The organism is Marinobacter sp. RI1 (assembly GCF_041155085.1).
Classification (GTDB): Bacteria; Pseudomonadota; Gammaproteobacteria; order Pseudomonadales; family Oleiphilaceae; genus Marinobacter; species Marinobacter nauticus.
This window is the reverse complement of the sequence record NZ_AP031605.1, coordinates 572,034-687,376: the sequence shown is the minus strand read 5'-3', so window position 1 is coordinate 687,376 and position 115,343 is coordinate 572,034. Positions and strand designations below refer to the sequence as shown.

Below are 115,343 nucleotides of genomic sequence, written 5' to 3'. Positions count from 1 at the left end.
CGGCCTGGGCCTGGCCGTCGCCTGGCAACAGGGCCAGGCGCCCGAACTTTTACACACCTTTCTGGTTTTCCTTGGCGCCGTACTTGCCCATGCGGCGGTGAATCTGCTGAACGAATACGACGATTTTCGCTCCGGCCTCGACATGATCACCGAGCGCACCCCGTTCTCCGGTGGCAGCGGCGCCCTGCCCGAGGTGCCGTCTGCAGCCCGGCGCGTGCTCTGGGCAGGTCTGGGCACACTCGCGGTGGTGGTTACCATCGGTCTGTATTTTCTCTGGCTGCGGGGTCTGCCTCTGCTGGTGCTCGGAGCAGCCGGTGTGGTGCTGGTGCTCACCTATACCCGCTGGATTACCCGCTCCCCACTGCTGTGCCTGCTGGCACCGGGCATGGGGTTTGGTCCCATCATGGTGCTGGGCACCGTTATCGCGCTTGGGGCAAGCATCGATACCTCCGCCCTGCTGGCGTCTCTGGTGGCGCTCTTGATGGTCAGTGAGCTGTTGCTGATCAACCAGATACCGGATGCAGAGGCCGATCGAGCGATTGGCCGGCGCCATCTGGTGATTACCCTTGGCCCCGAAAAAGCCGCCCATCTGGTGGCTGGCCTGTTGCTTGCCAGCTATGGTGTCATCGTTGCCGGTGTGGTCAGTGGCTATCTGGCAATGACCAGCCTTATCGCCCTGGCACCGCTACCGGCAGCAATCTGGATCAGTCTTCGACTGCCTCGTGTACTGGCGATGCCAGACCAGCTCAACCACGTGCTGGGCGCCAACGTGGCGGTACTGCTGTCCACACTGGCGCTGCTGGTGACCGGGCTCAGCCTATGAGCCTGAACCGCTGGGGCTCCGTAAAGATTCTGTAAATCAAGAATTCGATTCTCCCAAGGGCTTTTACCTCGCTAACCGCTTGCAACTGACTGAACTTTGACCGATGGTAAGAATCAAATCTGTCTGATTTCATTCATGATATGGAGGTCTGCCCATGAGCGTTCTGCTCCTCGTTCTCAGTGCCCTGGTACTGATTTACTTCAGTATCGGTGGCAAAACTGCCGCCCTCATCATGTCCGTCGCTACCCTGATTGGTGTCGCTCAGGACGACTGGCACATTCTGAGTTTTCTGATCGGCGGCATCCTGCTGGCTTTGGCACTGCTCGTAACCCTCCCTGGCGACCTGCGCCTGGATAAACTCAGCCGGCCACTGCTGGGCTGGGTTCGCAGTCGCTTACCAAAACTGTCTCCCACCGAACAGGAAGCCCTCAACTCCGGCTCCGTTGACTGGGACGGCGAACTGTTTTCCGGCCAACCTGAGTGGAACAAGCTGCTGGATGCCGCGCCCGCTCACCTGACCAGTGAAGAACAGGCGTTTCTTGATGGCCCGGTGGAAGAACTGTGCAAGATGCTGGACGACTGGCAGATCACCCACGAACACTACGATCTGCCAGACAAAGTGTGGAAGTTCATTCGCAGCAAGGGCTTCTTTGGTCTGGTGATTCCCAAAGAAGACGGCGGCCTGGGTTTTTCCAACACCGCCCATTCCGAAATCGTCATGAAGATCTCCACCCGCAGCGTGTCTGCGGCGGTGACCGTGATGGTGCCCAACTCCCTCGGTCCCGGCGAGCTGCTGATGCACTATGGTACCGACGAGCAGAAACAGCACTACCTGCCTCGCCTGGCCGGGGGTGAAGAAATCCCCTGCTTTGCACTGACCTCTCCGGTCGCCGGCTCCGATGCTGGCGCGATTCCGGACAAAGGCATCGTCTGCAAGGGCGAATGGAACGGCAAGGAAGTGCTGGGCCTGAAAGTGACCTGGAACAAGCGCTACATCACCCTGGCGCCGGTCGCTACGCTGATCGGCCTCGCCATCAAGGTTTACGACCCCGAGCACCTGCTTGGCGAGCAGGACGAGATCGGTGTCACCTGTGTGATGGTGCCGCGGGATACCGACGGCGTGAATGCCGGTGCCCGCCACCTGCCCATGAACACGGTCTTCATGAACGGCCCCACCTGGGGCACCGAAGTTTTCATCCCCATGGAACAGGTAATTGGCGGCCAGGACATGCTCGGCAAGGGCTGGAAAATGTTGCTGGAATGCCTGTCCATCGGCCGCTCCATCTCCCTGCCCGCTCTGGGCACCGGCGCCGGCAAACTGGCCAGCCTGGCGACCGGTTCCTACGCCTACACCCGGGAGCAGTTCGGCCGCTCCATCAGCCAGTTTGAAGGCGTACAGGAAGCCCTGGAACCCATTGCCGGCTACACCTACATGATGGACGCAGCCCGCCTGCTGACCGCCGGTATGCTGGACCGGGGCGTTCGCCCGTCGGTACCTTCAGCGGTGCTGAAATACCGCAACACAGACCTGATGCGGGAAGTGATCAACCACGCCATGGACGTGGTCGCCGGCCGGGGCGTTATCACCGGCCCCCGCAACTTCCTGGCACGGGCCTACCAGGCCGTGCCTATCGGCATTACCGTGGAAGGCGCCAACATCCTGACCCGCAGCCTGATGGTCTTCGGCCAGGGCGCCATCCGCTGCCACCCCTTCATTGTTGAGGAAATCGAAGCGGCGGGCATGGAAAACCAAGATCAAGCAGCGAAGAAGTTCGACGGCATCTTCTACCGCCACCTGGCCCACACCACCCGCAATGCCCTGCGTGCATTCGTTCTGGGCCTGAGTAAAGGCTGGCTGGAAAGCGCACCCCGCCAGGGTGACATCCAGAAATACTACCGCCAGCTGGGCCGTTTCTCGGCCGCCTTTGCCCTGATGACCGACGTGACCCTGCTCACCGTCGGTGGCGGCCTGAAAGCCCGCCAGCGGCTGTCTGGCCGCATGGCCGACTGCCTGGTACAGCTTTACTACGCCACCGCCGTGATCAAGCAATGGCATGAGGAAGGCTATCCGGACGACCAACGGGACCTGGTGGAATGGTGCCTGCAAACCTGCCTGCACGACCTGCAGGACTCCATGCGTGAAGCCATCATAAACTTCCCGGTACCCGCCCTGCGCTGGCCGCTGCGGCTGATGGTCTTCCCGCTCGGCGCCACCGGCCTGAACGGCCCGGATGACAAGCTCGGTGCAAAAGTGGCGGCTACCATCGTGAAAGACACGCCTGTGCGCCAGCGCATCAGCCGGGGAACCTTCATCAATGCCGATCCCAGCGACCCGCTCGGACGTGTACTCAACGCCTATCGATTGGCGAACGAAACCGAGGAATCCCGCCACAAACTGCACGAAGCGATCCGCAGCCGGGACGAAGACGAAGTGGATGGCATCGCCCTGCTGATGGGCCACCAACGCAAGGAACTGGTGGACTGGGCCTGTGCCCAGGGCATTGTCAAAGCAGAGGAGTGCCCGAAACTGGAAGAAGCCCTGACGGCACTCTATGACGTCATCCGCGTAGACGCCTTTGATGCCGACGGATTGAAATCCCTCGCCAAAAGCGCCAAAGGCAAGCGCAAGGTGGTGGAGCGGCCGTCCAAAGGCTGAGCTTAGCTACCCTCTCATTGAGGGGCGGTCACTCGCCCCTCAAGCCACCCCGAATTGCCTCATCCACCAACCACCGGCGCAGCGTCTGAATCCCGCGTTCCCGCCGGCGGCTGGTCTTCCAGGCAAAGTAAAATTTGTCGCCGGTCACCACCGAATGCGTCGGCAACCGCACGAAATCTTCAGAATCCTTCCGGGTACTCAGCATGTAGTCATTGGTCAGGGCAATGCCCTGATGAAACCGCGCCGCCTCAAGTGCCAACAGCATATGGCTGAAGTGCTGAACGCGAGTGCCCGTGGGCATCAATTCACTTACCGCGCTGTACCAGGCCTCCCAGTCTCCGGCCGGTCGGTCGAAAATGCTGTGAGTGGATAGCAGCGGAAACCCCGCCATCTCACCCGGCGACACCGGTTGCTCATCCCGCCGCTCCGGCTCCGCATCCCGGCCCAGCTCCCGGCGCATACGCTGCCAGTAATCCTGACTACAGACCGGAAACAGTCGCTCCTCATACAGCAAATCGTAACTGTAGGCCCGGGAATCCCGGTGAATGGTGATGAAACAATCCGCCACCCGATCCGACAACACCGGGTTCTCGCTACTCATCTCCAGCGCCAGATCAATCTGCGGATGCAGCCGCTGCAAATCCGGCAACCGGGGCACCAGCCAGCGCACGGCGAACGAACTGAACACCGACAACCGCAACCGACTCTCCTCATGCCCCAGCAACTGCTCACTGGCCCGCTCAATCTGAAGCAGAGCCGAACCAATGGCATCGAAATACTGCCGCCCCTCATCGGTCAACGTCACGCGACGACCGGAGCGCCAGAACAACCGCTCGCCCAGATAGGTTTCCAGCTGTTTGATCTGGTGGCTGACCGCGCTCTGGGTGATGGCCAGTTCTTCCGAGGCCGCTGAAAAACTGTTCAGCCGGGCGGCGGCTTCAAATACTGGGAGAGCTTTTAGAGGTGGGAGTCTCATCGCTGCTTGTTATCTAATTTTCTAATGAATGGGGAATATTGATCATTTTATCGGATAGTTAAGCACGCCTAGAATCCACATCCAAGGTCAGGGGGTGTGTCGGCGGACTTGCTTCCGAAAATGTTCGTAGCCATGGATGGCGGAGACAAGCGTACAGGGATGTACTAGCAGCGGTTTTCGGAAGCAAGTCCGCCGACATACCCGTGCACTCAAGTTAGCGGATTTCAGGAAAAGGAGCACCACAGTGTCAGGCAAAACCGTAAACAGCGCCATTCTGCTGCTGGTCATCGGCAACGCCATGGCCATACTCTCAGACGTCTTCATCAAGCTCCTGGACCCCGGTGCCCCCGTCTTCCAGTTCGCCTTCCTGCGCTGCGTCCTCACCCTGGCGTTCCTGCTCCCGCTCGCCCGCAAACTCGACCGCAACAACCTCTTCGGCGGCCTGAAAATCCACGCCATCCGCGCCCACATCCATCTGGTCGGTATCGTCTGCATGGTGGTGGCACTGACCAACCTGCCACTGGCCACCGCCAACGCCCTGTTCTACGCCGCGCCCATCCTGGTGATGGTACTGTCCGCCGTATTCTTCAGCGAAAAACTGACTCCGCTCAGTGTGACTGCTGTGTTCAGCGGCTTTGCCGGCATCATCGTCATCCTGCGACCGGTGGACTTCAACTGGGCCGTCATCGCCGCCCTCGGCTCTGCCTTCGCCCTGGCCATCAACGCCGTCATGGTGCGCCAGTTGCCCAAGGAACAAACCACCGTCCACAAACTGTTTCTGAACTACCTGCTGATCGTCCCGGCGGCCGCCGCCCTGGCACTCTGGGAAGGCGCGGCCTGGAACCCGCAAATCCTGATCAGCGCCGCCGGTTCCGCCCTGTTCATCCTGGGCTACAACATCACCGTGTTGCTGGCCTACCGGCAGGTAGATGCCAACCAGGTCACCAGCGCCGAATACACCGGGCTGATCTGGGCGGTCGCCATTGGCTGGATCTGGTTTGGTGAGGTACCTGACCTGTGGTTCCTGGCGGGCAGCCTGATGATTGTGGTGCCGCTGGTACTGATTGGCCTGCGGCACCGGAAGCGGTCACCCGCCCGGGGATTCAACCCGGCGGAGCGGGAGACCGCCGGGGAGACAAATCAACGGGGTAGCCGTTCTTCCGCCCGAAGACAGGCCTCGATGGCAAAGGTGTGTGAACAATCATCACCCAGCTGACGCAGCGAATCGGCCAGCCTGAGCAAATACTCCGAATTGGGGCCGCTAGGCCCCGTGGCGAGGGCAATCTGCCGCGCAATGTCCGCTTCCGGTGCCTCGCCCAGAAAGGCCTCATTGTCTTCCGTAGCGATATACACCAGCCCCTCGGCATGACTGCCATCGTCAAAGGTCATGGTGGTACTGAAGCGCAGATAGCCGTTCTTTTCCCGCACATCCAGATACTCGAAGACGTTGGGTGACACCCGATAGGCTACGCCCTTGCATACGGCATCGGGCTGCTCAATCAGCGTGACCACCCGCCCGGGCGCTTCGGGGGTGCCACGGTGATCATGAGAACCCTGCCAGAACCGACGAGCCCAACCGCGAATGGCTGCCGGGCGCTGCTCCAGGAAGGGGAAATCCACTTTGTAGATCAGCGAGCCATAGCCGAAGAGCCAGATGGCCTCGATGCCATCAAAATTGAACCGGCTGCGATTATGCTCAATGGTGTTCGCGGGCATGACTCATCCCATCCAGAAATAACGACCGGATTGTCTCAGGCGCCCGAGGTACTGGCAATGAAGCCGGCAATACCGGTCAGCACGATTTCTGCCGCCATCGCGGAAAGAATCAGGCCGCTGATCTTCGACATAATGTTCAGGCCGGTCTTGCCCAACGCTTTCTCCAGATAACCGGACAAGCGAAGCAATCCCGCCAGAATCATCAAGCCCGACACCAGGCCCAGCAGACCACCGGCCACTTCTGGCACCGCTTTAAGCTCGGCGCCGTAAACCATGATGGCACCAATGGTCGCCGGGCCAATCATGACAGGAATGGCCAGGGGCACCACCGCGATGTCATCCCGATCCTCTTCGGGCAACCCGGTGGCGTGGTTACGGGTGCCACTGTTCACCAGACTGATGGCGGTGAGGAACAGCAGGCTGCCGGCACCGATGCGGAAGGAGTTCAGGGTGATGCCAATGGCGTTGAACAACAGCGGGCCGGCGAAGAACAGGATCACACCCAGAATAAAGGCCGAGACACAGGCCCGACGAATGATGGAGGTTTTCTCCGCCATCGAGAGCCCCCGAGTGAGGGCCAGGAACATGGTGACCACGAAAAATGGCGCCAGCAGGAACAGGAATCGGATGGTGCTGCTGAGATAGGTAGAGAAAAACGTTTCAAACATTCGGGCAAATCCGGCACAGGGTTAAAGCCGGTAAGCATAGCGTCCGAAAGGCTTTTTTGCCGTAAGGAAGAGAACCTATGGGTACTCAACGTTTCTTGATGGACGGCTTGCGGGGCTTGCCCGGTTTCGATGGTTTACCCTTGGACCCCGGACCACGACCACCCGGCTTTGGGCCGCCACCGGGTTTACCAGAGGGCCGTTTACCGGGCCCGGAACCGGGGCCTTTTCGCCCTTTACCAGCCGGTGACTTCCCGCCAGCTTTTGCGCCAGCCCGCGCCGGTTTGCCACCAGGCCCCGGGCGAGCGCCCCTCGCACCCGCCGGCTTCTTCCGGGGCTTGCTGCCGGCAGGCTCCGTGGCCTCGGACGAGGAATCCCGGATGGCATCGAACAGTACCGCCAGTTCCTTCTCCGTCAGATCCCGCCAGGCACCCACCGGCAACCCCTGCAGACTGACGTTCATGATGCGCACTCGCTCCAGCCTGGTCACCTCGTAGCCAAAGTACTCCGCCATACGGCGAATCTGGCGATTCAGGCCCTGAACCAGGGTAATGCGGAACACAAACCGGGACACCTTTTCGACCTTGCAGCGCTTGGTCATGGTCCCCAGAATCGGCACACCGTTGCTCATTCCCTCTACGAATTCCCAGGTGACCGGCTTGTCGACCGTGACCAGGTATTCCTTCTCGTGATTATTGCCGGCGCGCAGGATCTTGTTCACCAGATCGCCATTGCTGGTCAGGAAAATCAGCCCCTGGGAATCCTTGTCGAGCCGGCCAATGGGAAAAATCCGTTCACTGTGGCCGACAAAACGCTGGATGTTGTCTTTCTCCGCGCTGTCGGTGGTGCTGACAATACCCACCGGTTTATTCAGAGCAATGAACACCAGATCTTCTTCGTCTCTCGGCTCCACTACCTGGCCGTTGACCTTCACCACATCTCCGGGCAACACCTGATCGCCCACCTGGGCCCGGCGGCCGTTGATGTGCACGTTGCCCTGCTCGATGAACCGGTCGGCATCCCGACGGGAGCACATACCGCTCTCGCTGATGTATTTGTTCAGTCGGGTTGAGGTTCGGTTGGCCATGACATCCTGCCGGTTTCAGATGATGGGTGAATGCGAGCCGGGCAGCACGCAACCCGCGCATCATCCCATTGCATCACCGTGACGGCAACTGCCGGTCACCGCCTGCGGAACGGATAGAACAGCTGCCCCAGATAGGAACCCGGCAGTTTCTGGGTCGTGCCATACTCCGCTGGCCAGTGCGCTTTCGGGAAATGATAGGTACCGAACAGCCGGTCAAAGAGCACCGTGTGTGCCGAGTAATTGGTATCGATGGCCGGCTTCTCTGAACTATGGTGCCAGTGGTGGAACTGCGGCGTTACCAACAGATATTTGAGCGGCCCCCAGGGCACATTGAGATTGCTGTGGATAATGATGGCCTGCAGCGCGGCAAACGTGACGTAGATATCCAGCGCTTCCTTGCTGGCTCCGAGCAGATACAACGCCAGCATCACCAACCCCCGCTCAATAAAAATCTGAACCACATGCGCGCGGGAGCCCGCCAGCCAGTCCATGGTTTCCACCGAATGGTGAACCGCATGAAACAGCCACAGCCGCCGGACTTCATGGAATACCCGATGCTCCCAATACAGCACGAAGTCGGCCACCAGAATCAGCAGAGCCACCTGCAGCCACAGCGGCGTGCTCTGGATAGCCGCCTGAAGACTGTCGCTGGCCACCCATTCAAAGCGCGTTACCAGGAAGTTGCCAAACAGCAGAACCGCTCAGATCAGCAGGTGATTGAGGCAGAAGTAAAAGAAATCCAGCCCCCACTGATCCCGCAAGATGACCTGCTCCCGATACTTCGGAAAGAGCTTCTCCAGGCTGGTAAAGACAATGGTGGAACCCAGAAAGGCCAGAATCAGCCAGTCCACGCCAAGAGACAGAGGTTTCGGCTCCACCGGCCCGACCGGCACGTTGTAGCCACCCAGGGCAAACGCGATCAGCGTCATGGCAATACCTGCAGCACCAAGCCGTTTGCGCCGATCAAGAATGAAGGTGGTAATGCCGAAAAACAGGGAGAACCACATACCGTACTTCAGGACATCCTGAAGCGCCTCGGCATCATACGCGGCACGAAGATCAGTGGTGGTCAGATAGGAAGGAAACAGGTAGGCGAGCACCGCCGCCAGGCTCAAGCCACCGAGAAATATCGAAAAATACCCGGGGATTCGTCCGTTCCGAAAGCGAAGTTCTTTGTCCGGGCGGGGCACTACCACCCGCTCGCGGTACTGGTAATCGGTATCCTGTTCCGTGTTCATGCGTTCCCTGCTGAAATTTCAGGCTTAGCAACAAGCGCCGAATAACCAAGGGCGCCAGTTCATGATCCGTGTTCCAGTGGATCGGGGTGCATATGGTATTTCAGGAACGCGAAAACTACCAACCACTCGTTGGGGTGGTGTGGCTTACATCAACCTCATAGCGCCCGAAGCATCCTGACTCGGGCGCTATAATTATCTACCGTTTTAACCAGCCAATGCCGGCTCCCCACCCTGCTCCATCACCTCCGCCGATTCACACACATACTGCTCGGCATCAAACCGGCGGGTCTGCTGTCGGAACTGCCAGGTGAAGCCTGGCCACAAGGTGGTGTTCTTGCCGTTCTCGTTCACATACCAGCTCTTGCAACCGGTCTGCCACACGGAGTCGCCGAGTTTGGCGTGTATAGAGGCGTTGTATTGGCTGTAGGCATCCTCTTTCACTTCCACGCTCTTCCAGCCTCGGTGGTCCATCTTCTTGATGGCATCCAGCACGTACTGCACCTGGGACTCGATCATGTACACCATGGAGCTGTGGCCCAGCCCGGTGTTGGGACCCATCAGCATGAAGAAGTTTGGAAAGCCGGCCACGGTGGTGCCTTTGTAGGCTTCCGCACCCTCGCGCCAGGCGTCGAGCAGATCCTGGCCACCACGGCCGAAGATCATGCCCCGGGGGATGGGTTCCTGGGCCTTGAAGCCGGTGCCATAGACAATGCAATCCACCGGGCGCTCGGTGCCATTGTTGTCGATGATGGTGTTACCTTTCACTTCGCGAACGCCGTCTGTCAGTACGTCCACGTGTTCCTGGTCCAGGGCCGGGTAGTAGTTGTTGGAGATCAGCACCCGCTTGCAGCCGAAGTGGAAATCCGGCGTCACTTTCTTGCGTAGTTCCTTGTCCTTGATCTGGTTGCGGATGTGTCGACGGGCCTGCAACTCACCGACTTTCAGAATGCGCGGGTTACCCACGAAGCCAAGCACCCGGGCTTCCAGCATCCAGTAAATGCTCTGGCGGAACGCATTCAGAGTTTGCGGGAACCTGCGGAACATGGCCCGCTCCAGTGGCCGGATTTCCCGGTCAGGCTTGGGCATGATCCAGGGCGGCGTACGCTGGTAAAGGTCCAGATGGGCGGCGTCTTTGGCAATTTCCGGCACGAACTGGATGGCCGAGGCACCGGTGCCGATAACCGCCACCCGCTTGCCACGAAAATCGTAGTCATGGTCCCAGTTCTGGGAATGGAAACTGGCCCCTGTGAACGTGTCTATGCCCTTGATCTCCGGATACGCGGGGGTGCTCAGGCCGCCCATGCCGGACACCAGAATCCCACTTCGCAGCTTGCGGATTGGCGGCAGGGCCTTGTCGCTGCGATCCAGTTCATCCCCGGGCTTCAAACCTTTCTTTTCCATGTAGTCCCAGAGTTTTGCACTGTTGCAGGTTTCCACAACCCAGCCCGAGGTGGCCTCATCCCAACGGGCACCCGCCACGTGGGTATTGAAACGAATGTGATCCATCAGGCCGTATTTCTCGGCGCAATGCCGCAGGTACGCCTGAATCTCCGGCTGGGGAGCAAACATGCGGGTCCAGTTCGGATTCTGCTCAAAAGAGAAGGAATACAGCGCAGATTGAACATCGCAGGCGCAACCCGGGTAGTGGTTATCGTGCCAGGTGCCCCCGACATTGTCGCTCTGCTCCAGAATCACGAAGTCGTCAAAGCCGGCCTCTTTCAACTTGATGGCCATGCCCAGGCCGGAAAATCCGGTGCCGATAATGGCGATCTTGGCGGTTTGTTTCATTGCTGCACTCCTGTGTGGCCTGAAGGGCCTTGCCTGTTGTTGTCGGTGTGGTCATCATGACCAGTAGACACATGTATACCGGTCAAAGTAGACACCTGTATACCCACTCGCACAGGAATGGCCCTGAGTGACAGGTTGTTGGCCCAACGCCCAAAGGAAACACGACTCGATGCAACGACTTGCCGGCGGAAAACTGAAACTGGTCCAGGCCGCTCTAAGGCTGATTACCCAAAGCCGTAGCCTGACCTCTCTGAGCCTGCGGGAACTGGCCCGGGAGGCGGGGTTAAACCCGAACACCTTTTACCGACACTTCCGCAATCTGGACGAATTCGGTTTGCAGGTGCTGGGGTATATCGCCGAGGACATGAAAGCCGGCGTGCGGCAATTGCGGCAGATGGCGGATTCCTCGGAACAGGCCTCCCACGACACCGTCACTTTTGTGTACCACTACTTTCTGGCCAACCCGGCGGCAACCACGGTGGCGGTCAGGGAACTGCACGGCCCGTCGCCCGTGTTACGCCGGGCTCTCGAAGCACAGCTGGACGCCAGCGCCCGGGAAATGGCCGAGGATATTCTCGAGCGCGGGCTGGTGCCCGGCGTCGATGAGGTGGTGGTACAGGAGATTTCCAACATGACCATCCGCTACATCCTGTTCCGGGCCATGGACTATATCGAGAAGCCCGAGCAGCGGGAGCGGATTCAGGTGGAAACGGAGCGGTTCATCAACCGGCAGTTCCGGGGGGCATTAATTGAGGAACTGGATTCCGGGCAGATTCTGGCGCTGAAACAGGCGCCGGCCGCTGACTGAAGTCGGGCCGGCGCCCGGGAGCTTTTATTCGGTGGTGTTGTATACGTAAGAGGATACGGTGCCGTCGTTATTGAAACGGACCACCAGATCCGTGGTTTCATCGTCACCAAAGGCGGACCAACGATACTTGCCGTAAGTCCAGGTGCGCTTGCCGTCTTCAATACCGGTGCGCCAGGGCTCACCAAACATCTCCTGTATCTCGGCGCGGGTCGTCTCACCGATCGTTATCTGGTCGACATTATGAGTCGCAAAATCCCGGCCAACGCTGGCGCAACCCACCAGGGTGACCAATACCGCAGCCAGCCCAGCCAGTTTAAGATGACGCATCAAAGCCATATCCAACTCCTTGTCTGGTGAATAGCAACAATCTGCCTACAGCATAGCGTTTCTGGCGATTGCTGCGATTACGAACCGGACAGATTTCAGACCCAAAAAAGCCGCGGGCCCGAGGGCGCGCGGCAGGCACGATCGAAGGGGTAAGTTCGATCAGTAGAGTTTGGCCAGAGACTTCCTGGCGAAGGCTTCCACTTCGTTCAGGCGGCCTTCTTTCACTTTCACCAGCCACTCAGGGTCTTGCAGCAGGGCACGGCCAACGGCGATCAGATCGAATTCACCGTTGTTCATGCGCTCAACCAGCTCATCGATGCCAGACTGCTCGACCGACTCTTTCTTGCTGGCGAAGGTGCCGCTGATGAAGTCTTCGGTCAGGCCCACACTGCCAACCGACATGGTCGGTTTACCAGTGATCTTCTGGGTCCAGCCGGCCAGGTTCAGATTGGAACCTTCGAACTCCGGTTCCCAGAAGCGGCGGGTGGAAGCGTGGAAAATGTCGACACCGGCCTCCGCCAGAGGCTTCAGGAAGCGCTCCAGTTCCTCGGGGCTATTCACCAGTTTTGCTTCGTAGTCCTGCTGCTTCCACTGAGAGAAGCGCAGCATGATCGGGTAATCCGGGCCCACGCGGTGGCGCACTTCCTCGACGATTTCCACCACAAAGCGCAGGCGGTTTTCCAGGCTGCCGCCGTACTCATCGTCGCGCTGGTTGGTGCCTTCCCACAGGAATTGATCCAGCAGATAGCCGTGGGCGCCGTGGATTTCCACACCGTCGAAGCCCAGAGCCTTGGCATCCTGGGCGGCATCACCGAAAGCTTTGATCACGTCCTGGATGTCTTCCCTGGTCATGGCCTTGCCGTTGGGCTTGCCAGGCGCAAACAGGCCTGAAGGGCTGTAACCGGGAACAGAGGGATCCGGCTCGATACCTTCCTTGCGTACCGCGCCCACGTGCCACAGTTGCGGGAAAATGGCGCCGCCGGCTTCGTGCACGGCATCCACCACTTTCTTCCAGCCCGCCAGGGCTTCGTCGCCATAGAAGGCCGGTACGTTCGGGTAACCGTTGGCAGCCGCGTGGTTCACGACAGTGCCTTCGGTAATGATCAGGCCAACACCGGCCTCGGCGCGGCGGCGATAGTAGTCCACCACATCCTGACCGGGTACACCCTTAGGCGAGAAATTGCGGGTCATCGGCGCCATGGCTACGCGGTTGCGCAGCTTGAGGTTATGAAGTTCAAACGGCTCGAACAAAGGACCAAGATTCATACTCATGTGATGTGCAACCTCATCAATTTGGTTTCGTAAAGCAACCCTATTAAATCCGGTTTCAAAATGCAACCCTATTCGGTACACTCCCCTACATGGCCAGAAAACGTTTTGATGACTCCAACTGCTCCGTCGCCCGCGCCCTGAATGAAGTGGGGGACTGGTGGTCGCTGCTGATTGTGCTGCACGCCATGTACGGCACCCGCCGGTTTGTGGATTTTCAGCAGCAACTGGGGATTGCCAAGAACATTCTGTGCGACCGACTGGCCAAACTGGTCGACAACGAGGTCTTGCGCAAAGTGGATGTTGGCGAGCACGGCTCACGCTTTGAGTACCGGCTCACTGAGAAAGGCCGCGACCTGTTCCCGGTGGTGGTGGCTCTGCGCCAGTGGGGCGACAAGTGGAACCCGTCTCCGGACGGCCAGCCCCTGGACCTACGGGACCGCGATAGCGGCCAGCCAATACAGCCAGTCACCGTGCAGAATACCCAGGGTCAGCCCCTGTCCATTCGGGACGTATTTGTGCCCAGCGATGAAGACAATCCCCTCGACGAAGCCCAGGGCTGACCATCCGCAATAGCCGCATTCCCACCTTTTCTTGAGTTGAATCAAGACTTATTGGCCAGTCGCGCTGCCTTCCGCCATTTCTTGCGCTAAATCAAGATTGCCTGTCCGGATGTCATTACATTTAAGCCATCGATCTTTCATGGATAAGGAGATGGCTATGTCTCGTGGTTTTAAACTCAGTGTTCTGGCTGCGGCCGTAATGGCAGTGGCTCCTGCAGCTCAGGCTTTTGAAGCGGGTGATTTTGTTCTGCGTGCGGGTGCGGTTCACGTCGCGCCGGATGACTCCAGTGATTCCATCACCGTAGGCGGCGCACCGCTGCTGGGAGCTGGCGTGGATTCCAAAGTCAGCGTTGACACCAACACCCAGTTGGGCTTGCGTGCGACTTACATGATGACCAACAACCTGGGTATTGGCTTGCTGGGCGCCACTCCGTTCAAGCACGACATCAACGGCGGCGGCGATCTTCCGGGCGACCTGAACCTGGGCGAAACAAAGCACCTGCCACCGACCCTGACGCTGCAGTACTTCCCAATGGCAAGCTCCTCAGCCTTCCAGCCATTCGTCGGCGTGGGTGTGAACTACACCGTGTTCTTCGAAGAGAAAACCAGCAGCAATCTGGATAACGCGTTGGGTGTGGCATCTAGCGAGCTGGAACTGGACGACAGCGTTGGCGTCGCCGTTGAAGTAGGCATGGATTACATGCTGAGCGAGAACTTCGGTCTGAACGCCGCGATCTGGTGGGCCGACATCAACACCGACGCCAGAGTCGATGTGTTTGATGCCAACGGAACCAAACTGGCAGAAACCGATGAATTCGAAGTCGAAATCGACCCCATGGTCTACATGGTAGGTTTCACCTACAAGTTCTGATCCGCACTCCCGGTAGCTCCCACGGTCTGTCGGCTACCGGATGGTGCGTTCTCCTGCGCGGGGCTTCGGCCCCGCCTTTTTTATGTCAGGAGAAACGGTTTTCAGGCGCTCTGGCGTTGAGCCGGGCGACCACTTCTACCCTGCCCCTGGCCACGGCCCTGTCCTTCGCCCTGACCACCACGGCCACGACCGCCGCTACGACCAGTCGGCTTCGGGCCAAAGTTCTTACCATTGCCACCCTGAGGGCGACGATTCCGCGCTTTGCTCGGGTCTGCTTTGGCCTTGGGCTTCAGCGGCAGGTTGTTTTTCGGCTCGAAGCCTTCCACTTCCTTGCGCGGCAGCTGCTTCTTGATCAGCTTCTCGATACCCGCCAGCAGTTTGCCTTCATCCGCGCTCACCAGTGACAGCGCATGCCCGCTCTCGCCGGCACGGCCGGTACGACCAATGCGGTGCACGTAGTCTTCCGGCACGTTGGGCAGTTCAAAGTTCACCACCTGTGGCAGCTGTTTGATATCCAGGCCACGGGCGGCGATGTCGGTGGCGACCAGTACGCGCACTTCACCGGCTTTGAAATCCGCCAGGGCACGGGTACGGGCACCCTGGGACTTGTTGCCGTGAATGGCGGCAGCCGTGATACCGTCTTTCTCCAGCTTCTGGGTCAGGCGGTTGGCGCCGTGCTTGGTACGGGTGAAAACCAGTACCTGATCCCAGTCGTTGTCACGCACCAGCTTGCTCAGCAGCGCGGTCTTCTGGCTCTGGTCAACCGGGTAGACGGACTGCTTCACTTTCTCCGCGGTGGTGTTACGGGCCGCCACTTCCACCTGCACCGGGTTATCCAGCAGGCCCTGGGCCAGGGTGCGGATTTCGTTGGAGAAGGTGGCGGAGAACAGCAGGTTCTGGCGCTTGGCCGGCAGCAACGCCAGGATCTTGCGAATGTCGCGGATAAAGCCCATGTCGAGCATGCGGTCGGCTTCGTCCAACACCAGAATTTCCACTTCGTTGAAGCGCACCGCGTTCTGCTGGTACAGGTCCATCAAACGGCCCGGTGTGGCCACCAGTACGTCCAGGCCCTTGCGCAGCTTCATCATCTGCGGGTTGATCTTTACACCACCAAAAACCACAGCGGCCTTGGTGGGTACGTATTTGCTGTAAAGGTTCACGCTATCGTGTACCTGGGCGGCCAGCTCACGGGTGGGTGTGAGAATCAGGGCGCGGGGGCCTTTGCCAGTGCGGGGATTTTCCGCCAGGCGCTGCAACAAAGGCAGGGTAAAACCAGCGGTTTTACCGGTGCCGGTCTGGGCCGCGGCCATTACATCTTTGCCAGACAGCACCGCAGGAATCGCCTGCTGCTGGATGGGAGACGGGGTTTCATAACCCTGATCGGCGGTGGCACGGACCAACTGCTCGGACAAACCGAGAGAAGAAAAACTCATATACGATGTACTCTTGATTGATTCTGCCTCCACGAACACCGTCGTCGGCGAATGCGGGCAGATGCCATGAAAGTCATGGAATAAAAGACGACTACGGTCACTCGCCGGGTTCGGGGTGACGTCCTCTGACAGGTCGTATGAAATGGTTCGCAAGGCGGCTTTAAGCCGGAAACTGCGGAATCCCTAGAGGCAGGATGCAGGCACGGTAACAGAGCACCCGGCAAATAGCTATAGGTGGTTTTATTGGCCGGCTTTCATTTTCAGGGTGATAAATGGAACTCTGACAGGGCCCGGCGGTCATTAGCCGCCGTATGCTACTAAAAACTCACGCTTTCCGGAGATTCCATGCTCAGCATAGGCATCGGCCCCCTCAGCCTGTCCATCGGACACCTGCTTCTCGTTCTGGCCTTCGTGGTTGCCCTGGTGGTTGGCGCCCTGATCGGCCGGAAAGAGAAAACGCCGGTGGCCGGTACCCTGGCCGATATCTTTCTGGTGGCCATGGTCAGTGCCCGCATCGGTTTTGTGGTGCGCTACTTCAGCGAGTATCAGGGCGACTGGCTGGGCATGATCGACATCCGCGACGGCGGGTTCGACCTGGTGACCGGCCTGATTGCTGCGTTGGCCTTCACCGGTTACCTGATGTGGAAACGGGCGGCCATACGCCGGGCGCTGGGCTCGGCGGTCGCGGCTGGCCTCATCATCTGGGGCGGTATGTCTGGCATTATTGCGCTGATCAACCAGCAAACCCGGGGCCTGCCGGAAGTGGCACTGACCGATCTGAACGAACGCCCGGTAGACCTGGCCAGCCTGGCCGGTGACAAGCCCACGGTGGTCAATCTCTGGGCCACCTGGTGCCCGCCATGTATCCGCGAGATGCCGGTGCTGGAAGACGCCCAGCAACGCTACCCGAACGTGAACTTTGTGTTCGCCAATCAGGGCGAACACCCGGAAACCATCCGCAAGTTCCTGATGGCACAGAACCTGAACCTGAGCCACGTACTGAGCGACAGGCAGAACCGGTTTGGCCGGGTAGTTGGCAGCCACGGCTTGCCCACCACCCTGTTCTACAACGCCGAGGGCCACCTGGTGGATACCCATATGGGCGAACTGTCCCGCGCCAGCCTGGCCCGAAGCCTCGAGCGCTTCGACCCGGCTTACTTCAGGCCAGCCACAGGGTCAGACTGAAGCTCAGAAGACTGGCTGCGCAAAGACCCGACAGCGACAACGCCAGGCTCCAGCGAAACGAGGCATCCCTTGTCCGGTATCCGGTCAGCCGTTCCATAATTAAAGCATTGGCCGCAAAGGGCGTGCCGAAGGCGGTAATACCCCAGCCAGTAACCATGGCGATGGCCAGGCCGAGCTGAGCTGCGCCCGGCCACAGCGAACCCAGAATACCGCCAATGAGGGTAGCAATAATAATCGGGTTCATACCCGCCAGTCCGGCAGAAAAAAACACCCAGGGTACACCGGCCGCCAGCAGCGCCCAGAGCCACACCGGTAATTCCGGCTGACCGCTGATCTGGCCCAGTACCACGCCACTGAGCACCGCCCCGATAAACGCCGAACCACCAACAATGGCCAGCTCATTGCTTACATTGGCCATGCTGGCCAGGGGCGGATTTTCCCGCTTTAACCAACCCAGAATCCGGTACAAGAGCACCGCTGCCAGACAGCTCAAGGCCACCGCATGGGCATAACTCAACCCGAACCGGTGGCTGAGCCAGAGTACCCCCACGCAGATCGCCAGAATCAACCCACCAAACCGCAACCAACTACCCGCGCCGGCACGGTTAACGCTCCGTTCTGTGCTTTGCAACGGTTCCGGTTCTCGCCAGTGCAGCCCCGCCAGCACCATCAGCACGGAAAACGGTACCGCCAGTAACAACAGCGAAAGCAGACTCACCTGCGGCAACAGCGTCAGGGTCAGCACCACCGAAATGGACAGGGGCGAAAACATGGGGGCGACACCAAACCCTCGCAAAACAGCCCGGGTGGCATTGCGGGTAGATTCGGAATCGCCATTGCGACGGATACGCTCGCCCACCAGGCTGCCCACCACCGCCACCGATCCAAAGTTCAGGGGAACAGACACCAGCGAAGTGCCGAAGGCGAGGCTGAGGTATCGGGCCAGTGGCTTACCACCAAACAGACTGACGGAAATCTGTTGCAGGTCCTCGGTGCGGGCCAACACATTCGACAGCAGCATCACCGCCAGCATCAGGCCGGCCAGCCGGGTCATGTTGCCGGATGCGGTCTCAATCAGCTCTGGGTCATAGCCCAGGGCGAAAACCAGCATGGCCAGCGCCACGACAAACACCGCCCGGGGCACGTTGCGCATGTCCTGCCAGCCCAGCAAGACGGTCGCACCCGCGGCGGCAGCCCCCAGATAGGTCATACCCGGCAGGCTCGCCAGAATGGCAGAGAGTAAGGCAACGTAGGCTAACGCGGAGCGAAGTGGCAGCAAGACCGTTTCCCGGACAGATCAAAGGAACCCGAATAGATCGTCTATGTTAAGGAAGCTACTTTTACCGCGCCATCAGCAATTATGAGGATGGCCATCAAACCAGCCCGTGCTCCCTGGCACTGGCTTCCAGGCGGGCCTGCTCCTGCTTCAACAACTTACTGACGGCCTTCAGCTCACGAATCCGGGCATCCACCAGGGTCCTCTTACGGGCCATCACCGCCGCACCCTGCAGGCAATCAATCCGGTCCGAGCGAACCGCATCCAGCAACTCACGGATTTCGTTCAGCGAAAAACCCAGGCTCTTGAGTTGCCGCACCATCGCAACACGCGCGACGGCCTGCTCCGGGTAGTCCCGATAGTTGTTTCCGCTGCGGCCCACCTCCCGGATCAGCCCCTGTTTTTCGTAGTAGCGCAGGGTATCCCGGGTTATCCCGGTGCGCCGTTCCAGTTCCGATATCCTCATGCCAAGCACTCTCCCTGTTGACCTTCGAGCATACTCCATACTTTAGGCTGCGTTCGACTCAATGAACAAGGAACGCACCATGACCATCCTGATCACCGGCGCCACCGGTTTTATTGGTAAATATCTTTGCCTCACCCTGTTGCAGCAGGGGCATGACGTGAAGGCACTGACCCGCTCCAAGTCCAGCCTGACCCAGCTCACCGACTTTCTCGAACAGCAGGGCGTCGCCATGGAGCGGTTTTCCACCCTGGAAGGCGATCTGGAAAAGCCGGATCTGGGGCTGGTCACCTTACCGAACGGCATCGAATGCATCGTGCATCTGGCCGCCCGGTTCGCCTGGAACCTGCCCGAGCACGAGGCCCGTCACACCAACGTTACCGGCAGTCTTCGGGTGGCGGAACTGGCCCGCCACCTGAACTGCCGGCTGGTGTTTATTACGGGGTTCATGCTCGCCAACGAGGCACACCTGTCACGCCAGGGCATTCAACTGAGTCACCCGGAGCAGACCGACTGGACCCAGGTGTACCGGCGGGCCGGTGGCTATGAGGCGAGCAAACTGGAATCCGCATTCCGCTTGCGGGAATTCGTGGCAAGGCACGGGCTGAATGCGGTCGAAGTACAGCCAGCGACGGTGGCGGGCCACGGATCAACGGGGGACCTGGACCCGGCCCAACCGCTGTACAGCTTGCTCGACAACCTCTACCACGGGCGACTGGCCATGATTCCGGGGTCGCCAGAGCACTGGTTGCCATTGATTCCGGTGGATAGCCTGGCGCAACTAATTGCAGCGGCCTGCACGGCCACTCACGTACCCGATACGCTGTTGGCGCTGGACCAGAACACGCCCAACCTGGCGGGGCTGTTACAGGCTGCGGCGCAACTCCTGGGCAAGCCGGGCCCCCGCAGGCATCTTCCTATCGGCGTGATGAAAGCTCTGCTGGCCATACCTGGCTTGCCCGGGCTGCTGAAGGTGGCCCCGGAGTCCCTGGCGTTTATTCAGACCTGCCGTTTCGACACCTCCCGCACAGAGCAGTTTCTGGCGCAGCAGAACGTGCAACTACCGCCATTCGCTCAGTACCTGGAGGCAAGCTGCCGACACTACTGCCAACGTCTCGGTGTCGGCGGAGGAGCGGTAACGATCGGGGCCTGACTCAGGCCCCGAACAACGCCGAACGCAGCGGGCGAAGGAAACCGGTTGAACGGCCTTCGCTCGCGCGACTGGGTTGGCCATCAAATTCAAGATAGCCGTCTTCAATGGGATCGAAACGCAGGATCTTCACATCCTGCAGATAGTTCTGGGAGGCTTTCCACGGGCCGTGGGTGCCCTGACGCGGCAACCGGTCTTCTGCCCGCTTGATGTAACCCGCGTCGAGGGAACCGAGAATGGTATCGTCTCCCTTACTGTTCTCGGTGTCTCGTGCCACGGCCACCTGATGGCCGTTACGATCCATGTGGTTGATCAGCCGGCACAGGTACTCACTGGCAATATCGGCTTTCAGGGTCCAGGAAATGTTGGTGTAGCCAAAGATCATGCCCGCGTTGGGTACGCCTTCCACCATCACATTCTTGTAGATCACCTTGTCCTTGAGCGCCACCTCCTGGCCATCCACACGGGGCGTGATGCCGCCCAGCATCTGGATGTCCAGGCCGGTAGCCGGAATGATGATATCGGCTTCCAGCTCTTCACCGGACTTCAGGCGAATGCCGTTTTTGGTGAAGCGTTCGATATGATCAGTCTTGATGGAGGCAGTGCCGGCTTTAATGGCCTCAAACAGATCGCCATCTTTCACCACACACAGGCGCTGGTCCCAGGGGTTGTAGTCCGGGCTGAAGTGACGCATGTCGGCCTTGCCCTTGAGCTGCCGTTTGATCACCGACAGAAAGAGCCGGCGCATGGCTTTCGGGCTCTTGCGCGAACGCTCATAGAGCAGCCGGGAAATCGAAATGTTGCGGGCGCGGGTTAACCGGTAGGCCGTCTTTTCCGGCAGGACTTTCTGCAGCGCCAGGGTGACTTTATCGGTTGACGGCAACGGCATCAGATAGGTGGGCGAACGCTGCAGCATGGTAACGTGTGCGGCCTTCTCTGCCATAGTGGGCACCAGGGTAATTGCCGTGGCACCGCTGCCAATCACCACCACCTTCTTGCCCGAGTAATCCAGATTCTCCGGCCAGTGTTGGGGATGGACGATCTGTCCTTTGAAGTCAGCTTCGCCCGGGAAATCCGGTTTGTAGCCCTGATCATAATTGTAGTAACCGGTGCAGCCCACCAAAAAGCTGGCGGTGTAGGTTTCCTGATCGCCGGTCTGCTCGTTCTCAGCGGTCAGGCTCCAGCATTTGTCGGTGCTGGACCAGTCCGCAGTCTTCACGGCCACGCCGTAACGAATGTGGCGCTCGACATCGTTCTCTTTCGCGGTTTCCGCGACGTAGTTTTTAATCGACGCGCCATCGGCCAGCACCTTGCCGCCCGTCCAGGGCCGGAAGTTATAACCAAAGGTGAACATGTCGGAATCCGAGCGGATACCCGGGTAACGGAACAGATCCCAGGTGCCACCAAGGGACTGGCGGCGCTCCAGTATGGCGAAACGCTTGCCGGGGCATTCCCGTTTCAGGTGACAGGCCATGCCAATGCCGGATACTCCGGCGCCAATGATCAATACATCATAATGCTGTTTAGCCATATCCTGCCCTCTCGGAATCCGATCCGTTTCTTGTAATCACGTGTAGAGAATCACGATAGCGCAGGCCGACAGCTCCGGGAATTGGCCAATCTGCGCTCAGGATATGGCTGTTTGAGTCAGTCGTGGTGACCGATTGGCCCCTCTTTGAACAGGAATTCCCGAAGGTACTTGTCCATGGTCGGGTCCTTCCGCCGAATCCACTCAAGCACCATGGCCGCGTGTTCTTTCTCCTCGTCGCGATTGTGTTCAAGAATCGCTTTGAGTTCCGGATCCTTGCAGGCATCCACCCGCTGGTTGTACCAGTCAACGGCTTCAAACTCTTCCATCAGCGAACTGACGGCCCGGTGCATATCACGGGTGTCGTCTGTCAGTTCACCTACCGGCTCATGATAACTGTCGTTTGCCATGCATCACTCCTGATTGGCGGTTACGAGGTGCCCGTTGGCACCCTTAGACCATAGCCAAAGCCAGCGACGACGACAAACTTACCCGCGCTCTTCTCCCGACCTTGGCGCCTGCAGATCAAGCCCGGGATATTGTTTCTGCAGCCGGTACAGGCGGATGATGGTAATGATGTTGGTAACCAGCACCATACCCTCAGCCAGGGTACCGCCGACGGATCCGATCACCAGGTTATTGAGCATCCAGGCCAGCGCCGCCAGACCCAGAACAATACGCAGGGGAATACCCCGGAGCATGAACATGCCCACAGTGCCGAGAACGGCGGCGGTGAGGGGAAACACATCGGTAGCAGACGTCCAGGTTGCCCAGGCCACCAGCAGATTGACCACCAGCATAGCCGCCATGATCAACCCGTTGCCCTGGTACCGGCGTGCCAGGGCAATGCGCAGGATCACCAGTACCGTCAGGGCCGCCGCCGTCCAGCTCTGAAAGAACGCGAACATCAGGGCGAAAGCCACATTGGCCGAAATCAGCAGGACCAGCAGGCGGTCGTCGTTCTTGTTGGCAAAACCGGCAATACAGAACCCCAGGGCCACCAACCCACACAGCTGCCCCAACCCCTGGCTGAGCGTAAGCCCGGCAACCAGTTCTGTCATAGCGGTAATCCCCTCTCCCGATGCTGCGCCCCAGCCTGCCACACTTACCGGGTTTGAGCCATGCACAAACCTGTGCCAGAGTGCTTCCACGTTGATATCAAGGATTCGCGCCCTATGAAAACCGTCTTCTCCCCGTTGCACAGCCGGCGCCATGTGCGCACCGAACTGGATGGCGGCCTGCTGATCGAACCCCATGAAAAACCCTCAAGGGCCGAGACCATCCTGGCCAGGGTGAAAGACCAGGCCCTGGGCGAGATTCTGGAGCCGGAAGAATTCGGGCTGGCACCGATCCAGCGCGTGCACACACCGGATTACGTTGCGTTTCTGGAGACCTGCTGGCAGGACTGGCTGGCTGCGGGCAAACCCGGCGAAGCCATTCCCGCGGTGTGGGCAGGCCGGGGCATGCGCCACCGGATTCCCAAGGACATTGATGGCCGCCTGGGCTATTACAGCTTTGCCGCCGAAACCTCGATCTCGGAGGGCACCTGGGAAGCCGCCCGTGCTTCCGCCAACGTGGCCCTGACCGCCCAGAAACTGGTGGCCGATGGTGAGCGCGCTGCCTTTGCCCTGTGCCGACCACCCGGGCACCACGCCCACGCCGACCTGTTCGGCGGCTACTGCTTCTTCAACAACGCAGCTATCGTGGCTCAGGCGTTCCGGGACCAAGGCTACGGCAAGGTTGCTATCCTGGATGTGGATTTCCATCACGGCAATGGCACCCAGGCCATTTTCTATGACCGGGCCGATGTCCTCACCATCAGCCTGCACGGCGACCCGGATCTGGTGTTCCCACACTTTCTCGGGTTTGAAGACGAGATCGGTGAAGGTTCCGGCGAGGGCTACAACCTGAACATCGTCTATCCGCCGGGCACACCCTACAGCACCTGGAGCCAGGGCCTGGAAACCGCTTGCGAACGCATTGAAGTGTTCAAGCCCGATGCCCTGGTGGTGGCGCTGGGCGTGGACACCTTCGAGCACGACCCCATCTCGTTCTTCAAGCTGGCCTCGGAAGACTACCTCAGCCTGGGGCAGCGCCTGGCGCAGCTGGGTTTGCCCACCGTGTTTACCATGGAAGGCGGCTACGATGTCGACGCCATTGGCGTGAATGCGGTCAATGTCATGCAGGGCTTTGAGGGAAAATCCTGAGTAATACTGGCGACCGGAGGGAGCCCCTTCCTCCGGCGCGCTACCTGCCACCCTGCTTGATCAACGCCGCCGAAAAGCCGTCCATTAATCGCTCGGCACTTACAGGCACCTCGCGGAGCTGCGAATTGAACACCCGACTGAACGCCCGGAAATCGACAGCTTTCCAGTTTTCCGGCGCAAGCATGTGGGCGATGTCGTCCACGTTGTCGGCAGTCGCTGCCTGAAACTGGTAGTGCATCGAGGCCGATTGTCCGCTATCTGCAAAATCGTATCCCCGGTGATAGTCGTGCACCAGCAACAACGCCAGCCCTCCACCCATGAAATGCCGGCCAAGACTGACATACAGATCGCCCGCGCGAATCGCCGCAAGCGCTTCCGGCTCCCAGTCAATGCCACCCACTACCAAGTCATTGCCAGGGCGTAAGCCCGCGCGCCGGGCAGCATCCATGGCACCGAACGCCATGCCGTCGCTGGCGCTCCAGATTGCAGCCGTATTCGGATACCGCCGCAACAGCACCGATGTTTTGTCTCTCGCCTCCTGCTCGCTCCAGTCGGCACGAACGGACTGCAACAGTTCAGAGCCTGCACCATCCGTCGCTTCAAGCAGCCCGAGACTGCGATCACGAGCCGCAGAGGAATCCAGGGTGCCAGTCAGTGCAACAACAGGCACCGGCTCATCAGGCCTGACCAGGTTGAGCACCCGTGCTCGCTGGTCGAGCATCCTGGCCAGTAGTTGACCACCGGAGACATTATCGACCCCCAGATGGCCAATCCAGTTCTCCATTTTTTCTCTGGGCGCAGAACCCACCTTCTCTCGCGCGGCCTCTGGCACCGCAGTGTTAAACGAGAACACCTTAACGCTTTGCCGGCGCGCATAATCCAGGATCTGCGCGGTTACCTGCTCCTTCCACATGATGATCAGGTAATCGGGTTTCTCCTCCCGACTGAGAACTTGCTGGACCAGCTTCAGATAACTGAGCCGATGCCGCCCCTCATCGAACAGGACGTCAAACTCAACCTCCAGGTCCGCAGCCACCTGCTCCATGAAACCTGCAACCATGTGCCAGAAACGGGAGGTATCCGGTGACAGGAACACGACATTCGGGAGCGTGTCCGACGCACTCGGGTTTGGGAGCGTATCCGCATCGGCCACCCGACTAACGGTGCCCAGAAACAGGCTGATCATCAGTACAACACGTAAAACCATGCAGCTCCTTAGCCGTCGGCAAATCTTGCCGGTCAGTATAACGAACAATACGGTATCCGCATCGACCTCTGCCCAGATGATCGAACCCGGTGCCTCTGGTCACCCGGATTGGTGGAAAATGTCATTGCCTGTAGCTTGCTAATCGGGAGATCATCAGCCAACCATGCGCAAACTCTGGATGCCCGGAATGGAAAACTACCTGAGAGCCACCCCCTTCTTCGACTACGACCATCCCGCCGTCGAGGCCTGGGTCCAGCAGCACCTGGCCGGCGTAGCGGACGAGCCGGTGGCACAGATCAAGGCGCTGTATCTGGCGGTGCGCGACAGCATCCAGTACAACCCCTACGTGTTCAGAACCGAGCCACGCACGCTCTCGGCCAGTTACGCGCTGGAATCGGGCGAAACCTACTGCATTCCCAAAGCCGTGCTGCTGGGTGCCGCAGCCCGCTCCATCGGCATTCCCAGCCGGCTGGGCCTGGCGGATGTACGTAACCATCTTTCCAGCCCGAAGCTGATTGAGTGGCTGCGTTCCGACATTTTCCGCATGCACGGCTTTATCGAGCTGTATCTCAATGGTCGCTGGGTGAAGGCCACACCGGCCTTCAACCGACAGTTATGCGAGCTGATGAAGGTAGAGCCCCTGCCGTTTGATGGCGTGAACGACTCGGTCTTCCAGGAATTCACGGAAGACGGCCAGGCGCATATGGAATACATCAACGATCACGGCGTGTTCGACGATGTGCCCTTCGATTTCATCGTTGACGGCGTTCGCCGGGCCTATGGCCACCTGTTTGAAGCGGATGGCCAGCCCCAAACCAAGACGGGCAGCCTGGAACAGGACATCTCGGACCGTTCCTGAAGCCATAAAAAAAACCGGCAGCCCACTTCCCGTGGGCGCCGGTTTCAGGGGTCAGCCTGAATTCAGGCTTGTGTGGACAACTTACTCAGCAGAGTTACGGATCAGGAAGTCGAAGGCGCTCAGGGCAGCCTTGGAACCTTCACCCATAGAGATCACGATCTGCTTGTAGGGCACGGTGGTGGCATCGCCTGCCGCGAACACACCCGGGATCGAAGTCTCGTTACGATCATTTACGATGATCTCGCCGTGCTGGCTCAGTTCGATGTCGCCTTTCAGCCACTCGGTGTTCGGCACCAGGCCGATCTGAACAAACACGCCTTCCAGCTCAACGTGATGCGACTCACCGGTGGTACGGTCGGTGTAGTTCAGGCCGCTGACCTTGCCATCGGTACCCACCACTTCCGTGGTCTGGCCAGACGTAATGATCTTCACGTTTTTCAGACTGCGAAGTTTCTTCTGCAGCACTTCATCGGCACGCATCTGCTCGCCAAACTCGATCAGCGTCACGTGGCCGACAATACCTGCCAGGTCGATGGCCGCTTCCACGCCGGAGTTACCACCGCCAATCACCGCTACGCGCTTGCCTTTGAACAGCGGGCCGTCGCAATGCGGGCAGTAGGCCACGCCCTTGTTGCGGTACTCTTCCTCACCCGGCACACCCATCTGGCGCCAGCGGGCACCGGTGGACAGAATCAGCGTGCGAGCTTTCAGAGAGCCGCCGTTGGCCAGGCGTACCTCGTGCAGGCCTCCGGTCTGCTCGGCCGGAATCAGCTTCTCGGCACGCTGCATGTTCATGATGTCGACTTCGTATTCGTTGACGTGCTGCTCCATGGCCGCCACCAGTTTCGGGCCTTCGGTGTAAGGCACAGAAATCAGGTTTTCGATGCCCATGGTGTCGGCCACCTGGCCACCAAAACGCTCAGCCGCGATACCGGTCGCAATGCCCTTTCGTGCGGCATAGATAGCCGCAGCAGAACCTGCCGGGCCACCACCGATCACCAGAACGTCAAACGCATCTTTCTGGTTGATCTTACGAGCTTCTTTTTCAGCCGAGTTGGTGTCCAGCTTGGCCGCAATCTCTTCCAGCGTCATCCGGCCCTGGCCCCAGGGCTGGCCATTCAGGTAAACACTGGGTACCGCCATCACTTCACGCTGCTCAACTTCGTCCTGGAACAGGGCACCGTCAATGGAGGTGTGCTTGATGTTCGGGTTCAGCACGCTCATCAGGTTCAGGGCCTGAACCACGTCCGGGCAGTTCTGGCAGGACAGCGAGAAGTAGGTTTCAAACTCGAACTCACCTTCCAGCTCCTGAACCTGCTGGATCACTTCCTGAGACGCCTTGGATGGATGGCCACCCACCTGCAGCAGGGCCAGCACCAGCGAAGTAAATTCGTGGCCCATGGGAATACCGGCAAAGCGAACGCCAATGTCGGTGCCTACACGATTGATGGCGAAGGACGGACGACGCACCTCAGTCGATTCCTCGGTCCGCAGGCTGATCTTCTCGGACATCGGCTCGATTTCTTCCAGCAGCTGCTTGAGCTCCTCGGACTTCTTGCTGTCGTCATAGGCTGCCACCAGCTCAATCGGCTGCTGCAGCTTTTCCATATAGGCCTTCAACTGTCCTTTGATATTGGCATCCAACATGTTTGGTATTCCCCTTTATGTCGTGAAACTAAGTTTCTGAATTCAATAATGAATCGTTATCTGAAGTTATGATTAAGATACGGCCAGACGGTTCGTTGCTCAAATTGATTGACCCAAACCTTCTGATAGGCCATACCTATAAAATTCAGTCGTAACGATTGATAGATACAAAAAAGGCCCGCAGTGCGGGCCTTTCTGTAAGTTTCACCGAATCGGGGAAACTTAGATCTTGCCAACCAGGTCCAGAGACGGAGCCAGAGTTTCTTCGCCTTCTTTCCACTTGGCCGGGCAAACTTCGCCAGGATGGTTGCGAACGTACTGGGCGGCTTTAACCTTGCGCAGCAGGTCGTCGGCGTCACGGCCGATGCCTTCGGCAGTGATTTCAACAGCCTGGATGATACCGTCCGGATCGATCAGGAAGGTAGCACGGTCTGCCAGGCCCTGGCCTTCACGCATAACACCGAAGTTGTTGGTGATGGTGCCAGTCTGGTCGCCAACCATGTAGTAGTTGATCTTACCGATGGTCTCGGAAGTGTCGTGCCATGCTTTGTGGGTGAAGTGAGTATCAGTAGATACAGAGAACACTTCTACGCCCAGCTTCTGCAGCTCTTCGTACTTGTCAGCCACGTCACCCAGCTCGGTCGGGCACACGAAGGTGAAGTCGGCCGGGTAGAAGAAGAAGATGGCCCACTTGCCTTTAACGTCGGCTTCAGAAATTTCTACGAACTCGCCCTGCTTGAATGCGGTGGCGTTGAACGGTTTGATTTCGCTGTTAACGATACCCATCTCAGAATAACTCCTGTCGGTTCATTTAACTGATGGTTTGGAAACGATGCACAAGATACGGGTTTGACCATCTGAGTGAAAATTGATTATTTCCAATCTCAGCATAGGCATAGCCTATATACAGCCATCAACTTCGGCTAAACATGGCGGCCAAAAGCCTTCCGGGCCTTCAGCCACCTGCCATTGATATGGGGCCTTAACCTGCAAGTTCAATCTTGCGGAAGTCCAGAATATTTTCTTTTGGTGACGTTTGGATGGCAGCCACCTCTGAACGTTTCCTGAGCAATATATAACCAAAGCAACCAAAGTAGAGTGCAATCACCAGCGCACCCACCCACTGAATCCGCAGGAAATCCAGCTTGAACAACATGGTCAGCCCGACCATGGCCACCAGGTTGAAGAGCACATAATTCACCCGCCCCAGGCGTTGCGCCGTCAGGTTCAGGTTATCGGTGTAGAGCCGGATCAGGGAATCCAGGGAGTTGATGACCATCAACACGCCCACCGAGATCATGGCGATGTTGGTGAAGGCGGCAATCTTCAGCCCCTCCGCGTGATAGTAATAGAGCACGCTGAACCACACGCCAATGGCAACGGACGGCACAACCAGCATGGCAATCAGCAGCTGCCAGGTTTTGATACCACTCACGAAACGCGCGGTGAACTGACCAATCATGATGCTCCAGGCAAACCACCAGAACAGATAAAACTCGTGGTAGTCGTTGATGGGCAGGACAAAGTGATGGATGTTGGCAAAGTACTCACCGAGCATGCCGGCGGTGCCAAAGAAATCTGCCGGCGAGCCTTTACCCAGAACAAATGCCCGGAACCACATACCCGCAATCAGGGTAATGAAAAGCACACTGGAACCAACACTCAGAATGCGGATGTATTTGACCTTGGAGCTGGAATACACCGCCAGCGCAATGGACAGGAACACGATGAGGTAGAACGCCGGCACCACCGTTTCACCATCGCCCAGTTGCGGCAGATACCAGGGCAGATTCACCAGCAGCAGGTAAGCGGTGAACGCGCAGGTGCCGATAATCACCACGTTGTTGACCAGCTTCACCATCGGAATCTCGAAGAACTTAACCCGCGGCTCAATGATGGCAAAGTAGAAGCAGGTCAGGAAATAGAAGCCCCAGATCAGGAAGGCCCAGAACCCGAACTCAATGGCCAGCGGGTTGGCAAAGGCGTATTCCGGGTTTTCGGAGACATTGCCGTAACCACCGAACTCGGTGAGCGGGAACATGATCAGCCCCACATCCAGACCGGAGGTGAACAGGATGGCAATGAAGGTCAGCGTGCGAACCGGCGTAACGCCGATGCACTGCATATCCCACCACCGATACAGAATCAGGGCGATGGCGGCGAAGGTAAAGATCAGGCCTGTGGATAACCAGAGTGTCATGCGATCTCCCTCCGGTTGTTCCTTGTCATTGTAGTGCACAGCATGGGTGTTCCTCCTCTACTTTGTAAGCGCTGCTTCTTTCGAATCGGACACAAACCCAGGACTTGCCTATCAGTCGCCCGAAAACGGCGGGATGCCGTCGCGCTGATAGGGAAATCCTGAGGGCTTGCTACCCGGGCACCTTGCGTACCCGGGCCGGGACTGCGGTCGCTAGGCCAGCGACCGTTTCGCTTGTCCCGGACGTTGGCGCGCCTGCCATTGGTCATCCATGAAGACCGGCGCGTCCGAAGGTTGCAGGGGCTCCCTGCCCCGGATAAGGTCGGCTGCCCGCTCGGCCACCATGATGGTGGGCGCGTTCAGGTTGCCATTGGGTATGGTCGGGAAGATGGACGAATCCACCACCCGCAGATTCTGGATACCGCGCACGCGGGTTTCCGGGTCTACCACCGCCAGCGCATCAGTGCCCATCTTGCAGGAACAGGACGGGTGATAAGCGCTCTCCACCGCCTGGCGCACGAAGGCATCGATCTGCTCATCGCTCTGCACATCCACACCGGGCTGGATTTCTGCACCGCGGTACTCGTCCATGGCCGGCTGGTTGATGATCTCCCGGGTCAGGCGCACGCAGTCGCGGAAGCCTTCGCGGTCGGCCTCGTGTTCCAGGTAGTTGAAACGAATGCGCGGGGCCTGTTTGGGGTCGGCAGACTGCACATGCACAAACCCCCGGCTCTTCGGCTTGTTGTGACCGATGTGGAGCTGGAAACCGTCACCATCAAAGGCTTCGCGGCCGTCGTAGCGCATGGCCGCCGGCAGGAAATGGTATTGCAGGTCCGGCCATTCAACGCCGGCCTTGGAGCGGATAAAACCACAGGACTCAAAATGGTTGGTGGCCCCCAGGCCATCCTTGCGCAGAATCCAGCGCACCCCGATCTTGAGCTTGTTCCACCAGTCCAGTTTGCCATTCAGGGAGACCGGCTTCTGGCAGCGGAACTGGAAGTAGAACTCCAGGTGATCCTGCAGGTTCTCACCCACGCCCGCCAGCTCATGCTTCACCTCAATACCGGCCTGCTCCAGCACTTCGCGCTTGCCAATACCCGAAAGCTGCAACAAATGTGGCGAGCCAATAGAACCGGCCGACAAAATCACTTCCTTGACGGCTTTGGCTTCATGCACCTGACCACCCTGCTCATAACGCACGCCGGTGGCGGTTTTCCCTTCCAGAAGTACCTTATGCACCAGGGCATGGGTGACCACCGTCAGATTCGGCCGCGCCATGGCCGGGCGCAGGTAGGCGTTGGCGGTGGACCAGCGGCGACCGTTCTTCACGGTCATGTGCATGGCACCAAAACCTTCCTGGCGGGCACCGTTGTAATCATCGGTCTCCAGATAACCGGCATCGACGCCGGCCCGGATGAACGCCGTATACAGCGGGTTGCGCATGTTGTTGCCGTTGTTCACACCCAGGGGGCCGGAACTCCCCCGGTAGGCATCGCCGCCGAAGGCCCAGGTTTCTGCCTTCTTGAAATAGGGCAGCACGTTACGGTAGCTCCAGCCGTCGGCACCTTCAGACTGCCACTCGTCGAAATCCCGGGCATGGCCACGGACATACACCATGCCATTGATGGATGACGAACCACCCAGCACCTTGCCCCGGGGGCAATGCATACGGCGATTGTCCAGGTACGGCTCCGGCTCGGTCTCGAACTGCCAAGCGTACTTTTTGGTGTTCATGGGAATGGATAGAGCGGTGGGCATCTGGATGAAGATGCTCTTGTCACTGCCACCGGTTTCCAGCAGCAGCACCCGGTTTTCACTGTCCTCGGTCAGACGGTTAGCCAGCACACAACCGGCTGAGCCCGCACCCACAATGATGTAGTCGTATTGGTTTTCTTTCATACGCGTTCTCCTCTGTGGCCTGCGGGGTTAAAACGGGGCGTCGATGTCTTCCATGCCCACATACACCGACTTGATCCGGGTGTAGTGCGCAATGGTCTCGCGCCCGTTCTCACGACCGATACCGGAGAGTTTGTAGCCACCCACCGGCATTTCCGCCGGCGAAGCACCGTAGCTGTTGATCCAGCAGATGCCGGCCTGAATCTGGTGAATCACCCGGTGTGCCCGGCGGATATCATTGGTGAACACACCCGCGGCAAGTCCGGTATCGGTATTGTTGGCCCGGGCAATCACCTCGTCTTCATCGCGGAAGGTGAGCACAGACATCACCGGCCCGAAAATCTCTTCCTTCACGATGGTCATGTCGTCGGTGCAGTCGGTGAAAATGGTCGGTTCCACGAAATAGCCGCCCTGAGAATCCTCCGGCTCAAAGGCCCGACCGCCGTGGCTGAGCGTGGCGCCTTCGGCCAGCCCTTTGCTGATGTAACCCAACACCAGTTCCTGATGCTTTTTGGAGATCAGCGCGCCGAAGTTGGTGTCCGGGTTCATCGGGTCACCGGCCTTGATGTTCTTGCGAGTGCGCTCCAGCAGGCGCTCGATAAAGCGCGGGTAGAGGTCCTCGTGCACAAACACCCGGGTACCGTTGGTGCAGATCTCGCCCTGGGTGTAGAAGTTACCCACCATGGCGGCGGAGATGGCGTTCTCCAGGTCGGCGTCGTCGAAAATGATCAGCGGCGACTTGCCACCCAGTTCCATGGTCACGTCTTTCAGCGACGACGCGGCGGCGGCCATTACCTTCTTGCCGGTGCCCACCTCACCGGTGAACGACACCTTGGCAATCTCCGGGTGATGGGTCAGCCACTGGCCTACTTCGGCAGCGCCCTGCACCACGTTGAACACGCCCGCCGGCACACCGGCTTCGAAAAAGATTTCCGCCAGCTTCACCGCGCCCATGGGCGTTTCTTCGGATGGTTTGAAGATCATGGCGTTGCCGCAGGCCAGGGCCGGGGCCGACTTCCAGCAGGCGATCTGGATCGGATAGTTCCAGGCACCAATGCCCGCACAGATGCCCAGCGGCTCCCGCCGGGTGTAATAGAAATCGCCCCCCAGATCCTGCTGGTTACCTTCGATGGACGGCGCCAGGCCGGCAAAGAACTCAATGGCATCGGCACCGGTCACCACATCCACAGCTTCCGCTTCCTGCCAGGGTTTACCGGTATCACGCACTTCCACTGCCGCCAGCTCGTCGTTGCGCTCGCGGAGCAAGGCCACCGCTTTCAGCAGAATGCGGCTGCGCTCAATGGCGGGTGTGGCGGCCCACTGGGCAAAACCGGCGCGGGCGCTCTCGATGGCGGCCTGTTGCACAGACTCATCCGCCACTTCCACTTCATAGATCACCTGGCCCGTGGCCGGATTCACCACCGGGAAGGTCTCGCCGGTGCTGTTGGCCAGAAACCGGCCGTGGACAAAGTTCTGAACCACAGGAAGAGATGCAGACATAGCGCGTTGGTAACCTCTGTTCGGTGTCTTCAGGCCTTGTGGGCCGTGGAATTCAAATTGGCTCAGGCGCCAGCCCGGGCCAGTGTCTCGTGGACAAACTGCTTGCACAGCCGCTCGCCGGCTTCAAAGCTCTCGGCCGGGTCCAGGCTCAGGGCACTGCGCAACCAGAACCCGTCGATCATCGCCGCCGTTTGCCGGGCCGCCGCTGTCGCCTCGGCCTGCGGCAGCACCTGCGCGAAGGAATAACGCAGGTTGCTGTACAGCCGGGCGTTGTTGATCTGCTGCAAACGCTTCAGCCCCGGCTCGTGCATCGAGCGGGCCCAGAAGCTGAGCCAGGTTTTCGCCGCCAGCGCCGAACGCTGGAACTCGGAAAAGTTGGACTCGATAATGCAGTCCAGCCGCTGAGCCGGGGAGCGATCCGTTTTCGCCATGCGCTCCCGCAGCTCCTTGCCTAACTGGTCCAGCAGGTAGCGCAAGGCGGCCTCAATCAGCCCCTGCTTGCCCCCGAAATAGTGGCTGATGATGCCGGACGACATTCCCGCCCGCTTGCTGATGCTCACGATCGTGGTGTTCTGCATCCCCAGTTCAGCGATGGACTCCATGGTGGCGTCGATCAGTTGCTGGCGGCGGGTGTCTTTCATTCCGACTTTCGGCATGGGCTTTCCATCCAATCTTTATTAATTGAACGTTCAATTAAATTAAAGGCTACAGAAACGTGACAGGGATTTCAAATTTGATCAGAAAACCACCACATCCCCTCATTACACTGGATGCGTCTTCCACCAAAGGTTGCTGGCAACCGCCGGCCAGTCAGGACACAATCGGGGCAACCGCGAACAACAAGGAGCCACTATGAGTACCCTGCCCCAACTCACCGATGCCCTGCTGACTCTGGAAAACCGAGTGGCCACGCTCACCATGAACCGCAACGACCTGCGCAACGCGCTTACCGGCTCCCATCTGATCGACGATATAGTTGCCACGGCCGAGTGGGTAAACAGCTGCGAGGAGATATCCGTGCTGGTGATCACCGGTGCAGGCTCGGCCTTCAGTGCCGGGGGTAATATTCGCGATATGGCCGAACGGGGCGGGGACTTCGCAGGCGATCCGGCGGAATGCGCCGAGCGCTACCGAAAGGGCATCCAGCGCATTCCCCTGGCACTGGACGCCGTGGAAGTGCCGGTGATTGCGGCGGTGAACGGCCCGGCCATCGGCGCAGGATTTGATCTGGCCAACATGGCGGATCTTCGCCTGGCCGCAGACAACGCGAAGTTTGGCGAAACCTTCCTGAATCTGGGCATCATTCCCGGTGACGGCGGGGCCTGGTTCCTTCAACGCCTGATCGGCTACCAGAAAGCATTTGAGCTGACCCTGACCGGCCGCGTGATCGACGCCAACGAAGCCAGACAGCTTGGTATCGTGATGGACGTGGTGCCTGCCGATCAGCTAATGGACGCGGCCATGACACTTGCCAGAAGTATCGCCCAGCAGCCCGCCAAGGCCACCCGGCTGACCAAGCGCCTGATGAAAATGGCCCAGCGCACGGAACTGCGGGATTTCCTGGATATCTGCGCCTGCTTCCAGGGCATGAGCCACAACGAACCGGAACACCTGGAAGCCGTCAACCGCATGATGGAGGCGCTCAGCCGGAAGAAGCAGTAAAACCGTAAGAAGCATCAATTACTTAGCAATATGACACATTTTGCTACATTAAAAACCGCACGTGGCGCTTCCCTCGCGGCCCAGCATTGCTAGACTGACGGGGTAGACATAACAATAAACAATGTCAGAGTTGGCTAGCGAGGTCGGCTTTTGGTGAACCTGCAACACGCATGTCGCACGGTCCTGGTTGTACTGCTCGTTCTGTGCAGCCAAGCCGCCTATGCCAATTCGCCAACCGTTGTCATCAGCGCCGAACAACCCATTGCCAGCCAGTTCCAGTACTGGGAAGATTCAGATGCGTCTGCCTCCCTCCAGGACGTGCTGGCACTGCCAGACGCCCGCTGGAGCCGCCAGCCGGATGGCAAAGCCACCCTGGGCATTACCTCCTCCGCATACTGGCTCCGGATCCCTGTCGAAAATGCGGCCGACACCCGGCTCAACCTGGTGGCAGAACTCGGCTACTCCCAGCTGGACGATGTCCGGTTTTATCTGCTGGATGGCGGCAGCGTTACACGGACACTGGAAACCGGGGATACCCGGCCCTTTTACCCCAGGGATGTAAACCACCCCAACAACCTGTTGCGGTTTGCACTGGAACCCGGAGAGACCACCACGCTGATGATTCGGGTGGCCACCCAGGGGACCATGGTGCTGCCCCTGACCATCTGGCGCGAACACGAGTTTTTCGAGTCGGTCGCTGATGAACAGAAGCTGCATTTTTTCTACTACGGCTGCCTGTCCGTCATCATTCTGATCAACCTGGCGGTCTTCCTGACGCTCCGGGAAAAGCTCTACCTGTTCTATGCGCTCGCCATTTTCGGCTACCTGGCGTTTTTTGCGTCCATCCGCGGGTTTTCATTCCAGCACCTCTATCCCAACGCGCCCGACCTGCATGCCCATGTACTGATGTTGTCCATGCCATTCCTGGCCATGTTTTCCATTCTGTTCTGCATGGAATTCCTGAAGGTGCGACAGCACAGCCCCCGGTTACGGAAGGCGCTCATTGCCATGCTGGTGTTTGAAATCAGCTATTTTGTGTCGGTTCCTTTCATGAGTTACAACACCGGGATCCAGCTCGCCTCGGTGTCTGCGCTGGTGTTCTTTTCCCTGCTGCTGGTCGCCGGCCCGATTGCCTGGGCCGCCGGCGTACGCGCCGGCATATTCTTTACCCTCGCCTGGACCCCATTAACCATCGGTGTGCTCGCCACCTCCGGGCGTGCGCTGGGCCTGTTTCCGGAAACCTTTTTTACCGAATACGCCATGCAGATTGGCTCCGGGCTGGAAGCGTTCATTCTCACGCTGGCCCTGGCCGACCGACTGTACCGGGAGCGGGAACAGAAAATCCGGGCCCAGGCCGACAGCCTGCGACAGGAAAAAGCCCACAGCGAAGCCCAGGACCGCCTGAACGACGTCATGAGCCACGATCCGGTTACCGGCCTGCCCAACCGGAACCGGTTTGAATGGATGATCGATGAAGAGCTTCGGGCCCACCCGGAGCGCCGCTACATGGTCGGCGTCGCCCGTATTACCCGCCTGAAAGACATCAACCGCACCCTGGGCCTGGAGCGCAGTGAGCGGTTGTTACGATCCATCGCCGAGCATATGTCCGCACTGGCCGAGCAGCTCCCCTTGCTGCATACCAGTGTCGACCAACAGGGCCGTGTGGAACGGGTATACCAGCTCTCCGGCGACAGCTTTGGCCTGTTGGTCGACGTGGAACGGGCGGGCGACAATTTTCAGCCCCTGGACCAGGCCCTCAAACAACTGGCCGAGCCGGTACTGCTGGACCACCTGGCCATTGAACCACACCCACGATTTGGGGCCGCCAGTTATCCCGAGCACGGCCGCAAAGCCAGTGAACTGATCCGCAACGCCCATGTCGGCATGGAAATGGCGCCCCACGGCCCCTTTGAAACCGGCTTTTACTCACGCAGCAACGATATCTACGATGAGCGCCGGCTTACCCTGATGTCGGACCTCAAGGAAGCCCTGACCAACGGCACCACCGAACTTCACTATCAACCCAAAATGGATCTCCGCAGCGGACAGATCATCGGCTTTGAAGCCCTTATCCGCTGGCAACACCCGGAGCGTGGCTGGGTACCTCCGATTGATTTCATTCCGCTTGCAGAGAAAACCGGGGTGATCACGCAGCTCACTCACTGGGTCATCGACCAGGCCCTGAGCGATCTCCGTACCCTGCAGAAGATACAACCAGGCCTGGGGATGGCCATCAATGTCTCGGCGCGGGATCTGCTCTCGGCGGGACTGGAAGAACAGTTCGCCCAGAGCCTGGCGCGGCATCAACTGGAGGCCGGCCATGTCACCGTGGAACTCACCGAGACGGCCGCCATGGACGACCCTGAGAAGGGGCTGGAGGCACTGGGCAGACTGTCCGCCCTGGGCCTGCGTATCTCCATCGACGATTTCGGGGCCGGCTATTCGTCATTGTCGTACCTGAAGCAGATCCCCGCCTCGGAACTCAAGCTCGACCGCACCCTGGTACACGACATCCAGGCCAGTGACAGCGCCCGGGTGATTGTCGAGACCGCCATCACCATGGGCCACACCCTGGGCTATCAGGTAGTGGCCGAAGGCGTGGAGAGCGGCCAGGACGCCGCCCGCCTGAAAGCCATGGGCGCAGACCTGTTGCAGGGCTTCTGCCTGTGCCGCCCGCAATCGCTGACAGACACCGTCGACTGGCTGGAAAAACAACGGCAGCCTGAAGAAAGTCGCAACGCGAGCTGGTCGGATTAACCAGCCGCGTCCCGCTTACCCAGCCGGACGTTCATACGGGTATAGCCGCGCACAAAATTGGACTGCACGTATTCCGGCTCATCCACCACCTCAATCCGGTCAAACCGGGCGAGCAGTTCCTCCCAGAGAATCCGCAGCTGCATCTCCGCCAGCCGGTTGCCCATGCAGCGGTGCACCCCGAAGCCGAAGGCCAGATGCTTGCGGGCATCTTTCCGGTCAATCCGGAACTGGTCCGGGTCTTCGATGGCCCGCTCATCCCGGTTGCCGGAGGCGTACCACATCACCACTTTGTCGCCCTTGCGGATGGTCTGGCCCCGGAGTTCCACGTCCTGGGTCGCAACCCGGCGCATGTAGGCCAACGGGGTTTGCCAGCGGATAATTTCCGACACCATGGACGGGATCAGCGAGGGGTCCTGCTTCAGACGATCGAATTCCTGAGGGAACCGGTTCAGGGCCAGCACCCCACCGGTCATGGAATTGCGGGTCGTGTCGTTGCCGCCCACAATCAACAGCACCATGTTGCCAATGAACTCCATGGGCCGGTTGATCATATCCCGGGTGTGTTCGTTCTCCAGTAACAGACTGATCAGATCAAACCCCATCGGTTTGCCGGCGGCTTTACGGGCCTCTTTCTCGCGCCAGAGCAACGACATATGTCGCGCCATATCCGCAGCCGCCCGGAAGCCCTCATCGCGATCAACCTGGCCACCGGTGGTCTCTGGCGCGGCGGTGGCCAAATCAGACCAGTAGGCGAGCTTGTGCCGCTGGTGGAACGGAAAATCAAACAGCGTGGCCAGCATCCGGGAAGTCAGGTCGATCGATACCCGCTGCACCCAGTCAAATGGCTCATCCACCGGCAGCTGATCCAGCACCCCGGCGGTACGCTGGCGAATCAGCGACTCCATCTGCGCCAGGTTTTTCGGTGCCACCACCCCCTGCACCGCCTGGCGCTGGACATCGTGCCGGGGCGGGTCCATGGCGATAAAAGTCTCGATCTCCAGCCCCTCTGGCTGCGGGCCGATGGAAATAATGGGCTCGGCAGAGAACAGTTCGTGGTGTTTGTCGACAAAAAGAATGTCTTCGTAACGGGTAATCGACCAGAACGGACCAAACGGACTGCTGGCCTGGTAGTGCACCGGGCACTCATCCCTTAACCGTTTGAAATAGGACTCCCACAGCCCCTGCCGATACAGGAAGGGATTGCTGACATCGATCTGTTCCAGCGCCAGCTCAGACACCGGCGGCAACGGGGTTTCCCGGAACTCCGGCACCGGCCGGCTGAGGCCAGCCCGTTGCCGGGCCACCTGCAGTGCGTGCGAGCCCCGGATCTGCCAATGCAGGGGAACGCGGGAACTGGCTTTCGCGACCAAGGGCTGAACAGCGGCTTCAAGCTGGGATAAAAGCGGGCGCATAACGTGACTCCTTGCGGGTAGACTGCTGGGTTTGACTACATCTGGAATTCCGGCAAACGCACCACCATGCCGTCCATGGCCTCCGACACGGTCACCTGACACGCCAGCCTTGAAGTGTCAGTTTTCTCCGGCGTCATCGACAGCATGCCCGCCTCAGTGGCCAGCATGTCGCCGGTGGCCGGCAACCAGTTGGCCTCCACCATCACATGACAGGTACCGCAGGCGCAGGCACCGCCACAGTCAGCATCAATACCCGGCACCCCATTCTCGGTGGCGGCTTCCATCAGCGACTTTCCCGCCTCAATGTCGACCACATGCTCGGTGCCATCGTGTTCAATGAACGTAATACGGCCCATCACTCACCCTCTGTTGTTATTGATATCGGACAATGAGGCCAGAATACGGCCGAACCGACAGGTGCAGCAGGTCATCAATTGACACAGGGGAGTCATTTCAAGACACTCTGATTGTCGCGACCCTGCGCCGCGACCTCTCCTTCCTGAGCCCAGACGGAGGCCGTTAACGCCATGCTGACCACCAACCCGGACAGGGCGTGTATTCCCTCCAATTACAGCCGGTTGATCGCGCGGGAACTGGGCCTTCAGCCTCGGGAGTTGCGCAAACTGCTGCATGGCACCGGCCTGACCGTGAATCAGTTGCTACAGGAAGACACCCTGCTGACCCCGATTCAGCAGGTCCAGGTACTGCAGAACAGCCTCACCCTGGCCGGCGATGAGGCCCTGGGGCTGCGGCTGGGCCAGCGAATGACCTCGCCCAGCCACGGAGCGATGGGGTTTCTGGTGAACAGCAGTCCGGACCTGCTCACCGCCCTGAAAGCCTTCCAGACCTTTCTACCCACCCGACTGAACCTGGCAAAACTGGATCTGAGCATTCGCAATCAGCGTTTGACGGTGACCTGTTCCTTCAACCTGGCGTTGACCGCTTCCCTGCAACGTCTGCTCAGTGAAGCGTTCGCCGTGATTTTCTTCGACACCGCCGAGTTCATCATCGGCCGCCCCCTGCATGAGGCCGTGCTGGCCTTTGGCCACGCTGAGCCCGCTTACAGCGAACTCTACGGCCGTTATCTGCCCTGCACCGTGCAGTTCCGGTCACCCGTGATTGCTCTGGAGCTGCCCCTCCCGGTATGCAAAGTGCCGAATGCCTCGGCCAATCATGAGAACTACCAGCTGGCGCTGAAACAATGTCAGGCCATGCTGGATCAGCTGAAGGCCAGCGACAGCGGATACCGGGCCCGAGTACAGAAAGCGATGTTGTCGACCCCGCCCGGGGCCCTGTGTGAAGACGAGGTCGCCGCGCAGTTGTTCATCAGCAAACGAACACTGGCACGGAGGCTGAACGCAGAAGGAACGAGTTTTCGGGCATTGAGGGATCAGGTGCTTGCACAGCAGGCGGCAGGCTACCTGCGTGACAGCCCGTTGGCGGTAGAGGCCATTGCGGAATTGATGAACTACCACGACAGCGCCAATTTCCGGCGCGCGTTCAAGCGATGGTTCGGGGTAACTCCGGACGAATACAGAAAACGCAGGTCTGTCTGAAGCAGCAACCAGGCGAAGCCTTTCAGGCTGCTTATAATAACTGCCTCAGCCTGGCAGCAAGGTAGGGAGCAAGTGCGGTCACCGCAAGAACCATAGGCCAAAGGTTACCGCCCCTGAACGTGTAGGCCTCCAGCAACTCTGCCCAGGATTTCCCCTGCCAGAGCCCGAAGGAGAATTCGAACACCAACGTAAGCACCAGCCAGGCCACCCCCAGACCAAAGAGCCCCGCCAGGTGGCGGACATTCAGCCAGGGCAAGGCAACGTAGGCCATACCAATAATCAGCAGTGAAAGCAGAATACCGCTCAGCACCAGCGCAACCGACCTACCGAATGCAGGTTCCAAAACCGCTTCCCGCAGCACACCATTGGCGATGGCAAGCACCAGAATACCGCCCCAGACCAACAGGCCCTTCAACAAAACCGTCATCATTATCCGCCGTCCTTCAGCACTATAGCCTGCGTCAAGTCGCCTTCGGTAAACCGGAGAACTCCGCCACATCGCCCAGCGCGCGATCCCAGGCTGCCCGGCTCGACGTGAAAAGATGCGCGGTAGGCACCCGGGAGAGCTCCGAGTCCAGACACCCGGCGGGCACTACCAGCAAACCTGGAATATGGGTGTTGGGCACAGCCGAACCACAGGTTCGGCAAAAGCACTTCTGGTGCCGGGTGCCCGGGAGCGTATAGGAGGCCACCGCCTCCTCACCCGCCAGCCAGACCAGCCGGGCCGACTGGGAGAACAGGTTTGCCGCATGGGCAGACCCGGTGTCCTTCTGGCAATACCGGCAATGACACAGGTAAAAGCTGTCGAAGTCTCCGTGCACCTCGAACTTCACGGCGCCACACAGGCAAGAGCCAACATAATCCGTCATCGCATTTCCTCCCATCAGTATTCAAGGTATCAACCGGTGTTCGCGTGCATGCAAAGCTTCGGCAAAGGCACCACCAACTGGCTGCATGGCGCAGGCTTAACCGCTACAATGGACCTCAGTGGAGCGCAGGCGCCGCTGCCATTTTTACAGGAAAGCCCATGGCTATTCAGCTTGATTTTCGCACCCTGAGCCTGACATTAATGCTGTTCAGCCTGGTGTTCGGTCTTGGTATGTTTGCTTATTCCAGAGAACACACCAAGTTCTCCGGAATCCGGACCATGGGCGCAGGCTATTTTCTGATCGGCGGCGGCTGTGTGCTGCTCGGCCTGCGCCATGTAATCTACGATTTCCTGTCCATCGTGATTGCCAATATCGCAATCATTATGGGCGTAGTGCTGATATACCGGGGATTGTTTCGTTTCCTGGGTATCACGCTGCGCCATGAGCGTTGGCTGAGCACCACACTGGTGGTCCTGCTTGCTGCTTTACTGTATTTCTACACCTTTCATATTCCAGATATAAATATTCGTATACAGACCTTCTCAATGGTCTGTGCAGCGATCTGCCTGATCGGTGCCAGCGGACTGCTGAAACACCGTGACATCCGCAACCGCATGGTCGCCAAAATGCTCATCGCCATGTTTTTGCTGATGAGTAGCTTGTTTATTTTCCGCTTTTTCTGGTCGTTCTACGCCATACCGCCTCAAGATTTCATGAGGGCTGGGCTGCTCAGCGCCTTGACGATCATTGCCGGAGAACTACTGGTTATTCTGTCATCCTTCTGCACGATATGGATGGCGTCCGATGAGTTGCAGGATGAACTCTCCGAAATCGCCAGGATTGATCCATTAACGGGGCTCTACAACAGGCGGGCATTCGACGAATGTTGTGACATTGAGTTCAGCCGAGCGCAGCGTTCAGGTGCGCCCTTCGCCATTATCATGTGCGACCTGGACCACTTCAAAAACGTGAATGACGAGTACGGCCATCATGTAGGCGATGAGGTATTGAGGCGCTTTGCCAATACGCTCAAAGAGCACATACGAAAGCATGACGTGGTGGCGCGTTTCGGGGGCGAAGAATTTGTTCTGCTGTTGCCTGGTAAAGACACCGAGCAGGGATTAGAGGTGGCGGAGAAACTCAGAGCCAAAACGGCAGACACCCAGATCACGATTGGTGATGATGTCTGTTTAACGCTCTCGGCCAGTTTCGGAGTGGCTCACTACGATTCCAGTGACCGCGAGTGGAGTGCCGTGCTGCACCGTGCGGACAACGCGCTGTACGCCGCCAAAAAACAGGGGCGTAACCGCGTTGTCGATCTGGTAACAGAAGGCCAGAACGTTCAATCGGGGCAATTGCTCAATACGTAGCCTTAGGTTCTGATCAGTCACCCTCGAAAATCCAGCTAGCTGATATCGTATTTCTCTGACCAAACCCTGAGATCGTCAAGGATCTTGAGCGCGCTGCGGCCAAAGTCGGTCAACTCATAAGTGACCGCGACTGGCCGATCATTGATGACCTTGCGCACCACCATCTCCCGAGCCTCCAGTTCCTTCAGGCGCTGATCAATCATCTTCTTGCTGGCACCACCAAGCATGCGGGCAAGATCGTTGAAGCGCACCGGGCCGTCTTTCAGATGATAGATGATGGAACCGGTCCATTTTCCGCCAATGATGCGCATGCCCCGCTCAATAGCGCAGGGCTCCATACAGGCGTTAAAAACTTTTTTCCGACCATAATTGTCTGTTTCTACGCGACTTTCCATTCATTCTCCAGCAACTGGCAGCAGGTTACCAAAAGTATACTAATTGATCACCATTAACAGGTAACCATAGTATACCAGCAGTACTTTCGTTACCAATTATGGAGGCTCCGATGAGCAATATCCTCATCATCAATGCACACCACTACTACTCCTTCGCAGAAGGCAAACTCAACGGAACTCTGGTTCAGATGGCCGATGAGATACTTACAGCCAACGGCCATCAGACCCGAATCGTGGAAGTCGACAAAGGCTGGAACGTGGAGCAGGAGCTGGAGAACCACCAGTGGGCAGACATCATCCTGCTGCAAACGCCGGTGAACTGGATGGGCGTACCCTGGGTCTTCAAGAAATACATGGATGAGGTCTATACCGCCGGCATGGGCGGCGCGTTGTGCAACGGTGACGGCCGCACCGAAGAGGCTCCCAAGGCAAATTATGGCAATGGCGGCACGCTGCATGGCAAAAAATACCTGCTGTCGCTCACCTTCAATGCCCCCGAAGAAGCTTTCAACAACCCGGAGGAGTATCTCTTCCGCGGTGCCAGCGTAGACGACCTGCTGTTTCCCATGCACATGAACTTCCGCTTCTTCGGCATGGAAGCACTGAACACTTTCGCCTGCTACGACGTGATGAAAAACCCGCAGGTGGAATCGGATTTCCAGCGTTTTCGGACCCACCTCGCTGCCGAGATTCCAACCGCCTAAAGGAGGCAGCCATGCCCAGCACCAATCGAGCGAAGTAGTTGCAATCATTGTTGAGGACAAACCCTGATCACTTCTGTCGAAACCCGATTATTGTCGGGAGGGAGAAAGGTACCATGACCGATACACACCAGGTTCATTGCGACTGCGGCGCCGTGGAAGTCACCATGACCGGCGACCCGAAAGTCCATGCGTTCTGCCACTGTGAAGACTGCCGGGACCTGCTTCAGGTCCCCTATCACTCCGTACTGGCCTGGGAAGCAGACCAGGTTACGGTGAGCAAGGGCGAGTCGGATGTGAAAACCTTTCAGCACGCTTCCAAGCGCATGACCCGTGTATTCTGCGGGAACTGTGGCGAAGTGCTATACAACACCAATGCCATGGGCTGGAAACTGGTGTCACAGATCCTGGTACTCAAGACCAACGGGTACGCGCTTCCCGAGTCCTACAAGCCAAACGGACACTTCTTCTATGACCGCCGGATCGTGGATATCGATGATGCGCTGCCCAAACGGTAGCGCCTCGTTTGGTAGGTTTTCAGGCAGGATTAAATCCACCGTTTTGCCTCAGCAATGACCGTCTTCATTCTCGCCGCCAGGGCCCGATGCCGGGGAACGCAGAGATACAGCGTTTCACTCACCGGGTTGGCGAGGGGATGAACTCTGATCTGGCCGGGCTTCTCAAAGGCCTCTACCGCATGCGCAGGCAGAACGGTAAAACCCAAGCCCATGCTCACTGGCTCCAGAATCAGACCAATCTGGTTTGAGAACCCTTTCTTCGGAAACAGGTTGCTGTGCTGGAACTGAGGGTAATTGGCACCGAGAAGCAAACTCGCGTGATGACTCCCATCCGGGTGGTCAATAAACCCCAGGTTCATCAACGTGTCCCATTCCGGTTCTTCGATGGATGCAGGTGTTACCAGCAACAGCGCTTCGTGCGCGACAGGCGTGCAGCTTACGTCCGCCAACGTCGATCTCGACGTCATGAACCCAAGATCCACACCCGACGCGGCAATTGCCTTTTCCACATCGGGATTCGGCGCAAACCGGTAATCAATGATCAGCTTCGGGTGCTTGCCCTGTAGCGCCAACAGATGTGGGTAAAGTTTCAGCCCGACACTGCCCGGAGACATGATCCGCACACTGCCTTCGAAAGGCGGGTCCTCTGCGATTGTCTGTTCCAGATTCGACAACGCGAAGAGGATACCCTGCGCCTCTGCATAAAGCCTCTCGCCGGCACCAGATAGAGAAAACTGTTTACCCTGCCGCACCAGCAATTCGGCACCCAGTTGCTCCTCAAGCTTACGTATCTGCTGACTAACGCCCGACTGTGTCATATGCAGGCGTTCCGCCGTACGGGTGAAATGACCAACTTCCACCAGAGTGCAAAAGGTGCGCAACCACGTCGTATTTATCATTACATTGCGTAATCTTTTAAAGAATAAATGATAATTTTATCTGATTTATTGTCGTGTGTAACCTGCCCTCAGCCTTAACAGAGGAGGACAGGAAATGAACAACGTTTACCCAAGAAATTTCTCACACATCGGCATCTCCGTGCCGGACCTTGAGCAAGCCGTAAAGTTCTACACAGAGGTGATGGGCTGGTACCTGATCATGGAACCAACCGAGATCGAAGAGGACGACAGCGCCATCGGAGAAATGTGCACCGATGTCTTCGGCGCGGGCTGGGGCAGCTTCCGTATCGCTCACCTGTCGACAGGCGACCGGATCGGCGTGGAGCTTTTTCAGTTCAAGAACCAGACCAACCCGGAAGACAATTTCGAATATTGGAAAACCGGGGTGTTTCACTTCTGCGTTCAAGACCCGAACGTGGAGGAACTGGCAGAGCGGATTGTGGCTGCGGGTGGTAAAAAGCGCATGGAACAACCTCGCTACTATTACCCGGGCGAGAAGCCCTACCGCATGATTTACATGGAAGACCCGTTTGGGAATATCGTAGAGATCTACAGCCACAGCTACGAGCTGATATACAGTGAGGGCGCCTACTGATAGAGGCTGAAACCATTCGAGGCGGCATACGGCGGGGCACAAAGGACGTCTCGTGGTTGCCGCCCTGTACCTGCTTGGGGACGGCGCAGTGGGTCGCCAGCGACAGTGGCACCGCGTTTCCGCTAAGGGATATCAATTGTACGAGTGTAGATCTTCCTGGTTCCAAAAACGGATTTCCGATTCACGATCAGAAACGGGACCGTTGGGATCGCAGACAGGAGTATGAAAGTGCAAAAATCGTTGATGTATGAGTTTGAACTGACCGGAATCTGAACCACCTCTCCAATGACCACCAAAAACACCAAAATCATGGCCAGATAATAGACGGGGCCGAACCGTAGATGAAGGATGTCGTCCGACTCACCTGCCTCACTCAAATTGGCGCTGCAAAAAGGACAGAGAAAACCATTCCGAAAACCCTGATCACCGCCATCAACAGCCTCTCTTGTAGGGAAGGAACGTCCACAGGAGACACAGAGATATTGCTCTTTCACAGCTCACCATCCTCATTGTTGGCCTCAACTCACCAGATCTTGCAAGATGGCTATGTCTTTGGACCGGCCTTCGTGATGGTGCCCTGGGCAACCGCAACGATACGCTCTCCGTCATCGCCAACCGCAACCACATTGCACTGACAAACCGCCTGGTTCCTTCCTGACGAGAGAACGGTGGCTTTGGCCACCAGTTTTCTGCCGATAGCAGGACGCAAATAATTGATCTTGAATTCGGAGGTAACCGAATCGCCCAGCACCGAGCCGCCTGCATAGGTCAGTGCGTTGTCTGCCAGATAACTGAGAACACCGCCGTGGACGAAACCATGCTGCTGCTTCAGCACCTCGCGCACCTCAAGCGTAAGAACCGCAGTTCCCGGTTCAAACACTTCAAGCTCAGTGCCAAGCAACACGCTGAATGGCTGACTCTCTAATATGCCTTTACCAAATTCGAACAACTCGCTCACGGATTGCACCTTTTGTCGATATAACACCAGTAAACATGCGCGGCTATGAAACGAAGGATAAGCCAAAATGCCGTAACCATAGGTGTCGTCGTTCTAGCCCTGCCTATGACTCTATACTACTGAATCAAATCAATAATTTTGTTTCTTACAAGCTCAACCGAATCCCTGTTATAGCCGGCAACCGCAACCATGAGCTTGCTTTGATTAGGCGAAATTTCAATACATTTAACCACAACACGGTTCGACTTTACGTTCCCGTATATTCCATATTCATTCTCAACCTGATTCCCCAGCCCCAGGACTTGCAGGGCATACGAGCTTTGTATCTCGCAAGCCTCTTTGGATTTGTTCAGATCTTTAAACCATGACCAAAGCTCAGGTGGTTTTCCTTCAGCGAGAGCTGATCCCGATAGTAGAAATAAAAGAATTAGAACTGCCTTATTGATCATGCGAGTTTCCCTACCATTTAAATTATCCGGCGTAACTGGCTGGCTTTGGAGCATCAGCGGAAAAATCCCTCCCCACTGGCCCTTATTCATGAAGCCATGGCGCATAACTCAGGCCAATCAACACACCCTCGGGGCTCATAAACCGTGCCACTGTTTGCCCCCAGGGTTCAGTGCGGGTTTCATGAACGAACTCCTGCCCCCTTTCCTTCATCTCTCGCACTGCCGCCTCTACCGCAGCTGCATCCGCCAACTCAAATTCGATGGTCGCCGTCGGCTCAGGAATATGGTCGGGCCATTCCTCCTGGCCAAAACAAGAGGTAGCTGCCATCGAAAGCGGCCACACTCCGAAATGATTCGCTCCGGGGAATTTATCCATGAAGCGATAGTCGTCCATCTTCTCCAGCGGCAGGCCCAGCGTATCCTCATACAGAGACGCACTTGCCGCAGGGTCTTTGGTTATGGACGCAAAACCTGAGATACATTTGATTTCCATACAATCCCTCCGTGGTTTATGAAGCACTTTGAGCCAGGGGCTTCCCTAGCTATAGAAGGTGTTTACTGTTCGTGGGAATATTCGGGGTTAGCGATGCGTGTCCACTACATCAGAGGAAGTCCATTGTCCAGTGCATTGCCTTGTTAATACCTTCTTAGATGTCACCCCTAAGTTTGGGATCAAACTGTTTCAGGTATTCCAATGAAACTTTCATAACATCCTCTAAAGTTGGCGGGTTATTCACTATTGGATCAATAATGGTCGCGCTTGAATCTCTATAGTTTATTACTGCATCGACAAATACGTAACTAGGTATGAAGCGGCAAATGTTATTCCCAGCGGTTACTGGAACTCCTGCCAACTTAACTTGATTGGCCTTTGGCTGAACATTATATACTGCTCCACCACTCATGCCGTTGACATTCTCATGCTGAGTATCTCCCTCGGTATTTTCGAATGTAATGTAACTATCACTCTCGTTGGTTAGATATACTCCTGGGATAGTATGTCGCTGGATATTCGTGGCATGAGTGATATCTTCACTTCTAGGAGTAAAATCAAAAGAGTTTCTTTCAAATGGGTAGCCTGTTACGAGAAGGAATTGCCCGTCAAAAAGTTCATTTTTTGTAAGGACGCTGCTTTTATCAATTATTTCTATGTAATGGTCAGGCATATGAAACTGTTGGGGATAAAATAACTCAACCAAACATATATCAGAACTATCAATACTCTTGGTCTCTTCGGAAATTAACTCGCCAATATTCCATACTCGTTTTGGGAAGAGGAAATCATACAGCGACGACCATCCCGCCCTATTTTTTACAGGGACCCAAAATGGGGATTCATTTTGAAGCTCTCCGTTGATATTGTTGTCGATCACATGCCTCGCGGTAAGCACGAAGTATTTGTCGTTGGTCTTCAGTAGAACCCCGCTACCAGCCCCATACATTTGATCAACGTGAAAGTAGCCTCTTGACTCAATACTTTCATACAGATGGTTAAAAAAGAACCTTCGAGTCGATTTGGCGACATTCGAAGTCGCAGCCTTTTCAATATATTTCTTTAATTTTTTCTGGGTAACTTTGGCCATGATTCGGTGTTTTAACGAATGTTTAGCGGCGCCCCGACAGGGGCGTCCGGTGTAGGGCCGCCAGGCCCGGAACGTAATACAACCATCTGTTAAATGATTGAAATACTTAGCCTATACTCAAGATAAATTCGACTTGCGCTCATACTTTAAAAGACCGCTTTTGCGCGCCAGCCATCTTGGTAAAACTACAACATGGCGTCCATTACCCAAATCATAAATTTTTGAGATTTGTGAAATCGGGAGGAGATAGGACTCACCGCTGAGGCTTGCTTGGTAAAGGCTGCCATAGTCGAAATGACCACCGCTCACTTTGTAGGAACGAGGCAAAGCTCTTCTGATCATCACGTCGATCTGACAGGTTTCAGTCATAAACACTTAACGCTTGCAGCATGCGCGCCCACGCCACGGAGTGGAGCCGAAGGTGCAATGTATGGGCGTCGCCGTGCCTGCACTTGTTAGCGATTCGAATCGTTTGTCGGGGGTGGCGGATTTGATGGCGGCTTTGGGCGCACATTTGTCGGCGGCGGATTAGTATTAGCTTGCTCTCGGCCTCTACCACTGCCACTTGACGGCGGGGGCGGGTTTGAACCTTTGCGTCTATTCGTCATTGGCTTTCTCCTCAAATATCAGGAACTCTACCCATTTTACATCTTCAGCTCTAATGAGCACTCCATCCAGTTCCGGAAGATCTTTTTGCTCTCCATCTTCTAGAATCCATGCTGGGAGCATTATGTAAAACTGACCTTTGTCAGGCTCTAGGGGCCACTCTTTCGGCCAGCCATACAATCTTCGTCCGTCCCTCAAATGTAAGATTACAAAAGTTACCTTCTCCGAAAAAACATAGAACCACTCAGAAGGGTGAGAGGTTCTGGTGGTCAGCTTAAACTTGCGAAGATAACGGTGGAGCACGTCTGCATTCACCAAATATGCAAATAGAGCCCCAAGACAAAGTGCAATAACTAGTGAAATCAACGTCTCAGCGGACTTACCCCACTGTCCAATGCTGAAGAGCTTATTTCCAATCGTAATGAGTAACCATTCGGCACCAATTACGATTGAACGGACAATGAACGTATAAATTAGAGCTTGGATGATTCGCTCAAACTGGCTTGGCTTGGGATGAGACGTCAAGCCGTAAAACACCCACGCACAAACAAAACCCGGGAGGAGAAACACGACTAGGTCAATTATATTTCCAGAGATACCCTCTGCCATAGGTCCTCGCTAGCGCTGAACGAAGCGGCGCGTCTCACGCGTCCGCCTTCCGTGACTTGTTAGCTTTTATCCACGATATGGAACCCGAGACCGGCTTACAACCACATCACCGTAGCCTTGGTTACCAAGGTATTCTTCAATACTACGTGCTGTAATTTCTTGATTCGTTGTGGGACCAACTACTATTTCTTTGATTGGTAATGATTTAGTGTCCGCATGGTCGTAGAAGCTCTCATTGTATAGGTCTTTTGAAGTAACATACGGAATTATTCGATCTTTTCCTACTCTATGTTTTAGCCCTTTAAAGTGATGTAGATGGCCGCCAGAAACTATCAGCCGCACTTCCTTTTCAGAACTATAAGCAGGATGCTTAAAATTAAGAAACTCAACTGCCAAAACTTTGGATAAATGCTCTGACCAATCTTCTATGTCAATCGGGTTGCCATAATCAATATCGACCAAAAATTCTTGTTTGAACTTCTTTATGGTCCTTAATATTATTTTTGTTTTCTTTTTTTTGTCATAAATCACTTTAGTTGGCGACATGATCGGCATAACGAAAAAATGGCTGAGGGATTTCCTTTCATTGTCAAAAACAATTGATAACCCTTGACCGTTCTGACCATATGCTCGCCACTGTTCAAGGCTATCTGATTCAGAGGAGAAAGAGCAGACATAGTGCGCCGCTTCTCTGTATTCCTCAAGAAAGCGGCATGTTTCACTCAATACCTCGCTAAAGGCTTGGTAACGCGGCTTTTTAGAGAGGTCTTTTAAGATCATTTTAGTTAAGTTTCTTCCATTCTCGAACTCTTCTGTATCGTTGAGAAACCGATGATCTGAAAGCCAAAACCCGCCAGAGGCAACGATCCCGAAGAGGCCATTCAGGTCGGTGTAGTGACACAACTCCCTACCGGAATAATAGAAGAGGTCTTGGTCAAAATAATAAGGTGAGCGAGAAGGTGAAAATCCAGCCCTCAGAAATCCAAATTGGCACTGTTCTGGAGACAACGGGTCCATAATCCTCTACTCATCAGTATTGTATTGCTAACGCCAAGCTCTGCGGAAAATTTGTCCGACAGCAGCGCTTTGTTAGCTGGTGCCCTAAAATTGAATATCTTTACCAGTTTTCAAAATAAGCTCTTCGGCAATATATAGCAACAAAGGGGTTTCATTGAAAAGAATTTTCTCTTGCCCAGAAAATGGAATGAATCTAGAAATTTCGCCTTCCTTATTATGTACCAATGCATTTCTTATATGATATATGCGCTTAGAAATAGAGGGAAATAGCTGAGTGGCGTTAACATCCAATTTTAGATTCTCACCAAAAATATCTCTATCAGTGGAATAGTAACCCGAATGTTTTTTCTCGTACTCATCTATCCACTGAACAACCTCAGACCTATCAAGGTATCGCTCTAAAACAGTGAGCAACATCTTCCTTTCATCCATTCGCTGGTCGAACGTCCGTACAGTCTTTACTAGCTCCCTCAACTTCTTTACCTTAGAATGAGAAAAGTCAGGAGTAACCAGTTTCTCTTTAACTTTCTGGTGCAAAACATCCTCTGATGCAGATGTAAAGAAGTACTCCAGGATTTTATACAGTGCTAAGTAGGAAAGGATTAGACTTTCACTTCCTAGAGCTAGCTGATAATACGCTACCAATTCGGAGTGATATGTTCTTAATGGAAATTGAACTGTCTCACGCCTTCTGGTGTCCAGCCAATATGAAGACCTATCCCATGAACTAGAAAGCGTTACACCTACGCCATTACCGTAGGCAATGTGATAAATTCCAGCTTCAGCTATTGATCTAAGCTGTTTTAGGTTTTTATGAAATGGGTGAGATTCAGGTGCGGAAACCTTGATAGTGAAAAGTCTCGCTAATAGCTGACTAAAGTCAATCTCTTCCAATCTTTTAAATCTATGATTTCGGAGCATTATGCTCCTTATCAATTCTCTATTTACCTCATCAGAGTCAAACACAGACAGTAGATAAATCGGGGATATTGCACTTAACTCAATGACAAAGCCATTATTATGCTGAATAGTAATGTCATCGTCATTACGAAAGAGTCGAAAAGCGCCTGGGCCGCGCCCTTGAATCTCTATTACATGCTCGTAGTGTCCAGGAATGAAAAACGCGGTTTCCTCGGGGCGCTTAACTTGTTCACGAAAGGATAGGTAAGCATCCAGATCTGACTCTTTGAGCTTGAATTCAATGCCTCTAAAATTTACAGGAAACTTGCCTTTTGATTTCCTTCCTACTTCTGCATTCAGACCGCGAAGTACTTCGCGAGCTTCGGAAATGTTTGCCATAATTATCCTTGTGATGGACTGCTAACGCCGAAGCACAGCGGCGACCTTGGAGTGGCGACGGAGGAGCCACGTAAAGGGCGTCCGGCGGCCACCGGCCGCGAACTGCTGCGCCTGGTTATGAGTTGTTACCTGAGTATGTCAGAAGTAATTAAATAGAGGTCATCTTCATCGGCAGCGTCTTGCTGAATGAGGGAGTTCGCAATAGCAACGATCTCGTGCTCATTGTTCCAGAAACTCTCTTCAGCAGCTTCTTCCGGATAACCAGTACCGAAATGCCCATCAATTGCCTGTTCCGTGATACCACAAAAAAACTTCTGGCCATCCTCATCCACGAGCCTGAACTTCAGAATTCCTCTCGAATGATCCCACCAGATTTTTGCTATTGACCAGTCTGACATTACTCCCTCCTTACATACTCATAACGCTGAGCGCAGCGGTGGCCTTTACATAGCGAAGCGGCGTAAAGGCCATCCGACTGACGCGCCAGGTTATGCAAGTTTAGTCCCGTAACTCTGCAATAACTTTCCACTGCTTTCTTCCTGGAAGCAAACACTCCCAAAACCTCCAGCCGTTGACCGGATTCCCTGTTATTGCAACGGCAGCAGACGAGGGAGAAGTGAAACGCTTGCCCTGAACTACAAGAGCACCTTCGGCTACAACCCCGGAATACAGCTGGCCCTTATAGGTTGCGCGAAATTCGGTCCCATGGGGAAAGGCAACACCCTTACATACCCATGGCTTTCCGCCTGTGGTCTCTTTACCTGCTGTAGGTTTAGATGCTGGATCGTCAAGCCCAAGGAGCGACCGAATCACGTCATTTTCGGTCATCGATTCGGACGTACGGCGAACTGTGAGCTCTTTGAAGACTTCAAAATCAACTTCGATAGCTGCCATGACTAGGCACTCCTGTTTAGTGATTGCAGGAGTAATAGTAGCGCTTATAGTATTTATAGCAAGAACTTTTTGAGTCTATAGCGGAACCTTTTTATGCATAACACTGAAGCATTTAAAGGTCGTGCACAGCATGACCTTTAAATGTGCGTTGGACTAAGCCGCTGCCACCGAGGCCTGCGGGCAACGTATAAGGGTAAAGTAAAGATTGGACAGGCGATGGAGCGGCAACCCGAGCGGGTAAGTGCGCTTGCCGGAAGTGTGTATCGTCCTGATGGTCGCCATAACATGCCTCTTCCCTGGATAGTTTTGGTCAGACTACCCCGCTGATTCTGTAATTTCCAGTCACAACCCGAGTTGGGGCCCAGCTCCTCCGGAACTGTAAAACTCACCACAAGCCGCCAGTAACAGCGGCTAACCCGTCACGAGTCCCTTGACGTTAAACCGGGGAATCTGCCGAACCATATGAACCACGCCGTCCTCGCACCGAGGGCACGGCCAACTGCGTTGAGACTCTGAGCCATTCGCCACGTCAACATCGGCCTCGGGTGGCTTTTGAAGGGCCTGATGAATGACAGTCAGCTTTCGCCCGCGGGTTCGGTTACTCAGATAGCCAAAGTGGCGGATACGCATGAATCCCTTGGGTAGGATATGCATCAGGAAGCGCCGGATAAATTCCGCCCCTTCCATCTGCAGGCTCTTCTGGCGCCCGTCTTCCCGGTAATCCTTATACCTGAGTAGGATCCGGTCGCCATCCTGTGACACCAAACGAGCGTTGCTGATGGCAATGCGGTGGCTGTAGCGAGCCAGGTAATCCACCACTGTCTCCGCCTGATTCAGGCAATGGCGAGCGTAAACCACCCACTCCTTCTGCATGACTTCGTTGAGTATGCCGTCGATCGCATCCGGATCCTGGAGCCTGTGAAGTTCGCCGGTCCTGACCGAGTGCCGCAAGGACGACACCATTCGGCCACGAAAGCGGCGGGACAGCGCCCTGACCGGGAACAGATACTGATGCTTGGCACGATGCCACTCTCCCGCCTCTGTCAGTGCACCGCCCGGAATCAGGCAATGCACGTGAACGTGGCGACTCAGGTTCTGCCCCCAGGTATGGAGGACGGCGGTCATGCCCAACTCCCCCTGCAAGTGTTTGGTTTGGTACCCAAACTGGCTGAGCGTGCCCCACACCGACTCAAACAGGCGACGGTAAACCACGTCCGGGTGCACCTGAACCCACCCATTCAGGGCATGGGGCACAGTAAACACCAGATGGAAGTACGGTACCGGTAGCAGTGATCGGCGCTGTCGTTCACACCACCGCTGACTGGCCCGTCCCTGACATTGCGGGCAATGCCGGTCACGGCAACCGTAGTAATGCACCGTTCGCGCTTTACAGTGATCGCAACGCATCTCCATGCCGCCCATTCGGGCGGTTCGGCAGTCCATCAGTCGGCGGCACACCTTGCGACGATGGCTGTCCAGGGAGTCTGTCGAGAGAAACTGGTTCAGTGCTGACTGGACCGTGACAGAGCCGGCCATCACGCCCTTCCCAGCCCCGCAAGCAAGTCGGCGGGCGGACGGTTCTGGGAGGATACGCCGGGCAACCAGTGCAGGTAACGCTCGGTGGTGCGCAGCTCACTGTGGCCCAAATACTTCTGTAACTCGTTGAGCGGTAAACCCTGTTCCAACTGATGGGTCGCATAAGCGTGGCGTAGACCATGGATACCGCCATATTTCTTCACGCCGCTGCGGTGCTTGGCGTGACGGTAAACCCTCTGAGCCGTGGTAACGGTCACAGGCTGACCGACGAGCCTTTCACTTGGAAACAACCAGAGCGTGGGGCGCCCAAGGCACCAATACGCCCGTAACACGTCGAGTAGCATGCCCGTCAGGGGCACCATACGATCCTTGCCTCCTTTTCCGTTCTGGACATGGAGCAGGCGACGCTCTCCATCAATGTTCTTTACCTGCAACGTCACCGCTTCACTCACGCGCAAGCCACAGCCATAGGTCACGGATAATAGTGCGCGATGCTTGGGGTTCTGAATCGCCTCCAATATCAGTGCAACCTCCTGGCGAGTCAGTAACTCGGGGATACGCTGTGGTCGCTTGGGCAATACCAGGTTCACATCAAAGTCTGCCCAATGCAGCACCTGCAGATACAGGAATCGAATACCGTGCAAGTACAGCCGACAGCTGGCCGGCGCTAGGGAACGCTCCTGGACGAGGTGATTGAAGTAGGTCTGCAAATCCCCAACGGCCAACTGGTCCGGGGATCGGCGGTAATACCGCGCCAAATCGGTGACGACGTAGAGGTAACTCTGCTGGGTCTTCGGGGAAAAGCCATGCTGACGCATGGCCTGGATCATAGCCTGACGTAACGGTGTCATGGCGGCATCTCCTCTTTTGACTGGCCCACTTGGGCCATTCAAAAGTATCCGCCAACCACCCTCACTCTGAGGAAATTCTCAGTCTCACCGCTACCGCGAAGCGGTTTAGTTCAACAGCTACTTATACGAACTCGTTCGTATAACACGCATTCGTATAACTCCAAAACTCGCGCCCCTCACAAACCCCAGCTTCACCAATAAAATCAGAAGATTACCTGAAGCCACCACGGCTACCGCCGGAGTTATACGCCCGTGTTCGAGCCACCCCTGCTCCAGGTTGGGGGCGTATAACTCCGCCCGCCCTGTTTTCCTTTTCAAACTTATCAGAAGGTTAGCAACAATTTCCGGAGCCTGCCCGGGGTTTTGCGAACGCGTTCGTATATCTCCGGTTTTTAGGCCGGTTTTTGCTGCAACGCGCGGCCCAGGGAATGGAAGTAGGTTCGGAAGGCGGCGTTTATCCGGTCGCGCTGTTCGCCCTCTGGGTAAAGCCCCAGGCGGGCTTCTTCGCTCTCTTTGGTGCCCTTCACCAGAAAGGCGTTCTTCACTGCAGCATCCTGGATGAAGGCTTCGAAGGCTCGGGCACAGAGTTCTTCTGGCTGGCTGTAGTAGTACACGCCGGCGGCTTTGTCGGCTTTTGCGGAGTTCCGGAACAGGGGGCTGGGGTTTTGGCCGGTGTCGTCCAGCAGGATGGCCTGGTAGCAGGCTTGCAGGCGCTGGTTCAGCGGGTGCTGGATGGCGTCCTGGCGGGTGAGCCATTGTCGGGAGGCGAACTGGCCCCGGGGTATGTTGGGGAACAGTTTGTCGCCGATGTAGTGGTCGAAGGCATGAAACCATTCGTGGGCGATGCTGCCGGGGCCGGCGTTTTTGGCCAGGGCGAAGCTGCGGGTGGCGGGGGTGTAATGGGCAGACACCCCCGGGCGGCCGCCAATGCCGTATTGCAGGGCCAGGGTGCCGCGCAGGGAGATCAGGCTTTCGGTGCCGCCGAGGATGGTCATCAGGTCGCATAGGGCGTCGTAGAACAGGGCGGCACTGCGCTGTTTTTCAGGCTCAGTCACCCAGCGGCCAATCTCGACGGATCGAAACTGGAACCGCCGGCGCACGTCTAGAAAGCTGACCGGTGCCCCGGCGCGGTGGTCGGGGCCGGTTCTGTAGAAGGGTCTGGGCATGGCGGCATTGTACGAAGGCACGGGCGGCTTGTCTCAGTTCAGGTGCTGCCGTTGGCGGCCAGCACCCGGTTGGCGCACTCGCCGCCGGATTCCAGGTCCGTCAGGTTGCTGAGTGTTGTGTGTGCAATGCTTTCCAGGGCGTTACGGGTGAAAAACGCCTGGTGGCCGGTGATGACCACATTCGGGAATGTGAGCAAACGGGCGAACACGTCGTCTTTCAGCACGATATTGGAGAGATCTTCGAAGAACAGGTCGCTTTCTTCCTCATACACATCCAGCCCCAGGTAGCCCACCTGGCCGGATTTCAGGCCTTCGATGATGGCGGCGGTGTCCACCATGGCGCCCCGGCTGGTGTTGATCAGCATCACGCCTTTTTTCATTTTGGCCACGGCCGCGGCATCAATCAGGTGATGGGTGTCCGGGGTGAGCGGGCAATGCAGGGTCACAATGTCTGCTTTCCGGAACAGTTCGTCCAGGCTCACATATTCCGCGCCCAGCGTTTGCGCCTCCGGGTTGGCGTGCAGGTCGTAGCACAGCACGCGGCAGCCGAACCCGCGCATGATGCGCACCACTTCCACGCCAATCTGGCCGGTGCCCACCACACCCACGGTACGGCCCCGCAGATCGAACCCCAGCAGGCCGTCGAGGGCAAAGTTGCCATCACGAATGCGGTGGTAGGCCCGGTGGATCTGCCGGTTCAGGGTCAGGATCAGGGCGGCGGTGTGTTCGGCCACCGCATAGGGGGAATACGCCGGCACCCGTACCACGGCGATGCCCAGGCGTTCGGCGGCTTTCAGGTCGACGTTATTGAACCCGGCGCAACGCAGGGCCACGGCCCGGGTGCCGCCGGCGGCCAGCTGTTCCAGTACCTTGGCGTCCACCTGGTCGTTCACGAACACGCATACGGCGTCGAAGCCTTTGGCCAGTGCCGCAGTGGCCGCGTTCAGGCGTGGTTCCAGAAACACCAGTTCATGCTGGTGGCTGGCCTGGTTCGCCTGTGCCAGGAACTGTTCGTCGTAGGGTTTGGTGCTGAAAACCGCCACTTTCATGGGATTGGCCTCATCCGGTCTGGGTGGGTACGGGGTTCTTCAAACATAAATCAAATGCCCGGCGGCGAGCCACCGCAATTTTGTTCAATACCGGTTACAAGACTCCGGGCACACTGGGCGCCTCCTTTAGTTCACAGAGTGCTGATGCTATGAGTCTGTCTATTATCCTGCCGATGTCGGCCTTTGCCCTGGTGGCTTCGGTATCGCCGGGGCCGGTCAATCTGGTGTGCCTGAGCAGTGGCACACGCTATCCGGTATCTCAGGGCCTGGTGTTTGTCACCGGGGCCACTCTGGGGTTTATCGCGCTGTTTATGGCGGTGGGCCTGGGCCTGAATTCGCTGTTGGAACATGCGCCCGGGTTCGAGCGCTGGTTGAGCTGGGCTGGCGTCGCCTTCCTGCTGTACTTGAGCTACCAGCTGGCCACCGCTGATGGCCATCTCAGTGAGGATGAGGCACGCCCGGCCCCCGGCTTTGTCACCGGCGCCCTGATGCAATGGTTGAACCCCAAGGCCTGGCTTGCGTCTGTGGCGGGTATCAGTGCGTTTACCGAGGGCGGCGACAGCACCCTGCTGTGGCTGTTTGCGGGGCTGTATCTGCCCATTTGCTGGCTGTCGCTGGCCAGTTGGGTGTATGTCGGGGTCGGGCTTCGCCGGCTGGTACAGCAGCCACGAATTCTGCGCGGGTTCAATCGGGTTCTGGCGCTGTTACTTGCCGGAAGTTGCGTGTTCCTGCTGCTGGATTGATGGCTGCCGATACTGGTTCGGGGTGGCCGCCACCACGCGTTTGAAGGTTCTCTGGAAATGCGCCTGGTCGGCAAAGCCGGCATTGAGGGCCGCGTCGGCAATACTCACGCCACGTTTCAGTTCGCTCTGGCCGTGCTGTATGCGGCGGTTGATCAGGTAGGCGTGGGGCGTTAACCCGTAGCTTTGCCGAAACGCCCGCACCAGATGCCCCGGGCTGTAGCCACTGAGCTGGCACAGGTCGTCCAGCGATACCTCGTCGGTACAGTGGCTGTCCAGGTACTCAGCCACCGCGGCCAGGGTGCCCGAGGGACGCGGAATGCCCCGGGCCGGCGCTTCCGCCAGGCTCTGCATCAGGTCCAGCAGATATTCGGCAACCCGGCTCTGCTTTTCCAGCAGGTCCCGGCCCGGGTCCAGCAGGCAATCGGCCATGGTGCAGTAGTCCTGGTACTGGCGGGGGTCGGTGATCACTGCCGTGTCCAGGTCCTGCCAGTCTTCGCTGGGCAACAGGCCCGCTTCAAATCTGAGCCGGGTCAGCCAGGCGGTATCCACATACAGCATCAGATACGCCCAGGGCTGGTTATCAATGGGGTTGCAGGCGTGGGGCCATTCCGGGTTCATCAACACCAGCGTGCCGGCGCTCACGTGGTGCTGGTCGGTGCGGTACAGGAACGTGCTTTCACCGCCGGTGATGGCGCCGATCGACCAGTGCCGGTGGGTGTGCAGGGCATAACAGACCTCGCGCCCATCCGCGACTTTGCGCAGTTCCACATGGGGCATGCGGGCGTCGCGCCAGAAGATGGGTGTGCGAGGATCGGTCATGGTGGTTGCCTCAAAGCGAATCGGCCAGGCCAGTGCGTATGGCACTAGCCTAGCAGAAGCTCATCCAATCAACCGCAACCGGTAACCCTTTATTGGCTTTCTGCCCTGGCAAGCAACTCATAAAAACTCACGTTGCGTTCCAGTGCCTGCCTGGCAAGGTCGCATCGCTCTCTTACCGCCACCTTGCCGGCTCCGGCTTCACAGAGCTTTTCCTTCAGCGCACTCACGCCAGGAACCTGATACCGTTTGGACAAGTAGTATTCGTCGGCCACGTAGGCATCTGGCAGGTCGAGATCCGCGAGCCTGGACACTGCGTCGTGCATGAGCCGTTTTTTGTCGGTATCCGAGAGGCCAGATTGCTGGTCCAGAAACCGGGTGGCCTCACTGAGCACACTGAAACTGGCATCTGGTCTTGCGATGAAGGCTTCCGCCATTTCCCGGGCTTTTTGTTGCTCACCCCGGGCCAGCAGAGCACGAAACTTCAACAGTTGCAGATGGAGATTCTCGGGCTCGCTTGCCAGGGCACGGTCAACCAGTTGCGCGTAGTCTTTACTGGCGGGCGGGTAGGTGTGGATCGTTTTCAGGGACGTCACAGGCGCCAGGGCGTCGACATCGATCTGAAGGTCCGTAAACGAGCGTGCCAGTATTGCGCCATCCAGATCGTAGATCACCATCCGGACAATAGTCCGACGCTCTTCCGATGACAGATACTCGCGACCGCCCATATCGCTGGCAACAGAAGACAGCCATTTCTGGAGCTGGTTGTCGCTGACTTCCGCCTCCTGCTTTCTGGCTTTCAAGGCAGCTACGGTCATCATCTCTTCGTAGGCACTGCCGGCTACGGGTATTCCCTCTTTGTCATTCTTGAGCTTGGTTAAAAGCGCAATCATGGCCATTGGGCTGTATCGGGATTTTTCCAGAATCTTCACGGCCAACAAATCCGCTTCGGTTTCCTGCTGCCGGTTCCATTGGGTGAATCCTGCCGCCGCCACCAGGGCATCGGTTGATCCGCCCATGCGCAGGGTGGTCTCACGGGCTTTGTCGTCATTACCGAACAGGGAAATGGCCTGGGCCAGATCGGTTATGCCTTTTGTTGTGCTTTGCAGTTCGTTCTTCTGGTGATGATTCAGCCATAGATGAGAGAGTTCATGGGCCAGCAGTGCGGCCACCTCATCTCGGGTATCCAGATATTCCAGGGTTCCTGCCTGAATCACGACGGTACCCTCAGGGTAGGTAAACCCGCCGAAACTGTAGCTCGGGCCCACCCGAACCTGACAATGACAGGGTCCGCCGTACCAGCTTTCTGCCAGTTCCTCAGCAATGGCCTGCAATGCCGGGGTGACATCACGGGCATTCAATGGCGCCACGCTGTCACTGCGCAAACGAACCGCATCCTCGGAAGGATCCTGCCCAGCCGCCTGATACTGATCGGCCTGGACAACAAGCTCATTGATTTCCTGCTGCCGCATCTCTTTGTTGGTGCTCCAGTCTTTCGACTGGTAAGGCGATGAGCTGCAGCCGATGAAGCCGAAACACACGGCGACTAAAACAAGCGCTATTTTGTGCTGGCAGTTCATGGGCAGTCCTCCCCTACGCCACGGGCACTGGCCACCTGATGGTCATCCGCAAACACCACCTGTGATTTATCGCAGTAGATAACCGGCTGTTTGGAATCGCTGGTAATCACCTCCGGAACAAACACCCGATAGGTGCCCCCCGGCCCTTCAAACAGGTACTGGCCCCGCTCCTTACCACTGATCGTGACGGGTAATTGCAAACCGAGCTCACGTGCCGGTACAAGCGAGCCATCCGGTTTACTGACGAAGGCATTCTCCGGGTCATGAAAACCCTCAATGGACTGAGCCTCTGCCAAGGCCGAACTGCACAGCAGTGCAAGCAGCCAAAGCCATCGCTTTCCGTTCATTTTCCATCTCCTTTCTTTCTTTTCTGACTGCGATCAACAGTAACGGTGTCAAACCGATCAGCTCTGCCAGGAAGCCAGGGGTGCGGTGAAACAACAGTAAAACGCTGTAGAGCACACAAAGGCTGAGGACGATGATGATCAACTCAGCCAGCTCCACCGCCAACTCTGGCCATTCCGCTCGACGCTCGTCGCGCCAGCGCCATGCCAGAACCCAGCGCGCGAGCATGAGGATGAGAAAAAGGATCAGCGGCCAGGACAGCAACAGATCGACCGGAATGGTCCACCCTGGCAGGCCAATCCCGGCGAGATTCCATTCCACCCCGATCGGTTTCAGATAGTCCGCGCCGTAATGCAGTAGGTTGCGAAGTGCTTCGGCATGCAGATAAACGCCAGGCAGCTGCCCCGCAATTGGTGGGTTAAACAGATCTCTGGCCGAGGGTAAAGACACACCCACAATCGCAATCCGGTTATGCAGGGGCATCTCGGTGAAGAAATCATCGCAGTTTGGCGCCAGGCAAAAGACATCCCGAAGGGTGGCAGTCGGCACCGGCGGGCATGGCTTGGCACCGTTGTTACTGACGGATTCTGCGCGAAGGATATTCCTGGCCCAGTGCCAGAGTGAGCTAAATCCGCCATTGTTTTCGGGCGTTGCACGGCAATCCAGCGTTGAGGTGATACGCTGCGCCGGCATTCCCCAACTGAGATGCATACCGGGAGGCTGGGGTACCATCCAGGCCTCCGCTGCCTCCGATAAATCGCCGCAAAGCCCGGATCGGGGTTGCCGGCAATAGATCTGATATCCGGCAACAGCCAGCGTCGGAACCTCACCGTATTCAGGCAGTGCTCGCCTTATCGGATAGAGTGAGCCATAGCCGGACCAGCCAACCAACCCGATATCAGAAGCCGCTGCAATGAGTGGCTGAATTGAGGGTTCAAGGTGGCCCGGATGTTCACCAGCACTCATGACCAGGGCCAAACCCGTGTGCTCCCGAAAGTACTGCAATCGGGCCACAAGTAGCGGAAAGCTGTCATCCAGCTGGCGCGCACGATAGAAGGTGATGTCGAGAATAATCGTGCCATACCCCAGGCGGCGAAGGGCGTCGATCAGAACCAGGTGGTCGCTGTAGGCCAGAGGCCAGTCATTGGCGCTCAGGTAACCATTTTCTTCGTGGGAGAGCCGGCGGATGGAGGCGTCATCAATCAGAATGACATCGACCAGGTCGGCACCGCTGGTCGTCACCGCCTGATCATAGAACGGTGAAAACAGCCGATCAAATCCGTCACTGATCGCTTGGGTGCTTCTTGAGCTGATGCCAAAAGGATCGGCAAAAACAAGAAAATAGCCCACCACCAGGAGCGCCCAGTGGCGGCGAATCATTCCGGCTAGCGATGTGCCTGCATGTAACGTCTGCACTCTGGCCTCCGCACGGGGATGCAATCCCACGCTGCCCGCACTGCGGAAGCGAGCAAGTTATGAGTACTTACTCAGGCAACAATCAGGCCTATAGTAAAAAAACACGCTTTATCTGGTCACTTAATATACAGACCAATGCTGTTTCTATTCTGTTTTGTAAAGAACTCTGACAGATACCCACTTCTCAGAGCAGGTATCTGAATGCTCAATTACCACTCCAGCTGCGCGCCGGTCTGATACTCAATCACCCGGGTTTCGAAGAAATTCTTCTCCTTGCGCAGGGTGGCCTGCTCGTCCAGCCAGGGCGACACGTTCTTCGCCCCCGGGAACGGTTCTTCCAGGCCCACGGTACGGGCCCGGCGGTTGGCCACAAAGCGGAACTGTTCGCTGTGGTATTCCGCCGAGTAACCCAGAATCGGGTCCCGCAGCACGTAGTTGGCGTAGGCCATTTCCGCGGCTTCGGATTCGTCCCACATCTCACGCACCGCTTTCGGGTCCAGGGTGATTTTCTCTTCCTCGAGAATCTGGTTCACCACTTTCAGGCCGAAGGAGAAGTGCATGGCTTCGTCCCGCAAGATGTACTGCAACTGTTCACCCGTACCCCGCATCAGGCCCCGGCGCTGCAGGGCGAAGATGGGGCTGAAACCGTTGTAGAACCAGCAGCCTTCGAACACGGCGGCGAAGAACAGGTAGGACATCACGAAGTCCTGCAGTTCGTCCGGGTTGCGCAGGTTCATGTCGGAGCGCATGGCGGCGTCCAGCCGGCGGTTGGCCAGCTGGATTTTGCCGTTGATCTCCGGCACCACGCGGTAGCGGTTGTAGATCTCGCTCTGGTCCAAGTTCAGGGTTTCGATGCAGTGCTGGTAGGTCCAGGTGTGCAGCGCTTCCTCGTACACCTGGCGGGCCTGGTAGATCTGCAGTTCCGGCGCGCTCATCTTCTCCATCACCGCCAGGCCGATATTGCGCATGGCGAGGATGTCGGAGGTGGTCAGGTACGCCAGCACGTTCTCGTACACGTGTTTTTCCGCCGGCGTCAGCCGGTGGTGGTAGTCGTGAACGTCCTGCGCCATGTTCACGTCCAGCGGCGTCCAGTGGTTCTTGTTGGCGTTCATGAAGTACTCCCAGGCCCAGGGGTACTTGAACGGAGCCAACTGGTTGATGTCGGTCTCGCCGTTAATCACCCGCTTGTCATCGACATTCACGGGCGCCGGGCCGCCGGTGGTGGCGGCAGCGGTTTGCGCTTTTGGTTCGTCGTCCCAGTCCAGCATGTGGGTGCCTCCCAAATAAGTAAATGGTTACTGACAAGCTTCGCAGTCGGGATTGTCGATGCTGCACACCTGCGGCTGTGGCGCCGACACCGGCGCGGTCTTCTCGGCGCCAGTGGCTCCCAGAGAGCGCAGGTAGTAGGTGGTTTTGAGGCCACGCTCCCAGGCCAGCTGATACAGGGCATCCAGCTTCTTGCCGCTGGGCTCGGCCATGTACAGGTTCAGGCTCTGGGCCTGGTCCAGCCATTTCTGGCGCCGGGCCGCCGCTTCCACCAGCCAGCGCGGGTCAATCTCGAATGCGGTGGCGTAGCGGGCCTTGAGCTCGGCGGGGATGCGGTCGATCTGCTGCACGCTGCCGTCGAAGTATTTCAGGTCGTTCACCATCACGTTGTCCCACAGGCCTTCGGCCTTGAGATCACGCACCAGCGAGGGGTTCACTACGGTGAACTCGCCGGACAGGTTCGATTTCACGAACAGGTTCTGGTACGCCGGTTCGATGGACTGGGACACGCCCACGATGTTGGAAATGGTCGCGGTCGGGGCAATGGCCATCACGTTGCTGTTGCGCATGCCGTTTTTGGCAATCAGCTCCCGCACCGGGGTCCAGTCGAGGCGGCTGTTGGTATTGAGCGACAGGTCGCCGTCCCGGCGGTTGTCCTTCAGCAGGCCCACCGAATCCATCGGCAGGATGCCCTGGCTCCACAGCGAGCCGTCGTAGGTGTCGTAGGCGCCCCGCTCACCCGCCAGCGTGGCGGAGGCACGCAACGCGAAGTAGCTGAGTTGCTCCATGGCAACATCGGCAAATTCCACCGCTTCCGGGCTGGAGTACGGCAGGCCCAGCTGGTACAGGGCGTCCTGGAAACCCATCAGGCCCAGGCCCACCGGGCGATGCTTCAGATTGGAATTGCGCGCCTGCGGTACCGCGTAGAAGTTAATGTCGATGACGTTATCGAGCATGCGCACGGCGGTGTTCACGGTGCGCTCCAGGCGCGTGACGTCCAGCTCGCCATCCCTGATGTGGGCAGCCAGGTTCACCGAGCCCAGGTTGCACACCGCAATCTCATCGGCGCTGGTGTTCAGGGTGATTTCGGTACACAGGTTGGAGCTGTGCACTACGCCCTGATGCTGCTGCGGGGAGCGCAGGTTGCACGGGTCCTTGAAGGTGATCCAGGGGTGACCGGTCTCGAACAGCACAGTCAGCATCTTGCGCCACAGCTGTTTGGCCGGAATTTTCTTGAACAGCTTGATCTTGCCCTGCTCGGCCAGGGCTTCGTAGTGCTGGTAGCGCTCACGGAAGGCGTTGCCGTACAGGTCGTGCAGATCTGGCACATCGCTGGGGGAGAACAGGGTCCAGTCGCGGTCTTCGCGCATGCGCTCGATCAGCAGATCCGGCACCCAGTTGGCGGTGTTCATGTCGTGGGTACGGCGACGTTCATCGCCGGTGTTCTTGCGCAGTTCCAGGAACTCTTCGATGTCCAGGTGCCAGCTTTCCAGATAAGCACAGACCGCGCCCTTGCGCTTGCCGCCCTGGTTCACCGCCACGGCGGTGTCGTTGACCACCTTCAGGAACGGCACCACGCCCTGGCTCTGGCCATTGGTGCCCTTGATGTGGGAGCCCAGGGCCCGCACCGGGGTCCAGTCGTTGCCCAGACCACCGGCCCATTTGGACAGCAGGGCGTTATCGCGAATGGCCCCGTAAATGCCTTCCAGGTCGTCGCCTACCGTGGTCAGGTAGCAGGACGACAGCTGGGAATGCCGGGTGCCGCTGTTGAACAGGGTGGGCGTGCTGGCCATGTAATCGAAGCTGGACAGCAGCTCATAGAATTCGATGGCGCGGGCGTTGGGGTCGTCCTCACGCAGTGCCAGGCCCATGGCCACCCGCATGAAGAACACCTGTGGCAGTTCCAGGCGGGCCTTGTTCCAGTGCAGGAAGTAACGGTCGTACAGGGTTTGCAGGCCCAGGAAGCCGAACTGGAGATCGCGCTCCGGTTTCAGGGCGTTGCCAAGGCGTTCCAGGTCAAAGGCTGCCAGGGCTTCGTCCAGCAGTTCGTAGCGGATACCGGCGTGAACAAAGGCGCTCAGGGCCTGTGGATAAATCTCTGCCAGCGGAAGACTGCGGGGCAGGTCCAGGGCTTCCGCTGTTTCCAGCCGGAGCTGTTCCAGCAGCAGGCGGGCGGTTACGGCGCTGTAGTCGGGTTCCCGTTCAATGCGGCCCCGGGCGGTCATGATCAGGGCAGACAGGACTTCGGTCTCTTCGATACCGTCGTAAAGGTTGCGCAGGGCGTCTTCCACCAGCGAATCGCCGTTGATGCCGTCCAGGCCTGTGGCGGCCTGTTCCACCTGCTGCTTCATCAGGCCCAGGTCCAGCGGGGCGATGCTGCCATCGGCTTTTTTCACGGTCAGGTGCGGGTGCGCTTCCACCGGCTCGTCCACGGCGCGCTGGCGGGCGTGTTCTTCACGGTACAGCACGTAGGCCCGGGCCACTTTCTGCTCTTCGGCCCGCATCAGGGCCAGTTCCACCTGGTCCTGGATGTCTTCGATGTGCACCTTGCCACCGGCCTTGAGGCGGCGGCTGATGGCCTGCACTACCTGTTCGGTAACCCGGTGCACGGCGTCGTTGATGCGGGCGGAACCGGCTGCCTGGTCCCCTTCCACCGCCAGGAAGGCTTTGGTCACCGCGACACTGATCTTGGCCGGGTTGAAACTCACCAGGGTGCCGTTTCGTTTGATAACTTGCAGGGATTGGGTATCGGTCGCGGGGGCCGGGGGTTCGGCAATGGCAGTGGCTGTCATGGTGCTCTCCTGAATTCGCGTTGGTTCCGTTTCACCCTCGCGAACGCAGTGGCACACCTTGCCCCGAATACGGGCAGGCCTGACCAATCTGCTCACCCTTGAATCGCGAAGGTGCAGTCCAGAAACCCATGGGGGGCTTCTGATCCCTGGCAGGTCTTCGGACTCAGGGGCACGAATCGTTTGATTCCGCCTTGCGTGGCGACTTCCCGGCTTGCGCCAGTGTCATCTTGCCACGCTCGTTCCCCAATACCGCTGCGCGTCAGTTCCGGATTCTCACCGGATTCCCGACTACCCTGTGATCAAGATGATCAGAGTTTGATCACAATATATGGTAGTTAACCAAGGACCCGGTCACTATATAGGGCCGAATACGCCAAGACAAGGCACTTTTTGCAACAGAGCCTGTCCATCTCCAGACCACCGGATTTGAGGAATGAATGTGAGAATTTCGCTGCTTTTGGCCAGTACCCTGACGCTCGGTCTCGCCGCCAGTCCGGTGTGGGCAGACACAGACCGGCTAACCCGGTTCTCCACCATGACCTCACTGGAGGACGGCTGGGAACCTCTGACCTTTCCGAACATCGAGACGCACACCCGCTACACCCTGGACACGGACGACGGCCAGCAGGTGGTCCGTGCCGACGCAGACGCCAGCGCTTCCGGGCTGATTGCCCGTGTTGAGCTGGTGCCCGGCGACTCGCTCACGCTGTCATGGCGCTGGAAGGTGTCGAACATCTACGAAGCCGGCAACGCCCGCGAAAAGTCCGGTGATGACTACCCTGCCCGCATCTACGTCGCCTTTGAGTTTCAGCCGGACAAGGCCGGCTTTTTTGAACGGGCCAAGCGCAAGACCGTGGAAGTGCTGTTCGGCGAGACCCTGCCCGGCAACGCCCTGAACTACATCTGGGCCAATCAGCTACCAGAGCAGAGCATGGTCGCCAACGCCTACACCGACAAAACCATGATGATTGCTGTCAACTCCGGGCCGTCGCGGGTGGGCGAATGGGTGACCGTTACCCGGGACCTGGTGGCAGATTACCGGCAGGCCTTCGGCGAAGAACCGCCCGCCATTGTGGGCGTGGCCATCATGACCGACGCCGACAACACCGGCGAGCAGGCCACGGCCTGGTATGGCGACCTCACCCTGGAGCAAAACCGCTGATCGGCCATAAAAAAAGGCCCCTCAAGGGGGCCAAACACGTGAAAGCAATGGTCAGTGGCTGATCATCCAGGGCCGCATGGACGGGAACATCTTCTTGCCGTCGGCGGTGTAGAACAGCATGTGTTTACCGTCCGACTTTTTCTTGCAGCCACAACTCTTGCGGTGCTCGGCGTCCCGGGCCCGCTGGTCGGCGGTGGAGATGATGGGCTCATGGCTCGCCTTTTCATTCCGCGCCTCCGCGTTGCGGCGGGCCGGGTCCATGGCCAGGAGCTCCGGCGGCAGCACAATCACCCGGGGTGACAGCGCCTTGCAGGTGGGGCAATGGGCCGGATTACCGGCTTCGGCCATGGCGCCCAGTTCCTGGAACAGCCCGTGTTCCCGGCATTTGTAGTCGTACAGTGGCATGGCTTACTCCTTGTCCGGTGAAAGGGGTACGTCGGTGCCCGGCGTGACCTTCCTGGTCGGTCCTTCCGCCGTGGGGTTGATGTCGAAGTCGAAGATTTCGGTCGGCAACCACAGGGTGGCGCAGGCGTTGGGCACATCCACCACGCCACTGATGTGGCCTTCCACCGGCGCACAACCAAGCAACGCGTAACCCTGAGCCGGGGTGTAACCGAACTTGGTCAGGTAGTTGATGGCGTTGAGGCAGGCCTGGCGGTAGGCCACGTGCACGTCCAGGTAGTGCTGCTGGCCCTCTTCATCCACCGAGATGCCCTCGAAGATCACATAGTCCTCGTAGCGCGGCTTGATGCTGCTGGGTTTGAAGACCGGGTTCTTGATGCCGTATTTGGCCATACCGTCCTTGATCAGGTTCACCCGCAGGTGAATCCAGCCGGCCATTTCGATGGCGCCGCAGAAGGTGATCTCGCCGTCGCCCTGGCTGAAGTGCAGGTCGCCCACCGACAGGCCTGCCCCCTTCACATAGACCGGGAAATACACCTTGGAACCACGGGACAAGTCCTTGATGTCACAGTTACCACCGTGTTCCCGGGGCGGTACGGTGCGGGCGGCTTCCAGCGCCGCCTCTTTGGCGGCATCCCCCGCCAGCTTGCCCAGGTGGGCGGTGTCGGCGTAGGGCAGGTTCGCGAGGCCCGGCACCCGATCCGGCTCGGTGTCGTACAGTTCTTTCTCGCGCTTGTTCCACTCCGCCAGCATTTCCTTCGACGGCAGGCAGCCGATCAGGCCCGGGTGGATCATGCCGGCGAATTCAACGTTGGGGATGTGGCGGGATTTGGTGAACATGCCGTTGAAGTCCCAGATGGATTTCTGGGCTTCCGGAAAGTGCTCGGTCAGAAAGCCGCCGCCGTTCTTCTTGGAGAAGAAACCGTTGAAACCCCACTGGCTGTCCTTGAAAGCACCGATGTCGAGGATGTCCACTTCCAGCAGGTCGCCGGGTTCTGCGCCCTCCACGCCCACCGGGCCAGACAGGAAGTGAACCTGGGTCAGATCCACGTCGCGCACGTCGTCTGCGCTGTCGTTGTTCTTGATCTGGCCACCGGTCCAGTCGTAACACTCGAGGATGAAATCGTCCCCGGGCTTGACCGTCGCCGCCATGGGAATGTCCGGATGCCAGCGGTTGTGGATATTCTCGTTCTCGTACGCGGATTTGCTCAAATCGATCTTGATGAGTGTTTCGGCCATAGCGGTCGCTCCTTGGTTCTTGGCGTTCGGCGTCTAAGCTTGGGAACGCAGTGCCCGACGGCGCCTGCGCTGACCGTTTCACTATCCGCGATACGCCACCGGCGCGGTATTCGCGAATTGCCCCCGGCACCTACGTCATTCGACGTATTGGCGCACCACTATCTCCTGCCCCTTGAGCTCGGCCAGAAACAAGAGAACCGCCAGTTGGCGGTTCTCTTCACTGATATTGGTTTTCACCCCAACCGGCATGGATTCTATCGACTCACAGGCTCAGGCCCCTGCAGTTTTTTCCTTGCCATCGAACGGCAGTTCACCCACCGGGCATTCCGCCGTGCCCACGGTTTTTCGGGTCATGGCCTCGACGTTTTCCTGGGCTTTCTGGGCATCCATCACCCAGGTGCGATAGAATTCGAACGGGCAATCGGCCACGCCCTTGTCGCCGTCACCGGAGTTGTGGACGCCGGTGTAGCCCCGGTGCAGCAGCTTGAACAGGTGGTTCTGGGACTGGTCGTTGGCGCGGGCGTCACGGATCTGGCTGACAGACAGCTGGGCGTACTGAACCCCCATGTCCTCCTCGCCACATTCACCCAGGGTACGACCATCAAAGCCGATGATGGCGGAGTGCCCGAAGTACGAATACACCCCGTCAAAGCCGGAGGCATTAGCCACCGCCACGTAACAGTTGTTGGCCCAGGCCATGCTCTTGGCCATCATGATCTGCTGTTCCTTGGCCGGATACATGTAACCCTGGCACCGCACAATCAGCTCCGCCCCCTTCATGGCGCAGTCGCGCCAGATCTCCGGGTAGTTGCCGTCGTCACAGATGATCAGACTGATCTTCATCCCCTTCGGCCCCTCGGTCACATAGGTGGTGTCGCCGGGGTACCAGCCCTCAATCGGGCACCAGGGAATGCACTTGCGGTATTTCTGGACAATCTCACCCTCATTGTTGATCAGCACCAGGGTGTTGTAAGGCGCCTTGTTGGGATGATCTTCATGGCGCTCGCCGGTGAGCGAAAACACCCCCCAGGTATTCGCCTCCCGGCAGGCCGCCGAGAAAATCGCTGTCTCATCTCCGGGAATGGTGGCGGCGGTCTCCATCATCTCGTCGTTGTCGTACATGATCCCCATGGTGCTGTATTCCGGAAACACCACCAAATCCATCCCTGGCAGCCCCACCTTCATACCCTTGATCATGTCTGCAATCTTGCGGGCGTTGTCCAGCACCTCGGCTTTGGTATGCAGCCGGGGCATCTTGTAGTTCACCACCGCCACGCCGACGGTATCGTTACTGCTGGAAATATCACCGTGTCTCATACTTCTTACTCCAAGGTTCTTTGCAGGTTATCTCTGAAGTTCGGGCCGATGGGGCGGGGACAACCTTCCGAAACCGTATGCGCCAGGGATGGCGCATCCGAGCCTACAGGGACGTATTCACGGCGTGTTTCGGAAGGTTGTCCCCGCCTCAGCGGCTTGCACCAAACCCCATAATCAAACGGCCAGATAACTGGCAATCTTGTCCTGATCCGCCTCTTCCCGAAGCTCCTCGTGCACAATCTCCCCCTTCTCGATCACCAGAATCCGGTCCGCCGCATCCATCACAAAGCTCAACACCTGCTCCGACACCACAATCGACAACCCCCGCTCATCGCGAATGCGCCGGAGGGTCTTGGCAATGTCCTTGATGATGTTGGGCTGGATGCCCTCGGTCGGCTCATCGAGCAGAAGCACCTTGGGCCGGGTCGCCAGGGCCCGGGCGATGGCCAGCTGTTGCTGCTGCCCGCCGGAAAGGTTGCCGCCCCGGCGGTGCTGCATTTCCTTCAGCACCGGAAACAGCTCATAAAGGTCTTCCGGAATTTTCTTCTCGCCCACCGCAGCCAGACCGGTCTCGATGTTTTCCTTCACCGTCAGGGTCGGGAAAATCATCCGCCCCTGCGGCACAAACCCGATGCCGGCCCTCACCCGCTGGAAGCTCTTCAGGTTCGACAGGTCCGTGCCATCCAGCGTGACCTGGCCACCGCGGCTCGGGGTCATACCCACCAGGGATTTCATCAGGGTGGTTTTACCCATACCGTTGCGGCCAACCACCGCCACGATTTCCTGCTTGCCCACCTCCAGGTTCAGGTCCTGGATAATGCTGCTCTGGCCATAGGCCACCGAATGTTGTTTGACGCTCAGCATGATCAATGCCCCAGGTAGACTTCGATGACTTTCGGGTCCGACTTCACGTGCTCGATGGACCCCTCAGACAGAACCTTGCCCTGGTGCATCACCGTGACCCGGTCTGCGATATCCCCGACAAACTGCATGTCGTGCTCGATCACCAGCACCGTGTGGTCTTTGGTAATGCGCCGCAGCAGTTCAGCGGTTTTCTTGCGCTCGGCCACCGACATGCCGGCCACCGGTTCATCCAGCATCAACAGGTCCGGCTTCTGGATCAGCAGCATGCCAATCTCCAGCCACTGTTTCTGGCCGTGACTGAGCAGCGACGCCGGCTGGTCCAGGGCATCTTTCAGGAAGATGGTCTCGGCCACGTCTTCCACCGCAGCCACCACCTCAGCCGAGCGTTTGAAGGCCAGCGCCCCCATCACGCTGTGGCCCTGTGGATAAGACACCTCCAGGTTCTCGAACACCGTCAGGTCCTCGAACACCGACGGGGTCTGGAACTTGCGACCAACGCCGGAATGCACAATCTGGTGCTCCTTGAGTCTGGTCAGCTCCTTGCCATCAAACTTGATGGAACCCGAGGTCGCCTTGGTCTTGCCGCAAATCAGGTCCAGTACCGTGGTTTTGCCGGCCCCGTTGGGGCCGATGATGACCCGGATCTCTTTCGGGTCCAGGTAGAACGAGAGATCATCCACCGCCTTGAAGCCATCGAATGAGACGGTCAGGCCCTCGACTGCGAGCAGGAAGTCCTTGCTCTGTGCTTTGGCTGCGTTCATCAGGATTTCTCCGGGCTGTATTGATCCAGCATCGGGTCGTAATCACGGCCCTCATCTTGGCGGGCAGCAGGCGCTGGCTTCGCCGGGGCGCTCACCGCTGCTTTCGGCTTGCGCTTGAACAGGCGGTCTTCCAGGGGCATCACGTAGGTCTGGTACAGGCCGGCCAGGCCATTCGGGAAAGCCAGCACCACACCGATGAACAACGCGCCCATGGCGAACGGCCACAATTCCGGGAAGGATTCGGAGAAGCCGCTCTTGGCGGCATTCACCAGCAACGCGCCGTAGACTGCGCCCAGAATCGACAGGCGACCCCCGAGGGCGCAGAAGATGACCATTTCAATGGAGGCAACGATGCCGATGAACGAGGGCGACATGAAGCCGACAATCAGGGTGAACAGCGCGCCGCCAATGCCCGCAAAGGCGGCGGCCAGGCAGAACACGAAGATCTTGAACGCGGCCACGTCATAGCCGGAGAAACGTACCCGGTTTTCCTGGGCGTTCATGGCGACCAGGATGCGACCGAGCTTGCGGTTCTGGACGAACCGGGCCACGAACAGGCACACGAACAGCAGGCCCACGCACACGAAGTACAGGATGGTTTTGGCCTCGTCGGTGCGGATGTCCCAGCCCATCAGGGTCTGCAGATCGGTAATGCCGTTGACACCCCCGGTGTAGCCCTGCTGACCAATAATCAGAATGGTCAGGATGGCGGCGATGGCCTGGGTGATGATGGCGAAGTAGACGCCCCCCACCCGGCGGGTAAACATCGCAAAACCGATGATGAATGCCAGCAGCACCGGCACACCGACGATCGCCAGCAGGGTGAACGAGAAGCTGTGGAACGGTTCCCAGAACCACGGCAGCTCGGTCAGCTGGTTCCAGTCCATGAAGTCCGGGATACCCGGGGTGGACTGGATGGCCGTGGCCTCCGGCGTGGAAGCCTCCAGCTTCAGGAACATGGCCATGCAGTAGCCGCCCAGGCCGAAGAACACGCCCTGGCCCAGGCTGAGGATGCCGGCTTTGCCCCAGCACATCACCAGGCCGATGGCCACGAAGGCGTAGGTGAGGTATTTACCCACCATGTTCAGGCGGAACGGGTCCAGCGCCAGCGGCAGGATGACAACCAGCAGCAACGCCAGTGCCAGATAGTAGAGTCCCTCTCGGGAGGCAAACCATTTCAAAGGGGAAGTGTTTTTCATGACAGTCTCCTAGCGACGGACCTTGAGCGCCATCAGGCCTTCCGGGCGCAGCATCAGGATGCCAACGACCACCAGCAGGGTGAGGACTTTGGCCATGGAACCACTGAGGAAGAACTCCATCGTGGACTGGGCCTGGGAAATACCGAAGGCAGAGACAATGGTGCCAATCAGACTCTGGGCACCGCCGAACACCACCACCAGGAAGGTATCGACAATGTAGGCCTGGCCGGAGGACGGGCCCGTGGAGCCGATCATGGTGAAGGCCGCACCGGCGATACCGGCAATGCCACAGCCCAGGGCGAAGGTCATACGGTCAACCCCGGCACTGTTGATACCCACGGCTTCGGCCATCGGGCGGTTCTGCACCACGGCACGAACCTTCTTGCCCCAGCCGGAGCGGTACATCAGCAGGTAAACCCCCAGGGCGATGGACAGGGCAATGATCATCACGAACAGGCCGTTGATGGGCAGTTCCACCAGATCGGTAACCTGGATGGCGCCCATCATCCACTCCGGCAGTTCCACACCCACTTCCCGGGCCCCGAAGATGGAGCGGTAGGTTTGCTGCATGATCAGGCTCAGGCCCCAGGTGGCCAGCAGAGTGTCGAGTGGCCGCCGGTAAAGGTGCCGGATCATGGCCCATTCGATAAAGGCCCCGAGGGCGGCACAGATGAGAAACGCAATAATGATGGCGACGAAGAAGTATCCGCCAAACAGACCGGGCAGGACCGACTGGAAAAACCCGGAGACAAGGTAGGTGGTGTAGGCGCCGAGGATCATGAATTCCCCGTGGGCCATATTGATCACCCCCATCTGACCAAAAATGATCGCCAGGCCCAGTGCCATCAGTACGAATACCGAGAACAGGGACAGCCCGGCAAAGCCCTGCATGGCAAAAATCGACATCAATTCGCTGGTGGTGTATCCGTCAAACATGACCCTTACTCCCGTCGCTTAAGAACACGTGCTTGCGTCCGAGCCGGACGCCGGTGCCCGAAGGCACCGGCCACGGCTGCTTACTGGTAACCTTCCGGGAACGGATCGGGTTCCATCAGCTCGTCGGTTTCATAAACCACTTCATACTGGCCATCGGTTTTGGCGCGGCCGATGCGGGTCTTGGACCAGAGGTGATGGTTTTCGTGGATGCGGACATAGCCTTCCGGTGCCTTGGTAAATTCGATGCCGGGTGAGGCCTCACGAATCTTGTCGATGTCGAAGGAGCCGGCTTTTTCCACCGCCATCTTCCACAGCCACGGGCCGAGATAGGCCGCCTGGGTCACATCGCCAATCACCATGTCGTCACCCCAGGCTTCCTTGAAGGCGGCCACGAATTCTTCGTTGTTGGGGTTATCCAGGCTCTGGAAATACTTCATGGAGGCGTAGATACCTTCCACGTTCTCGCCGCCGATACCGCGGATTTCATCCTCGGTGACGGAGATGGTCAGCAGCAGCGGCTTCTCGTCGGTGAAATCGACACCGGCGGCTTTCATCTGCTTGTAGAAGGCCACGTTGGAACCACCGACCACCGACGCAAAGATCACGTCCGGCTTCTTGAGCTTGATCTTGTTGATCACGGAGTTGAACTGGGTGTGGCCCAGCGGGTAGTACTCCTCGCCCACCACTTTCAGGCCCAGTTTGTCGATGTGCTTGCGGGCAATTTTGTTGGAGGTACGGGGCCAGATGTAATCCGAGCCCAGCAGGTAGAAGGTTTTGGCGCCTTTCTCTTTCACCGCCCAGTCGATACCCGCCAGAATCTGCTGGGTGGCTTCCTGGCCGGTGTAGATCACGTTGGGTGACTGCTCCAGACCCTCGTAGAAGGTCGGGTAGTACAGCATACCGTTGTACTGCTCGATGACCGGCAGAATGGCTTTACGGGAAGCCGAGGTCCAGGCACCGAAGATGGCCGCGACGTTGTCCTGGCGAAGCAGCTTGCGGGATTTCTCCGCGAAGGTGGGCCAGTCACTGGCGCCGTCTTCCTGGACAAACTCGATCTGCCGGCCAAGGACACCACCGGACTCGTTGATCTGTTCAATGGCGAGCTTCTCGGCCTGCACCGAACCAATCTCACTGATGGCCATGGTGCCGGTGATGGAGTGCAGGATACCGACCTTGACGGTGTCGTCAGTGACCGCCAGTCCGGTGGTGTTTACCTCATCGGTTGCCGGCGTGGCCGCCTGGGCCGACGTGGCCAGCATGATGGATGCGGCCAGGGTGGCCAGGCTCTTTCGCAGCCCTTTGCTCTTGTGACTCCGCCCTCCGGCGGCAATGGTTGTGGTTCCCATGGTCATTCCTCGCAGTGGTTGAAAGCCGGTACCGTGCTCCGCTCCGGAAGCACAGTGCCCACGTCAATCATTCTGCTCAGGGCTGTCATGGGTGCCCATTCGGCATTCACCCCAGCGTGGTACGTCATTTGACGCATACCCGTGCCAGGTCAGACAGGTTACAACCGCAGGCAACCCCAAGACGCACATCCGTTGCACCGGTTTATGGCACGGTTCTTGTTCCAGCTTTCTGATCCGGTGCGTGACGGCAGCAAACGCGCACCAATTCAGGGCGGCCCGGCGGGCCAGGAGCAGGGCGGGAATGGCAGTAAAACAGAATATTTTTCGGGTCCGGCGCAGCTATAACCAATGGGTGGCCAACCAGACCCTGGAAGACTACGCCCTGCGCTTTACCGCCAAAAGTGCACGCCGGTGGTCGGCTGCGCGCGTCAGCCATACTGCGCTGGGGGCCATCTCGTTCCTGGCCATGGAGGCCATCGGCGGCTCCATTACCCTGCACTATGGTTTCGACAACGCCGTCGCGGCGATCCTCGCGGTCAGCCTGGTGATTTTCCTGACCGCGATCCCGATCAGCTACTACGCCGCCCGCTACGGGGTGGACATCGACCTGCTGACCCGGGGCGCCGGCTTCGGCTACATCGGCTCGACCATCACCTCGCTGATCTACGCCTCCTTTACCTTCATCTTCTTCGCCATTGAGGCCGCCATCATGGCGATGGCGCTGGAAATGCTGTTTGCCATTCCCCTGGTACTGGGTTACCTGATCTGCGCCGTGGTGATCATTCCTCTGGTCACCCACGGCATCACCACCATCAGCCGCTTTCAGGTGTGGACCCAGCCCCTGTTTATCCTGCTGCAGCTGGCGCCTTTCGTTTTCATCATCTACGCAGATGCCTCCTCCATCACCGACTGGACGCAGTTCCAGGGCGTGGGCCTGCCCGCCGACAATGGCTTTGACCTGCTGCTGTTCGGGGCGGCCGCCGCGGTGGTGTTCTCCCTGATTGCCCAGATTGGCGAACAGGTGGATTTCCTGCGCTTCATTCCCGAGCCCACCAACGCCCCGGAACGGCGCCGTTGGTGGGTGGCGGTGATGGCCGGCGGCCCCGGCTGGATTGTCATCGGCATGGTAAAAATTCTGGCCGGCTCCTTTCTGGCCGTGCTTGCACTGAATCAGGGCATTTCCGCGACAGAAGCGGCCGACCCAACCCAGATGTATCTGGTGGCGTTCAACTACATCACCCATTCCCCCGAGCTCTCGCTGGCGATGGCCGGCATCTTCGTGATTCTGTGTCAGATCAAGATCAACGTGACCAATGCCTACGCCGGCTCCATTGCCTGGTCCAATTTCTTCTCCCGATTGACCCACAGCCACCCTGGCCGGGTGGTCTGGCTGGTGTTCAATGTCGCCATTGCCCTGCTGGTGATGGAACTTGGCGTGTATCGGGCACTGGAAGAGACCCTGGGGTTCTACGGCATTGTCGCCATTGCCTGGGTGGGTGCCCTGGTGGCAGACCTGGTGATCAACAAACCCCTGGGTCTGAGCCCCGCGCATATCGAATTCAAACGGGCGCACCTGTACGACATCAATCCGGTGGGCGTGGGCGCCATGATCACCGCCTCGGTGGTGGGAATCACCTGCCACACCGGGGTACTGGGTGACTACGCCCAGGCCCTGTCCCATTTCATTGCCCTGGCGGTAGCACTGGTCACCGCGCCCCTGATTGCCTGGAAGACCGGCGGGCGTTTCTACACCGCCCGCCCGTTTGTGCCCCTGGCCACCGATCACCAACTGGTGGGGTGCAGCATCTGCGAACACCGCTTCGAGCCGGAAGATGTCACCCACTGCCCCGCCTACGATGGAGCCATCTGCTCGCTGTGCTGTTCGCTGGACGCCCGCTGTGAGGACGCCTGCAAACCGGGCGCCGGCTACCAGGAGCAGATGCAGCAGTTTCTCGGGCGGTTCCTTCCGGCGCCACTGCTGTCGGCACTGCGCTCCCGGCTCGGGCATTTCCTGTCGCTGCTGGTGGTCATCAACGGGTTTTCCGCACTGCTGCTGTCGCTGATCTACTTCAAAACCCCGGTGGCTTCGCTTGCCGAGGCTACGCTGCTGTCTGTCACCCTGTGGAAAGTGTTCTTCATTCTGGTGATTGTCACCGGGGTGATCTGCTGGCTGTTTGTACTGGCCCATGAAAGCCGGGTAGTGGCGGAGGAGGAATCCCGGCGCCAGACCCGCTTGCTGACCGAGGAAATTGTCGCCCACGAACGCACCGACCAGGCCCTGCAGCAGGCCAAGGAGCAGGCCGAGGCCGCCAACGGCGCCAAAAGCCGGTATCTGACCGGAATCAGCCACGAGTTACGCTCGCCCCTGAACGCCATCCTCGGTTACGCCCAGCTCATGGAGAACGACGACTCGGTACCGCCTCATCGCAAGGAAGCCCTGGGGGTCATTCGCCGCAGCGGCGAATACCTGGCGGATCTGATTGAAGGGTTGCTGGATATCTCAAAAATTGAGGCGGGCCGGCTGGATCTGCACCGTGACCAGGTGCGCATCGGGTTGCTGATGGAGCAGTTGGTCACCATGTTCCGGCTTCAGGCCGAAGAAAAGGGCCTGGCGTTCGACTACCACTGCCCTCACCCTCTGCCAGAACTGGTGACCACCGATGAAAAACGCCTGCGCCAGATACTGATCAATCTGTTGTCGAACGCCATCAAATACACCGACCAGGGCAGCGTGTCACTGACCCTCCGCTACCGCAGCCAGGTGGCGGAATTCACCGTGCGTGATACCGGCGAGGGCATTGCCGCAGAAAACATCGAACGCATCTTCCGGCCGTTTGAGCGTATCCGCAATCCCGGCCAGAGCCGCACCGGAACCGGCCTGGGCCTGACCATCACCCGACTGCTGACGGAAATCATGGGCGGCGACATCTCGGTGGAGAGCGAACCTGGCGAGGGCAGCGTGTTCAAGGTCAGCCTGATGCTGTCGAGCCTGCATTCCGCCAGTCCACGCTCGATCTCGACGCCAGCCCGCAGGATCTACGGCTACCATGGCGCCCGCCGGAAAATCCTGCTGGTGGATGACGACGACTCCCATCGTCAGGTGATCCGGGCCATGCTGTCGCCACTTGGCTTTGAAATCAGCGACACCGGCAATGCCATGACCGTTCCGGAACGAGTGGAACAGGAGCGCCCCAACCTGATTCTGCTCGATGTGTCGATGCCCGGGAAAAGCGGCTGGGAGGTGCTGGCCGAGCTCAGGGAAATGAAATACAACCTGCCCGTGGTGATGGTCTCTGCCGACGCCAACGAGGGCCACCATAGCGCCGAGGCACCGCGCCTGCACGACGGTTACATCATCAAACCGGTGCGACTGAACCTGCTGCTGGACACCATTGGCCGGGTCATGGGCCTGGACTGGCGCTTCGAGAAAAGCCCGGAGCCCCTGGCCGCGCTACCGCTGCCAGCCAGCGGCGCGCTTGAACTGCCCGCCCGGGAGCACTGCGAGGCGCTGGCAGACCTGGCCAGAATCGGCCATCGCAAGGGCCTGCTGGAGGCACTGCACAGCTTGCAGTATGCCGGAGACGCCAGTGACGCCTTCGTTCAGGAGATCACCAAATTCACCAACGATTTCCAGTTCGAGAAGATTCTCGAACTTCTTGAGGTAACCGAACATGAAGCATCCTGATGACCGCAAAACCGTGGTACTGGTCGTCGACGACGCCATCGATTCCATCCGCATGATCAATGATGCACTGGAAGAAGCAGGCATGACCGTGCTGGTGGCGCTGGAAGGTAATCAGGCCCTGACCATCAGCCAGAACATCACCCCCGACGTGGTGCTGATGGATGCGCTGATGCCGAACATGGATGGCTTCGAGACATGTCGGCGCCTCAAGGAAAACCCCGCCTTCGCGGACATTCCGATCATTTTCATGACCGGCCTGAGCGATACCGAACATGTGGTTATGGGCCTGAATGCCGGCGGCGTGGACTATGTCACCAAGCCCATCGACACCACCGAGTTACTGGCCCGCATGGCGGTGCACCTGGCCAACGCCAGAATGACCCGCAGCGCCCGTTGCGCGCTCGATACCGCCGGTCAGAACCTGTTTGCGGTCGACCGCGAGGGCAATCTGCTGTGGGGTACCCCGCAAGTATGCCGTTGCCTGCCGCCGCCGGATCACGAGGATTTTCAGGGAGTACGGGAACAACTTGAGGACTGGCTGGGCCACCGGCCGGATCCCGGCCACAGTCTGCCCATCCGGTTACTGGACACGCCCCGCTCCATTGAATATCTGGCCCTGGTGGATGGCCAGGAGTACCTGTTGCGTCTGAAAACACCCCAGAACCAGAACAGCGCCTCAGCGGCGCTGCGGGAACGTTTTGATCTTACCCTGCGGGAGTCGGATGTCCTGCTGTGGATCGCCAATGGCAAGACCAACCGGGAAATCGGACAGATTCTGGAGATGAGCCCCCGCACCGTGAACAAACACCTGGAGCAGGTGTTCCGGAAGATGAATGTGGAAAACCGGACGGCGGCAGCGGCCAATGCCATTCGGGTGCTGGCAACGCTTTAAAGCCTGCCGGTGTTACCGGTACTGCTCCGGGAATCCTGGCACCACGTAGGTTTTCTGAAACCGTCGCACCGGCGGTACTTCGCCCTTTTCGGCCAGGCGCAGGTAAGCGTCGTCAAAGGCCTCACGCAGAATGGCCGCACGCGGATTGGCCAGGGAAAACAGCCAGGCGCCATTGCGGCTGCGCATTTCCGATTCGCGAATCTCGTTATCTTCGTTCCGGCTCAGGGTTTGCTGAACCGGTTGCCGGTAGTCCAGCAGGTAATCGCCGCGATGACGCTTGAGCATGTTGAGCCCGGAGCGATGGTTCGGTGCTTCGGTAATCTGGATATCAGGTTGGGAGGCCAGCCAGTCTCTGAGGCCAGCATAGGTATAGCCGCCGATCAGAATCACGGTTTTGTTGCGCAGGCGATCCATATGATCCACCGGCGGCACGCCTTCCAGATACCAGGCACTGAGTTCCACTGGAATCGGGCTGATCCAGCTCTCCAGAACATCGTCTTTCAGTGCAGGAATGTCGGTCATACCCATCCACAGATCGATGGTGCCATTGGTCAGATAAAGGTACGTACGTGCGACGGGCAGGTAGATGAATTCCAGTTGGTAACCCGCCTCTGCCGCCACCTTGCGGGTGATATCCACAAATTCTCCCGCGGGTTCTCCCTGTTCGTCTCGATAGCTGATGGGCGGGAACTCAACATAGGCAACGCGGACGGTTAAACCAGCCTCAACCGGCGCTTCTGAGGCGTTCAACGGTGAATGAAACAGGCTCACCCCGATGAAGACCAAGGCCACAAACGCCAGGGAAAGTCGGGACAAACACCACATAGATTGTTGGCAACTGCGCATGAATACCGCTTTTCGTTAGCTGTTTACCTGAAGGTTAACAGATACACCCAAAACTGTGCGGTGAAATATGCAAAACCATGACTCAGAACGCGTGGGTGACCATGTACAGACCGACGCCCCCCATCACGATGGTGTAAGGCAACGCCATGATCACCATGCGCCCGTAGGACAAACGCACCAGAGGTGCAATGGCTGAGGTCAGCAGGAACAGAAACGCCGCTTGGCCATTGGGTGTAGCTACGCTCGGCAGGTTGGTACCGGTATTGATGGCTACGGCCAGGGTCTGGAAGTGCTCGTAACTGATGCTGCCGGCGTCCAGCGCCTGTTTCACTTCGCTGATGTAGACGGTCGCCACAAACACATTGTCGCTGATCATCGACAACAGTCCGTTGGCAATGAAGAACATGCCCGGCTGCTGGCCTTCGGGCAGCGCCAGTACGTAATCAATGATCGGTTTGAACAGGTGCTGTTCGTGAATCACGGCTACCACGGCGAAAAACACCACCAGCAATGAGGTAAAGGGCAGGGATTCCTGGAACGCCTTGCCAATCTGGTGTTCGTCCGTCACGCCGGTAAACGAGGTAATAAGGATAATCACCAGCAGGCCAATCAATCCTACTTCGGCAATGTGGAACGCCAGGCCAAACACCAGAATGACCGCTGCCACCGCCTGAATCCAGAGCGCCGCCTGATCGGACTTGGTGCGCCGGGCCTTTTCATTGTCAGCGAACTCTTCCAATACCCTTCGCACCGGCTTGGGCAAGCGGCCGCCGTATCCGAACCAGCGCAGCTTTTCCAGCGCCCAGCAGGTAAACAGGCCGGCGAACAGAACCGGAATACTCACCGGTGCCATGTGCAGGAAAAAGCCGGCGAAATCCCAGCCCACCACCTTGGCAATCAGCAGGTTCTGGGGTTCACCCACCATGGTGGCGACGCCGCCCAGAGCGGTACCGATCGCCCCGTGCATCAGCAGGCTGCGGAGAAAGGCACGGAAGTTTTCCAGATCTTCCCGGTGCAGCTCAATCACTTCGTCGTCGCTGTTGGTGTTGTGGTCTTTCTGCTGGTAACCCTTGCCGGATGCCACCTTGTGATAGACCGAGAAGAAACCTACCGCAACGCTGATGATGACGGCGGTGACGGTCAGGGCATCGAGAAACGCTGACAACACTGCCGCAGCGCTACAGAACAACAGAGACAACGCCGACTTGGACCGCACCCCCACCAGAATCTGGGTGAAGGTCACCAGCAGCAGCTCTTTCATGAAGTAAATACCCGCCACCATGAACATCAGCAGCAGGATGACCGGGAAATTGGTCAGAACCTCATGGTACACCGCATCCGCGGACGTCAGCCCGATCAGCAGGGCCTCCACCGCCAGCAAGCCCCCCGGGAGCAGTGGGTAGCATTTCAGCGCCATTGCCAGGGTAAAAATGAACTCGCCGATCAGCAGCCAGCCTGCAACGCCAGGCCCAAGCACGTACATCACGACAGGATTGGCAATCAGGAATAGCAGAATGACCTGCTTGTACCAGACGGGTGCCTTGCCAAGAAAATTATGGGTGAAGCCAGCAATTACGGTGTTGGGCATTACACAATTCTTCTGAAGATGACTGCCGGAGAAGTATGCGGCATGAAGCCGTTATCTTCCTTGATATTTGTGCCCGGGGTAATGGCCCGAAGGTGGTAGAAAGGCCCACATTCAGGTGTAGGCGGGGCGTACCCCTGGCAGGGCGCCTAGTTTACCGGGAATTGGTCAACGACGCGAGTTATCCAGCGGCGGCCCTCCGCCTTTGCCAGCAACCTTGCGGGAAGCAAGTATTCACCAACAATTTGATAAAGATCATCCCAAAGAACTATATGTCGCCAAGTTACACACAGTAAAATAGGCCGCTTTCCAGCAATACGATGTCGGCATGAAACACTCTCTGGTCCGGGTATTCCGGGCACTTCCCGTTGTTCTGATCCTGATGCTCAACCCGGCACCCGACGCTGCGGCTCAGGAACGCACGCTGGCCTATCTGGTTCCCGACATTCGTATCCCGTTCTGGGACATCATGGCCCGGGGCATTCAACAGAAGGCTACTGAACTGGGCTATGAGCTATCAGTGCACAGCGCCGACAACCTGGCCCGACGAGAACTGGAAGCGACCGTTGCCGCGATTGACTCCGGCGTTGACGGCATCATCCTCTCCCCCACCCAATCTTCGGCCGCCGTCACGGTTCTCAAGCTTGCAGAACAAGCCGGTATTCCGGTGGTGATTTCAGATATTGGCGCCAAGTCGGACAACTATGTGAGCTATATCGAATCCGACAATGACCAGGGCGCCTACGATCTGGGCGAACTGCTGGTTGCCGCTCTGGACGAGAAAGGCTGGATGGACGGGACGGTGGGGATTGTCGCCATTCCCCAGAAGCGAGCCAACGGCAAGGCCCGGACCGAAGGCTTTCTGCGGGCCCTGGAGGAGCATGGTGTCAGCACCGCCGGCATCTACCAGCAAGCGGATTTTTCCTACCGCGAGACCTATGAATTCAGTCGACGTCTGATTCAGGACAATCCACAGCTCCGAGCCATCTGGTTACAGGGCTCCAATCGATACCGGGGCGCGCTGGATGCCATTTGGGAATCCGGCAAAACCGGCCAGATCCTGCTGATCTGCTTTGACGCCGAACCCGAGTTTCTGGCCATGATCCGTTCTGGTGACCTCGTGGCGGCCGGGATGCAGCAGCCATTCCTGATGGGCGAAACCGCCGTGGAGGCAATGCATCGGCACCTGTCGGGTGCATCGGTTGAAAAGTTCCAGCGGCTGCCGGTGTTACCGGTACATCGAGGTAATCTGGAGCAACTCCTGCCGACCATCCAGCGCAACGTTCTGGGTAACCCGTCGCAACCATGATGAAACAAGTGGCCGCAAACACCTCTGATTACCCCTCGTTACTGGGCCGCACTACGTTTCTGGTAGTGGCCGTTATCGCGGGCGTATTTCTGTTGCATGCGGTCTATGTTTACAGCACCGCCCGGGCAGAGATTACGGCGGGCATCGAACAGGATGTCCACGAGACTCTTGAACGCCTGAGCCGGAGCATTGCCCCATTTATCGAAGCCTACTCGGTGCACGAATACGAAAGCCTGATTGCCACCGAGATGGCCCTGAAACAACACTTCGCGGTGATACTCGAAGACTATGAGATGGGCCGGATTCTCGGCCAGCCCTACTACCTGTATGGCCAACTGCGGCAACAGAACGGCCAATACAGCTTGTTCCAGGAACGCACACCACCGGTTCAGAATGAGCTTGCCCAGGCATTTTACCAAGCCAGTGCGCCCATAGTGGGCGGCAACGAGGAAGTACTGGGTACAATCCGGATCTACGCCTCCGATGACCTGCTGGTGGCAAAGTTGGAGCGAGTAGTGCTTGAGGAACTGCTGACGGTACTGGCCCTTGCGCTCACCCTGTCGGCTTTACTCGGCACGGTGCTTCACCGCTCGGTTTTCCGTTCCATTGTCGCCATCGATGACGCTCTCAGGAACAAGGATGCCGAGGGTATTCCGCTTCAGCCTGTGCCTCCGTTCCAGTATCGGGAGCTGGCCGTGCTGAGTGATGGCATCAACACCATGCTCGATTCCATCAAAGCCTCACGGGAGCAACTGAAAATGGAACGGAGTCGGCTGGAAAACATTATCAGCGGTACCCGTTCGGGTACCTGGGCTTGGAACGTCCAGACGGGAGAAACCGTCTACAACAAACGCTGGGCCGAGATCGCGGGTTATACCCTGGACGAGCTGAAGCCGATCTCCATCGATACCTGGATGAATCTGGCGCATCCGGATGACCTGCAGCGCAGCGCCGATCTACTGGAACGACATTTTCGCGGCGAGCTGGCCTATTACGAATGTGAGGCCCGGATGCGACACAAGGACGGTCACTGGGTCTGGGTTCTCGACCGAGGCCAGGTGCAGTCCTGGGATGACCAGGGCCAGCCCTTGCTGATGTACGGCACCCATCAGGACATTACGGAACGCAAGCGGGCGGAAGCCAGCCTGTCGATGGCGGCGGGTGTGTTCCGCCATGCCCGGGAAGGCATTGTACTGACCAGTGCACAGGGACGAATTCTGGACGTAAACGCCGCCTTCAGCGCGCTGACCGGCTACGCCCGGGAAGACGTTCTGGAGCAATACTACGAGGATATCCTGGCCTCTGACCAGTACTCCCGGGATTTTCGGCATCAGGTGCTGGCATCGCTTGATGCCAAGGGAGTATGGAGTGGTGAGTACTGGATACGTTGCCAGAATGGCTCGTTGCTACCCTCACTGATGACCATCGCGGCGGTGCGCAGCCGGGAGGGAGAGGTGGAGCATTATGTCACGCTGTTCGCGGATATTTCCCATCTCAAACAGACCGAAGAACAGCTTCGTCATATTGCCCACTACGATCCTCTGACCGGCCTTCCCAACCGGCTGCTGCTGGGCGAGCGGCTTCAGCACGCAGTCGCCTCTACCCGCCGGCACGGGGATGTACTGGCCGTGGTGTTTCTGGATCTGGATGGCTTCAAGGCCGTTAACGACACCTATGGCCATGCCACCGGCGACGAACTCCTGGTCACACTGGCCCGGAGAATGAAAGGCATCCTGAGGGAATGCGACACCGTTGCACGACTGGGGGGGGATGAATTTGTGGTATTGCTGCCAGAGCTTTCGTCCAGCCCTGACTGCAAAATCATACTGTCCCGACTGCTATCGGCATTGTCGGAGCCGGTCGAGCTGCTCGAACGGACCGTTCAGGTCTCTGCCAGCCTTGGCGTCAGCTTTTATCCACAGGTGCCGGACATTGATGCCGAAGTACTGCTACGGCAAGCCGACATCGCCATGTACCAGGCCAAACAAAGAGGCAAGAATCAGGTGCGGTTCTTCAACGGTCTGGACCACACAGACGACGCCATGGCTGTGCCGACCGGAGATCAGCAATAGCTCTGCCTTCAACCATTCCGGAGCTGTTCTGCCAGCTTGGTCTGCAGCAGCTCGTTCTGTACCTCAAGCTCATGAATGCGCGCGTCCCGCGTACTTTTCTCCCAGACCAACCGATCCGTAAGCTGATCAATCTCGGCAGCAATGTCGGATACCTCATCGGTTCCGTGGTCGTCCAGGCGTTGCAGGTAGTCACCCTGGTTCACAGATTTCAGAAAACGACGAATCCGGCGTAGACGCCGGACCAGGTAATGACCGGCAAGCATGGAGAACAGCGCGGCCGTCAGCACCTCAAGCCCGGCGATCATCACACTGTTACGCTTCGCCCCGGCCATGGCCCGCTTCTGACCGGACAAATCCAGTCCGATTTCCACCGACCCATAACCCAGTCCCGCCTGGGTAATCACCGCCTTCGCCATGTAAAGGTCCGGAAGAACTTCGGCTCTGCGGGAACGCTCGAACGGCTGCTTCAAGCTCTCGGGAGAGCCCGCTTCCACCAACAGCCGGCCTTCGTAATCCAGAATACGGGCGAACTCAATGCCCTCGGCACGCGCGGTCGCACTGACCAGATCCTGCAGTCCCACTCGATTGCCAAGCAGCAGGTTATCAACGGCATTGGCTGCCAATACCCGGGCGATGGATTGGGCACGGCGATCCACCTCGTGATGAATGGAGTCATCCATAAAGTGGAAAACGGAGTACAACAGAACCACCAGTATCGCCACCTCAATGGTGCCGATACCAATGACCGCCTGGACTCGCAGCGACAGCTTCATACCCGGACCTCTGCATTTCCCCGGGCGGAGTCCGGAGCGGGCCAGCGCGTTCCGGCATCCAGAAGCAAAGCCAGATAGTCGTTGAATGACATCGGCTTATGGGCATAGTAACCCTGCACCAGAACATCCCCGAATGACTGCACCTGCTGCCATTGCAGCTCGTTCTCCACCCCCTCAATCACGCTCTTCATGAACGCCTGGTTGGCCATGGCGACAATGGATGCCAGGAACTTGGCTTTGTTGGCATCCAGCTCTATGCCCTCAACGAAGCAACGGTCGATCTTCAGCCTGTCGACCTTGAGCTCCCGGACGTATTCCAGGGACGAGTGGCCGGTGCCGAAATCATCCAGGGCAAAGGTAATGCCGAGACCATGCAGCGCTTCAATGACATCATTGATGTTGCCAAACTCCAGAGCCGCGTTGTCCTCGGTAATCTCCATGCATAAGGCCGCCGCTGGGATACCGGGCTTGAGCAGTAGCCGCTCAACGTTACCGATCAGCTTCATGGACAGCATGGCGGGGTTGAGGTTGATCGAGAGGTTGCCGGTATACCGGAGCCCGGAATACAGCTGCCGGGTTTCCGCGGCAACCCTGCGGAACAGCCAACAACCCAGCTGTTCCCCCAGACCATAGCGCTCGCAGAGTTCTACCACGCGATTGGGCGGGATGAATCCCAGGCTCTCGTGTTCGCAGCGCAACAGGACTTCGGCCCCGGTTACAAGGTTCACGTCGGCCGCGCTGACGATGGGCTGATAGACCAGCCGGAGCATCAACGCACCGGGTTCCTCATTAAACAGATTCAGCAAACCCGCGTGAATCTGGCGTTCTTCCAATATCCGCCGGCGCAGAGCTTCGCCATCAATGAAGTAGGACTGGTTTTCCTCCGAGGCCTGGACCAATGCACGATGCGCCTGCTGATAGCGGATCTGCCAGTCACCTGCTTTTCCGGTGCAGGGTGGCGCCACGCCGAAAACGGCTGAGGCATGCCAGACGGAATCGCCAATCCGCCAGTCAAAGCGGGTCGCAGACACCAGTTGGTAGACCGAAGACTCAACGAACTCGGGCGCCAGGGGCGCCAGTAGAATCACAAACTCACTCGCCGACACCTGAATGAGCTGATCATCGGCCGACAATTCGCGCTGGAGTTTGCGTGCAAATGCCCGGGTAAGCGAGGTTGCGCCCTCCTGGCCATATTCACTGAGCACCAGCGTGTATTTCTGAATAGCGCAAGTAATGATGCTGATTCGAGGGTCCACGCCTCCGAGGGAATGCAAATAATGACTGTTGGGCAACCCGGTGACCGGATCGGTCTTTGACTGCTTGCGCAGGAAAGCCATTCCCAGCGCCAGATAGCCGAAAACCACGGCCAACGCGATCAGTGTCAGTATCCGGAGCTTGGCCAGCCGGTCCCGGGAGGCTTCCACGCTACTCATCAACCGACTGGTTTCATCACCCACAAAGTTATCGGTAACCAGCTGCATGGCATCCTGCCACTGCCGATGCCATGCCGCCATGGCGTCAGACCAGCCGGTAGGGTCTCCGGCGAGGCGTCGGGTAAGAGGGTCCTCCAGCGCCTGCAAACGGGTGAACAGATCCTGCAGGCGAGCCGCATTGTTGTCGTGTTCTCGGGTGGGCGCAGACTCCTTGCTGGTCAGGAGGTAATCGTAGCGGCTCCAAAGAACGTCGTACCTCAGGGTAACCTGAGCAGGCTCGCCGACACCGCGATCAAGCAGCGACAACTCCCTATCCAGGGCGCTTGCTTCGCTGCCGAGACGAACCAGGTTCCACGACGCCATTCTCAGGGCACTGAGCGAGACACTCTGCAGTTTGCGATCCTGGAGATAGGTGTAAAAACTGGCGGACAGCAAGACACCCACCACGGAGAACAACAGGACCACGGTGATGCGGGAGAAGAGTCCCGCCAGAACAGATTGGCTGTTCATTCCTGCGTGAGTTCAATCCGGTTGAGCTGCCAGACCATGTAACGGTGGAAATCCTCACTGTCCAGCTCAGGCCGCTCCGATAACGGCAACATGATCCAGTAGGGACCACGCTGGCGGATGCTCATCGGCTCGCCGTTCTGGCGGGTGGACACAATGGCGTCCAGGCCCATCAGTTCCTTCATCGACCCTGACACCTTGTAACCATTCAGAGCCACCAGGGTGACCGCGCTGGCCCCGGTGCTGCCAAAATGCTCAATGACCCTTGCCAGCGTTGGGCCGGAGAACTCGGCGGTGCCGTCGTAGTAAGGACTGGTGGTCTCGATGACTGACTGTGGAAAACTCTCCAACAGTGCCCGATCCAGCACCAGAGTCTCCTTTCCATCAGTAATTTCGAGCGTCTGGGCAGAGGCCGAGCCGAAGGTAATGAGGAGGAGAATGGCCAGGCCTAACATTGATCGGAGACGATCATTCATCGGAAACACCCATCCTGTTGATCATAATTTGGACAGGCATCTTAGTGGCGGGCGCGATTTTCAGCCAGTACCACTTGGTTACACAGTGCATCTAGTTTGTGAAATCGTTTAAAACACCGAGAGAACGAAAAAAGCCCGCTGGCTGATGCGCGCAACGGGCTTTTCAAACACCTGGAAGGGAAAGACCGGTTATTCCACCGTCACACTCTTGGCCAGGTTCCGCGGCTGGTCCACATCCGTACCCTTCAACACCGCCACGTGATAAGACAGCAACTGCAGTGGCACGGTGTACACGATGGGCGCGGTGATCTCATGCACGGATGGCAGTTGCATCACGTGGATGCCTTCTTCCGGCTTCACGTCCGCCGCCTTGTCGGCAAACACGAACAGCTCACCGCCACGGGCGCGAACTTCCTCCAGATTGGATTTCAGCTTTTCCACCAGGTCGTTGTTCGGTGCCACCGTGACTACCGGCATTTCACTGTCCACCAAGGCTAGCGGACCGTGTTTGAGCTCGCCGGCGGGATAGGCCTCGGCGTGGATGTAAGAGATTTCCTTGAGCTTGAGGGCCCCTTCCATCGCCACCGGGAACTGGGAGCCACGGCCCAGGAACAGGCTATGGTTCTTGTCCATAAAGGCCTTGGACATCTCTTCAATGTCGGCATCCAGGGCGAGGACATCACTCACCTGCTTGGGCAACTGATGAATGGCGGCAACGATGTCTGCTTCTTTCTCTTCACTCAGGCCATTATGGCGCGCCAGGGCCAGGGTGAAGATCAGCAAGGCGGTCAGCTGGGTGGTGAACGCCTTGGTCGACGCCACACCAATTTCCGGACCGGCCTGGGTCATGATGACCAGATCGGATTCCCGCACCAGCGAGCTGCCCGGCACGTTGCAGATGGCCAGAGCCGCGCGGAAGCCAGCCTGTTTGGCCTGACGCAATGCCGCCAGAGTGTCGGCGGTTTCACCGGACTGGGAAATGCACAGGAACAGGGTGTCGGGCTGAATCACGTGTTTGCGGTAGCGGAACTCGGAAGCGACTTCCACCGAACAAGGCACGCCGGCCAGTTCCTCAATCCAGTAGCGGGCCACCATGCCGGCATGGTACGAAGTGCCACAGGCGATGATCTGCACGTGACGGACGTTATCCAGCAGGTTGGCCGCATCGGTTCCCAAGGCTTGCTCCAGGACCCGGCTGTCGGTGATCCGGCCTTCCATGGTGGCCTTGATCACTTTCGGTTGCTCGTAGATTTCCTTGAGCATGAAGTGGCGGTATTCACCTTTGTCCGCAGAGTCAGCACCGTGTTCAAAACGGGTAATGGTCCGCTCCACCGGCTGACCACTGCGATCGTGGATGCGGATGTTGTCCTTGCGGATATCGGCGATATCGCCCTCTTCCAGGAACATGAAGCGGTCGGTCACCGGCAACAGGGCCAGCTGGTCAGACGCGATGAAATTCTCGCCAATACCGACGCCAACCACCAGAGGGCTGCCCTCGCGACAGACCACCAGGTGATCCGGCTCATCGGCATGAACAACGGCCAGGGCGTAGGCACCGCGCAGACGCTGAATGGCCGCCTTTACCGCCTCGTAGAGTTTGCCCTGTTCACGGAAGTATTTCTCGATCAGGTGCGCGACCACCTCGGTATCGGTCTGGGAGGTGAACTCAAAACCCTCGGCCCTGAGTTCATCCCGTAGTTCCTGGTAGTTCTCGATGATGCCGTTATGGACGATGGCCAGCCGCTCGCCGGACATATGGGGATGGGCGTTTACCTGAGAGGGCTCGCCGTGGGTGGCCCAGCGAGTGTGGGCGATACCCAGGTGACCAGCCAGGGGGTTTGCTTCAATGGCATCAGCCAGGGCCGCCACCTTGCCAACTTCCCGGGCTCGCTGCACCAGGTGCTGGCCATTGATGACGGCCATGCCGGCGGAGTCGTACCCCCGGTATTCCAGGCGGCGCAGGCCCTCCAGCAGAATACCCTGGACATCCCGTTCAGATACCGCTCCTACAATCCCACACATGCTGTTATCACCTGTTCGTTAATCGTTGGTTACGCTTTTTTCGGCCGTTCCCAGCCGGCGATGTTACGCTGCTTGCCACGGGCCACCGCCAGTTCCCCTTCGCTGATATCGCGGGTAATGGTGGAGCCGGCACCAATGGTGGCCTGTTCCGCTACGTTCACCGGAGCGACCAGTGAGGTATTGGAGCCGACAAATACCCCGTCACCCAATACCGTCTGGTGTTTGTTCACACCATCATAATTGCAGGTGATGGTACCTGCACCCACATTCACATTACGGCCCAGTGAGGCATCACCAACGTAACTGAGGTGATTGATCTTGCTGCCCTCACCCACCACGGCCTTCTTGGTTTCGACAAAATTGCCAACCTTGGTGTTGGCGGCCAGTTCAGTGCCCGGGCGCAGACGTGCGAATGGCCCGATCTGGGCGTTGGAACCCACTACCGCACCTTCAATCACGCTGTTGGCCTTGATCTCGGCACCGTCGGCGATGGTGGCGTCTTTGATCACACAGTTGGGTCCGATCACGACGTTGTTGCCGAGGCTCACCCGGCCTTCAAAGACCGCGTTTACGTCTATCCACAGGTCGTTGCCAATGGTGAGCTCACCGCGCACCTCAATGCGGGCCGGGTCCGCCAGGGATGCACCCTCGGTCATCAAACGCTCGGCTTGCTGACGCTGGTACCAGCGCTCCAGTTCCGCCAGTTGGAGGCGGTTGTTCACGCCCTGAACCTCAAACGGATTCAGCGGTTGGGAAACCGTCACTGACAAGCCGTGGTCGACCGCCATCGCGATAATGTCAGTCAGATAATACTCGCCCTGGGCATTGCTGTTGGACAGAGCGGGCAGCCATTGCTTCAGATGACGGGCGGATACCGCGAGAATGCCGGTGTTCACTTCCTGAATCTGCTGCTGTTCAGCGGTCGCGTCTTTCTGCTCAACGATGGCCTGAACCAGGCCTTGTTCGTTGCGAACGATCCGGCCATAACCGTGGGGGTTGTCCATATCCACCGTCAGCAAAGCCAGATTCCGTTCGTCCAGGTCGGCGACCATGGTTTCCAGGGTATCTTTGCGAGTCAGAGGGACGTCACCGTACAACACCAACACCCGGGCATCATCCGGCAGTGCCGGCAGTGCCTGGGCCACGGCATGGCCGGTGCCCAGCTGTTCGGTCTGCAACACCCAGTTCACCGAGTCGTCTTCCAGAGACGCCCGAACCTGATCGGCCCCGTGACCAATCACCGTGTGAATTTTCTCCGCGCCCAGTTGTTTTGCGGTATCAACCACATGGTGCAGCATGGCTTTACCCGCCACCGGGTGCAGCACCTTGGGCAGGGAGGATTTCATGCGGGAGCCCTGGCCTGCGGCCAGGATCACAACGTGTAACGGGCTCATGGGGCAATCAGCTCCGGTATTCAAAACGTCCATAAATGAAAAAACCGCGTCCCGGTGGAATCGCCGACACTCCGTTTCCGGAATACCGGGCCCTCCACCTGAGGATGCGGTTCACTGTCAGGCCAGTCCGGGCGCTGACACAGGCTCTGCTTAACGCAGGTGCTTGCGCAGCTTCTGGATGGTGCGCAGCTGAGCGGCAGCTTCGGCCAGCTCGGCGGCAGCACGCGAGTACTCGAACTCGCCTGTCTTGTTCGCCAGTGCCTTCTCGGCTTGCTTCTGGGCTTCCAGGGCCGCTGCTTCGTCCACATCCTTTGCACGAACGGCGGTGTCGGCCATCAGGGTAACCAGATTGGGCTGTACTTCCAGGTAACCACCGGATACGTACAGAATCTCCTCACTGCCACCCTGCTTGATGATCCGCACTGCGCCGGGCTTCAGCTCGGTCAGTAGCGGAGCATGGCCATACTGGATGCCAAGCTCACCTTCGGTACCGGTGGCGATCAGCATCTCCACCAGGCCCGAATAGATTTTTTCCTCGGCACTTACGACGTCACAATGTACGGTCATAGCCATTTCATACGCCTCTTGGGTCAGAAAGGAAAAAAGGTGTCTTACTTACCTTCCTTCTCTTTCATTGCCTTAGCTTTCTCAATCGCTTCTTCGATGCCGCCGCACATGTAGAACGCCTGCTCCGGCATGTCGTCGTAGTCACCGTTGAGAATGCCTTCGAAGCTGGCGATGGTCTCTTTCAGAGACACGTACTTACCCGGAGAACCGGTAAATACTTCAGCAACGTGGAACGGCTGCGACAGGAAACGCTCAATCTTACGGGCGCGGGATACGATCAGCTTGTCGTCTTCAGACAGCTCGTCCATACCCAGGATCGCGATGATGTCTTTCAGTTCCTTGTAGCGCTGCAGAACGTTCTGAACACCACGGGCAACGTTGTAGTGCTGCTCACCAATCACCAGCGGATCCAGCTGACGGGAGGTGGAGTCGAGCGGATCGATCGCCGGGTAGATACCCTTGGAAGCGATGTCACGGCTCAGTACCACGGTCGCGTCAAGGTGCGAGAAGGTGGTGGCCGGAGACGGGTCAGTCAAGTCATCCGCCGGTACGTAGACCGCCTGGATAGAAGTGATGGAACCGGTCTTGGTAGAGGTGATACGCTCCTGCAGCTGACCCATCTCCTCCGCCAGGGTCGGCTGGTAACCTACCGCAGAAGGCATACGACCCAGCAGTGCAGATACCTCAGTACCGGCCAGGGTGTAACGGTAGATGTTGTCAACGAACAGCAGTACGTCACGGCCTTCGTCACGGAACTTCTCAGCCATGGTGAGACCGGTCAGGGCCACACGCAGACGGTTTCCAGGGGGCTCGTTCATCTGGCCGTAAACCATGGCAACCTTATCGAGAACGTTGGACTCCTTCATTTCGTAGTAGAAGTCGTTACCTTCCCGGGTCCGCTCACCAACACCTGCGAATACGGAGAGACCGGAGTGCTCTTTCGCGATGTTGTTGATCAGTTCCATCATGTTTACGGTCTTGCCTACGCCGGCACCACCGAACAGACCAACCTTACCACCCTTGGCGAACGGGCAGATCAGGTCGATAACCTTGATGCCGGTTTCCAGCAGGTCGGCAGACGCTGCCTGATCGGCATAGCCCGGTGCTTTGCGGTGGATAGCCCAGCGCTCTTCTTCGCCGATGTCGCCCTGTTCGTCGATGGGACGACCCAGAACGTCCATGATCCGGCCCAGAGTCTGTGTACCAACAGGTACAGAGATCGGCTTGCCGGTGTTTTCTGCTTTCAGGCCACGCTTCAGGCCCTCAGTGCTGCCCATGGCGATGGTACGAACAATGCCGTCACCCAGCTGCTGCTGGACTTCCAGAGTTGTTTCGCCACCTTCAAGCAGCAGTGCGTCGTAAACGCTTGGAACGGAGTCACGTGGAAATTCCACGTCGATAACCGCGCCAATGATCTGAACGATGTGTCCGCTACTCATGCTCGGTTCCTCGTTATCTTGATAGTCAATAAAACCAGTAGGTCTGTGAGCGTTAACCAACAGATGCCGCGCCGCTCACAATCTCCGAAATCTCTTGTGTGATCGCTGCCTGACGGGCCTTGTTGTAGGCCAGTTGAAGCTCGTCAATGATGCTGCCAGCGTTATCTGTCGCGCTCTTCATGGCAATCATCCGGGCAGCCTGCTCACAGGCCAGATTTTCTACCACACCCTGATACACCTGGGATTCGATATAACGTGGCATCAGCCCGTCAAGGATCGGACGGGAATCCGGCTCGTAGATGTAATCCCACTGGTGACCGATTTCTTCATCATCGCCTTCCGGCAGCGGCAGCAACTGCAGCGCCTTCGGGCTCTGGGTCATGGTGTTGACGAATTCGTTGCTGATCAGGAACAGGCGGTCGATCTTGCCTTCCACGAACGAATCCAGCATCACCTTGACGCTACCGATCAGCTGATCTGCACTCGGGCTATCGCCCAGGTGCGTCACGGCTGCCACCACGTTCCCGCCGTAGTTGCGGAAGAAGGAGGCACCCTTCTGGCCAATAGCGCAGATATCGGTCTCAATACCTTGTTGTTTCCATTCACGCATTTCTCTGACGAGCAGCTTGAACGCGTTGGTGTTCAGACCACCGCAAAGACCGCGATCAGAGGAGACCACAATGTAGCCTACCCGCTTGACCTCGCGCTCCTGCATGAACGGATGGCGGTAATCCTTGTTGGACTTCGCAATGTGTCCGATTACCTGGCGCATCTTTTCAGCGTACGGGCGAGTTGCCTGCATACGCTCCTGAGCCTTACGCATCTTGCTCGCGGCTACCATTTCCATGGCAGACGTGATCTTCTGCGTGCTCTTGATGCTTCCGATCTGGTTACGTATTTCTTTTCCGACGGCCATATGTCACTGCCTTTTCAAGTTAGACACTCAAATGGACCAGCAGGCCCGCACAACGGCGGGCCTTTTGGATTTACCAGCTCTGAGTGGTCTTGAATTTCTCCAGAGCAGCTTTGAGGCCGGCAGTGATGTCGTCGTTGAAGTTACCTTCAGGGCCGATCTTGTCCAGAAGTTCCTTCTGCTCGGACCGCATCCAGTCCAGCAGTTGGGCTTCGAACTTCACAACCTTGTTGACATCCACATCGTCCAGGAAGCCTTCGTTCGCTGCGAACAGTACGGTACCCATTTCCGCAACGGTCATCGGGCTGTACTGGTTCTGCTTCATCAGCTCGGTGACGCGCTGACCATGCTCCAGCTGCTTACGGGTTGCTTCGTCGAGGTCAGAAGCGAACTGGGCAAACGCCGCCAGTTCCCGGTACTGGGCCAGGGCCAGACGGATGTTACCGCCGAGCTTCTTCATGATCTTGGTCTGGGCTGCACCACCTACCCGGGATACAGAGATACCGGCGTTCATGGCCGGACGGATACCGGAGTTGAACAGGTTGGTTTCCAGGAAGATCTGACCATCGGTAATGGAAATTACGTTGGTCGGTACGAACGCAGACACGTCACCAGCCTGAGTCTCGATGATCGGCAGCGCGGTCAGCGAACCGGTCTTGCCTTTCACTTCGCCGTTGGTGAACTGCTCAACGTAGTCAGCATTTACACGGGACGCACGCTCCAGCAGACGGGAGTGCAGGTAGAAAACGTCACCCGGGAATGCTTCACGTCCTGGCGGACGACGCAGCAGCAGGGAGATCTGACGGTAGGCAACGGCCTGTTTGGACAGGTCATCGTATACGATCAGGGCGTCTTCACCGCGGTCGCGGAAGAACTCACCCATGGAAGTACCGGCGTACGGAGCCAGGAACTGCATGGCGGCCGGATCGGCGGCACCAGCAGCAACCACGATGGTGTGGTCCATGGCACCGTGCTCTTCCAGCTTGCGCACAACGGCGGCAATGGAAGACTGCTTCTGGCCAACGGCAACGTAGATACACTTGATGCCGGTGTGCTTCTGGTTGATGATCGCGTCGATGGCAACCGCGGTCTTACCGATCTGACGGTCGCCGATGATCAGCTCACGCTGGCCGCGGCCGATGGGAACCATGGTATCGATGGCTTTCAGACCAGTCTGTACCGGCTCGTCAACGGACTGACGGGCGATAACGCCCGGTGCAACCTTCTCGACCGGGGAGGTCAGGCTGTTGCCCAGCTCGCCCTTACCGTCGATGGGGTTACCCAGGGAGTCAACCACACGGCCCAGCAGTTCGTTACCAACGGGTACTTCCAGGATGCGACCAGTACAACGTACCTTCTGGCCTTCGGCCAGACCTTCGTAGTCACCCAGAACAACCGCACCAACAGAATCACGCTCCAGGTTCAGCGCCATGCCGTATGTGCCGTTGGCAAATTCAATCATCTCGCCGTACATAACGTCGGCCAGACCGTGGATCAGCACGATACCGTCAGATACAGACAGGATCGTACCTTCGTTTTTTGCTTCGGAAGAGATGTCGAGTTTCTCGATTCTCTTCTTGATGATGTCACTGATCTCGGATGGATTCAGTTGCTGCATGCCTTTGTCCTCAAACCTTGTGCTGAAATCAGGAGCCCAGAGCCCTGGCCATTCTGGCCAGTTTGCCACGGACTGAAGCGTCGATAACCAGGTCGCCTGTTCGTACGATCACGCCACCGATCAGGGACTGATCCACGGTGGTCTCGAGTTCGACCTTGCGCTCCAGCTTTTTGGACAGTGCGTCGATCAGTTTCTGCTGCTCGTCTGCAGACAAGTCGAATGCGGTATCGATTGTCAGGTGTACAGACTTCTCGAGGTCTGCACGATACAAACGGAACAGAGCAGAAATCTCCGGCAGCAGGGCCAGACGCTTGTTTTCAGCAAGAATCAACAGGAAGTTTCTGAGTGCTTCAGGCAGCGGCTCTTCAAAACACTCTGCGAAGAGTTCCGCCTTGCGTTGCTCAGACAGGCCGGGGTTGGCCAGGATGTTCTTTACCTCTTGGTCAGCCGCAACCTGAGCGGCAAAAGCCAGAGCCTGATCCCATTGATCAACGGCGTTCTGGTCCTGCGCGGCATCAAAAACGGCCTTCGCGTAGGGTCGGGCTAACGTTGTAAGTTCTGCCATGATGACCCTCGTTTAGAGTTCTGCGGCCAGCTTTTCCAGCATCTCGCTGTGAGCTTTGGCGTCTACAGAGGTTTCCAGAATCTTCTCGGCACCGGCAACGGCCAGGGTGGCCACTTCTGCTCTGAGTGCGTCGCGAGCCTGAACACGCTCCTGTTGAATTTCCGCCCTGGCCTGCTCAATAAGCTTTTCGCCTTCTTTGCGGGCATCCTCTTTGGAGGCTTCCACAATCTGGGCGGCACGCTTGTTGGCCTGGTCAATCAGGGCTGCAGCTTCTTCTTTCGCCTTTTGCAGTTCTTTGGTGGCTTTTTCCTGGGCCAGTTCGAGATCGAGTGATGCCCGATCGGCCGCGGATAGGCCATCTGCAATTTTCTTCTGGCGCGCTTCCATGGCTGCCGTAATCGGCGGCCATACATATTTGACGCAGAACCAGACGAAAATAGCGAAGGCAATCGATTGCCCTATCAACGTAAGGTTTATATTCACGGCGATATACCTCTTGCTATTCGTTGCGTCCTGGTTTCCGGAAGGAGGGGCGCGGCCTCAGCCGGCGCCCACAGCTCTCGGTTTAATTAACCAGCAACAACGAAGATCAGGTACATCGCGATACCAACACCGATCATGGGAACCGCGTCAAGCAGACCAGCCATGATGAAGGCTTTGGTTTGCAGTTGGTTGGCCATTTCCGGCTGACGGGCAGTGGACTCAAGCAGTTTGCCGCCCAGCAGACCGAAACCGATACCAGCGCCCAGAGCGCCCAGACCGATGATCAACGCAGCTGCGATAAATACCATTTCCATTGAAGACTCCTCAGTTTTTTCAGATAGTTAAGGGTTTGTTTATTTAAGGGTTAATCAGTGATCTTCGTGTGCCGCGCTGAGGTAAACCACAGTAAGCACCGTAAAAATAAAGGCCTGAAGCGGAATAACCAGAATGTGGAAGATCGCCCAGGGAACGTTCAACGTCCACTGAACCCACAGCGGCAACAGCGCAATCAGGATAAAGACAACTTCACCAGCGTACATGTTACCGAACAGACGCAGCGCCAGACTGATCGGCTTGATGATCAGCGCCAGGATCTCCAGCAGCAGGTTGAACGGGATCATGATCCAGTGATTGAACGGGTTAAAGGCGAGCTCTTTGGTAAAGCCACCCACGCCTTTCACCTTGAAGCTGTAGAACAGAATCAGCAGGAACACACCGATGGAGATACCGAAGGTACCATTGGGATCGGTGGTCGGAACAATCTTGAAGTAACCAAGCCCCAACGCGTGGGCGATAGACGGAATGTAGTCGATCGGGATCAGCTTCAGGACGTTCATCAGAAGGATCCAGACGAAAATCGTCAGCGCCAGCGGGGCAATCAACGGATTCTTGCCGTGGAAGACATCGCGCACAATGCCCTGAACGAACTCAAAGGTCATTTCGACCAGGTTCTGCAATCCGGTCGGTGTGCCTTCGGTAACCCGGTTGGCCACAAAGCGGAACAAACCGAGGAACAGAATACCCATGGCGATAGACCAGCCGAGGGTATCGACATGGACAGCCATGAAGCCCATGTCCGCGGCTTCCTGGCCGGTACGTGCGAAGGTCCAGGTGGCCTCCTGCACGACACTGCCATCCGCGCGCTCATAGCCTTCCGGGAGCTTGCCATAGGTAAGGTTGGTGAGGTGGTGTTTTATATACTCTACTGGGGTATCAGCTGCCATACTGCTCTCGTCCAGTCATCGCTGTGGTCGCGGCCGGATGAGCCAGCGCAATGCCGTACCCAACACAACCATCACAGCAAAAGTGAATAACAGAGCCGGTACGTGGACTGGCTCCATTAAAGTGAAAACGGCCGCAAAAAACACTGCGGTAAGGGCCAGCTTGATGCTTTCAGCCCTGAATATGTTGCTCACTGCCAGGTGCATCTGTCGGGCACCCTGATATCGATACGCGCGGTGAGCAAAGTACGCGTTTGGTATGACAAAAATAAGACCGCCAACAAGTGCGGAATACCCGGCCAAACGACTTTCCAACAGCCACAACAGGCTCAGAATCAGCAGAACCGCCATCTCTATAATCAACCACTTGCCAAGTGGTACGTACGTGATGGCTCTCGAAGAACGGTTCATATCACCAGCTGTCATCCCAAGCGCGCGGAATTATATGTGTTAACCGATAGGTGTTCAACATAACCGCACGGAAAAATTGGCGAAAAAGTGAGCAGGTTTTGCCGCCGAAACCTGAAGTTTTACACAGGTTGTGTTGCTCATCGATCACCACAACCACATGTGGTGTTTCCGGCACCAGACGGGACTTTAGGATGATTTTCAGGTTTTATCGGGCCGATTAACGGATGTGGCCCAGAATGCCGTCAAGCTCGTCCAGTGAACTGTACTCAATCACCAGCTTGCCTTTGCCCCGTTTACCATGATTGATCGCCACCCGGGCACCGAGCCGGTCAGACAGATCGTCCTGCAAGGCCCGGATGTTCGGATCAAGAGCCGGCTTGGCGCTGGCTTTGTCTTCCGGTTTTTCCTGCTGAACCCGGCGCACCAGGGCTTCAGTCTGGCGTACCGACAGCGATTTGCCGACCACCTGACGGGCCACCTGCATCTGCTGCTCCGGTGGCAGGGTAAGCATGGCACGGCCGTGGCCCATTTCCAGATCACCATGCTCCAGCATTACCCTTACGTCTTCGGTCAGGCCGATCAACCGTAACAGGTTGGTGATCGTCGTTCGGGACTTGCCCACCGCCTCGGCCACCTGAGCCTGGGTCAGGCCGAACTCGTCCTGCAGGCGCTGCAGGGCGAAGGCTTCTTCAATAGGGTTCAGGTTTTCGCGCTGGATGTTCTCGATCAGCGCCATCGCAATGGCGGCTTCATCCGGGACATCGCGGATAATAGCAGGAATACGGTCCAGTTCTGCCAGCTGGGTGGCACGCCAGCGGCGCTCACCGGCAATCAGTTCATAACGGCCTTCCGACACCGGACGCACCACGACCGGCTGCATCACGCCCTGCTGACGAATGGAGTCTGCCAGTTCCTGCAGAGCGGCGGGGTCCATATCCCGGCGCGGCTGATAACGACCACGCTGGATCAGGTCGACCGGGATCTCACGCAGTTCACCATCGTGATCACTGATCTCCTGATTGAGATTCACCTTCGAGCCCTGGAGCAGTGCCCCCAGTCCCCGTTCGCCCAAGCCTCGCTTCTTCGCCGCCATGGTGGTTGTCATTCTTCCTGTTGAAATAGTGGGTGCATGGTTGCCTGACGGCGGTCTATGTTACACCGCAACCGCGGGCGATGTCTTTTTCGATCCGTGCCGGCGTACCATCTCGCCAGCCAGCGCCAGATATGCCACCGCACCCTTGGACACCCGATCATACTTGAGTGCCGGCATGCCGTAGCTGGGCGCTTCTGCCAGCCGGACGTTGCGGGGAATCACCGCCCGGTAAACCTTGTCACCGAAATATTCACTGAGCTGACCGGAGACATCCAGAGTCAGGCTATTGCGGGGGTCGTACATGGTGCGCAGGATACCCTCAATCTCCAGATTGGGATTGACCGTTTCCTGAATCTGCTGGACGGTGTTCATCAGTGCCGCCAGCCCTTCCAGGGCATAATATTCACACTGCATCGGGATCAGTACCGAATCCGCGGCAGACAGGGCATTCACGGTCAGCAGACTGAGTGAAGGCGGGCAATCAATCAGGATGTAGTCGTAGTTTTCCCGAACGGTGTTGAGGGTCAGCCGTAACCGGTGTTCCCGGCCAATCTCGTTCATCAGCTCCACTTCGGCGGCGGTCAGGTCACCGTTGGCGGGCAGCAGATCAAAACCGGAGGCTTCAGCGTGGACGATCACGTCCGCCGGAGTAGCCCGTTTGGTCAGCACATCATATCCGGACAGCTCCAGGGAATTTTTATCCACACCGCTGCCCATGGTGGCATTGCCCTGGGGATCCATATCCACCAGCAGCACCCGGCGCTTGGTGGCCGCCAGAGACGCGGCAAGATTGACGCAGGTGGTGGTTTTGCCCACACCGCCTTTCTGATTGGTCACTGCAATCACGCGCGCCATGCTTTGCCTCCTGCTGTTGAGGGTTACCGGTGTCGTTCAGCCCGGGCGACGATCAGTAAATGCCGTTCGCCGTCGGCTCCGGGGACGGTCAGGGAATGGCTGGATTCTACCTGCCAGCCCGCCGGAAGGGCAGCTACTTCATCATCCGGATACTGGCCTTTCATGGCAAGGAACTCGCCGTCATTCGCGAGCAGACCACCACACCAGGTCACCAGGTTTTCCAGGGCGGTGAAGGCCCGGCTGCTGATCTGGGTGAAGGGCTGATCGGGCTGGCAGTCTTCCGCCCGGCCGTGGATAACTTCAACGTTGTCCAGCCCGAGCTCAAGCACACACTGATTCAGGAATCGGGTTTTCTTGCCGTTGCTGTCCAGCAGGGTAAAGCGTTTTTCCGGGAACACAATGGCCAGCGGAATACCAGGCAGGCCGCCGCCGGCGCCCACATCCAGCAAATGGTTTGTGGTCACCCAGGGCAGGATGCTCAGACTGTCCAGCAACTGGCGGGAGACCATGACCCGCTCATCCCGCACGGCGGTCAGGTTGTAGGCCTTGTTCCACTTGTTCAGCAGAGCCAGAAAAGCCAGCAACTGTTGCTGCTGGCTGTCGGACAAAGACAGGTTCATGGCCGCGAGGCCGTCCCGAAGCTGGCCGGGCCACTGTGGATAACTCATCTCAGGCGCTCTGCTTTTTCAACAGGTCGCGCTTTTTCAGATGCACCAGAATCTGGCTGACCGCCGCCGGGGTCACACCCTGGATACGGGACGCCTGAGCCACCGTTTCCGGGCGCACGTCCTTGAGCTTCTGCTTGATTTCGTTGGACAGGCCACCGATGACGTCGTAATCCAGATCCAGCGGCAATGCGGTGTTCTCGTTCTTGCGCAGGCGCTCGATCTCATCCGCCTGGCGGGAGATGTAGCCTTCGTATTTGATCTCGATTTCCACCTGATCGGCTACGTTCGGGTCCTCCGCCCGTTCGGCCCCGATCTCGGCGATGTGATCGTAGACAATCTCCGGACGGCGCAGCAGCTCCGCCAGAGACTGGTCACGGGTCATCGGCTGTTTCAGGTAGCCATTGGCTCGCTCACCCGCCTCGGTGTTCGGATGGATACGGGTGCTTTCCAGGCGGCTACGCTCTTTGGCAATGCCTTCGCACTTCTCGCTGAACTTCTGCCAGCGTTCGTCGTCCACCAGGCCCAGCTTGCGGCCGGTTTCGGTCAGGCGCAGGTCGGCGTTGTCCTCCCGCAGGATCAGCCGGTATTCGGCACGGCTGGTAAACATACGGTAGGGCTCCTGAGTGCCCATGGTGATCAGGTCGTCCACCAGTACGCCCAGATAGGCCTCATCCCGGCGCGGGTACCACTCTTCCTGGCCCTGGGCCCGCAGCGAGGCGTTGATGCCCGCCAGCAAGCCCTGGGCGCCAGCTTCTTCATAACCGGTGGTGCCGTTGATCTGGCCGGCAAAGTACAGGCCCTGGATAAACTTGGTTTCCAGGGTGTGGCGCAGGTCCTGCGGGTTCAGGTAGTCATACTCGATGGCATAGCCCGGGCGCAGGATGTGGGCGTTCTCGAAACCGGGAATCGAGCGCACGGCCTTGAGCTGGATATCAAACGGCAGGCTGGTGGAAATACCATTCGGGTACAGCTCGTTGGTGGTCAGGCCTTCGGGCTCGACGAAAATCTGGTGCGAATCCTTGTCGGCAAAGCGGTTGACCTTGTCCTCGATGGACGGGCAATAACGCGGGCCCACGCCTTCGATGTTGCCAGCGAACATGGGCGAGCGGTCAAACCCACTGCGGATAATGTCGTGGGTTTCTTCGGTGGTGCGGGTCACGTAACAGCAGATCTGCTCCGGATGTTCGTCACGGCTGCCAATAAACGACATCACGGGTGTCGGATCGTCTCCCCACTGCTGCTGCATCGCGGAGAAATCCACGGTGCGGGCATCAATGCGCGGCGGTGTTCCGGTTTTCAGGCGGCCAACGTTGAACGGTAGCTCCCGCAGGCGTTTGGCCAGGGCATTGGCCGGCGCATCACCGGCGCGACCACCGGCGTGATTCTGCATACCAATGTGGATAACGCCACCGAGGAAGGTACCGGTGGTCAAAACCACGGTTTTGGCGTTGAAGCGGATGCCGGTCTGGGTCACCACGCCCACCACCTGGTCGTTTTCCACAATCAGGTCATCGGCCGCCTGCTGGAACAGGGTCAGATTAGGCTGGTTTTCCAGCATATGGCGAATGGCGGCTTTGTACAGAATCCGGTCTGCCTGAGCACGGGTGGCACGCACCGCCGGGCCCTTTCGGCTGTTCAGGACCCGGAACTGGATGCCCGCCTGATCGGTGGCCCGGGCCATGGCGCCGCCCAGGGCATCGATTTCCTTCACCAGATGGCTCTTGCCAATGCCACCGATGGCCGGGTTACAGGACATCTGCCCCAGAGTCTCAATGTTGTGGGTCAGCAGCAGGGTTTGCGAACCCATACGCGCTGCCGCCAGGGCGGCTTCAGTACCGGCATGGCCACCACCAATGACAATGACATCGAAACGGGTCGGAAACTCCACACTACACCTCGGAAATCGGGGAAAAAAACAGGGCGGCGAGTATAACGCCTCGCCCGGGAAATTGCAGTCAGAATGTGCAAATTTTAACCAGCAACGAGGTGAATAAAAACCCTGGCGGCTGGCCTTGGCCGATGATCAGTGCGACGCCGCTCTCTGACAGGGTTCGTTCAGGATAAGGAAATTCCGAAAGTTTCAGGATTTCATAGCCTTGTCATACATTGTTCAAAAAAGTTTTTAAAAAGTTATCCACACAATTGATGCCTTCACTTACAGCCAAAAATGTCGGTAACTATTTGTTAAATATAAATTTAATTAAATTGCTCTGGCATTATTCGCAAATTATCCCAGTAATTATCCACAGCGTTTTTAGCAGATGCCTATATACGGTGCAAAAACCGGTACCCCTGAACCCAAGTGCACCAACAAAGGGCCAGTTTCTACGCAGGCTCGCCAGCGCGGTCGCTTGGCCCCGGTGTCAGGCGCCCAACCAGAGATTTTGGCACAGAACTCGCTTGAGCCTGGAATGCAGTTTCTCAACCACGGCCAGGAAGGCTCGAACAGGCAGTACAAGGGTTCCTGACCATGAAGCGCGTTCTCAGACTTGCCGAGCACCGGCACCGCCCCTCTGGCAAAACCGCCAGCTTTATCGAACATCACGATTTCCGGTCGGTCTATCAACCCATTCTCAGCCCCACCCATCAGAAGATGGTCGGCTACGAGGCACTGGTACGGGTTCGTCGTGGTAATCAGCCAGTACCGCCGCCTTCGCTTTTCGAGCAGGCCAGCATTCAGGGCGTCACCTCGGAACTGGACCGGCACCTGCTGAACCTGCATCTGGAGAATTTCACCCAGACCAACCTACCTATCTGGCTGTTTATCAATATCAACCCGGACACTCTGTTCCACCATAACGACTACCTGTCTGTACTGGCTGACCATTGCCATCAACTGGGCGTGCATCCGGAGAAGATCGTGCTGGAGCTGGTGGAGACCGCCTCCCGGGACAGCGCCACGCTGCTGGAGTTCGTCCAGGAAGCCAAGGCCCGGGGATTCCAGATCGCCATCGACGACTTTGGCATGGGTGATTCCAATTTTGAGCGCCTGTGGCGAATCAACCCGCTGATCGTGAAGATTGACCGGTCTCTGTTGATGAACGCCCAGGATCACAACCGCGCGCGATTGCTGTTGAACAGCCTGGTCCGGATGATTCGCGAGAGTGGCAGCCTGGTGCTGATTGAAGGCATCGAGAACAATGCCCAGGCCCACATTGCGCTGGCCACCGAAGCGGATCTGCTGCAGGGCTTTCTGTTTGCCCGACCGGGGCAAGGGTCCGAAGAACTGACGCAGACCGCCGAAACCGCGTTGCGACAGGTCATGTCGGAATCCGAACGCTGGTGCCAGAACGATTTCAGGACCCGCGAGACCTATCTCAAGCTGCTGAGATTCGAAATCATGGATGCCTGCCATGCCCTGGCCCGGGGCGAAGAATTTGATCGGGTATGCCGGCCTCTGCTGCAAATGGAGGGCGTACGGCGATGCTTCCTGCTTGATCAAAAAGGGGTTCAGCAAGGCAGTCTGGCCCAATCCGGGGCTTCCCGGAATGCCGCATTCAACCCGCTGTATCAGTCCGCTGGCGCCTGCTGGAGCCATCGGGAATATTTCCGCAACGCCCTGGAGCGACCGCAACACATCAGCTGCAGTCGCCCCTACGTGGCCCTTCCGGACGCCCGACGAACCGTCACCCTGTCCACCGGCACCTCACTGGCCCAGGGCCACCGGATCTTCTGCGTGGATATCCACCCGGATGAGGTCCTGGACGGTCAGGTTCTGTTCCCGGACACCCTTTGATGCCGGGATTCAGCCGGTAGGGTTCAGAAATCGTCCGCCTTGCGCTGTGGCACCGCCGCCGAACTGCTACCGCCGGATGGGCCCGCTGCCAGGCGTTCCAGCTCCTGCTCCACCGCGTTCGAGGATTTCGCAAAGCGGGCCAGAAGGTTGTACAACACCGGGATAATGAACAGAGTCAGGGTGGTGGCGAAAATCAGGCCACCCAGGATCACCATGCCGATGGCCGCCCGGCTCTCGGCCCCGGCACCAGTGGCAATCACCAGCGGAACCGCCCCGAACACCGTAGATATGGTGGTCATCAGTACCGGACGAAAGCGCAGGCTGGCGCCTTCCAGAATGGCTTCTTTCACCTCGTAGCCCTTGTCCCGAAGCTGGTTGGCAAATTCCACGATCAAAATGCCGTTCTTGGCCATCAGTCCCAGCAGCATGATGATGCCAATCTGGCTGTAGATGTTCAGACTGATGCCCGACCAGGCCAGCGCGATCAGCGCACCGGTCACCGCCAGCGGCACCGACAGCATGATAATCAGCGGGTGGATCCAGCTCTCGAACTGGGCCGCCAGCACCAGGAACACGATAATAAACGCCAGCCCGAAGGTCAGGTAGATGGCCGCCGATGAATCCTGGAATTCTTGGGACAGGCCCTTGTAACTGAGCCGGGCCTCCGGAGGCAGGTTATCCACAGCCAGGTTATTCAGGTAGGTCAGCGCTGAACCCAGATCATAGCCCTCGGCCAGGGACGCACTCACCACCACCGCCGGCAGCCGGTCAATCCGGCGCAGATCCGGATTGGCCCCGATCTCTTCCACAGATACCAGAGCTTTGAGTGGAATCAGTTCCCCACCTGCCCGAGGCCGCAGGAAGATCTGCTCCATATCACCGGGCGTGGCCCGGTCGGCATCGTCCGCCTGGATAATGACGTCGTATTCCCGGCCCCGATCCAGATAGGTGGTTACCTGCCGGGAAGCCAGCATGGTCTGCAGGGTGAGGCCTACGTCTTCAATGGTGATATCCAGATCCGCTGCCCGGTCGCGGTCAATGTTGACCTTCAGTTCCGGCCGGGTCAGCTCAAAATCGGTGTCGACATTCAGCAGATTCGGGTTTTCCTTTGCCCGTTCAACGATCTCCTCACTCCAGGCCTGCACCGACTCGTAGTCGGGGCCGGCAATGACAAACTCCACTGGCTGATTGAAGCCGCGCTGGCCCAGCCCCGGCGGGTTGATGACACTGATCCGCACCCCGGAAATGTCAGACAGCTTGTCGCGAATCTCGGTGGTGACCTGCTGCTGCTTGATCTCCCGCTGTTCCCAGGGCACCAGCCCCATGATCATGAAGGCATTGTCTTCTTCATCCCGGAATCCGACGATGGACAGGAAACGCTCGGCGATACCGTCATCCAGGTAGGGCAACAGTCGCTCTTCGGCCTGTTTGACAAAGTGATCGGTGAATTCAACCGTCGAACCCCGGGGTGCGCTGATGGGCATGATGATTACGCCGCGGTCTTCGGTCGGGGCCAGTTCCTGGGGCAACCGAGGGAAAATCACCGTCGCCACGATCAGCCCGACGATACCGAGCCCGAGCAACAGCCCCGGTTGGTTCAGGGAGAAGCGAAGCATTCTCTGATAGCCATTCGTCAGGCCATTCAAGATGCGTTCACTGAAGGCCCAGAGCCGATGCCCCTCGGCACTTTCGGGACTGTGCCGGAGCCACTTGGAACAGAGCATCGGCGCCAGGGTCAGAGCAACCAGGCTGGAGACCACCACGGCAGCCGCGAGAGTGAAGCCGAATTCCGCAAACAACCGGCCCACGTTGCCGCCCATGAACGAGATGGGCACAAACACCGCCACCAGTGTCAGCGTGGTGGCGATCACCGCGAAAGCCACCTGCTTGGCGCCCCGGTAGGCCGCCAGCAACGGTGGTTCGCCTTCATCAATGCGACGCTGGATGTTCTCCAGCATGACAATGGCATCGTCCACCACCAGGCCGATGGCCAGAATGATGGCCAGCAGGGTCAGCACGTTGATGGAAAAGCCCAGGAAACCCAGGCCGATAAACGCACCGATCACTGCCACCGGAATGGTGACCGCCGGAATCAGGGTTGCGCGCCAGGAGCGCAGGAACAGGAAGATAACCAGTATCACCAGCGATACCGCAATCGCCAGCGTGGTCAGAACCTCTTTGATCGAAGCCCGGATAAACACCGATTCGTCATAGCTCTCGGCAATACGCACTTCCGGCGGCAAGGTCTCGCGAATCTTCACCAGCTCCGCCTTCACCGCATCCGACACCGCTACCGTGTTGGCCTTGGACTGGCGGATTACCCCCATCCCGATAGCGGTTTCGCCATTGGCCCGCAAACGACCAACATCCGATTCCACCCCGACCTGAACATTGGCAACCTCGCCCAGGCGCAACAGGTCGTTGCCATCCCGGCGGATCACCAGATTGCGGAAATCCTCGACATTGGACAACCGCCCTTCCGCGCGCACGGTAAAGTTGCGGGTGGAGGAGTCCACTGAACCGGCCGGTAACTCCACGTTGTTCTGCCGCAGTGCCTGCTCCACCTCAGCAACGGTTATGTTGCGGGCCGCCAGGCGGGTGCGGTCGAGCCAGACCCGGATGGCGTAACGGCGTTCACCGCCAATCCGGACATCGGCAACACCGTCCAGAACCGATAACCGGTCGGCCAGAACCCGATCGGCGAAGTCACTGAGTTCGGCACTGTCCCAGACGTCACTAATCAGAGTTATCCACATCATCGGCCGGGCATCGGAATCGGCTTTTTGAACCACCGGGGGATCGGCCTCATCCGGCAACTGGTTCAGAACCCTGGACACCGCATCGCGTACGTCGTTGGCGGCAATGTCTACATCCCGGGAGGTATCAAATTCTATGGAGGTTCGGGATTCACCCTGTTCGGTTGAGGATTCGATGGAGCGAATGCCTTCAATGCCACTGATGGCCCCTTCAATCACCTGGGTAATCTGGGTGTCGACCACTTCCGCCGCAGCGCCGGTGTAATCGGTGGACACCGAAACCACCGGCGGATCAATATCCGGATATTCCCGAACCGGCAAGCCCAGCAAGGCGGCCACGCCGAATACGACAATCAGCAGGCTCAGAACGGTGGCAAACACCGGGCGTTTGATGGAGACATCGGACAGCACCATGGATCAGGACTCCACGGTCCGGGCAAACCGGTTTTCCGGAATCGCCTGGTCGTTACTCTGTACTTCAATGCGGTCGCCGGTACTCAGGCGATCCTGCCCGGTTACTACCACGGCATCGTCCAGGGTCAGGCCAGAGGTAATTTCCACCAGACCGGGCATGCGCGAACCGGTCGCCACCGATACCCGGCGTGCCACGCCGTCTTCGGCAACAAACACATACTTGTCGTCGCCACGAATCATCACTGCCTGCTCCGGAATCACCAGCCCTTCCCGTTCCTGCAGGGTCAGTGACGCCGACATGAACTGGCCCGGCCGCAGACGACCGTCCGGATTATCGATAATGGCTCGCACCGACAGGGTTCGGCTCAATTCGCTGATGCGGGTGGCGAGTTCCACCAGCTCTCCCCGGAAGACCTCGTCTGGGAATGCCGGCGAGGAGGCAATCACCGATTGGCCTACCCGAACCTGGCCGACAAAACGTTCCGGAACCGCAAAACCCATTTCCATTCGATCGGTGGTGTCCAGCGTGGTAATGGTGGTGCCCGCTTGCAGATATGCCCCCACGCTGATGTCGCTCAGGCCCACCACACCGGAGAACGGCGCTTCAATGCGATGGTTTTCCAGCCGCACCCGGGCAGCCTGTCGCTGGGCTTCAGCCACACTCACGGCGGTGACCAGTTCATCCACCTGGGACTGGGACACGCTATTGTTGGAGCGCAAACGCTGGGCCCGCTCCAGTTGCCGCCTGGCATCGGCCAGCTGGGCTTCAATCACCTGGAGATCAGCACGGGCCTGACGATCGTCGAGACGTAACAGGACATCGCCCTGAGATACTTTCTGTCCGGGTTCGAGGTTGATCTGCACCACCCGACCGGTGACTTCGGTGGTCAGTTCCACGGCATTCAGTGCCTTGAGGTTGGCCACCGAACGAATCTCATCCCTGACCTGCTGCAATCTGGGCGCCACTGCACTGACTTTGCTGGCCCTCGGCTCCTCACCGGCCTGTTCTGTGGACGAGGAATCCATCGCCAAAAAGAACACCGCACTTCCGGCACCCGCTGCAACCAGTACCACCGCAATCAGCCATTGCTTCCACATGGGTATCGCAAACCTTTCCGAGTTCAGTTCTGCGGGACAGCCCCGCTTTCATGTTTCTGAATCACCAACACCACTTCACCCACATCGACACCCCACTTGCTCATGGTGGTCTGGTTGATCAGGGTGTCGGGAGTAACCAGGTACATCCAGTCGTCCATCCGGACATCGATCGTGCCATCGCCGTATGCCACCCGCAGGACATAATTCATGTGTATGGCGTTGCCCTGCCAGCGCATGGTGCCGGCTTCCACCACGTCGCCGGCGCTGGCGTGATAGCTGCCGTTGTCCGGTGTCAGCGTCCAGATCCGGGTCTGGACCTCGCCGTCGTTGAAACGGAACACCTCATCCAGCGTACCGACACCGTTTTCATCCCAACTGGCCACAATGTCTGCGTCGAAGGTACGGATAACCTGGCCGGCGTAGTCCTTGACCACCCCCCGGGCCGAAAGTTCGCCCCGGAAAAACTCCGAGGGCACCAGCTCCGGTGCCTGGCCCTGATAATCCTCCAGATTCGGCCCGGCACACCCTGCCAGCATCAGGGTCATTAACAGTATAAGACCACCGCTTCGAAGACCATGGAAAAGACCGGGGAAAGGCTGCGTTTGCATGACTTTTACACTCCTTGGCGACTACCGGATAGCAACAGAACGTTTACAGCATTACGGACCCATGGCCGTGCCCGATCAGTCCCCGGGCCCAACCGTCATTTCAGCCAATTGTCCATTCTGACATCAGCACCAGCGCTTTCCGTCAATGGCAGCCCGCCGGGAATACCGTACAACTGCACACACAGTGGCCTTTCTGGCCCAACCAATTCCGGATGATCAATGCATGTGAGGACTGGCTATGCCTGTGTATAAAGCGCCCCTGAGGGACATGAAATTCCTGCTCAATGACGTATTCGATTACCCGCGGCACTACCAGACACTGGCCTCCGGTGAGAACGCCACGCCCGACATTGTCGACGCCATTCTGAGCGAATGCGGCCGTTTCTGCGAAGAGGTGCTGAGCCCGCTGTATCAGTCCGGCGACGAAGAAGGGTGCCACCTGGAAAACGGTGAAGTGATCACCCCCAAGGGCTATAAAGAAGCCTACGAGCAATATGTGATGGGCGGCTGGCAGGGCCTGTCGGCACCGGAGGAATTCGGGGGCCAGGGCCTGCCGGCCTCCATGGGCCTGCTGAAGCAGGAAATGATGGGCACCGCCAACTGGTCCTTTTCCATGTACCCGGGCCTGTCCCTGGGGGCCATGAACACCATCTATCTGCACGGCGACGAGCAGCAGCAACAGACTTATCTGGCGCCGCTGACTGAAGGCCGCTGGGGCGGCACCATGTGCCTGACCGAGCCCCAGTGCGGTACCGACCTGGGCCAGGTCAAAACCCGGGCCGAACCCCAGGCCGACGGCAGCTACAAACTCACAGGCACCAAGATCTTCATTTCCTCAGGAGAGCACGATCTGACCGAAAACATCGTTCACATCGTGCTGGCCCGTCTGCCGGATGCCCCGAAAGGCACCAAAGGCATCAGCCTGTTTATCGTGCCCAAGTTCCTGCCCGATGCCCAGGGCGGTGTCGGTGAGCGCAACGCCGTCAGTTGCGGCGCGCTGGAGAAGAAGATGGGCATCAAGGCTTCGGCCACCTGTGTGATGAATTTCGATGGCGCCACCGGCTATCTGATCGGCCCGGAGAATCAGGGCCTGGAGTGCATGTTCACCTTTATGAACACAGCCCGCATCGGTACGGCAATTCAGGGGGTTGGCCCCGCCGAGCTGTCCTATCAGTGGGCTCTGGATTACGCCAGGGAGCGCCGTTCCATGCGGGCTCTGTCCGGCAAGAAAGAGCCGGATGAGGTTGCCGACAGCCTGATTCACCATGCCGATGTCCGGCGTATGCTGCTGACCCAGAAAGCCATCGCGGAAGGCGGCCGCTCCATGCTCTATTACGCCGCCAAGATCGCGGACCATATGGTGGAAGCGCATACCGCAGGCGATACCGCCAAGGTTGAGAAATATGACGACAAACTCGGCTTCCTGACGCCAATCCTTAAGGGATTCCTGACCGAACTGGGCTGTGAGGCCACCAACCTGGGCATGCAGGTGTTCGGCGGTCATGGCTACATCCGCGAACACGGTATGGAGCAGATTGTCCGGGATACCCGTATTGCCACCCTGTACGAAGGTACAACCGGCATCCAGGCGCTGGACCTGCTCGGGCGCAAGGTCTTGCTGATGACCCAGGGCGGAGCAGTGCGGGAATTCACCCTCAAGGTGGCCAATTTTGCCCGCAAGCACCTGACCAACAAACAACTGCGGCCGATGGCGGTGGAGCTGCTGAAACTGACCGCCCAGTGGAACCTGCTGACCGTGCGCGTGATGCTGGCAGCACGCAAGGATCGCGACGTGGTCAGCGCCGCCGCCAACGACTTCCTGATGTACAGCGGCTACGTGACCATGGCGTACATGTGGCTACGCCAGGCGGCGGTGGCCAGCGATAAACTGGAAAACGGCGGCGATGAATCTGACGCCTTTTACCGCACCAAGCTGGCGACCGCCGAGTTCTATTATGAGCGCTTGCTGCCCCGGGCCCAGGCCCACGCCACCAGCATGCTTAGCCCGACCCGCAACCTCATGCAGGTGGCACCAGAAGAGATGGCCTTTACCGGTTAACCTCCGGTATTTTCCCGTCCCGGGCTCCGCCCGGGACATTTTTGGCTGTTCATGACCATCCGGAAATCGGGGTTGAAATCCCGTTGATACGACCTCAACTTCCCCCCTGCCTTACCACTTTTCTCACAATGCACTGAGGTTTAACGACTTTTAGAGACATCACCATTCTCGCGTATAAAAGAAGGAGGTTCGAAAATGGACAATCGTACTGACGACTTTTATCCCACCCGCCTCGAGCGCCCGGCAGAGAGTTTCGAGCGCAAGGACCCGGTTATCCACAGCCAGGGAACCGACCGCCACAATGGGCCGCTGAGCGAAACTGAACTGGCCCGGTATGAACGGGACGGCTTTCTGGTATTCAACAACTTTCTGGATCAGGAAACGGTCAAACGTTTCCGGGACGACCTGCGAGCCTATGAGAATGACGACAGCATCCTGCGTTCCGAAGGCACTATTACTGAGCCGGGCAAGCAGGAAATCCGCTCTATTTTCGGGATCCACGAACTGTCTGATCGCTTCGACCGACTGACCCGGGAATCCCGCTTGCTGGATATGGTGCACCAGCTACTGGGCAGTGATGCCTACATCCACCAGTCACGCATCAATTTCAAACCCGGTTTCCACGGCAAGGGCTTTGACTGGCATTCGGATTTCGAGACCTGGCACGCCGAGGACGGTATGCCGCGAATGCGGGCCGTCAGCTTTTCCATCGCCCTCACCGACAACACACCATTCAACGGCCCATTGATGCTGATTCCCGGCTCCCACAAAACGTTTGTGCCCTGTGTCGGCCGCACGCCCGAGGACAACTACCAGTCCTCACTGAAAAAGCAGGAGCTGGGGGTCCCCAACGAGCAGGACCTGCAGAAGATGGCCGATCAGTACGGCATCCAGGCGCCTACCGGGCCAGCGGGCTCTCTGATCATATTCGAGTGCAACACGTTGCATGCCTCCAATGCCAATATGTCACCCTGGCCCCGCAGCAATCTGTTCTTCGTCTACAACAGTGTGGAAAACCGTCTGGAACAGCCATTCTGCGGCAACAAACCGCGGCCCGACTTTCTGGGCAATCGCAGCCATACCGAGGCCCTGCGCCCGGTTCGTTCACCGGATCTGCGCCGCACCGGTTAAGCGATGGCCCAATAACGAAAAAGGGGAAGCCACTGGCTTCCCCTTTTGCAACGGAACAAAGCTCTGATCAGAGGCCGTACTTGGTCTCAATAGCCTCGTAGATTCCGTTGTTCTTGATGGTTTCCAGGCCCTGATTCAGTTTCTGGATAACCTCGTCCGGCGTTTCCATGTTCATGGCCAGGTACAGTTCGGTCTTGTTGAACGAATACACCGGAACCAGCCCTTCCACATCCTGCTGGGAGGCAAAATAGGGCCCGGCCAGCTGGTCCGCAATCCAGAGGTCAACCTGCCCCAGTTCCAGGCGCTTCGGGTTCAGGTCATCGCTTTCCATCTCCGAGACCTTGTAGCCGCGCTCCAGCAGGTATTCGGTCATGACGTCACCGCGATAGCCGGCATACAGCAAACCCCGGGTATCTTCCAGATCGTCGATCTGCAGGTTGGTGCC

Annotated in this window: 106 protein-coding genes and 1 riboswitch (2 of these 107 cut by a window edge); of the genes, 26 read left to right on the top strand and 80 right to left on the bottom strand. The window is 58.0% G+C overall.

Annotation, left to right across the window (positions count from 1 at the left end; genetic code table 11):
• Positions 1-823 carry the 3' portion of a prenyltransferase gene (locus tag ACAM27_RS03065; protein ID WP_369612532.1) on the top strand. Its footprint begins 68 nt before the window's first position, so only the last 823 of its 891 coding nucleotides appear in the window; the start codon falls outside the window, past its left edge; its stop codon occupies positions 821-823.
• A gap of 154 nt (positions 824-977) precedes the next feature.
• Positions 978-3,479, top strand: a complete 2,502-nt coding sequence (locus ACAM27_RS03060) for an acyl-CoA dehydrogenase (RefSeq protein WP_369612531.1) — start codon at positions 978-980, stop codon at positions 3,477-3,479.
• Between the two features lie 28 nt (positions 3,480-3,507).
• Here the strand turns inward: ACAM27_RS03060 and ACAM27_RS03055 are convergent, their stop codons facing one another.
• Positions 3,508-4,455, bottom strand: a complete 948-nt coding sequence (locus ACAM27_RS03055; RefSeq protein WP_022991359.1) for a LysR family transcriptional regulator — start codon at positions 4,453-4,455, stop codon at positions 3,508-3,510.
• A gap of 244 nt (positions 4,456-4,699) precedes the next feature.
• Here ACAM27_RS03055 and ACAM27_RS03050 point away from each other — a divergent pair, with 244 nt between their 5' ends.
• Entirely contained in the window at positions 4,700-5,671 is a 972-nt protein-coding gene (locus ACAM27_RS03050) for a DMT family transporter (protein ID WP_041655213.1), read from the top strand.
• On the opposite strand, the gene ACAM27_RS03045 is transcribed toward ACAM27_RS03050, so the two are convergent.
• From ACAM27_RS03045 to ACAM27_RS03020, 6 genes are all read right to left on the bottom strand, one after another.
• Complete coding sequence (locus ACAM27_RS03045) at positions 5,596-6,171, bottom strand: gamma-glutamylcyclotransferase (RefSeq protein WP_011787216.1); 576 nt, start codon at positions 6,169-6,171, stop codon at positions 5,596-5,598. The two genes, ACAM27_RS03050 and ACAM27_RS03045, sit on opposite strands and share 76 nt — an antisense overlap.
• Positions 6,172-6,206: 35 nt before the next feature.
• A complete protein-coding gene (locus ACAM27_RS03040; protein ID WP_011787217.1) occupies positions 6,207-6,839 on the bottom strand; it encodes a MarC family protein in 633 nt (210 codons plus the stop codon).
• A gap of 85 nt (positions 6,840-6,924) precedes the next feature.
• Complete coding sequence (gene rluF, locus ACAM27_RS03035; protein WP_369612530.1) at positions 6,925-7,923, bottom strand: 23S rRNA pseudouridine(2604) synthase RluF; 999 nt, start codon at positions 7,921-7,923, stop codon at positions 6,925-6,927.
• Between the two features lie 95 nt (positions 7,924-8,018).
• Positions 8,019-8,579 carry a sterol desaturase family protein gene (locus ACAM27_RS03030; RefSeq protein WP_369612529.1) on the bottom strand — a complete coding sequence of 187 codons (561 nt, stop codon included), beginning with the start codon at positions 8,577-8,579 and terminating at the stop codon, positions 8,019-8,021.
• A gap of 45 nt (positions 8,580-8,624) precedes the next feature.
• A complete protein-coding gene (locus tag ACAM27_RS03025) occupies positions 8,625-9,161 on the bottom strand; it encodes a hypothetical protein (protein ID WP_369612528.1) in 537 nt (178 codons plus the stop codon).
• A 204-nt stretch (positions 9,162-9,365) separates the two neighbouring features.
• Positions 9,366-10,949: an NAD(P)/FAD-dependent oxidoreductase gene (locus tag ACAM27_RS03020; RefSeq protein ID WP_222534112.1), complete on the bottom strand. Its 1,584-nt coding sequence runs from the start codon at positions 10,947-10,949 to the stop codon at positions 9,366-9,368.
• A gap of 169 nt (positions 10,950-11,118) precedes the next feature.
• Between ACAM27_RS03020 and ACAM27_RS03015 the strand changes: the two genes are divergently transcribed.
• Positions 11,119-11,757, top strand: a complete 639-nt coding sequence (locus ACAM27_RS03015; protein ID WP_222534113.1) for a TetR family transcriptional regulator — start codon at positions 11,119-11,121, stop codon at positions 11,755-11,757.
• Positions 11,758-11,781: 24 nt separating this feature from the next.
• Here the strand turns inward: ACAM27_RS03015 and bamE are convergent, their stop codons facing one another.
• Positions 11,782-12,093 carry an outer membrane protein assembly factor BamE gene (bamE, locus tag ACAM27_RS03010; protein WP_041655220.1) on the bottom strand — a complete coding sequence of 104 codons (312 nt, stop codon included), beginning with the start codon at positions 12,091-12,093 and terminating at the stop codon, positions 11,782-11,784.
• Positions 12,094-12,243: 150 nt separating this feature from the next.
• Positions 12,244-13,356, bottom strand: coding sequence for an NADH:flavin oxidoreductase (locus tag ACAM27_RS03005; protein ID WP_036148773.1), 1,113 nt, complete (start codon positions 13,354-13,356; stop codon positions 12,244-12,246).
• Between the two features lie 89 nt (positions 13,357-13,445).
• Here ACAM27_RS03005 and ACAM27_RS03000 point away from each other — a divergent pair, with 89 nt between their 5' ends.
• Together ACAM27_RS03000 and ACAM27_RS02995 are read left to right on the top strand one after the other, a co-directional pair.
• Positions 13,446-13,916 (top strand): helix-turn-helix domain-containing protein, encoded by a 471-nt coding sequence (locus ACAM27_RS03000; protein ID WP_113879339.1) that lies wholly within the window; start codon positions 13,446-13,448, stop codon positions 13,914-13,916.
• 157 nt (positions 13,917-14,073) lie between these two features.
• The gene (locus tag ACAM27_RS02995) at positions 14,074-14,787 is read left to right on the top strand and encodes an OmpW family protein (RefSeq protein ID WP_121207968.1); all 714 of its coding nucleotides are present in this window, start codon (positions 14,074-14,076) and stop codon (positions 14,785-14,787) included.
• A gap of 101 nt (positions 14,788-14,888) precedes the next feature.
• Here the strand turns inward: ACAM27_RS02995 and ACAM27_RS02990 are convergent, their stop codons facing one another.
• Positions 14,889-16,220, bottom strand: a complete 1,332-nt coding sequence (locus ACAM27_RS02990) for a DEAD/DEAH box helicase (protein WP_369612527.1) — start codon at positions 16,218-16,220, stop codon at positions 14,889-14,891.
• A gap of 345 nt (positions 16,221-16,565) precedes the next feature.
• On the opposite strand from ACAM27_RS02990, the gene ACAM27_RS02985 reads away from it, so the two are divergent.
• Positions 16,566-17,405, top strand: coding sequence for a prolipoprotein diacylglyceryl transferase family protein (locus ACAM27_RS02985; protein WP_369612526.1), 840 nt, complete (start codon positions 16,566-16,568; stop codon positions 17,403-17,405).
• On the opposite strand, the gene ACAM27_RS02980 is transcribed toward ACAM27_RS02985, so the two are convergent.
• Positions 17,380-18,684 (bottom strand): hypothetical protein, encoded by a 1,305-nt coding sequence (locus ACAM27_RS02980; protein WP_222534115.1) that lies wholly within the window; start codon positions 18,682-18,684, stop codon positions 17,380-17,382. The two genes, ACAM27_RS02985 and ACAM27_RS02980, sit on opposite strands and share 26 nt — an antisense overlap.
• Positions 18,685-18,778: 94 nt before the next feature.
• Positions 18,779-19,147 carry a MerR family transcriptional regulator gene (locus tag ACAM27_RS02975; RefSeq protein WP_014423070.1) on the bottom strand — a complete coding sequence of 123 codons (369 nt, stop codon included), beginning with the start codon at positions 19,145-19,147 and terminating at the stop codon, positions 18,779-18,781.
• Positions 19,148-19,226: 79 nt separating this feature from the next.
• On the opposite strand from ACAM27_RS02975, the gene ACAM27_RS02970 reads away from it, so the two are divergent.
• A complete protein-coding gene (locus ACAM27_RS02970) occupies positions 19,227-20,297 on the top strand; it encodes an SDR family oxidoreductase (protein ID WP_369612525.1) in 1,071 nt (356 codons plus the stop codon).
• A 1-nt stretch (position 20,298) separates the two neighbouring features.
• On the opposite strand, the gene ACAM27_RS02965 is transcribed toward ACAM27_RS02970, so the two are convergent.
• The 3 genes from ACAM27_RS02965 to ACAM27_RS02955 form a co-directional block, all read right to left on the bottom strand.
• Positions 20,299-21,825: a flavin-containing monooxygenase gene (locus ACAM27_RS02965; RefSeq protein ID WP_369612524.1), complete on the bottom strand. Its 1,527-nt coding sequence runs from the start codon at positions 21,823-21,825 to the stop codon at positions 20,299-20,301.
• Positions 21,826-21,941: 116 nt separating this feature from the next.
• Positions 21,942-22,232, bottom strand: coding sequence for an encapsulin-associated ferritin-like protein (locus ACAM27_RS02960; protein WP_011787234.1), 291 nt, complete (start codon positions 22,230-22,232; stop codon positions 21,942-21,944).
• Positions 22,233-22,310: 78 nt separating this feature from the next.
• Positions 22,311-22,883, bottom strand: a complete 573-nt coding sequence (locus ACAM27_RS02955) for a YgjV family protein (protein ID WP_022991375.1) — start codon at positions 22,881-22,883, stop codon at positions 22,311-22,313.
• Positions 22,884-22,997: 114 nt separating this feature from the next.
• Between ACAM27_RS02955 and ACAM27_RS02950 the strand changes: the two genes are divergently transcribed.
• On the top strand, positions 22,998-24,029 hold the full coding sequence (locus tag ACAM27_RS02950; protein ID WP_369612523.1) for a histone deacetylase family protein: 1,032 nt from the start codon (positions 22,998-23,000) through the stop codon (positions 24,027-24,029).
• A gap of 40 nt (positions 24,030-24,069) precedes the next feature.
• Here ACAM27_RS02950 and ACAM27_RS02945 read toward each other — a convergent pair whose 3' ends face one another.
• Positions 24,070-25,236 carry an ABC transporter substrate-binding protein gene (locus ACAM27_RS02945; RefSeq protein WP_369612522.1) on the bottom strand — a complete coding sequence of 389 codons (1,167 nt, stop codon included), beginning with the start codon at positions 25,234-25,236 and terminating at the stop codon, positions 24,070-24,072.
• A gap of 187 nt (positions 25,237-25,423) precedes the next feature.
• Here ACAM27_RS02945 and ACAM27_RS02940 point away from each other — a divergent pair, with 187 nt between their 5' ends.
• Positions 25,424-26,095 (top strand): transglutaminase family protein, encoded by a 672-nt coding sequence (locus ACAM27_RS02940; protein WP_228224278.1) that lies wholly within the window; start codon positions 25,424-25,426, stop codon positions 26,093-26,095.
• Positions 26,096-26,176: 81 nt separating this feature from the next.
• On the opposite strand, the gene ahpF is transcribed toward ACAM27_RS02940, so the two are convergent.
• The 6 genes from ahpF to betI form a co-directional block, all read right to left on the bottom strand.
• A complete protein-coding gene (gene ahpF / locus ACAM27_RS02935; protein WP_369612521.1) occupies positions 26,177-27,742 on the bottom strand; it encodes an alkyl hydroperoxide reductase subunit F in 1,566 nt (521 codons plus the stop codon).
• A 222-nt stretch (positions 27,743-27,964) separates the two neighbouring features.
• Positions 27,965-28,528 carry an alkyl hydroperoxide reductase subunit C gene (gene ahpC / locus ACAM27_RS02930; RefSeq protein ID WP_011787240.1) on the bottom strand — a complete coding sequence of 188 codons (564 nt, stop codon included), beginning with the start codon at positions 28,526-28,528 and terminating at the stop codon, positions 27,965-27,967.
• Between the two features lie 196 nt (positions 28,529-28,724).
• Positions 28,725-29,981, bottom strand: coding sequence for a BCCT family transporter (locus tag ACAM27_RS02925; RefSeq protein ID WP_369612520.1), 1,257 nt, complete (start codon positions 29,979-29,981; stop codon positions 28,725-28,727).
• Between the two features lie 171 nt (positions 29,982-30,152).
• Positions 30,153-31,838, bottom strand: a complete 1,686-nt coding sequence (gene betA, locus ACAM27_RS02920) for a choline dehydrogenase (RefSeq protein WP_369612519.1) — start codon at positions 31,836-31,838, stop codon at positions 30,153-30,155.
• A 27-nt stretch (positions 31,839-31,865) separates the two neighbouring features.
• Positions 31,866-33,335 carry a betaine-aldehyde dehydrogenase gene (gene betB / locus ACAM27_RS02915; protein WP_369612518.1) on the bottom strand — a complete coding sequence of 490 codons (1,470 nt, stop codon included), beginning with the start codon at positions 33,333-33,335 and terminating at the stop codon, positions 31,866-31,868.
• Between the two features lie 62 nt (positions 33,336-33,397).
• Positions 33,398-33,991 (bottom strand): transcriptional regulator BetI, encoded by a 594-nt coding sequence (gene betI / locus ACAM27_RS02910; RefSeq protein WP_023008748.1) that lies wholly within the window; start codon positions 33,989-33,991, stop codon positions 33,398-33,400.
• A 196-nt stretch (positions 33,992-34,187) separates the two neighbouring features.
• On the opposite strand from betI, the gene ACAM27_RS02905 reads away from it, so the two are divergent.
• Positions 34,188-34,997, top strand: a complete 810-nt coding sequence (locus ACAM27_RS02905; RefSeq protein ID WP_206854449.1) for an enoyl-CoA hydratase-related protein — start codon at positions 34,188-34,190, stop codon at positions 34,995-34,997.
• A 153-nt stretch (positions 34,998-35,150) separates the two neighbouring features.
• A complete protein-coding gene (locus ACAM27_RS02900; protein WP_328798088.1) occupies positions 35,151-37,754 on the top strand; it encodes an EAL domain-containing protein in 2,604 nt (867 codons plus the stop codon).
• On the opposite strand, the gene ACAM27_RS02895 is transcribed toward ACAM27_RS02900, so the two are convergent.
• Positions 37,751-39,166: a cytochrome P450 gene (locus ACAM27_RS02895; protein ID WP_369612517.1), complete on the bottom strand. Its 1,416-nt coding sequence runs from the start codon at positions 39,164-39,166 to the stop codon at positions 37,751-37,753. The two genes, ACAM27_RS02900 and ACAM27_RS02895, sit on opposite strands and share 4 nt — an antisense overlap.
• 35 nt (positions 39,167-39,201) lie before the next feature.
• Positions 39,202-39,522 (bottom strand): 2Fe-2S iron-sulfur cluster-binding protein, encoded by a 321-nt coding sequence (locus ACAM27_RS02890; protein WP_369612516.1) that lies wholly within the window; start codon positions 39,520-39,522, stop codon positions 39,202-39,204.
• A 171-nt stretch (positions 39,523-39,693) separates the two neighbouring features.
• Here ACAM27_RS02890 and ACAM27_RS02885 point away from each other — a divergent pair, with 171 nt between their 5' ends.
• Complete coding sequence (locus ACAM27_RS02885) at positions 39,694-40,722, top strand: AraC family transcriptional regulator ligand-binding domain-containing protein (RefSeq protein WP_369612515.1); 1,029 nt, start codon at positions 39,694-39,696, stop codon at positions 40,720-40,722.
• Positions 40,723-40,753: 31 nt separating this feature from the next.
• On the opposite strand, the gene ACAM27_RS02880 is transcribed toward ACAM27_RS02885, so the two are convergent.
• On the bottom strand, positions 40,754-41,152 hold the full coding sequence (locus tag ACAM27_RS02880) for a hypothetical protein (RefSeq protein WP_369612514.1): 399 nt from the start codon (positions 41,150-41,152) through the stop codon (positions 40,754-40,756).
• 31 nt (positions 41,153-41,183) lie between these two features.
• Positions 41,184-41,591, bottom strand: a complete 408-nt coding sequence (locus tag ACAM27_RS02875) for a GFA family protein (RefSeq protein ID WP_222198143.1) — start codon at positions 41,589-41,591, stop codon at positions 41,184-41,186.
• Between the two features lie 158 nt (positions 41,592-41,749).
• Here ACAM27_RS02875 and ACAM27_RS02870 point away from each other — a divergent pair, with 158 nt between their 5' ends.
• Complete coding sequence (locus ACAM27_RS02870) at positions 41,750-42,961, top strand: GGDEF domain-containing protein (protein WP_369612513.1); 1,212 nt, start codon at positions 41,750-41,752, stop codon at positions 42,959-42,961.
• A gap of 35 nt (positions 42,962-42,996) precedes the next feature.
• On the opposite strand, the gene ACAM27_RS02865 is transcribed toward ACAM27_RS02870, so the two are convergent.
• A complete protein-coding gene (locus ACAM27_RS02865; RefSeq protein ID WP_121207978.1) occupies positions 42,997-43,356 on the bottom strand; it encodes a helix-turn-helix domain-containing protein in 360 nt (119 codons plus the stop codon).
• Between the two features lie 110 nt (positions 43,357-43,466).
• On the opposite strand from ACAM27_RS02865, the gene ACAM27_RS02860 reads away from it, so the two are divergent.
• Both ACAM27_RS02860 and ACAM27_RS02855 read left to right on the top strand, forming a co-directional pair.
• Entirely contained in the window at positions 43,467-44,060 is a 594-nt protein-coding gene (locus tag ACAM27_RS02860) for an NAD(P)H-dependent oxidoreductase (protein WP_369612512.1), read from the top strand.
• Between the two features lie 113 nt (positions 44,061-44,173).
• A complete protein-coding gene (locus ACAM27_RS02855; RefSeq protein WP_369612511.1) occupies positions 44,174-44,575 on the top strand; it encodes a GFA family protein in 402 nt (133 codons plus the stop codon).
• A gap of 29 nt (positions 44,576-44,604) precedes the next feature.
• Here the strand turns inward: ACAM27_RS02855 and ACAM27_RS02850 are convergent, their stop codons facing one another.
• Positions 44,605-45,474: a LysR family transcriptional regulator gene (locus tag ACAM27_RS02850; protein ID WP_369612510.1), complete on the bottom strand. Its 870-nt coding sequence runs from the start codon at positions 45,472-45,474 to the stop codon at positions 44,605-44,607.
• A 94-nt stretch (positions 45,475-45,568) separates the two neighbouring features.
• On the opposite strand from ACAM27_RS02850, the gene ACAM27_RS02845 reads away from it, so the two are divergent.
• Entirely contained in the window at positions 45,569-46,069 is a 501-nt protein-coding gene (locus ACAM27_RS02845; RefSeq protein ID WP_226611415.1) for a lactoylglutathione lyase family protein, read from the top strand.
• 544 nt (positions 46,070-46,613) lie between these two features.
• On the opposite strand, the gene ACAM27_RS02840 is transcribed toward ACAM27_RS02845, so the two are convergent.
• The 14 genes from ACAM27_RS02840 to ACAM27_RS02775 all read right to left on the bottom strand — a co-directional run bounded on the left by ACAM27_RS02840 (position 46,614) and on the right by ACAM27_RS02775 (position 58,086).
• A complete protein-coding gene (locus ACAM27_RS02840; RefSeq protein ID WP_369612509.1) occupies positions 46,614-47,027 on the bottom strand; it encodes a PaaI family thioesterase in 414 nt (137 codons plus the stop codon).
• Between the two features lie 116 nt (positions 47,028-47,143).
• Positions 47,144-47,566, bottom strand: coding sequence for a hypothetical protein (locus tag ACAM27_RS02835; protein WP_369612508.1), 423 nt, complete (start codon positions 47,564-47,566; stop codon positions 47,144-47,146).
• Entirely contained in the window at positions 47,559-47,969 is a 411-nt protein-coding gene (locus tag ACAM27_RS02830; protein ID WP_369612507.1) for a VOC family protein, read from the bottom strand. Before ACAM27_RS02830 ends, ACAM27_RS02835 begins: the two co-directional genes overlap by 8 nt.
• Before the next feature lie 154 nt (positions 47,970-48,123).
• Positions 48,124-49,059, bottom strand: coding sequence for a hypothetical protein (locus ACAM27_RS02825; protein ID WP_369612506.1), 936 nt, complete (start codon positions 49,057-49,059; stop codon positions 48,124-48,126).
• Positions 49,060-49,176: 117 nt separating this feature from the next.
• A complete protein-coding gene (locus tag ACAM27_RS02820; protein ID WP_369612505.1) occupies positions 49,177-49,428 on the bottom strand; it encodes a hypothetical protein in 252 nt (83 codons plus the stop codon).
• Positions 49,429-49,656: 228 nt separating this feature from the next.
• Positions 49,657-50,274: a DUF6338 family protein gene (locus ACAM27_RS02815; RefSeq protein WP_369612504.1), complete on the bottom strand. Its 618-nt coding sequence runs from the start codon at positions 50,272-50,274 to the stop codon at positions 49,657-49,659.
• A 66-nt stretch (positions 50,275-50,340) separates the two neighbouring features.
• Positions 50,341-51,291, bottom strand: a complete 951-nt coding sequence (locus ACAM27_RS02810; RefSeq protein ID WP_369612503.1) for a DUF2971 domain-containing protein — start codon at positions 51,289-51,291, stop codon at positions 50,341-50,343.
• An 84-nt stretch (positions 51,292-51,375) separates the two neighbouring features.
• On the bottom strand, positions 51,376-52,590 hold the full coding sequence (locus ACAM27_RS02805) for a hypothetical protein (protein ID WP_369612502.1): 1,215 nt from the start codon (positions 52,588-52,590) through the stop codon (positions 51,376-51,378).
• 125 nt (positions 52,591-52,715) lie between these two features.
• Positions 52,716-52,988 (bottom strand): DUF1488 family protein, encoded by a 273-nt coding sequence (locus ACAM27_RS02800; RefSeq protein WP_369612501.1) that lies wholly within the window; start codon positions 52,986-52,988, stop codon positions 52,716-52,718.
• A 100-nt stretch (positions 52,989-53,088) separates the two neighbouring features.
• Positions 53,089-53,484: a hypothetical protein gene (locus tag ACAM27_RS02795; protein WP_369612500.1), complete on the bottom strand. Its 396-nt coding sequence runs from the start codon at positions 53,482-53,484 to the stop codon at positions 53,089-53,091.
• 411 nt (positions 53,485-53,895) lie between these two features.
• A complete protein-coding gene (locus ACAM27_RS02790) occupies positions 53,896-55,020 on the bottom strand; it encodes an IS91 family transposase (protein WP_369612219.1) in 1,125 nt (374 codons plus the stop codon).
• Positions 55,020-55,871 carry a tyrosine-type recombinase/integrase gene (locus ACAM27_RS02785; protein ID WP_369612220.1) on the bottom strand — a complete coding sequence of 284 codons (852 nt, stop codon included), beginning with the start codon at positions 55,869-55,871 and terminating at the stop codon, positions 55,020-55,022. The genes ACAM27_RS02790 and ACAM27_RS02785 overlap by 1 nt, the downstream gene beginning before the upstream one ends.
• A gap of 392 nt (positions 55,872-56,263) precedes the next feature.
• Positions 56,264-57,037: a CLCA_X family protein gene (locus ACAM27_RS02780; protein WP_369612859.1), complete on the bottom strand. Its 774-nt coding sequence runs from the start codon at positions 57,035-57,037 to the stop codon at positions 56,264-56,266.
• A gap of 38 nt (positions 57,038-57,075) precedes the next feature.
• Complete coding sequence (locus tag ACAM27_RS02775) at positions 57,076-58,086, bottom strand: 2-hydroxyacid dehydrogenase (protein WP_369612499.1); 1,011 nt, start codon at positions 58,084-58,086, stop codon at positions 57,076-57,078.
• A 149-nt stretch (positions 58,087-58,235) separates the two neighbouring features.
• On the opposite strand from ACAM27_RS02775, the gene ACAM27_RS02770 reads away from it, so the two are divergent.
• Positions 58,236-58,829: a LysE family translocator gene (locus tag ACAM27_RS02770; protein WP_011787255.1), complete on the top strand. Its 594-nt coding sequence runs from the start codon at positions 58,236-58,238 to the stop codon at positions 58,827-58,829.
• Here ACAM27_RS02770 and ACAM27_RS02765 read toward each other — a convergent pair.
• The 6 genes from ACAM27_RS02765 to ACAM27_RS02740 form a co-directional block, all read right to left on the bottom strand.
• Positions 58,791-59,648, bottom strand: coding sequence for an AraC family transcriptional regulator (locus ACAM27_RS02765; RefSeq protein WP_369612498.1), 858 nt, complete (start codon positions 59,646-59,648; stop codon positions 58,791-58,793). The genes ACAM27_RS02770 and ACAM27_RS02765 overlap by 39 nt on opposite strands.
• 89 nt (positions 59,649-59,737) lie before the next feature.
• Positions 59,738-61,225: a M48 family metalloprotease gene (locus tag ACAM27_RS02760; protein ID WP_369612497.1), complete on the bottom strand. Its 1,488-nt coding sequence runs from the start codon at positions 61,223-61,225 to the stop codon at positions 59,738-59,740.
• Positions 61,222-61,521 (bottom strand): hypothetical protein, encoded by a 300-nt coding sequence (locus ACAM27_RS02755; protein ID WP_014423113.1) that lies wholly within the window; start codon positions 61,519-61,521, stop codon positions 61,222-61,224. The genes ACAM27_RS02760 and ACAM27_RS02755 overlap by 4 nt, the downstream gene beginning before the upstream one ends.
• Complete coding sequence (locus ACAM27_RS02750) at positions 61,499-62,986, bottom strand: CHASE2 domain-containing protein (protein ID WP_369612496.1); 1,488 nt, start codon at positions 62,984-62,986, stop codon at positions 61,499-61,501. The genes ACAM27_RS02755 and ACAM27_RS02750 overlap by 23 nt, the downstream gene beginning before the upstream one ends.
• Positions 62,987-63,195: 209 nt before the next feature.
• Positions 63,196-64,254 carry a ribonucleotide-diphosphate reductase subunit beta gene (locus ACAM27_RS02745; protein WP_288036442.1) on the bottom strand — a complete coding sequence of 353 codons (1,059 nt, stop codon included), beginning with the start codon at positions 64,252-64,254 and terminating at the stop codon, positions 63,196-63,198.
• A gap of 27 nt (positions 64,255-64,281) precedes the next feature.
• Positions 64,282-67,044 (bottom strand): ribonucleoside-diphosphate reductase subunit alpha, encoded by a 2,763-nt coding sequence (locus tag ACAM27_RS02740; RefSeq protein WP_369612495.1) that lies wholly within the window; start codon positions 67,042-67,044, stop codon positions 64,282-64,284.
• Between the two features lie 130 nt (positions 67,045-67,174).
• Positions 67,175-67,372, bottom strand: a riboswitch (cobalamin riboswitch).
• Between the two features lie 105 nt (positions 67,373-67,477).
• On the opposite strand from ACAM27_RS02740, the gene ACAM27_RS02735 reads away from it, so the two are divergent.
• Entirely contained in the window at positions 67,478-68,206 is a 729-nt protein-coding gene (locus ACAM27_RS02735; RefSeq protein ID WP_170155435.1) for a DUF3047 domain-containing protein, read from the top strand.
• A 51-nt stretch (positions 68,207-68,257) separates the two neighbouring features.
• Here ACAM27_RS02735 and ACAM27_RS02730 read toward each other — a convergent pair whose 3' ends face one another.
• The 8 genes from ACAM27_RS02730 to urtA form a co-directional block, all read right to left on the bottom strand.
• Positions 68,258-68,611, bottom strand: coding sequence for a zinc ribbon domain-containing protein (locus tag ACAM27_RS02730; RefSeq protein WP_011787260.1), 354 nt, complete (start codon positions 68,609-68,611; stop codon positions 68,258-68,260).
• 3 nt (positions 68,612-68,614) lie between these two features.
• Positions 68,615-69,847 (bottom strand): formamidase, encoded by a 1,233-nt coding sequence (gene fmdA, locus ACAM27_RS02725; RefSeq protein WP_011787261.1) that lies wholly within the window; start codon positions 69,845-69,847, stop codon positions 68,615-68,617.
• Positions 69,848-70,117: 270 nt separating this feature from the next.
• A complete protein-coding gene (locus tag ACAM27_RS02720; protein ID WP_014423120.1) occupies positions 70,118-71,164 on the bottom strand; it encodes an aliphatic amidase in 1,047 nt (348 codons plus the stop codon).
• A gap of 174 nt (positions 71,165-71,338) precedes the next feature.
• Positions 71,339-72,028 carry an urea ABC transporter ATP-binding subunit UrtE gene (gene urtE / locus ACAM27_RS02715; RefSeq protein ID WP_011787264.1) on the bottom strand — a complete coding sequence of 230 codons (690 nt, stop codon included), beginning with the start codon at positions 72,026-72,028 and terminating at the stop codon, positions 71,339-71,341.
• A 2-nt stretch (positions 72,029-72,030) separates the two neighbouring features.
• Complete coding sequence (gene urtD, locus ACAM27_RS02710; protein ID WP_011787265.1) at positions 72,031-72,789, bottom strand: urea ABC transporter ATP-binding protein UrtD; 759 nt, start codon at positions 72,787-72,789, stop codon at positions 72,031-72,033.
• Positions 72,789-73,988 carry an urea ABC transporter permease subunit UrtC gene (urtC, locus tag ACAM27_RS02705; protein WP_121208004.1) on the bottom strand — a complete coding sequence of 400 codons (1,200 nt, stop codon included), beginning with the start codon at positions 73,986-73,988 and terminating at the stop codon, positions 72,789-72,791. The genes urtD and urtC overlap by 1 nt, the downstream gene beginning before the upstream one ends.
• Positions 73,989-73,997: 9 nt before the next feature.
• Complete coding sequence (gene urtB / locus ACAM27_RS02700; RefSeq protein ID WP_011787267.1) at positions 73,998-74,924, bottom strand: urea ABC transporter permease subunit UrtB; 927 nt, start codon at positions 74,922-74,924, stop codon at positions 73,998-74,000.
• Positions 74,925-75,004: 80 nt separating this feature from the next.
• Positions 75,005-76,270 carry an urea ABC transporter substrate-binding protein gene (gene urtA / locus ACAM27_RS02695; RefSeq protein WP_011787268.1) on the bottom strand — a complete coding sequence of 422 codons (1,266 nt, stop codon included), beginning with the start codon at positions 76,268-76,270 and terminating at the stop codon, positions 75,005-75,007.
• 301 nt (positions 76,271-76,571) lie between these two features.
• On the opposite strand from urtA, the gene ACAM27_RS02690 reads away from it, so the two are divergent.
• Together ACAM27_RS02690 and ACAM27_RS02685 are read left to right on the top strand one after the other, a co-directional pair.
• Entirely contained in the window at positions 76,572-79,955 is a 3,384-nt protein-coding gene (locus ACAM27_RS02690; protein ID WP_113879372.1) for an ATP-binding protein, read from the top strand.
• Positions 79,942-80,847, top strand: a complete 906-nt coding sequence (locus ACAM27_RS02685) for a response regulator (protein WP_011787270.1) — start codon at positions 79,942-79,944, stop codon at positions 80,845-80,847. Before ACAM27_RS02690 ends, ACAM27_RS02685 begins: the two co-directional genes overlap by 14 nt.
• Before the next feature lie 12 nt (positions 80,848-80,859).
• On the opposite strand, the gene ACAM27_RS02680 is transcribed toward ACAM27_RS02685, so the two are convergent.
• Together ACAM27_RS02680 and nhaB are read right to left on the bottom strand one after the other, a co-directional pair.
• Positions 80,860-81,672, bottom strand: coding sequence for a substrate-binding periplasmic protein (locus ACAM27_RS02680; protein ID WP_369612494.1), 813 nt, complete (start codon positions 81,670-81,672; stop codon positions 80,860-80,862).
• Positions 81,673-81,775: 103 nt separating this feature from the next.
• A complete protein-coding gene (nhaB, locus tag ACAM27_RS02675) occupies positions 81,776-83,281 on the bottom strand; it encodes a sodium/proton antiporter NhaB (protein ID WP_369612493.1) in 1,506 nt (501 codons plus the stop codon).
• Between the two features lie 325 nt (positions 83,282-83,606).
• Here nhaB and ACAM27_RS02670 point away from each other — a divergent pair, with 325 nt between their 5' ends.
• The gene (locus tag ACAM27_RS02670) at positions 83,607-84,587 is read left to right on the top strand and encodes a substrate-binding domain-containing protein (RefSeq protein WP_369612492.1); all 981 of its coding nucleotides are present in this window, start codon (positions 83,607-83,609) and stop codon (positions 84,585-84,587) included.
• The gene (locus ACAM27_RS02665; RefSeq protein WP_369612491.1) at positions 84,584-86,659 is read left to right on the top strand and encodes a diguanylate cyclase domain-containing protein; all 2,076 of its coding nucleotides are present in this window, start codon (positions 84,584-84,586) and stop codon (positions 86,657-86,659) included. The genes ACAM27_RS02670 and ACAM27_RS02665 overlap by 4 nt, the downstream gene beginning before the upstream one ends.
• An 8-nt stretch (positions 86,660-86,667) precedes the next feature.
• Here ACAM27_RS02665 and ACAM27_RS02660 read toward each other — a convergent pair whose 3' ends face one another.
• The 18 genes from ACAM27_RS02660 to mnmG form a co-directional block, all read right to left on the bottom strand.
• Positions 86,668-87,432 carry a HAMP domain-containing protein gene (locus ACAM27_RS02660; protein WP_023008419.1) on the bottom strand — a complete coding sequence of 255 codons (765 nt, stop codon included), beginning with the start codon at positions 87,430-87,432 and terminating at the stop codon, positions 86,668-86,670.
• Complete coding sequence (locus ACAM27_RS02655; RefSeq protein WP_369612490.1) at positions 87,429-89,375, bottom strand: EAL domain-containing protein; 1,947 nt, start codon at positions 89,373-89,375, stop codon at positions 87,429-87,431. Before ACAM27_RS02655 ends, ACAM27_RS02660 begins: the two co-directional genes overlap by 4 nt.
• The gene (locus tag ACAM27_RS02650; RefSeq protein WP_369612489.1) at positions 89,372-89,848 is read right to left on the bottom strand and encodes a hypothetical protein; all 477 of its coding nucleotides are present in this window, start codon (positions 89,846-89,848) and stop codon (positions 89,372-89,374) included. Before ACAM27_RS02650 ends, ACAM27_RS02655 begins: the two co-directional genes overlap by 4 nt.
• A gap of 189 nt (positions 89,849-90,037) precedes the next feature.
• Positions 90,038-91,870: a glutamine--fructose-6-phosphate transaminase (isomerizing) gene (gene glmS, locus ACAM27_RS02645; RefSeq protein ID WP_114434609.1), complete on the bottom strand. Its 1,833-nt coding sequence runs from the start codon at positions 91,868-91,870 to the stop codon at positions 90,038-90,040.
• A gap of 29 nt (positions 91,871-91,899) precedes the next feature.
• Complete coding sequence (glmU, locus tag ACAM27_RS02640) at positions 91,900-93,264, bottom strand: bifunctional UDP-N-acetylglucosamine diphosphorylase/glucosamine-1-phosphate N-acetyltransferase GlmU (RefSeq protein ID WP_023011881.1); 1,365 nt, start codon at positions 93,262-93,264, stop codon at positions 91,900-91,902.
• Between the two features lie 150 nt (positions 93,265-93,414).
• Entirely contained in the window at positions 93,415-93,837 is a 423-nt protein-coding gene (locus tag ACAM27_RS02635; RefSeq protein ID WP_014423136.1) for a F0F1 ATP synthase subunit epsilon, read from the bottom strand.
• Positions 93,838-93,875: 38 nt separating this feature from the next.
• The gene (atpD, locus tag ACAM27_RS02630) at positions 93,876-95,270 is read right to left on the bottom strand and encodes a F0F1 ATP synthase subunit beta (RefSeq protein WP_011787276.1); all 1,395 of its coding nucleotides are present in this window, start codon (positions 95,268-95,270) and stop codon (positions 93,876-93,878) included.
• A 52-nt stretch (positions 95,271-95,322) separates the two neighbouring features.
• Complete coding sequence (atpG, locus tag ACAM27_RS02625) at positions 95,323-96,186, bottom strand: F0F1 ATP synthase subunit gamma (protein WP_011787277.1); 864 nt, start codon at positions 96,184-96,186, stop codon at positions 95,323-95,325.
• 70 nt (positions 96,187-96,256) lie between these two features.
• Positions 96,257-97,801: a F0F1 ATP synthase subunit alpha gene (gene atpA / locus ACAM27_RS02620; protein ID WP_011787278.1), complete on the bottom strand. Its 1,545-nt coding sequence runs from the start codon at positions 97,799-97,801 to the stop codon at positions 96,257-96,259.
• A gap of 28 nt (positions 97,802-97,829) precedes the next feature.
• Entirely contained in the window at positions 97,830-98,366 is a 537-nt protein-coding gene (locus ACAM27_RS02615; RefSeq protein WP_011787279.1) for a F0F1 ATP synthase subunit delta, read from the bottom strand.
• 12 nt (positions 98,367-98,378) lie between these two features.
• Positions 98,379-98,849: a F0F1 ATP synthase subunit B gene (locus ACAM27_RS02610; RefSeq protein ID WP_011787280.1), complete on the bottom strand. Its 471-nt coding sequence runs from the start codon at positions 98,847-98,849 to the stop codon at positions 98,379-98,381.
• A gap of 86 nt (positions 98,850-98,935) precedes the next feature.
• Entirely contained in the window at positions 98,936-99,163 is a 228-nt protein-coding gene (gene atpE / locus ACAM27_RS02605; RefSeq protein ID WP_014423137.1) for a F0F1 ATP synthase subunit C, read from the bottom strand.
• Positions 99,164-99,217: 54 nt separating this feature from the next.
• Positions 99,218-100,072 carry a F0F1 ATP synthase subunit A gene (gene atpB, locus ACAM27_RS02600; protein ID WP_141066692.1) on the bottom strand — a complete coding sequence of 285 codons (855 nt, stop codon included), beginning with the start codon at positions 100,070-100,072 and terminating at the stop codon, positions 99,218-99,220.
• Between the two features lie 15 nt (positions 100,073-100,087).
• On the bottom strand, positions 100,088-100,480 hold the full coding sequence (locus ACAM27_RS02595; RefSeq protein ID WP_223268741.1) for an ATP synthase subunit I: 393 nt from the start codon (positions 100,478-100,480) through the stop codon (positions 100,088-100,090).
• A 217-nt stretch (positions 100,481-100,697) separates the two neighbouring features.
• Positions 100,698-101,573, bottom strand: a complete 876-nt coding sequence (locus ACAM27_RS02590; protein ID WP_222198217.1) for a ParB/RepB/Spo0J family partition protein — start codon at positions 101,571-101,573, stop codon at positions 100,698-100,700.
• Positions 101,574-101,633: 60 nt separating this feature from the next.
• Entirely contained in the window at positions 101,634-102,428 is a 795-nt protein-coding gene (locus ACAM27_RS02585) for a ParA family protein (RefSeq protein WP_014423140.1), read from the bottom strand.
• Positions 102,429-102,451: 23 nt separating this feature from the next.
• Positions 102,452-103,096: a 16S rRNA (guanine(527)-N(7))-methyltransferase RsmG gene (gene rsmG, locus ACAM27_RS02580; protein WP_369612488.1), complete on the bottom strand. Its 645-nt coding sequence runs from the start codon at positions 103,094-103,096 to the stop codon at positions 102,452-102,454.
• A gap of 1 nt (position 103,097) precedes the next feature.
• Positions 103,098-104,984: a tRNA uridine-5-carboxymethylaminomethyl(34) synthesis enzyme MnmG gene (gene mnmG / locus ACAM27_RS02575; RefSeq protein WP_369612487.1), complete on the bottom strand. Its 1,887-nt coding sequence runs from the start codon at positions 104,982-104,984 to the stop codon at positions 103,098-103,100.
• Between the two features lie 582 nt (positions 104,985-105,566).
• Here mnmG and ACAM27_RS02570 point away from each other — a divergent pair.
• A complete protein-coding gene (locus ACAM27_RS02570; RefSeq protein WP_014423144.1) occupies positions 105,567-106,832 on the top strand; it encodes an EAL domain-containing protein in 1,266 nt (421 codons plus the stop codon).
• A gap of 23 nt (positions 106,833-106,855) precedes the next feature.
• Here ACAM27_RS02570 and ACAM27_RS02565 read toward each other — a convergent pair whose 3' ends face one another.
• Genes ACAM27_RS02565 through ACAM27_RS02555 form a run of 3 tightly spaced genes read right to left on the bottom strand, consistent with a single transcriptional unit; the run spans position 106,856 to position 111,636 of the window.
• Positions 106,856-110,002: an efflux RND transporter permease subunit gene (locus tag ACAM27_RS02565; RefSeq protein ID WP_369612486.1), complete on the bottom strand. Its 3,147-nt coding sequence runs from the start codon at positions 110,000-110,002 to the stop codon at positions 106,856-106,858.
• A 3-nt stretch (positions 110,003-110,005) separates the two neighbouring features.
• Positions 110,006-111,100, bottom strand: a complete 1,095-nt coding sequence (locus ACAM27_RS02560; RefSeq protein WP_114434614.1) for an efflux RND transporter periplasmic adaptor subunit — start codon at positions 111,098-111,100, stop codon at positions 110,006-110,008.
• A 23-nt stretch (positions 111,101-111,123) separates the two neighbouring features.
• Positions 111,124-111,636, bottom strand: coding sequence for a DUF3833 domain-containing protein (locus tag ACAM27_RS02555; RefSeq protein ID WP_374730301.1), 513 nt, complete (start codon positions 111,634-111,636; stop codon positions 111,124-111,126).
• Positions 111,637-111,946: 310 nt separating this feature from the next.
• Here ACAM27_RS02555 and ACAM27_RS02550 point away from each other — a divergent pair, with 310 nt between their 5' ends.
• A complete protein-coding gene (locus ACAM27_RS02550) occupies positions 111,947-113,767 on the top strand; it encodes an acyl-CoA dehydrogenase C-terminal domain-containing protein (protein WP_014423148.1) in 1,821 nt (606 codons plus the stop codon).
• Between the two features lie 195 nt (positions 113,768-113,962).
• The gene (thpD, locus tag ACAM27_RS02545) at positions 113,963-114,898 is read left to right on the top strand and encodes an ectoine hydroxylase (RefSeq protein WP_011787293.1); all 936 of its coding nucleotides are present in this window, start codon (positions 113,963-113,965) and stop codon (positions 114,896-114,898) included.
• A 67-nt stretch (positions 114,899-114,965) separates the two neighbouring features.
• Here the strand turns inward: thpD and ACAM27_RS02540 are convergent, their stop codons facing one another.
• Positions 114,966-115,343: the 3' portion of an ABC transporter substrate-binding protein gene (locus tag ACAM27_RS02540; protein ID WP_014423150.1), read on the bottom strand. Its footprint extends 372 nt past the window's final position; the window shows 378 of its 750 coding nt (coding positions 373-750); its start codon lies off the right edge, out of view; it ends in the stop codon at positions 114,966-114,968.

Coding starts and splice junctions, on each gene's coding strand:
- ACAM27_RS03060 (WP_369612531.1), top strand. CDS start 978: ATGAGCGTTCTGCTCCTCGTTCTCAGTGCCCTGGTACTGATTTACTTC.
- ACAM27_RS03055 (WP_022991359.1), bottom strand. CDS start 4,455: ATGAGACTCCCACCTCTAAAAGCTCTCCCAGTATTTGAAGCCGCCGCC.
- ACAM27_RS03045 (WP_011787216.1), bottom strand. CDS start 6,171: ATGCCCGCGAACACCATTGAGCATAATCGCAGCCGGTTCAATTTTGAT.
- ACAM27_RS03040 (WP_011787217.1), bottom strand. CDS start 6,839: ATGTTTGAAACGTTTTTCTCTACCTATCTCAGCAGCACCATCCGATTC.
- rluF (WP_369612530.1), bottom strand. CDS start 7,923: ATGGCCAACCGAACCTCAACCCGACTGAACAAATACATCAGCGAGAGC.
- ACAM27_RS03025 (WP_369612528.1), bottom strand. CDS start 9,161: ATGAACACGGAACAGGATACCGATTACCAGTACCGCGAGCGGGTGGTA.
- ACAM27_RS03020 (WP_222534112.1), bottom strand. CDS start 10,949: ATGAAACAAACCGCCAAGATCGCCATTATCGGCACCGGATTTTCCGGC.
- ACAM27_RS03015 (WP_222534113.1), top strand. CDS start 11,119: ATGCAACGACTTGCCGGCGGAAAACTGAAACTGGTCCAGGCCGCTCTA.
- bamE (WP_041655220.1), bottom strand. CDS start 12,093: ATGGCTTTGATGCGTCATCTTAAACTGGCTGGGCTGGCTGCGGTATTG.
- ACAM27_RS03005 (WP_036148773.1), bottom strand. CDS start 13,356: ATGAGTATGAATCTTGGTCCTTTGTTCGAGCCGTTTGAACTTCATAAC.
- ACAM27_RS03000 (WP_113879339.1), top strand. CDS start 13,446: ATGGCCAGAAAACGTTTTGATGACTCCAACTGCTCCGTCGCCCGCGCC.
- ACAM27_RS02995 (WP_121207968.1), top strand. CDS start 14,074: ATGTCTCGTGGTTTTAAACTCAGTGTTCTGGCTGCGGCCGTAATGGCA.
- ACAM27_RS02990 (WP_369612527.1), bottom strand. CDS start 16,220: ATGAGTTTTTCTTCTCTCGGTTTGTCCGAGCAGTTGGTCCGTGCCACC.
- ACAM27_RS02985 (WP_369612526.1), top strand. CDS start 16,566: ATGCTCAGCATAGGCATCGGCCCCCTCAGCCTGTCCATCGGACACCTG.
- ACAM27_RS02975 (WP_014423070.1), bottom strand. CDS start 19,147: ATGAGGATATCGGAACTGGAACGGCGCACCGGGATAACCCGGGATACC.
- ACAM27_RS02970 (WP_369612525.1), top strand. CDS start 19,227: ATGACCATCCTGATCACCGGCGCCACCGGTTTTATTGGTAAATATCTT.
- ACAM27_RS02965 (WP_369612524.1), bottom strand. CDS start 21,825: ATGGCTAAACAGCATTATGATGTATTGATCATTGGCGCCGGAGTATCC.
- ACAM27_RS02960 (WP_011787234.1), bottom strand. CDS start 22,232: ATGGCAAACGACAGTTATCATGAGCCGGTAGGTGAACTGACAGACGAC.
- ACAM27_RS02955 (WP_022991375.1), bottom strand. CDS start 22,883: ATGACAGAACTGGTTGCCGGGCTTACGCTCAGCCAGGGGTTGGGGCAG.
- ACAM27_RS02950 (WP_369612523.1), top strand. CDS start 22,998: ATGAAAACCGTCTTCTCCCCGTTGCACAGCCGGCGCCATGTGCGCACC.
- ACAM27_RS02945 (WP_369612522.1), bottom strand. CDS start 25,236: ATGGTTTTACGTGTTGTACTGATGATCAGCCTGTTTCTGGGCACCGTT.
- ACAM27_RS02940 (WP_228224278.1), top strand. CDS start 25,424: ATGGAAAACTACCTGAGAGCCACCCCCTTCTTCGACTACGACCATCCC.
- ahpF (WP_369612521.1), bottom strand. CDS start 27,742: ATGTTGGATGCCAATATCAAAGGACAGTTGAAGGCCTATATGGAAAAG.
- ahpC (WP_011787240.1), bottom strand. CDS start 28,528: ATGGGTATCGTTAACAGCGAAATCAAACCGTTCAACGCCACCGCATTC.
- betA (WP_369612519.1), bottom strand. CDS start 31,838: ATGAAAGAAAACCAATACGACTACATCATTGTGGGTGCGGGCTCAGCC.
- betB (WP_369612518.1), bottom strand. CDS start 33,335: ATGTCTGCATCTCTTCCTGTGGTTCAGAACTTTGTCCACGGCCGGTTT.
- betI (WP_023008748.1), bottom strand. CDS start 33,991: ATGCCGAAAGTCGGAATGAAAGACACCCGCCGCCAGCAACTGATCGAC.
- ACAM27_RS02905 (WP_206854449.1), top strand. CDS start 34,188: ATGAGTACCCTGCCCCAACTCACCGATGCCCTGCTGACTCTGGAAAAC.
- ACAM27_RS02895 (WP_369612517.1), bottom strand. CDS start 39,166: ATGCGCCCGCTTTTATCCCAGCTTGAAGCCGCTGTTCAGCCCTTGGTC.
- ACAM27_RS02890 (WP_369612516.1), bottom strand. CDS start 39,522: ATGGGCCGTATTACGTTCATTGAACACGATGGCACCGAGCATGTGGTC.
- ACAM27_RS02885 (WP_369612515.1), top strand. CDS start 39,694: ATGCTGACCACCAACCCGGACAGGGCGTGTATTCCCTCCAATTACAGC.
- ACAM27_RS02880 (WP_369612514.1), bottom strand. CDS start 41,152: ATGATGACGGTTTTGTTGAAGGGCCTGTTGGTCTGGGGCGGTATTCTG.
- ACAM27_RS02875 (WP_222198143.1), bottom strand. CDS start 41,591: ATGACGGATTATGTTGGCTCTTGCCTGTGTGGCGCCGTGAAGTTCGAG.
- ACAM27_RS02870 (WP_369612513.1), top strand. CDS start 41,750: ATGGCTATTCAGCTTGATTTTCGCACCCTGAGCCTGACATTAATGCTG.
- ACAM27_RS02865 (WP_121207978.1), bottom strand. CDS start 43,356: ATGGAAAGTCGCGTAGAAACAGACAATTATGGTCGGAAAAAAGTTTTT.
- ACAM27_RS02860 (WP_369612512.1), top strand. CDS start 43,467: ATGAGCAATATCCTCATCATCAATGCACACCACTACTACTCCTTCGCA.
- ACAM27_RS02855 (WP_369612511.1), top strand. CDS start 44,174: ATGACCGATACACACCAGGTTCATTGCGACTGCGGCGCCGTGGAAGTC.
- ACAM27_RS02850 (WP_369612510.1), bottom strand. CDS start 45,474: ATGATAAATACGACGTGGTTGCGCACCTTTTGCACTCTGGTGGAAGTT.
- ACAM27_RS02845 (WP_226611415.1), top strand. CDS start 45,569: ATGAACAACGTTTACCCAAGAAATTTCTCACACATCGGCATCTCCGTG.
- ACAM27_RS02835 (WP_369612508.1), bottom strand. CDS start 47,566: ATGAATAAGGGCCAGTGGGGAGGGATTTTTCCGCTGATGCTCCAAAGC.
- ACAM27_RS02830 (WP_369612507.1), bottom strand. CDS start 47,969: ATGGAAATCAAATGTATCTCAGGTTTTGCGTCCATAACCAAAGACCCT.
- ACAM27_RS02825 (WP_369612506.1), bottom strand. CDS start 49,059: ATGGCCAAAGTTACCCAGAAAAAATTAAAGAAATATATTGAAAAGGCT.
- ACAM27_RS02820 (WP_369612505.1), bottom strand. CDS start 49,428: ATGACTGAAACCTGTCAGATCGACGTGATGATCAGAAGAGCTTTGCCT.
- ACAM27_RS02815 (WP_369612504.1), bottom strand. CDS start 50,274: ATGGCAGAGGGTATCTCTGGAAATATAATTGACCTAGTCGTGTTTCTC.
- ACAM27_RS02810 (WP_369612503.1), bottom strand. CDS start 51,291: ATGGACCCGTTGTCTCCAGAACAGTGCCAATTTGGATTTCTGAGGGCT.
- ACAM27_RS02805 (WP_369612502.1), bottom strand. CDS start 52,590: ATGGCAAACATTTCCGAAGCTCGCGAAGTACTTCGCGGTCTGAATGCA.
- ACAM27_RS02800 (WP_369612501.1), bottom strand. CDS start 52,988: ATGTCAGACTGGTCAATAGCAAAAATCTGGTGGGATCATTCGAGAGGA.
- ACAM27_RS02795 (WP_369612500.1), bottom strand. CDS start 53,484: ATGGCAGCTATCGAAGTTGATTTTGAAGTCTTCAAAGAGCTCACAGTT.
- ACAM27_RS02790 (WP_369612219.1), bottom strand. CDS start 55,020: ATGGCCGGCTCTGTCACGGTCCAGTCAGCACTGAACCAGTTTCTCTCG.
- ACAM27_RS02785 (WP_369612220.1), bottom strand. CDS start 55,871: ATGACACCGTTACGTCAGGCTATGATCCAGGCCATGCGTCAGCATGGC.
- ACAM27_RS02780 (WP_369612859.1), bottom strand. CDS start 57,037: ATGCCCAGACCCTTCTACAGAACCGGCCCCGACCACCGCGCCGGGGCA.
- ACAM27_RS02775 (WP_369612499.1), bottom strand. CDS start 58,086: ATGAAAGTGGCGGTTTTCAGCACCAAACCCTACGACGAACAGTTCCTG.
- ACAM27_RS02770 (WP_011787255.1), top strand. CDS start 58,236: ATGAGTCTGTCTATTATCCTGCCGATGTCGGCCTTTGCCCTGGTGGCT.
- ACAM27_RS02765 (WP_369612498.1), bottom strand. CDS start 59,648: ATGACCGATCCTCGCACACCCATCTTCTGGCGCGACGCCCGCATGCCC.
- ACAM27_RS02760 (WP_369612497.1), bottom strand. CDS start 61,225: ATGAACTGCCAGCACAAAATAGCGCTTGTTTTAGTCGCCGTGTGTTTC.
- ACAM27_RS02745 (WP_288036442.1), bottom strand. CDS start 64,254: ATGCTGGACTGGGACGACGAACCAAAAGCGCAAACCGCTGCCGCCACC.
- ACAM27_RS02740 (WP_369612495.1), bottom strand. CDS start 67,044: ATGACAGCCACTGCCATTGCCGAACCCCCGGCCCCCGCGACCGATACC.
- ACAM27_RS02735 (WP_170155435.1), top strand. CDS start 67,478: ATGAATGTGAGAATTTCGCTGCTTTTGGCCAGTACCCTGACGCTCGGT.
- ACAM27_RS02730 (WP_011787260.1), bottom strand. CDS start 68,611: ATGCCACTGTACGACTACAAATGCCGGGAACACGGGCTGTTCCAGGAA.
- fmdA (WP_011787261.1), bottom strand. CDS start 69,847: ATGGCCGAAACACTCATCAAGATCGATTTGAGCAAATCCGCGTACGAG.
- ACAM27_RS02720 (WP_014423120.1), bottom strand. CDS start 71,164: ATGAGACACGGTGATATTTCCAGCAGTAACGATACCGTCGGCGTGGCG.
- urtE (WP_011787264.1), bottom strand. CDS start 72,028: ATGCTGAGCGTCAAACAACATTCGGTGGCCTATGGCCAGAGCAGCATT.
- urtD (WP_011787265.1), bottom strand. CDS start 72,789: ATGAACGCAGCCAAAGCACAGAGCAAGGACTTCCTGCTCGCAGTCGAG.
- urtC (WP_121208004.1), bottom strand. CDS start 73,988: ATGAAAAACACTTCCCCTTTGAAATGGTTTGCCTCCCGAGAGGGACTC.
- urtB (WP_011787267.1), bottom strand. CDS start 74,924: ATGTTTGACGGATACACCACCAGCGAATTGATGTCGATTTTTGCCATG.
- urtA (WP_011787268.1), bottom strand. CDS start 76,270: ATGGGAACCACAACCATTGCCGCCGGAGGGCGGAGTCACAAGAGCAAA.
- ACAM27_RS02690 (WP_113879372.1), top strand. CDS start 76,572: ATGGCAGTAAAACAGAATATTTTTCGGGTCCGGCGCAGCTATAACCAA.
- ACAM27_RS02685 (WP_011787270.1), top strand. CDS start 79,942: ATGAAGCATCCTGATGACCGCAAAACCGTGGTACTGGTCGTCGACGAC.
- ACAM27_RS02680 (WP_369612494.1), bottom strand. CDS start 81,672: ATGTGGTGTTTGTCCCGACTTTCCCTGGCGTTTGTGGCCTTGGTCTTC.
- nhaB (WP_369612493.1), bottom strand. CDS start 83,281: ATGCCCAACACCGTAATTGCTGGCTTCACCCATAATTTTCTTGGCAAG.
- ACAM27_RS02670 (WP_369612492.1), top strand. CDS start 83,607: ATGAAACACTCTCTGGTCCGGGTATTCCGGGCACTTCCCGTTGTTCTG.
- ACAM27_RS02665 (WP_369612491.1), top strand. CDS start 84,584: ATGATGAAACAAGTGGCCGCAAACACCTCTGATTACCCCTCGTTACTG.
- ACAM27_RS02660 (WP_023008419.1), bottom strand. CDS start 87,432: ATGAAGCTGTCGCTGCGAGTCCAGGCGGTCATTGGTATCGGCACCATT.
- ACAM27_RS02655 (WP_369612490.1), bottom strand. CDS start 89,375: ATGAACAGCCAATCTGTTCTGGCGGGACTCTTCTCCCGCATCACCGTG.
- ACAM27_RS02650 (WP_369612489.1), bottom strand. CDS start 89,848: ATGAATGATCGTCTCCGATCAATGTTAGGCCTGGCCATTCTCCTCCTC.
- glmS (WP_114434609.1), bottom strand. CDS start 91,870: ATGTGTGGGATTGTAGGAGCGGTATCTGAACGGGATGTCCAGGGTATT.
- glmU (WP_023011881.1), bottom strand. CDS start 93,264: ATGAGCCCGTTACACGTTGTGATCCTGGCCGCAGGCCAGGGCTCCCGC.
- ACAM27_RS02635 (WP_014423136.1), bottom strand. CDS start 93,837: ATGGCTATGACCGTACATTGTGACGTCGTAAGTGCCGAGGAAAAAATC.
- atpD (WP_011787276.1), bottom strand. CDS start 95,270: ATGAGTAGCGGACACATCGTTCAGATCATTGGCGCGGTTATCGACGTG.
- atpG (WP_011787277.1), bottom strand. CDS start 96,186: ATGGCCGTCGGAAAAGAAATACGTAACCAGATCGGAAGCATCAAGAGC.
- atpA (WP_011787278.1), bottom strand. CDS start 97,801: ATGCAGCAACTGAATCCATCCGAGATCAGTGACATCATCAAGAAGAGA.
- ACAM27_RS02615 (WP_011787279.1), bottom strand. CDS start 98,366: ATGGCAGAACTTACAACGTTAGCCCGACCCTACGCGAAGGCCGTTTTT.
- atpE (WP_014423137.1), bottom strand. CDS start 99,163: ATGGAAATGGTATTTATCGCAGCTGCGTTGATCATCGGTCTGGGCGCT.
- atpB (WP_141066692.1), bottom strand. CDS start 100,072: ATGGCAGCTGATACCCCAGTAGAGTATATAAAACACCACCTCACCAAC.
- ACAM27_RS02595 (WP_223268741.1), bottom strand. CDS start 100,480: ATGAACCGTTCTTCGAGAGCCATCACGTACGTACCACTTGGCAAGTGG.
- ACAM27_RS02590 (WP_222198217.1), bottom strand. CDS start 101,573: ATGGCGGCGAAGAAGCGAGGCTTGGGCGAACGGGGACTGGGGGCACTG.
- ACAM27_RS02585 (WP_014423140.1), bottom strand. CDS start 102,428: ATGGCGCGCGTGATTGCAGTGACCAATCAGAAAGGCGGTGTGGGCAAA.
- rsmG (WP_369612488.1), bottom strand. CDS start 103,096: ATGAGTTATCCACAGTGGCCCGGCCAGCTTCGGGACGGCCTCGCGGCC.
- ACAM27_RS02570 (WP_014423144.1), top strand. CDS start 105,567: ATGAAGCGCGTTCTCAGACTTGCCGAGCACCGGCACCGCCCCTCTGGC.
- ACAM27_RS02565 (WP_369612486.1), bottom strand. CDS start 110,002: ATGGTGCTGTCCGATGTCTCCATCAAACGCCCGGTGTTTGCCACCGTT.
- ACAM27_RS02560 (WP_114434614.1), bottom strand. CDS start 111,100: ATGTGGAAGCAATGGCTGATTGCGGTGGTACTGGTTGCAGCGGGTGCC.
- ACAM27_RS02555 (WP_374730301.1), bottom strand. CDS start 111,636: ATGCTGGCAGGGTGTGCCGGGCCGAATCTGGAGGATTATCAGGGCCAG.
- ACAM27_RS02550 (WP_014423148.1), top strand. CDS start 111,947: ATGCCTGTGTATAAAGCGCCCCTGAGGGACATGAAATTCCTGCTCAAT.
- thpD (WP_011787293.1), top strand. CDS start 113,963: ATGGACAATCGTACTGACGACTTTTATCCCACCCGCCTCGAGCGCCCG.